This is a genomic window from Flavobacterium daemonense (assembly GCF_007341385.1).
Classification (GTDB): domain Bacteria; phylum Bacteroidota; class Bacteroidia; order Flavobacteriales; family Flavobacteriaceae; genus Flavobacterium; species Flavobacterium daemonense.
Map to the genome: position 1 here is coordinate 403,700 of NZ_VJYD01000001.1, position 115,343 is coordinate 519,042.

General features: G+C 34.7%; 116 protein-coding genes and 1 pseudogene (1 of these 117 cut by a window edge). 59 read left to right on the forward strand and 58 right to left on the reverse strand.

Going from position 1 to position 115,343, the window contains the following annotated elements; genetic code table 11:
• The 4 genes from FND99_RS01650 to recQ form a co-directional block, all read left to right on the forward strand.
• A protein-coding gene (locus FND99_RS01650; protein WP_144336257.1) for a type III PLP-dependent enzyme domain-containing protein crosses the window boundary here: on the forward strand, positions 1 to 1,173 show its 3' portion. 231 nt of this gene lie to the left of the window's left edge; 1,173 of the gene's 1,404 nt are visible here — the last part of the coding sequence; the start codon falls outside the window, past its left edge; its stop codon occupies positions 1,171 to 1,173.
• Between the two features lie 104 nt (positions 1,174 to 1,277).
• Positions 1,278 to 2,246 (forward strand): deoxyhypusine synthase family protein, encoded by a 969-nt coding sequence (locus FND99_RS01655; protein WP_144336258.1) that lies wholly within the window; start codon positions 1,278 to 1,280, stop codon positions 2,244 to 2,246.
• Positions 2,247 to 2,255: 9 nt separating this feature from the next.
• Positions 2,256 to 2,666, forward strand: coding sequence for a DNA primase (locus FND99_RS01660; RefSeq protein ID WP_144336259.1), 411 nt, complete (start codon positions 2,256 to 2,258; stop codon positions 2,664 to 2,666).
• A 125-nt stretch (positions 2,667 to 2,791) separates the two neighbouring features.
• Positions 2,792 to 4,909: a DNA helicase RecQ gene (recQ, locus tag FND99_RS01665; protein ID WP_144336260.1), complete on the forward strand. Its 2,118-nt coding sequence runs from the start codon at positions 2,792 to 2,794 to the stop codon at positions 4,907 to 4,909.
• Between the two features lie 208 nt (positions 4,910 to 5,117).
• Here recQ and FND99_RS01670 read toward each other — a convergent pair whose 3' ends face one another.
• The 4 genes from FND99_RS01670 to FND99_RS01685 all read right to left on the reverse strand — a co-directional run bounded on the left by FND99_RS01670 (position 5,118) and on the right by FND99_RS01685 (position 10,033).
• Positions 5,118 to 5,633 carry a DinB family protein gene (locus FND99_RS01670; protein ID WP_144336261.1) on the reverse strand — a complete coding sequence of 172 codons (516 nt, stop codon included), beginning with the start codon at positions 5,631 to 5,633 and terminating at the stop codon, positions 5,118 to 5,120.
• An 11-nt stretch (positions 5,634 to 5,644) separates the two neighbouring features.
• On the reverse strand, positions 5,645 to 8,230 hold the full coding sequence (locus tag FND99_RS01675) for a phosphoenolpyruvate carboxylase (RefSeq protein WP_144336262.1): 2,586 nt from the start codon (positions 8,228 to 8,230) through the stop codon (positions 5,645 to 5,647).
• 91 nt (positions 8,231 to 8,321) lie between these two features.
• Entirely contained in the window at positions 8,322 to 8,801 is a 480-nt protein-coding gene (locus tag FND99_RS01680) for an Lrp/AsnC family transcriptional regulator (RefSeq protein WP_007805990.1), read from the reverse strand.
• Between the two features lie 77 nt (positions 8,802 to 8,878).
• A complete protein-coding gene (locus FND99_RS01685) occupies positions 8,879 to 10,033 on the reverse strand; it encodes a M14 family metallopeptidase (protein ID WP_144336263.1) in 1,155 nt (384 codons plus the stop codon).
• 312 nt (positions 10,034 to 10,345) lie between these two features.
• On the opposite strand from FND99_RS01685, the gene FND99_RS01690 reads away from it, so the two are divergent.
• Complete coding sequence (locus FND99_RS01690) at positions 10,346 to 10,822, forward strand: helix-turn-helix domain-containing protein (RefSeq protein ID WP_144336264.1); 477 nt, start codon at positions 10,346 to 10,348, stop codon at positions 10,820 to 10,822.
• 84 nt (positions 10,823 to 10,906) lie between these two features.
• Here the strand turns inward: FND99_RS01690 and FND99_RS01695 are convergent, their stop codons facing one another.
• Positions 10,907 to 11,458: a 1-acyl-sn-glycerol-3-phosphate acyltransferase gene (locus tag FND99_RS01695; RefSeq protein ID WP_144336265.1), complete on the reverse strand. Its 552-nt coding sequence runs from the start codon at positions 11,456 to 11,458 to the stop codon at positions 10,907 to 10,909.
• A 65-nt stretch (positions 11,459 to 11,523) separates the two neighbouring features.
• Between FND99_RS01695 and FND99_RS01700 the strand changes: the two genes are divergently transcribed.
• The 6 genes from FND99_RS01700 to FND99_RS01725 all read left to right on the forward strand — a co-directional run bounded on the left by FND99_RS01700 (position 11,524) and on the right by FND99_RS01725 (position 16,300).
• Complete coding sequence (locus FND99_RS01700) at positions 11,524 to 12,189, forward strand: spermidine synthase (protein ID WP_144336266.1); 666 nt, start codon at positions 11,524 to 11,526, stop codon at positions 12,187 to 12,189.
• Between the two features lie 11 nt (positions 12,190 to 12,200).
• Positions 12,201 to 12,878 carry a peptidoglycan DD-metalloendopeptidase family protein gene (locus FND99_RS01705; protein ID WP_144336267.1) on the forward strand — a complete coding sequence of 226 codons (678 nt, stop codon included), beginning with the start codon at positions 12,201 to 12,203 and terminating at the stop codon, positions 12,876 to 12,878.
• Between the two features lie 6 nt (positions 12,879 to 12,884).
• Positions 12,885 to 13,358, forward strand: coding sequence for a hypothetical protein (locus FND99_RS01710; RefSeq protein WP_144336268.1), 474 nt, complete (start codon positions 12,885 to 12,887; stop codon positions 13,356 to 13,358).
• Between the two features lie 10 nt (positions 13,359 to 13,368).
• On the forward strand, positions 13,369 to 13,893 hold the full coding sequence (locus FND99_RS01715) for a hypothetical protein (protein WP_144336269.1): 525 nt from the start codon (positions 13,369 to 13,371) through the stop codon (positions 13,891 to 13,893).
• Between the two features lie 52 nt (positions 13,894 to 13,945).
• Positions 13,946 to 14,416: a nuclear transport factor 2 family protein gene (locus FND99_RS01720; RefSeq protein ID WP_144336270.1), complete on the forward strand. Its 471-nt coding sequence runs from the start codon at positions 13,946 to 13,948 to the stop codon at positions 14,414 to 14,416.
• 141 nt (positions 14,417 to 14,557) lie between these two features.
• Positions 14,558 to 16,300, forward strand: a complete 1,743-nt coding sequence (locus FND99_RS01725) for an APC family permease (protein ID WP_144336271.1) — start codon at positions 14,558 to 14,560, stop codon at positions 16,298 to 16,300.
• A gap of 255 nt (positions 16,301 to 16,555) precedes the next feature.
• On the opposite strand, the gene FND99_RS01730 is transcribed toward FND99_RS01725, so the two are convergent.
• On the reverse strand, positions 16,556 to 18,043 hold the full coding sequence (locus FND99_RS01730; RefSeq protein WP_144336272.1) for an aminotransferase class V-fold PLP-dependent enzyme: 1,488 nt from the start codon (positions 18,041 to 18,043) through the stop codon (positions 16,556 to 16,558).
• A 182-nt stretch (positions 18,044 to 18,225) separates the two neighbouring features.
• Here FND99_RS01730 and msrA point away from each other — a divergent pair, with 182 nt between their 5' ends.
• Both msrA and FND99_RS01740 read left to right on the forward strand, forming a co-directional pair.
• Complete coding sequence (msrA, locus tag FND99_RS01735) at positions 18,226 to 18,756, forward strand: peptide-methionine (S)-S-oxide reductase MsrA (RefSeq protein WP_144336273.1); 531 nt, start codon at positions 18,226 to 18,228, stop codon at positions 18,754 to 18,756.
• Positions 18,757 to 18,856: 100 nt separating this feature from the next.
• On the forward strand, positions 18,857 to 20,425 hold the full coding sequence (locus tag FND99_RS01740) for a protein adenylyltransferase SelO (protein WP_144336274.1): 1,569 nt from the start codon (positions 18,857 to 18,859) through the stop codon (positions 20,423 to 20,425).
• Positions 20,426 to 20,579: 154 nt separating this feature from the next.
• Here the strand turns inward: FND99_RS01740 and FND99_RS01745 are convergent, their stop codons facing one another.
• Both FND99_RS01745 and FND99_RS01750 read right to left on the reverse strand, forming a co-directional pair.
• Positions 20,580 to 21,545 (reverse strand): YpdA family putative bacillithiol disulfide reductase, encoded by a 966-nt coding sequence (locus FND99_RS01745; RefSeq protein ID WP_144336275.1) that lies wholly within the window; start codon positions 21,543 to 21,545, stop codon positions 20,580 to 20,582.
• Between the two features lie 7 nt (positions 21,546 to 21,552).
• Entirely contained in the window at positions 21,553 to 22,026 is a 474-nt protein-coding gene (locus tag FND99_RS01750) for a CYTH domain-containing protein (RefSeq protein WP_144336276.1), read from the reverse strand.
• Positions 22,027 to 22,301: 275 nt separating this feature from the next.
• On the opposite strand from FND99_RS01750, the gene FND99_RS01755 reads away from it, so the two are divergent.
• Both FND99_RS01755 and FND99_RS01760 read left to right on the forward strand, forming a co-directional pair.
• Entirely contained in the window at positions 22,302 to 23,123 is an 822-nt protein-coding gene (locus tag FND99_RS01755) for an OmpA family protein (protein ID WP_246074152.1), read from the forward strand.
• Positions 23,124 to 23,142: 19 nt separating this feature from the next.
• Positions 23,143 to 23,691, forward strand: a complete 549-nt coding sequence (locus FND99_RS01760) for a hypothetical protein (protein WP_144336278.1) — start codon at positions 23,143 to 23,145, stop codon at positions 23,689 to 23,691.
• A 166-nt stretch (positions 23,692 to 23,857) separates the two neighbouring features.
• Here the strand turns inward: FND99_RS01760 and FND99_RS01765 are convergent, their stop codons facing one another.
• From FND99_RS01765 to FND99_RS01790, 6 genes are all read right to left on the reverse strand, one after another.
• Positions 23,858 to 24,901, reverse strand: coding sequence for an o-succinylbenzoate synthase (locus FND99_RS01765; RefSeq protein WP_144336279.1), 1,044 nt, complete (start codon positions 24,899 to 24,901; stop codon positions 23,858 to 23,860).
• Positions 24,902 to 24,992: 91 nt separating this feature from the next.
• Complete coding sequence (locus tag FND99_RS01770) at positions 24,993 to 26,195, reverse strand: tetratricopeptide repeat protein (protein ID WP_144336280.1); 1,203 nt, start codon at positions 26,193 to 26,195, stop codon at positions 24,993 to 24,995.
• A 171-nt stretch (positions 26,196 to 26,366) separates the two neighbouring features.
• Positions 26,367 to 27,044: a metal-dependent hydrolase gene (locus FND99_RS01775; RefSeq protein ID WP_144336281.1), complete on the reverse strand. Its 678-nt coding sequence runs from the start codon at positions 27,042 to 27,044 to the stop codon at positions 26,367 to 26,369.
• Positions 27,045 to 27,071: 27 nt separating this feature from the next.
• Positions 27,072 to 28,034 carry a 1,4-dihydroxy-2-naphthoate octaprenyltransferase gene (menA, locus tag FND99_RS01780; RefSeq protein ID WP_144336282.1) on the reverse strand — a complete coding sequence of 321 codons (963 nt, stop codon included), beginning with the start codon at positions 28,032 to 28,034 and terminating at the stop codon, positions 27,072 to 27,074.
• Positions 28,035 to 28,126: 92 nt separating this feature from the next.
• Positions 28,127 to 28,960 (reverse strand): 1,4-dihydroxy-2-naphthoyl-CoA synthase, encoded by an 834-nt coding sequence (locus tag FND99_RS01785; RefSeq protein ID WP_012024845.1) that lies wholly within the window; start codon positions 28,958 to 28,960, stop codon positions 28,127 to 28,129.
• A 737-nt stretch (positions 28,961 to 29,697) separates the two neighbouring features.
• A complete protein-coding gene (locus FND99_RS01790) occupies positions 29,698 to 30,555 on the reverse strand; it encodes a CvfB family protein (RefSeq protein ID WP_144336283.1) in 858 nt (285 codons plus the stop codon).
• Between the two features lie 143 nt (positions 30,556 to 30,698).
• On the opposite strand from FND99_RS01790, the gene FND99_RS01795 reads away from it, so the two are divergent.
• On the forward strand, positions 30,699 to 32,048 hold the full coding sequence (locus FND99_RS01795; protein ID WP_144336284.1) for a M28 family metallopeptidase: 1,350 nt from the start codon (positions 30,699 to 30,701) through the stop codon (positions 32,046 to 32,048).
• 59 nt (positions 32,049 to 32,107) lie between these two features.
• On the opposite strand, the gene FND99_RS01800 is transcribed toward FND99_RS01795, so the two are convergent.
• Complete coding sequence (locus FND99_RS01800) at positions 32,108 to 32,449, reverse strand: DUF2853 family protein (protein ID WP_144336285.1); 342 nt, start codon at positions 32,447 to 32,449, stop codon at positions 32,108 to 32,110.
• Between the two features lie 92 nt (positions 32,450 to 32,541).
• Entirely contained in the window at positions 32,542 to 34,206 is a 1,665-nt protein-coding gene (gene menD / locus FND99_RS01805) for a 2-succinyl-5-enolpyruvyl-6-hydroxy-3-cyclohexene-1-carboxylic-acid synthase (protein ID WP_144336286.1), read from the reverse strand.
• A 375-nt stretch (positions 34,207 to 34,581) separates the two neighbouring features.
• Here menD and FND99_RS01810 point away from each other — a divergent pair, with 375 nt between their 5' ends.
• Positions 34,582 to 35,757 (forward strand): thioredoxin family protein, encoded by a 1,176-nt coding sequence (locus FND99_RS01810; protein ID WP_144336287.1) that lies wholly within the window; start codon positions 34,582 to 34,584, stop codon positions 35,755 to 35,757.
• Positions 35,758 to 35,772: 15 nt separating this feature from the next.
• Entirely contained in the window at positions 35,773 to 36,270 is a 498-nt protein-coding gene (locus tag FND99_RS01815) for a GNAT family N-acetyltransferase (protein WP_144336288.1), read from the forward strand.
• A 208-nt stretch (positions 36,271 to 36,478) separates the two neighbouring features.
• Here FND99_RS01815 and FND99_RS01820 read toward each other — a convergent pair whose 3' ends face one another.
• Together FND99_RS01820 and FND99_RS20325 are read right to left on the reverse strand one after the other, a co-directional pair.
• Positions 36,479 to 37,057 carry a glutathione peroxidase gene (locus tag FND99_RS01820; RefSeq protein WP_144336289.1) on the reverse strand — a complete coding sequence of 193 codons (579 nt, stop codon included), beginning with the start codon at positions 37,055 to 37,057 and terminating at the stop codon, positions 36,479 to 36,481.
• Positions 37,058 to 37,480: 423 nt separating this feature from the next.
• Positions 37,481 to 37,609, reverse strand: a complete 129-nt coding sequence (locus FND99_RS20325; protein ID WP_281282454.1) for a hypothetical protein — start codon at positions 37,607 to 37,609, stop codon at positions 37,481 to 37,483.
• A 373-nt stretch (positions 37,610 to 37,982) separates the two neighbouring features.
• On the opposite strand from FND99_RS20325, the gene FND99_RS01825 reads away from it, so the two are divergent.
• From FND99_RS01825 to FND99_RS01840, 4 genes are all read left to right on the forward strand, one after another.
• On the forward strand, positions 37,983 to 38,513 hold the full coding sequence (locus FND99_RS01825; RefSeq protein WP_133523859.1) for an RNA polymerase sigma factor: 531 nt from the start codon (positions 37,983 to 37,985) through the stop codon (positions 38,511 to 38,513).
• On the forward strand, positions 38,513 to 39,301 hold the full coding sequence (locus FND99_RS01830) for an anti-sigma factor (protein WP_144336290.1): 789 nt from the start codon (positions 38,513 to 38,515) through the stop codon (positions 39,299 to 39,301). Before FND99_RS01825 ends, FND99_RS01830 begins: the two co-directional genes overlap by 1 nt.
• Positions 39,302 to 39,517: 216 nt before the next feature.
• Positions 39,518 to 39,904: a DoxX family protein gene (locus tag FND99_RS01835; RefSeq protein ID WP_144336291.1), complete on the forward strand. Its 387-nt coding sequence runs from the start codon at positions 39,518 to 39,520 to the stop codon at positions 39,902 to 39,904.
• An 8-nt stretch (positions 39,905 to 39,912) separates the two neighbouring features.
• Positions 39,913 to 40,647, forward strand: coding sequence for a DUF3667 domain-containing protein (locus tag FND99_RS01840; protein ID WP_144336292.1), 735 nt, complete (start codon positions 39,913 to 39,915; stop codon positions 40,645 to 40,647).
• Positions 40,648 to 40,725: 78 nt separating this feature from the next.
• On the opposite strand, the gene ccsA is transcribed toward FND99_RS01840, so the two are convergent.
• The gene (ccsA, locus tag FND99_RS01845) at positions 40,726 to 43,938 is read right to left on the reverse strand and encodes a cytochrome c biogenesis protein CcsA (protein WP_144336293.1); all 3,213 of its coding nucleotides are present in this window, start codon (positions 43,936 to 43,938) and stop codon (positions 40,726 to 40,728) included.
• 314 nt (positions 43,939 to 44,252) lie between these two features.
• Here ccsA and FND99_RS01850 point away from each other — a divergent pair, with 314 nt between their 5' ends.
• The 14 genes from FND99_RS01850 (at position 44,253) to FND99_RS01915 (ending at position 61,033) form a co-directional block, all read left to right on the forward strand.
• Positions 44,253 to 45,938, forward strand: coding sequence for a glycoside hydrolase family 28 protein (locus FND99_RS01850; RefSeq protein ID WP_144336294.1), 1,686 nt, complete (start codon positions 44,253 to 44,255; stop codon positions 45,936 to 45,938).
• Positions 45,939 to 46,158: 220 nt separating this feature from the next.
• Positions 46,159 to 46,920 (forward strand): Rossmann-like and DUF2520 domain-containing protein, encoded by a 762-nt coding sequence (locus FND99_RS01855; RefSeq protein ID WP_144336295.1) that lies wholly within the window; start codon positions 46,159 to 46,161, stop codon positions 46,918 to 46,920.
• Positions 46,904 to 47,431 carry a KdsC family phosphatase gene (locus FND99_RS01860; RefSeq protein ID WP_144336296.1) on the forward strand — a complete coding sequence of 176 codons (528 nt, stop codon included), beginning with the start codon at positions 46,904 to 46,906 and terminating at the stop codon, positions 47,429 to 47,431. The genes FND99_RS01855 and FND99_RS01860 overlap by 17 nt, the downstream gene beginning before the upstream one ends.
• A gap of 92 nt (positions 47,432 to 47,523) precedes the next feature.
• The gene (locus tag FND99_RS01865) at positions 47,524 to 48,450 is read left to right on the forward strand and encodes a geranylgeranylglycerol-phosphate geranylgeranyltransferase (RefSeq protein ID WP_144336297.1); all 927 of its coding nucleotides are present in this window, start codon (positions 47,524 to 47,526) and stop codon (positions 48,448 to 48,450) included.
• Complete coding sequence (locus FND99_RS01870) at positions 48,443 to 49,027, forward strand: Maf-like protein (RefSeq protein WP_144336298.1); 585 nt, start codon at positions 48,443 to 48,445, stop codon at positions 49,025 to 49,027. The genes FND99_RS01865 and FND99_RS01870 overlap by 8 nt, the downstream gene beginning before the upstream one ends.
• A 10-nt stretch (positions 49,028 to 49,037) precedes the next feature.
• Positions 49,038 to 49,568 carry a mechanosensitive ion channel domain-containing protein gene (locus FND99_RS01875; RefSeq protein ID WP_144336299.1) on the forward strand — a complete coding sequence of 177 codons (531 nt, stop codon included), beginning with the start codon at positions 49,038 to 49,040 and terminating at the stop codon, positions 49,566 to 49,568.
• A gap of 111 nt (positions 49,569 to 49,679) precedes the next feature.
• Complete coding sequence (locus FND99_RS01880) at positions 49,680 to 50,780, forward strand: AI-2E family transporter (RefSeq protein ID WP_144336300.1); 1,101 nt, start codon at positions 49,680 to 49,682, stop codon at positions 50,778 to 50,780.
• Positions 50,781 to 50,814: 34 nt separating this feature from the next.
• On the forward strand, positions 50,815 to 52,641 hold the full coding sequence (locus FND99_RS01885; protein ID WP_144336301.1) for a BamA/TamA family outer membrane protein: 1,827 nt from the start codon (positions 50,815 to 50,817) through the stop codon (positions 52,639 to 52,641).
• Positions 52,642 to 52,835: 194 nt separating this feature from the next.
• Positions 52,836 to 53,351: a hypothetical protein gene (locus tag FND99_RS01890; protein WP_144336302.1), complete on the forward strand. Its 516-nt coding sequence runs from the start codon at positions 52,836 to 52,838 to the stop codon at positions 53,349 to 53,351.
• A gap of 206 nt (positions 53,352 to 53,557) precedes the next feature.
• Positions 53,558 to 55,183, forward strand: a complete 1,626-nt coding sequence (locus FND99_RS01895) for an LVIVD repeat-containing protein (protein WP_144336303.1) — start codon at positions 53,558 to 53,560, stop codon at positions 55,181 to 55,183.
• Positions 55,184 to 55,397: 214 nt separating this feature from the next.
• The gene (locus FND99_RS01900) at positions 55,398 to 57,929 is read left to right on the forward strand and encodes a PIG-L family deacetylase (RefSeq protein WP_144336304.1); all 2,532 of its coding nucleotides are present in this window, start codon (positions 55,398 to 55,400) and stop codon (positions 57,927 to 57,929) included.
• A gap of 123 nt (positions 57,930 to 58,052) precedes the next feature.
• Complete coding sequence (locus FND99_RS01905; RefSeq protein WP_144336305.1) at positions 58,053 to 59,789, forward strand: sodium:solute symporter; 1,737 nt, start codon at positions 58,053 to 58,055, stop codon at positions 59,787 to 59,789.
• Between the two features lie 19 nt (positions 59,790 to 59,808).
• A complete protein-coding gene (locus FND99_RS01910; protein ID WP_144336306.1) occupies positions 59,809 to 60,186 on the forward strand; it encodes a VOC family protein in 378 nt (125 codons plus the stop codon).
• Between the two features lie 217 nt (positions 60,187 to 60,403).
• Positions 60,404 to 61,033 carry an MCP four helix bundle domain-containing protein gene (locus FND99_RS01915; RefSeq protein WP_144336307.1) on the forward strand — a complete coding sequence of 210 codons (630 nt, stop codon included), beginning with the start codon at positions 60,404 to 60,406 and terminating at the stop codon, positions 61,031 to 61,033.
• Between the two features lie 210 nt (positions 61,034 to 61,243).
• Here FND99_RS01915 and FND99_RS01920 read toward each other — a convergent pair whose 3' ends face one another.
• From FND99_RS01920 to FND99_RS01940, 5 genes are all read right to left on the reverse strand, one after another.
• Positions 61,244 to 62,086, reverse strand: coding sequence for a DUF2911 domain-containing protein (locus tag FND99_RS01920; RefSeq protein ID WP_144336308.1), 843 nt, complete (start codon positions 62,084 to 62,086; stop codon positions 61,244 to 61,246).
• A 68-nt stretch (positions 62,087 to 62,154) separates the two neighbouring features.
• Positions 62,155 to 62,817 (reverse strand): HAD family hydrolase, encoded by a 663-nt coding sequence (locus FND99_RS01925; protein ID WP_144336309.1) that lies wholly within the window; start codon positions 62,815 to 62,817, stop codon positions 62,155 to 62,157.
• Between the two features lie 117 nt (positions 62,818 to 62,934).
• Positions 62,935 to 63,651, reverse strand: a complete 717-nt coding sequence (locus FND99_RS01930) for a tRNA threonylcarbamoyladenosine dehydratase (RefSeq protein ID WP_132990911.1) — start codon at positions 63,649 to 63,651, stop codon at positions 62,935 to 62,937.
• Positions 63,652 to 63,758: 107 nt separating this feature from the next.
• Complete coding sequence (locus FND99_RS01935) at positions 63,759 to 64,415, reverse strand: TatD family hydrolase (RefSeq protein WP_144336310.1); 657 nt, start codon at positions 64,413 to 64,415, stop codon at positions 63,759 to 63,761.
• A complete protein-coding gene (locus tag FND99_RS01940; RefSeq protein WP_144336311.1) occupies positions 64,415 to 65,014 on the reverse strand; it encodes a DUF1684 domain-containing protein in 600 nt (199 codons plus the stop codon). Before FND99_RS01940 ends, FND99_RS01935 begins: the two co-directional genes overlap by 1 nt.
• A gap of 99 nt (positions 65,015 to 65,113) precedes the next feature.
• Here FND99_RS01940 and FND99_RS01945 point away from each other — a divergent pair.
• The 4 genes and pseudogenes from FND99_RS01945 to FND99_RS01960 form a co-directional block, all read left to right on the forward strand.
• Positions 65,114 to 65,494 (forward strand): annotated as a pseudogene (locus FND99_RS01945) (MFS transporter); the annotation flags it as partial.
• A gap of 55 nt (positions 65,495 to 65,549) precedes the next feature.
• Entirely contained in the window at positions 65,550 to 67,235 is a 1,686-nt protein-coding gene (locus FND99_RS01950; RefSeq protein WP_144336312.1) for a recombinase family protein, read from the forward strand.
• Between the two features lie 168 nt (positions 67,236 to 67,403).
• Positions 67,404 to 67,772, forward strand: a complete 369-nt coding sequence (locus tag FND99_RS01955; protein ID WP_144336313.1) for an LPD29 domain-containing protein — start codon at positions 67,404 to 67,406, stop codon at positions 67,770 to 67,772.
• 48 nt (positions 67,773 to 67,820) lie between these two features.
• Positions 67,821 to 68,015 carry a hypothetical protein gene (locus tag FND99_RS01960; protein WP_144336314.1) on the forward strand — a complete coding sequence of 65 codons (195 nt, stop codon included), beginning with the start codon at positions 67,821 to 67,823 and terminating at the stop codon, positions 68,013 to 68,015.
• A 13-nt stretch (positions 68,016 to 68,028) separates the two neighbouring features.
• On the opposite strand, the gene FND99_RS01965 is transcribed toward FND99_RS01960, so the two are convergent.
• The 6 genes from FND99_RS01965 to FND99_RS20140 form a co-directional block, all read right to left on the reverse strand.
• Entirely contained in the window at positions 68,029 to 68,583 is a 555-nt protein-coding gene (locus FND99_RS01965; RefSeq protein WP_144336315.1) for a hypothetical protein, read from the reverse strand.
• 442 nt (positions 68,584 to 69,025) lie between these two features.
• Positions 69,026 to 69,712: a recombinase family protein gene (locus tag FND99_RS01970; RefSeq protein WP_144336316.1), complete on the reverse strand. Its 687-nt coding sequence runs from the start codon at positions 69,710 to 69,712 to the stop codon at positions 69,026 to 69,028.
• 297 nt (positions 69,713 to 70,009) lie between these two features.
• Positions 70,010 to 70,678, reverse strand: a complete 669-nt coding sequence (locus FND99_RS01975; protein WP_144336317.1) for a hypothetical protein — start codon at positions 70,676 to 70,678, stop codon at positions 70,010 to 70,012.
• A gap of 269 nt (positions 70,679 to 70,947) precedes the next feature.
• Positions 70,948 to 71,169: a hypothetical protein gene (locus tag FND99_RS01980; protein WP_144336318.1), complete on the reverse strand. Its 222-nt coding sequence runs from the start codon at positions 71,167 to 71,169 to the stop codon at positions 70,948 to 70,950.
• A gap of 142 nt (positions 71,170 to 71,311) precedes the next feature.
• The gene (locus tag FND99_RS01985) at positions 71,312 to 71,548 is read right to left on the reverse strand and encodes a hypothetical protein (protein WP_144336319.1); all 237 of its coding nucleotides are present in this window, start codon (positions 71,546 to 71,548) and stop codon (positions 71,312 to 71,314) included.
• A gap of 362 nt (positions 71,549 to 71,910) precedes the next feature.
• Positions 71,911 to 72,795: a DNA cytosine methyltransferase gene (locus FND99_RS20140; protein WP_162615524.1), complete on the reverse strand. Its 885-nt coding sequence runs from the start codon at positions 72,793 to 72,795 to the stop codon at positions 71,911 to 71,913.
• A 635-nt stretch (positions 72,796 to 73,430) separates the two neighbouring features.
• Here FND99_RS20140 and FND99_RS01995 point away from each other — a divergent pair.
• Both FND99_RS01995 and FND99_RS20145 read left to right on the forward strand, forming a co-directional pair.
• Complete coding sequence (locus FND99_RS01995) at positions 73,431 to 74,228, forward strand: helix-turn-helix domain-containing protein (RefSeq protein WP_144336320.1); 798 nt, start codon at positions 73,431 to 73,433, stop codon at positions 74,226 to 74,228.
• A 362-nt stretch (positions 74,229 to 74,590) separates the two neighbouring features.
• Positions 74,591 to 74,737 (forward strand): hypothetical protein, encoded by a 147-nt coding sequence (locus FND99_RS20145; RefSeq protein WP_162615525.1) that lies wholly within the window; start codon positions 74,591 to 74,593, stop codon positions 74,735 to 74,737.
• A gap of 58 nt (positions 74,738 to 74,795) precedes the next feature.
• Here FND99_RS20145 and FND99_RS02000 read toward each other — a convergent pair whose 3' ends face one another.
• Positions 74,796 to 75,455, reverse strand: coding sequence for a hypothetical protein (locus tag FND99_RS02000; RefSeq protein WP_144336321.1), 660 nt, complete (start codon positions 75,453 to 75,455; stop codon positions 74,796 to 74,798).
• 234 nt (positions 75,456 to 75,689) lie between these two features.
• On the reverse strand, positions 75,690 to 76,241 hold the full coding sequence (locus FND99_RS02005; protein ID WP_144336322.1) for a hypothetical protein: 552 nt from the start codon (positions 76,239 to 76,241) through the stop codon (positions 75,690 to 75,692).
• A gap of 124 nt (positions 76,242 to 76,365) precedes the next feature.
• Between FND99_RS02005 and FND99_RS02010 the strand changes: the two genes are divergently transcribed.
• The 4 genes from FND99_RS02010 to FND99_RS02025 all read left to right on the forward strand — a co-directional run bounded on the left by FND99_RS02010 (position 76,366) and on the right by FND99_RS02025 (position 78,807).
• A complete protein-coding gene (locus FND99_RS02010; RefSeq protein ID WP_144336323.1) occupies positions 76,366 to 76,854 on the forward strand; it encodes a hypothetical protein in 489 nt (162 codons plus the stop codon).
• Positions 76,847 to 77,431, forward strand: a complete 585-nt coding sequence (locus tag FND99_RS02015; RefSeq protein WP_144336324.1) for a glycoside hydrolase family 19 protein — start codon at positions 76,847 to 76,849, stop codon at positions 77,429 to 77,431. The genes FND99_RS02010 and FND99_RS02015 overlap by 8 nt, the downstream gene beginning before the upstream one ends.
• Positions 77,432 to 77,681: 250 nt before the next feature.
• The gene (locus FND99_RS02020) at positions 77,682 to 78,374 is read left to right on the forward strand and encodes a hypothetical protein (protein WP_144336325.1); all 693 of its coding nucleotides are present in this window, start codon (positions 77,682 to 77,684) and stop codon (positions 78,372 to 78,374) included.
• 88 nt (positions 78,375 to 78,462) lie between these two features.
• Positions 78,463 to 78,807 (forward strand): hypothetical protein, encoded by a 345-nt coding sequence (locus tag FND99_RS02025; RefSeq protein ID WP_211356613.1) that lies wholly within the window; start codon positions 78,463 to 78,465, stop codon positions 78,805 to 78,807.
• Here the strand turns inward: FND99_RS02025 and FND99_RS02030 are convergent.
• Both FND99_RS02030 and FND99_RS02035 read right to left on the reverse strand, forming a co-directional pair.
• A complete protein-coding gene (locus tag FND99_RS02030; protein WP_144336326.1) occupies positions 78,776 to 79,147 on the reverse strand; it encodes a hypothetical protein in 372 nt (123 codons plus the stop codon). The genes FND99_RS02025 and FND99_RS02030 overlap by 32 nt on opposite strands.
• A 7-nt stretch (positions 79,148 to 79,154) precedes the next feature.
• A complete protein-coding gene (locus FND99_RS02035; protein ID WP_144336327.1) occupies positions 79,155 to 79,781 on the reverse strand; it encodes an SOS response-associated peptidase in 627 nt (208 codons plus the stop codon).
• Between the two features lie 106 nt (positions 79,782 to 79,887).
• Here FND99_RS02035 and FND99_RS02040 point away from each other — a divergent pair, with 106 nt between their 5' ends.
• The gene (locus tag FND99_RS02040) at positions 79,888 to 80,331 is read left to right on the forward strand and encodes a hypothetical protein (protein ID WP_144336328.1); all 444 of its coding nucleotides are present in this window, start codon (positions 79,888 to 79,890) and stop codon (positions 80,329 to 80,331) included.
• A gap of 25 nt (positions 80,332 to 80,356) precedes the next feature.
• Here FND99_RS02040 and FND99_RS02045 read toward each other — a convergent pair whose 3' ends face one another.
• Entirely contained in the window at positions 80,357 to 80,722 is a 366-nt protein-coding gene (locus FND99_RS02045; RefSeq protein WP_144336329.1) for a hypothetical protein, read from the reverse strand.
• Positions 80,723 to 80,909: 187 nt separating this feature from the next.
• Between FND99_RS02045 and FND99_RS20150 the strand changes: the two genes are divergently transcribed.
• Complete coding sequence (locus FND99_RS20150) at positions 80,910 to 81,065, forward strand: hypothetical protein (RefSeq protein ID WP_162615526.1); 156 nt, start codon at positions 80,910 to 80,912, stop codon at positions 81,063 to 81,065.
• A gap of 683 nt (positions 81,066 to 81,748) precedes the next feature.
• Here the strand turns inward: FND99_RS20150 and FND99_RS02050 are convergent.
• The 9 genes from FND99_RS02050 to FND99_RS02090 all read right to left on the reverse strand — a co-directional run bounded on the left by FND99_RS02050 (position 81,749) and on the right by FND99_RS02090 (position 92,112).
• Positions 81,749 to 81,949, reverse strand: coding sequence for a hypothetical protein (locus tag FND99_RS02050; protein WP_144336330.1), 201 nt, complete (start codon positions 81,947 to 81,949; stop codon positions 81,749 to 81,751).
• A gap of 69 nt (positions 81,950 to 82,018) precedes the next feature.
• Positions 82,019 to 82,471 carry a phage holin family protein gene (locus FND99_RS02055; RefSeq protein WP_144336331.1) on the reverse strand — a complete coding sequence of 151 codons (453 nt, stop codon included), beginning with the start codon at positions 82,469 to 82,471 and terminating at the stop codon, positions 82,019 to 82,021.
• A gap of 98 nt (positions 82,472 to 82,569) precedes the next feature.
• Positions 82,570 to 87,084 (reverse strand): beta strand repeat-containing protein, encoded by a 4,515-nt coding sequence (locus tag FND99_RS02060; RefSeq protein WP_144336332.1) that lies wholly within the window; start codon positions 87,082 to 87,084, stop codon positions 82,570 to 82,572.
• Position 87,085: 1 nt separating this feature from the next.
• Entirely contained in the window at positions 87,086 to 87,568 is a 483-nt protein-coding gene (locus FND99_RS02065; protein ID WP_144336333.1) for a DUF6712 family protein, read from the reverse strand.
• The gene (locus FND99_RS02070; RefSeq protein WP_144336334.1) at positions 87,568 to 88,983 is read right to left on the reverse strand and encodes a hypothetical protein; all 1,416 of its coding nucleotides are present in this window, start codon (positions 88,981 to 88,983) and stop codon (positions 87,568 to 87,570) included. Before FND99_RS02070 ends, FND99_RS02065 begins: the two co-directional genes overlap by 1 nt.
• Complete coding sequence (locus FND99_RS02075; RefSeq protein WP_144336335.1) at positions 88,943 to 89,281, reverse strand: hypothetical protein; 339 nt, start codon at positions 89,279 to 89,281, stop codon at positions 88,943 to 88,945. The genes FND99_RS02070 and FND99_RS02075 overlap by 41 nt, the downstream gene beginning before the upstream one ends.
• Positions 89,282 to 89,350: 69 nt before the next feature.
• Positions 89,351 to 89,902, reverse strand: coding sequence for a hypothetical protein (locus FND99_RS02080; protein WP_144336336.1), 552 nt, complete (start codon positions 89,900 to 89,902; stop codon positions 89,351 to 89,353).
• A 75-nt stretch (positions 89,903 to 89,977) separates the two neighbouring features.
• The gene (locus FND99_RS02085; protein ID WP_144336337.1) at positions 89,978 to 90,994 is read right to left on the reverse strand and encodes a hypothetical protein; all 1,017 of its coding nucleotides are present in this window, start codon (positions 90,992 to 90,994) and stop codon (positions 89,978 to 89,980) included.
• 14 nt (positions 90,995 to 91,008) lie between these two features.
• A complete protein-coding gene (locus tag FND99_RS02090) occupies positions 91,009 to 92,112 on the reverse strand; it encodes an XkdF-like putative serine protease domain-containing protein (RefSeq protein WP_144336338.1) in 1,104 nt (367 codons plus the stop codon).
• A gap of 117 nt (positions 92,113 to 92,229) precedes the next feature.
• On the opposite strand from FND99_RS02090, the gene FND99_RS02095 reads away from it, so the two are divergent.
• The gene (locus tag FND99_RS02095; RefSeq protein ID WP_144336339.1) at positions 92,230 to 92,655 is read left to right on the forward strand and encodes a hypothetical protein; all 426 of its coding nucleotides are present in this window, start codon (positions 92,230 to 92,232) and stop codon (positions 92,653 to 92,655) included.
• Positions 92,656 to 92,710: 55 nt separating this feature from the next.
• Here FND99_RS02095 and FND99_RS02100 read toward each other — a convergent pair whose 3' ends face one another.
• The 12 genes from FND99_RS02100 to FND99_RS02155 all read right to left on the reverse strand — a co-directional run bounded on the left by FND99_RS02100 (position 92,711) and on the right by FND99_RS02155 (position 103,578).
• Positions 92,711 to 94,846, reverse strand: coding sequence for a coiled-coil domain-containing protein (locus FND99_RS02100; RefSeq protein WP_144336340.1), 2,136 nt, complete (start codon positions 94,844 to 94,846; stop codon positions 92,711 to 92,713).
• Positions 94,846 to 95,361 (reverse strand): hypothetical protein, encoded by a 516-nt coding sequence (locus FND99_RS02105; RefSeq protein WP_144336341.1) that lies wholly within the window; start codon positions 95,359 to 95,361, stop codon positions 94,846 to 94,848. Before FND99_RS02105 ends, FND99_RS02100 begins: the two co-directional genes overlap by 1 nt.
• Positions 95,362 to 95,390: 29 nt before the next feature.
• Positions 95,391 to 97,880 carry a hypothetical protein gene (locus FND99_RS02110; protein ID WP_144336342.1) on the reverse strand — a complete coding sequence of 830 codons (2,490 nt, stop codon included), beginning with the start codon at positions 97,878 to 97,880 and terminating at the stop codon, positions 95,391 to 95,393.
• Positions 97,881 to 99,086: a hypothetical protein gene (locus tag FND99_RS02115; protein ID WP_144336343.1), complete on the reverse strand. Its 1,206-nt coding sequence runs from the start codon at positions 99,084 to 99,086 to the stop codon at positions 97,881 to 97,883.
• Positions 99,079 to 99,456, reverse strand: a complete 378-nt coding sequence (locus FND99_RS02120) for a hypothetical protein (RefSeq protein WP_144336344.1) — start codon at positions 99,454 to 99,456, stop codon at positions 99,079 to 99,081. The genes FND99_RS02115 and FND99_RS02120 overlap by 8 nt, the downstream gene beginning before the upstream one ends.
• The gene (locus FND99_RS02125) at positions 99,428 to 99,850 is read right to left on the reverse strand and encodes a hypothetical protein (RefSeq protein ID WP_144336345.1); all 423 of its coding nucleotides are present in this window, start codon (positions 99,848 to 99,850) and stop codon (positions 99,428 to 99,430) included. The genes FND99_RS02120 and FND99_RS02125 overlap by 29 nt, the downstream gene beginning before the upstream one ends.
• The gene (locus FND99_RS02130) at positions 99,844 to 100,296 is read right to left on the reverse strand and encodes a hypothetical protein (protein WP_144336346.1); all 453 of its coding nucleotides are present in this window, start codon (positions 100,294 to 100,296) and stop codon (positions 99,844 to 99,846) included. Before FND99_RS02130 ends, FND99_RS02125 begins: the two co-directional genes overlap by 7 nt.
• A gap of 273 nt (positions 100,297 to 100,569) precedes the next feature.
• A complete protein-coding gene (locus FND99_RS02135; protein ID WP_144336347.1) occupies positions 100,570 to 100,968 on the reverse strand; it encodes a hypothetical protein in 399 nt (132 codons plus the stop codon).
• Between the two features lie 2 nt (positions 100,969 to 100,970).
• A complete protein-coding gene (locus FND99_RS02140; protein WP_144336348.1) occupies positions 100,971 to 101,207 on the reverse strand; it encodes a hypothetical protein in 237 nt (78 codons plus the stop codon).
• A 43-nt stretch (positions 101,208 to 101,250) separates the two neighbouring features.
• Positions 101,251 to 102,456, reverse strand: a complete 1,206-nt coding sequence (locus FND99_RS02145) for a phage terminase large subunit (RefSeq protein ID WP_144336349.1) — start codon at positions 102,454 to 102,456, stop codon at positions 101,251 to 101,253.
• A complete protein-coding gene (locus FND99_RS02150) occupies positions 102,440 to 102,895 on the reverse strand; it encodes a terminase small subunit-like protein (protein WP_144336350.1) in 456 nt (151 codons plus the stop codon). Before FND99_RS02150 ends, FND99_RS02145 begins: the two co-directional genes overlap by 17 nt.
• Positions 102,896 to 102,924: 29 nt before the next feature.
• Positions 102,925 to 103,578 carry a sigma-70 family RNA polymerase sigma factor gene (locus FND99_RS02155; RefSeq protein ID WP_144336351.1) on the reverse strand — a complete coding sequence of 218 codons (654 nt, stop codon included), beginning with the start codon at positions 103,576 to 103,578 and terminating at the stop codon, positions 102,925 to 102,927.
• Between the two features lie 97 nt (positions 103,579 to 103,675).
• On the opposite strand from FND99_RS02155, the gene FND99_RS02160 reads away from it, so the two are divergent.
• The 7 genes from FND99_RS02160 to FND99_RS02190 all read left to right on the forward strand — a co-directional run bounded on the left by FND99_RS02160 (position 103,676) and on the right by FND99_RS02190 (position 110,071).
• Positions 103,676 to 104,530 (forward strand): MFS transporter, encoded by an 855-nt coding sequence (locus tag FND99_RS02160; protein WP_407925339.1) that lies wholly within the window; start codon positions 103,676 to 103,678, stop codon positions 104,528 to 104,530.
• 164 nt (positions 104,531 to 104,694) lie between these two features.
• Entirely contained in the window at positions 104,695 to 105,063 is a 369-nt protein-coding gene (locus FND99_RS02165) for a BlaI/MecI/CopY family transcriptional regulator (RefSeq protein WP_144336352.1), read from the forward strand.
• A 5-nt stretch (positions 105,064 to 105,068) separates the two neighbouring features.
• On the forward strand, positions 105,069 to 106,643 hold the full coding sequence (locus FND99_RS02170) for a M56 family metallopeptidase (RefSeq protein ID WP_144336353.1): 1,575 nt from the start codon (positions 105,069 to 105,071) through the stop codon (positions 106,641 to 106,643).
• A gap of 39 nt (positions 106,644 to 106,682) precedes the next feature.
• On the forward strand, positions 106,683 to 107,051 hold the full coding sequence (locus FND99_RS02175; RefSeq protein WP_144336354.1) for a BlaI/MecI/CopY family transcriptional regulator: 369 nt from the start codon (positions 106,683 to 106,685) through the stop codon (positions 107,049 to 107,051).
• A 5-nt stretch (positions 107,052 to 107,056) separates the two neighbouring features.
• Positions 107,057 to 108,925, forward strand: a complete 1,869-nt coding sequence (locus FND99_RS02180) for a M56 family metallopeptidase (protein WP_144336355.1) — start codon at positions 107,057 to 107,059, stop codon at positions 108,923 to 108,925.
• Between the two features lie 91 nt (positions 108,926 to 109,016).
• A complete protein-coding gene (locus tag FND99_RS02185; protein WP_144336356.1) occupies positions 109,017 to 109,157 on the forward strand; it encodes an SsrA-binding protein in 141 nt (46 codons plus the stop codon).
• 68 nt (positions 109,158 to 109,225) lie between these two features.
• Positions 109,226 to 110,071: an EamA family transporter gene (locus FND99_RS02190; RefSeq protein ID WP_144336357.1), complete on the forward strand. Its 846-nt coding sequence runs from the start codon at positions 109,226 to 109,228 to the stop codon at positions 110,069 to 110,071.
• 77 nt (positions 110,072 to 110,148) lie between these two features.
• On the opposite strand, the gene FND99_RS02195 is transcribed toward FND99_RS02190, so the two are convergent.
• Positions 110,149 to 110,703: a fasciclin domain-containing protein gene (locus tag FND99_RS02195; protein ID WP_144336358.1), complete on the reverse strand. Its 555-nt coding sequence runs from the start codon at positions 110,701 to 110,703 to the stop codon at positions 110,149 to 110,151.
• 341 nt (positions 110,704 to 111,044) lie between these two features.
• Here FND99_RS02195 and FND99_RS02200 point away from each other — a divergent pair, with 341 nt between their 5' ends.
• The 3 genes from FND99_RS02200 (at position 111,045) to FND99_RS02210 (ending at position 113,143) form a co-directional block, all read left to right on the forward strand.
• Entirely contained in the window at positions 111,045 to 111,995 is a 951-nt protein-coding gene (locus tag FND99_RS02200) for a S66 peptidase family protein (RefSeq protein ID WP_144336393.1), read from the forward strand.
• 67 nt (positions 111,996 to 112,062) lie between these two features.
• Positions 112,063 to 112,587, forward strand: coding sequence for an ExbD/TolR family protein (locus tag FND99_RS02205; RefSeq protein ID WP_144336359.1), 525 nt, complete (start codon positions 112,063 to 112,065; stop codon positions 112,585 to 112,587).
• Between the two features lie 25 nt (positions 112,588 to 112,612).
• Positions 112,613 to 113,143, forward strand: a complete 531-nt coding sequence (locus FND99_RS02210; RefSeq protein ID WP_144336360.1) for an ExbD/TolR family protein — start codon at positions 112,613 to 112,615, stop codon at positions 113,141 to 113,143.
• A gap of 140 nt (positions 113,144 to 113,283) precedes the next feature.
• Here FND99_RS02210 and rpsA read toward each other — a convergent pair whose 3' ends face one another.
• Positions 113,284 to 115,059 carry a 30S ribosomal protein S1 gene (gene rpsA / locus FND99_RS02215; protein ID WP_144336361.1) on the reverse strand — a complete coding sequence of 592 codons (1,776 nt, stop codon included), beginning with the start codon at positions 115,057 to 115,059 and terminating at the stop codon, positions 113,284 to 113,286.
• Between the last annotated feature and the right edge of the window lie 284 nt (positions 115,060 to 115,343).

Here is a 115,343-nt window from a genome sequence, read left to right on the forward strand (position 1 = left end):
TACTATTGTTATTGTACAAAAAGCTCTCATTTTGAATATATTATGAATGAAGCTTTCAAGAATAACATTCATATCGAGACTTCGTCAGCATTTGACGTAAATATTGTTGAAAATTTGCTTGAAAACGGAAAAATCAACAAAAGTACTTATGTTATCTGCAATGGTTTCAAAAGAGACGAATATATTAGCAATATTGCGCGATTAATCAATAACGGACATAAAAACACAATTCCGATTATTGATAATTATGAAGAGCTTGATTTGCTTCAAGGAGAAATCAAAGGAAAATTCAAAATTGGAATCCGAATCGCTGCTGAGGAAGAACCTAAATTTGAGTTTTATACTTCAAGATTAGGAATTGGTTATAAAAATATTGTTTCGTTCTATAAAAAACAAATTCAGGAAAATGATAAACTGGAGCTAAAAATGCTTCACTTTTTCATCAATACCGGAATCAACGATACATCATATTACTGGAATGAGCTTGTAAAATGTATTAAAGTTTACATTGCGCTTAAAAAAGAATGCCCTACTCTTGATGGCTTGAACATTGGAGGTGGTTTCCCAATTAAGAACTCGCTTGCTTTTGAATATGATTATCAATACATGATTGATGAAATTATCAATCAAATTAAAATTGCTTGTGAGGAAGCCGAAGTTGATGTTCCAAATATCTTTACAGAATTTGGTTCGTTTACAGTAGGTGAAAGTGGCGGTGCAATCTATCAGATTTTGTATCAAAAACAACAAAATGATAGAGAAAAATGGAATATGATCGATTCATCATTCATTACTACTTTGCCAGATACTTGGGCGATAAATAAACGTTTTATTATGCTGGCAATCAACCGCTGGAATGATACATACGAACGGGTTCTGTTAGGCGGACTGACTTGTGATAGTGACGATTATTACAACTCAGAACAAAACATGAACGCCATTTATCTGCCTAAATACAACAAAGAAAAGCCATTGTATATAGGTTTCTTTAATACGGGTGCGTATCAGGAAACAATTGGAGGTTACGGCGGTCTACACCACTGCTTGATTCCACAGCCAAAACATATTTTAATTGATCGTGATGAAAACGGGATTCTTGCAACAGAAGTTTTCTCAGAACAACAAACTTCTGACGATGTTTTAAAGATATTAGGCTACAAGAAAAAAATATAAAAATAACGCAAATTAAAAAGTTAATTACTTTAAATTTATTAATTTGCAGTAAGATCGTAAAAGGTTAAAAGCTTTTAATTCAAACAAAAACAAAAAAAAAGGAAATGAAAGGACCAATCAGTCAGTTTATTGAAAAACATTATTTACACTTTAACTCTGCTTCTCTTGTAGACGCGGCTAAAGAATATGAGCAGCAGCTGGCTAACGGCGCAAAAATGCTTGTAAGTATGGCTGGGGCTATGAGTACAGCTGAAATTGGTAAAATTTTTGCAGAAATAATTCGACAAGATAAAGTACAAATTATTTCATGTACTGGAGCCAATCTAGAAGAAGACATCATGAATTTAGTAGCTCACTCGCACTACGAAAGAGTTCCTAACTACCGTGATTTGACACCAGAAGATGAATGGGCGCTGCTTGAAAGAGGATTAAACCGTGTTACAGACACTTGTATTCCTGAGCATGAGGCTTTCAGACGTTTGCAAAAACATATCTACAAAATTTGGAAAGATGCAGATGACAAAGGAGAACGTTACTTCCCTCACGAATTCATGTACAAAATGTTATTGTCTGGAGTTCTTGAAGAATACTACGAAATTGATTTAAAAGACAGCTGGATGTATGCAGCTGCGGAGAAAAATCTTCCAATTATCGTTCCAGGATGGGAAGATAGCACAATGGGAAATATTTTTGCATCATATGTTATTAAAGGCGATTTAAAAGCTTCAACAATGAAATCTGGTATTGAGTACATGACTTTCTTAGCTGATTGGTATTCAAAAAACAGTGAAAATGGTATCGGATTTTTCCAAATTGGTGGTGGTATTGCTGGTGACTTCCCTATTTGTGTTGTACCAATGCTTTATCAAGATATGGAAATGCACGATGTTCCGTTCTGGAGTTATTTCTGCCAAATTTCTGATTCGACAACTAGTTACGGATCATATTCAGGAGCTGTTCCAAATGAGAAAATCACTTGGGGTAAATTAGATATCAAAACCCCTAAATTTATTATCGAATCGGATGCTACAATTGTTGCGCCGCTAATTTTTGCATATTTATTAGATTTATAGGATATTTTTATGAAAAGAGTTATAGTAGACTACGCCAAACTGACAAACGAAATTTTAAATCTTTTGGTTGAAAAATTTCCTGATGGTTATGATGATTCGGATGTTATCCGTTTTAGAAACGCTAAAAACGAATTAGTAGAAGCTGTTGAAGTACGTACCGAAGACACTATTTATTTAGTAAAAATTAGTACTAAACTTGCTGACAGAATTGAAAATTATGACGAAGATGATGATATCGATCTTGATGTTGATACAATCGAACCAGTAAAAGGTCTTGATCTTGACGATGATGCTGCTGACGATGATGATGAAGATGACAATCTAGACAAACCTGACGCTGATGGAGGTGATGACGATGATGATGACAGAGACCCAGACGATATCGCCGATGACGAAGATGATGAAGACGACGAAGATTAATCATTATTATTTATAAAACGAAGGAACTCTTTTGAGTTCCTTTTTTTTTCAAATCAATAATTTTATTTATAAGAAATAACTTATATTTATTTTTTTAAGCAATTTTTAATTTTATAATCTTTTACATGACTTCAGAACTTTTGCATGCCAAATTAAAAGAGAACTTTGGGTTTGAAAAATTCAGGCCAAATCAAGAAACCATAATTACAACTGTATTATCAGGCCAAGATACACTTGCCATTATGCCCACTGGTGGCGGAAAATCAATATGTTTTCAATTGCCAGCACTTGTCTTGCCAGGAATCACAATTGTAATTTCTCCTTTAATTGCCTTGATGAAAGATCAAGTTGATAGTTTAAAAACAAATGGCATCGCTGCTTGCTATATCAACAGCAGTCAAACTTCTGAAGAACAACAATATTATATCGATAATTTAAGATCAAATACTTTTAAGCTTGTCTATATCGCTCCTGAAAGTTTGTCCTATTTAGATAATGCTTTTAATGAATTGACAATCAGTTTAATTGCAATTGATGAAGCGCATTGTATTTCTGCCTGGGGACATGATTTTCGACCTGCTTATACAAATTTAGGATATTTAAAAAATCGCTTCCCTTCTACTCCAGTTCTTGCGCTTACTGCAACAGCCGACAAAGCAACACGAACAGATATTACAAAACAGCTGAATTTAAAAAATCCAAAAACATTTGTTGCTTCTTTCGATAGAAAAAACCTAAGTCTTGAAGTTCGTCCAGCATTAGATAGAGTGAAGCAAATTATTGATTTTGTCGAAAATAAACCAAATGAATCTGGAATTATTTATTGCCTGAGCCGCAAAACAACCGAAGAATTAGCAGAAAAATTACAGAAAAAAGGAATCACAGCAAAAGCATATCATGCTGGTTTAGACAATAAACTGCGAGCTAAAACTCAAGATGAATTTATCAATGATGATTGTCAAGTGGTTTGTGCTACGATTGCTTTTGGAATGGGGATTGATAAATCGAATGTTCGCTGGGTAATTCACTACAATCTTCCAAAAAACATTGAAGGTTATTATCAAGAAATTGGCCGTGCTGGCCGAGACGGTTTGCCTGCAGAAACGGTTCTATTTGAAAGTTATGCCGATGTTATTCAGCTTCAAAAATTTGCTTCGGAAGGATTAAACTCTGATATTCAGCTTGCAAAATTAGACAGAATGAAGCAATATGCAGATGCTTTGAGCTGTCGTAGAAAAATTTTGCTTTCTTATTTTGGAGAACTGGTCAAAGAAAATTGCGGTAATTGTGATATCTGTAAAAATCCTCCAACATTTTTTGACGGAACGATTCTCGCGCAAAAAGCGCTTTCTGCAATTACAAGATTACAAGAATCCGAGCCATTAGCTGTAATTGTTGATTTTTTGCGTGGTTCAAAAAACGCATACATCTACGAAAAGAACTATCAAGAGCTTAAAACCTATGGAATTGGAGCCGACATCTCTTGGTACGACTGGAATCAATATTTAATTCAGCTGATTAATTTAGGTTATTGCGAAATTGCTTTTCATCAACACAACAAAATTTTATTGACGCCTTTTGCTAAAAAAGTATTATTTGAAGGCGAAAAAGTAAAACTAACAACTGTGATTAAAAAGGTGATTGATAAAAATGAAATTAAGCAAGAAAAAGCAAAAGCAGTCAAAAACTCTCTTTTTGAAACGCTTAGAAAATTACGTCATGCAATTGCGCAAGAAGAAGACGTTCCTGCTTACGTAATTTTCAGTGATGCAGCGTTGAGACAAATGGAGATTTTAAGACCAATGAGCGATGACGAATTTCTTGCTGTAGAAGGTGTTGGTAAAGCAAAACTTGAAAAATACGGTTCTGAATTTATAAACGCTATAATTCAATTTCATAAAAATAAATCAGTTGTTAAGAAAGGAAAAAAAGAGAGTACATATGACAAAACTTTAGAACTATTTCAAAACGGCCTTTCGATTGAAGAAATTGCTGGACAAAGAAATCTTGGTGAAACTACGATTGTTTCTCATTTAGCCAAATTATATGTAGATGGAAATGATTTTGATTTAAGCCAATTTGTTTCTGATGAAGAAATTGTTGCAATAGAAAAAGCACAAATCGAATTGGAAAATCCTACAGCATTAAGACCTTACTTTGAGCACTTTGAAGAAAAAATGTCTTATGATAAAATTAGATTTGGATTGGCATTTTTGGAAAGAAAGCATCAAACGATTCAATAAACACCCACCTTTTTGTCATTTCGACGGAGGAGAAATCTCCACGAGAAGCTCGACAAAGATTGGATTTTCGTTATGGAATTACTTGCGAAGATTTCATCTCCGTCGAAATGACAAGATTGAGCTAAAACCTTTTAAAAAAAAATCTCAAAAGTAAACCCGACAGGTTTTTAAAACCTGTCGGGTTTGTATAATTTTTAAATCTCAAATTTTACAAATACCTTTCTTCAAAAACTTTTTGATGATGTTTTTGATGTCCAATAATAGCAAAACCTAATGCTCGAACAGAAATTGGATTATTTGAAGCAGTTCCAATTCTTTTAAGCTGTTCTTCAGATAAGCTTTTGTAAAACAATAAAGTTGAATGCCTTAATGCCGAAAATTCAGTCAGTAAATCTTGAATACTTCTTTTGTTAGATTCCGTATTGACAGCATAATCATTTTCTTCAAAACTTGGCAAAGGCGTTTTGTCATTTCGTGAAAAACGTAAAGCGCGATATGCAAAAATACGTTCGCAGTCCATAATATGCTGAATAATATCTTTTATAGTCCATTTTCCTTCTGCGTAACGATAATCAAATTTATCCATCGGAATATCTTGTACAAATCTTATGAAACTGTGAAGTGAAATTTCTAATTCTTCAATCAAATTTACATTTCCAGCTTCGCGAATATAAGTCGCAAATCCACCTGAATATTCGCTGTCTAATAATTGATCTGAATTCATTTTCTTATTTTTTAAGCCGAGTTTCTACTCGCATTTGTATTTCCAAAAAGTGATCTCGTAACGATTTTTTCATAAACTTTGATCAAATCTTCATTTCCTTCTTTTTCTTTATTCAACTCATTGATTCTCAAAAGCGCATATTGCTGAATTGTCAATAATGGCAATACAATACGCTCTCTAATTTGAATTGAAGCAATACCATCAGGATAATTTTCCATCAATGTTTTATGACCAGCGATTTTAAGCAAAAGTCGTTTAGTTTCTGAAAACTCATCGTATATAATTTGCCAAAATTCACCAAATTCAGGATCATTTCTCATGTAGGCCGTCAATGGCAAAAATGATTTTGCTAAAGACATCATACTGTTTTCAAGCAAAGTTTTGAAAAACAATGAATTATGATACAAATCACTTACTTTATCCCATTGCCCAGATTCTTCAAAATGTTTCAAAGCCGAACCAACTCCAAAAAATCCTGGAACATTTTGTTTTAATTGACTCCAAGAACCAACAAACGGAATTGCTCTTAAATCAGCAAAATCTAAGGATTCTGATTTGCTTCTTTTTGAAGGACGGCTTCCAATATTTGTTTTTGAGTAATATTTCAACGTACTCATTTTCTCCAAATAAGGAATAAATTTTGGGTGATTTTTAAAACTCAAATATTTATCATAACCTAAAGTCGCCAAATGAGTCAAAATCTCAGTTTCTTCTGGACTCAATTCATTTTCTTCTTTCTTAAATACCTGATTTGTAACTCCTGCACTTAATAAGTTTTCAATATTATAGCGGCAAGAATCTAAAGTTCCAAAATTCGAACTAATCGTTTGTCCTTGAACCGTTATCTGAATTTCATTATTTTCAATTTTTGGTCCTAGAGAAGCATAGAATTTATGCGTTTTTCCACCACCACGAGCAGGAGGTCCACCGCGTCCATCAAAGAAAATAGCCTTAATGCCATATTTTCTAGAGATTTCAGTCAATGAAATTTTAGCCTGATAAATACTCCAGTTTGCCATTAAATACCCACCATCTTTAGTTCCGTCAGAGAAACCAAGCATAATAGTTTGTTTGTTTCCTCTAGCCTGCAAATGTTTAGAATATTCCGGATTTGTATATAGCTGCTCCATTATTGAATGCGCATTCTGCAAATCATCAACCGATTCGAAAAGCGGAATAATATCAACTGTAGGATTTTCCCAGTTATTCAAACGAATCATAGCAAAAGTTTCCATTACATTCAAAGCACTTTCATTATTGCTAATAATATAACGGTTCGCCCCTTCTTCACCATTATTCTGCTGAATGGTTTTGATTGCCTGAACAGATTCTAAAGTCGATCTTGTAATTTCATCTTCAAAATTACTAGGATTCAAATCTCCTTTTACTTTTGATAAAACATCGATTTTTTCATCTTCTGTTAGATCATAATAATTTTTCGGAAAAACATCTGAACCAGAATTCAAATAATAATTCACTACATCTTTAAATACAGCATTGTGAATTTTACTATTTTGACGAATATCTAAAGTCGCAAAATGAAATCCGAATAAGTTTATTTTTACCAAAAATGCTTCTAATTCATCAAGGTATAATGACTGATGTTTTTCAATAATTATTGTTCTTATTTTATTTAATTGTGCCAATAATTCTTCCAAAGTAATGAAAATTTCACCTTTAGAATAAAACACAGAACGATAAAGTTTATGTTCAAGTTCAGCAACTAAAGTATCTACACCTGAGAAAGTTAACTTACGTTTTAAATTTCTCATTTCTACGTAATAGCACTTCAAAATCGAAGTACGCAAACGATCTGCAACTTTAAGAGTAATTTCTGTCGTAACGAATGGATTTCCATCGCGGTCACCACCCGGCCAGAAACCAAGTTTGATTAATTGATTCTGAATTGGGTTTCCATCATGAAGATTTTTTTGAAGATAATGCACAATTTCGCCAGCGGTCGCATAGAACACATTTTCTAGATACCAAATTAAACTAACAGCTTCGTCGTAAGGATTTGGTTTTTCATGCTGAATAAAAGGTGTTTTTCCTAATTGCGCCAGTAATTGTTTGATCTGCAATAAATCATTCTGACGTATTGCTTCGGTCAAATCATTGATAATTCCTAAAACTGGGCCAGGATAAAATTGTGTTGGATGCGCGGTTAGAACCGTGCGAACATTGAAGTTTTCTAAAAACTCGACTAATTCATCGTCTTTTTCTTTTGTATCGGCTTTTTCTTTAATATCTCGTAAAGATCCTCGTCCTTCCATATTGTTTACTTCTGGAAAAGCAGCATCTTCAATAGCATCAAATAATACAATTTGGCGCTCGATATATTGGATAAATCGAAACATCAAATCGATTTTTTCCGTCTCTGAAGCATTGTTCAGAAATTTATTTGAAAAGAAATCAAAAATTTCTTTTGGAGTTTCTTGTTTTTTAAATCCCGTTTCGCAAGTCTCTGTAAATAAAGGCAATAAAACACCCGTATTATCTATAGAGTCAAATGGTAAAGTAATAAAGACACTATTGTAAATGTGATATTTAGAGAGAACGTCTTGATTAAAACGTTCAATTTTGGGTAACGTATACATAATTGTGTTGTAGTTGGTTGGTTAATTAGTCATAAAAAAACCCCAAGCATAAACTTGAGGTATATTTTTATATAGCATTCAAGAGAAATTCTTACATATTTTTGAAAATAGTATGCATCAAACGCTTCTTATCGTTAATACTTTCCTCTAATGAAATCATAGTTTCAGTTCTGTAAACTCCTTCGATATCATCAATCATAAAAATAACTTCTTTTGCATGCTTAGTGTCTTTTGCTCTAATTTTGCAAAAAATGTTGAATTTACCTGTCGTTACAGAAGCTACTGTTACGAATGGAATTTGATTGATTCTCTCTAATACAAATTTAGTTTGAGACGTATTATTAAGGAATACACCCACATAAGCAATAAATGAATACCCTAATTTATCGTAATCTAAGGCTAATGAAGATCCCATTATTATGCCGGCATCCTCCATTTTTTTTACTCTAACATGTACTGTTCCAGCAGATATCAATAATTTTTTTGCAATGTCAGTAAACGGAACTCTCGTATTGTCTATTAACATATCTAAAATCTGGTGATCTACTTCATCTAAACGAAATTTACTCATAATTCTTTAATTAATATTACTAATTGCTATTACAAAGTATAAAAATATATATAAAAAACAACAAATTCACATAAAAATTAACTTTTTATCAACCCGTTAACAAATTTAGTATTTTTATTTAAATAAAAATCTGCTTTTTGATTCGATTTCGGAAAATTATCATAATCATCTGAATAAATTGCACCTTTTGCATCATATTCATAATGTCCAAAATAATTTTCTAATTCTCCTGCTTCAACTATGTAAGCATTAAAATGAATCTTATTTTCAATCAATTCTTCTTTGTATTGTGCGACAAAATTCGTAATAATTTCGATACCATCATAATTTATTTTGATATTTTTATACATAAAATCATAAAAAACCACTTTATTTTGTGAAATATTCAAATAATCATTAATTCTATTATAAACTAAATCGTTTTCGGAGATCAGTTTAAACGCCGTAATTAGTGAGAAAAATATGAATTTTCTAGTGATTTCCCTGTTGTAATCGCCTGCATAGTGTCCTGCTTCAAATAAAATTGTAGGAACACCTAAAAACTGAAAAGTATCTCCAATACAATTTATATTAAACGAATCATCAAAACGCCCAATTTGGCCTGGAATATATTTTTGTAATTCATCATTAATTCCGACAATTAAATTGATAGCCGTTAATCTGTTTTCATTGATTTCGCGTTCTTCGTTATATGATGGTGCTAAAAATGAGACAGTTGCGGGTTTTCCCGTTTCCCCTGCGCCAAATATTGTTCGCTGATCATGAAGATTGAAACAAAAATGAGGTTTAAAACGTTCAAAAACTTCTCTTAAAACATTGCTTTCTGGCTGTGTTAAGTTTTGTGAGTCACGATTTAGGTCTATCTTATTAGCATTTTCGCGAGTATATAACTTCGCGCCATCAGGATTTAGTATAGGAATGCTGTAAAAAGTGAAAGTATCCAGCATTTTTTGCGCAAAATCTGATCCGCTGTTTAATACATTAATAAAATCAAACAAAGCTTTTGTGGTTGTGCTTTCGTTTCCGTGCATTTGCGACCACAGATATACGCGTGTACTTCCGGTACCAATTTGGTAACTATATATAGGTTGTCCTAAAACCGATTTCCCTATAACTTGCACCTGATTATTGGTGTTTAATTTATGTAATAATGGCTCGATATGCTCTAAAGTCAAATAACGGCCAGATATAGATTGTTCCTTGTTCTGGTTAAATAATTCTTCTAAATTCATTGTCTTTTGATTTGTTTACAAAAGTAAACATCTTTATTTTTACAATTGTAAACTATTTAAATTGTGGATAATTTAGAATTGTAAACATGATTTATATCTATTTAATGCGTTTATAAAATAAGCTGATTAACAAATGTCACTTATTTTATAATAAACAATCAAATAACTTTATTTCAATTAGTTATACATACTTAGTTAAAGTAATAATTTCTATTTAATGTTGTTCTTTTGATAATTAACAACTGTAAAATTGTTAATTTAAATCCTTTTTGTTACATTTGTAAACATGTTATTTTCTTTAAATAATTTACAATGGTAAACATCGATGATTTTGTAAAAAGACTTGAAATTATACTTGAATATTACGGTATAAATGCTTCATCATTTGCTGACAAAATTGGTGTGCAACGTTCCAGTATGTCCCATCTCCTATCTGGAAGGAACAAACCAAGTTTAGATTTTGTTATGAAAATTCTAGAAGTTTTTCCTGATGTAGATATCTATTGGCTGCTTAACGGAAAAGGAAGTTTTCCTAAAAATAGTGATGAGATTGTACCTCCAAAATCATCTTCAATTTCAGAAATCGATCAAAACCCTGCTCCCACTTTATTCAATGAAAATTTTGCTGGAGCCGATTTATTTTCTGAAATAAATTACGCTAAAGAAAATACCTCCGAAAATATAAATCATGCTTCCGAAAAAAATCTTCCATTTTCACTTGAAAAAAAAGAAATCGAGAAAATTATATTTTTTTACAAAAATGGGACATTTAAAGTATATGTCCCATAATTCAGAAATTTTGCGTATTTGAAAAATTTTAAAAATATTTTTCGTTTAAGCGATTCTCACGCAATTGAAAAAAACATTGAAATTTTAGACTTGAATTCCGTTTTCAGGAATTTTCCCTACTACTCCCTTATAATGTTGTTTCAAGATTTCCCAATCGGCTTCATAATTGCCAGTCGGAAAAAAAGGCTCTCCTAAATTAACTTCTTTCTTTCCCCAATCAAAAGCTACAGGAACAATTGGAACATTTGCTTTAAGCGCGATATAATAAAAACCAGTTTTAATTTCAGTTACTCCTTTTCGAGTTCCTTCTGGAGCAACTGCCAAACGAAAAATTTCTTTTCGCTCAAAAATTGCCGCAATCGAATCTACTTTGTTTAATCCGCCGGTTCGGTCAATTGGTTCACCGCCAACATTTCTAAAATAATAACCAAAAGGAAATTTGAACAATTCTTTTTTTCCAACCCAATTCATCTCCAGACCTGAAATTCCGCGAGTAAAAAGCCCGATGTAAAAATCATGATTGCTGGTATGAGGCATCACCATCAAAATGCAATTTTTAACATCTGCATTCTCGATTCCCTTGATTTTCCAGCCCATTAGCTTAAAAAAGATGAATTTGTATAACTGTTTTTTCATTAAAATTTTATTATTTCTGCAAAATAAAAGATTTAAAATGTATTTTTGAGTAAAAGCATTATAAAATGATTCAAAAACTGTTCAGTTATCTAATTCCAATAAAAATATTCAAAAAAAAATCGGCGCTAAGCAAAACAATTGAAGTTACTTGGGCGAATGGCGAATTGGTTTTAGACTCTGAAAACACCAATTATTCTTATGGAAGTCTGCAACGTATATTAAGGTATGGACTTCGAAATATTGGATACAATAAAATTATAGAAATGGATCATGTTTTAGTTTTGGGCGTTGCCGGCGGAAGCGTTATAAAAACTTTAGTAGATGAAATTCAGTATAAAGGCAAAATTACAGGAGTTGAAATTGACGCCGAAATGATTAAGATTGCCAATCAATATTTTAATCTAAATAAAATTGAGCAACTCGAATTGGTCATCGATGATGCATTTGAATTTGTTTTAAAAACAAAAGACCAATATGACTTGATTATTATTGATATTTTTGAAGATATAAAAATGCCAAACTTCTTATTTGAGCGCTTTTTTAGTGATCGAATTTGCTCGTTGTTGAAAGATCAAGGTTTTGTACTTTTCAATACTATGATTTTAGATGAAGCACATAATGTGCGAAATAGGAAGTACATTTCAGAAATAAATCCTAAATTGTTTGCCTCAAAAATGCTGCCTCGCATTGAGGTTCATAATGAATTAATTATTATAGAAAAAGTAGCTTAAATTTTATTTTTATGAAACCCCTTTCCGCAATCTTAAACGCCTTGCCACCTACTAAAATCATTGATTCGAGTATCGATTTTTCAAAGTACATTCCTTTAGATTTATCAGCCAATAACGAAGAATTAATGGACAGCCGACCAGAAAATGCTGCCGAATTTGAAGTTTTTATTTTCGATTATTTATCAAAAAACAATGCCGAAGTTGCTTTTGGCGGTTACATCGAAGGACGTACCTTATATAAAAGGAGTACCATTTTTAGAAACGATTCTATTCCAGAACGAAATATTCACATTGGTCTGGATTTATGGACAAAAGAAGGAACTACAGTTCATGCACCTTTAGACGGAAAAGTGCATAGTTTTAAAAATAATATTGGACTTGGCGATTATGGACCGACGATTATTTTGGAACATGAAATACAAAATGAAAAATTTTATACTTTATATGGACATTTATCGTTAGAAAGTTTAGACGACTTAAGTGTTGGGAAATTTTTTAAGAAAGGAGAACAAATTGCAACTCTTGGCAACGCCGCTGTAAATGGCGATTATGCACCGCATGTTCATTTTCAGATTATTCAAGATATTCAAGATTTTTGGGGAGATTATCCTGGAGTATGCAATTCAAATGACCTTAATTTTTATATAGAAAATTGTCCCGACCCCAATTTATTATTAAAAATAACTTAAATAGCTATGAAGAAAGCAGGATTGATTATATGTTTGTTGTTGCTTATAGGATGCAAATCAAAAACAGTCAGCAGAGATACTGACGATTTGAAAATTAAAAAAGTTGCGGTTTCTGAAATTAATTCGAATCAGCAAAAAAAGGCATACGAATTAGGCAAACGTGTTTTGGAAACCTGCAATACTTCAAAGTTTAAACCATTTAATGAAACGGAAGTAACCAAATCTGTAATGGAAAATACGACGGAAGAAAGGCTTACAAAAACCTGTACAAGATTTAGGCAATATTACGGTAGTTTTATTGATCTGAAATTGGATGGTGTTTATAAAACCAAACAAGAAGTCATTTACCGTTATCATGCTTTGTATTCTAAAAAAGTTGCAAATAAAGAGCTTAGAGTTTTTGTAGATGAAAATAATTTGGTTTCTGCCATAAAATCAATGGATTGGGACGAAACATTTGATGCTAAAATAACCGAATAACAAAAAATATATGAGTTTTAAATTATCGCTGTTTTTATTATTATTGATTACAAACTTTGCTAATGCTCAGGAAACTATAAGCGTAAAAGGTTCAAAACCTTACCCTGCCACTAAAAATTATACTTTTATTTGCGAAAAATATGCTTTTTCTGGCGAGTTAAATGTTCAGGCAGCAAAAACAGAAAAAGGCGGTATTTTAAAATTAACTATTGCTACAGCAAATGATCAGGCGCGAATTTCGGGTGGCGTATATGTAGATTTGGTAAATGGCGATGTAATTCCATGTGTTGACAAAAATGTCAAAGAAAGTGCTGATGGTAAAACGACAGCTTATTACTACTTTACTCCGGCAGAAATGCTGAAACTCAAAAAAACCGATATTCAGGCAATCCGATTTATTATTACGGGTCCGTCAAATGCGTTTGGAAACCAAACTGGATATTTTACGGCCCTAAACAGAAACTCTTATTTTTCAACAGCATACGACAATTCCAAGAAAACTTTTGACACAGCAAAAGAAATTAGCGTTTTATAAAGAAAAAACTTAAGATAATAAATATTATATTTATACTCTAATTAAGATTTACATGAACGCCAACGAAAGTTTAATTGCAAAATTTTATACCGCTTTTGCAAATGCCGACGCTAAAACAATGAGTGAATGCTATCATCCAAAAGTGCATTTTATTGATCCAGCTTTTGGATTGCTTAAGGAAGAGCAAGTTTCTAAAATGTGGGAAATGCTTATTTTAAAAAGCAAAGGCAATATAAAAATTGAATTTTCAGATATACATGCCGATGAATTTTCTGGGTCAGCTAGATGGGTGGCAACATACAATTTCAGCAAAACCAACAGAAACGTAGTCAATACTATTACAGCTGAATTTGTTTTTCAAGATGGCTTAATCATCAAACATACCGATAATTTTGATGTGTGGAAATGGTCAAAACAAGCATTTGGCGTAACTGGATATTTATTGGGCTGGACAGGATTTTTCCACAGTAAAATTCAGGAACAAGCTTTGCTTTCTCTAAAAAAATTCCAACAATCCAAATAATATTCTTAACTTGAGTATTCAAAATTCAGATTGACTCTAAATTATTCATTTTCAAACCATTGAAAATACCCGCAGATCAAGATTTTAATTCGTTTGTGGTTTGTAATTCTAAAGTAAATCGTGTTGTAATCTTGAATCATCATGAAAGAAATTGTACACAAAAAATTAAATCAGTTACAGGCAACCGCGATTTGTGGTAACGATATCAGTTCTTCTTGTCTTTATGTTTCAGCGCTGACCATTTTATATGCAGGACAATATGCATGGATTTCTTTATTAATTGTTGCTGTTGTTTTATTTCTTTTCCGAAAAATTTATGCCGAAGTTGTAGGCGCAATTCCTTTAAATGGTGGAGCTTACAATGTTTTACTTAACACGTCAACAAAACGTTTGGCTTCACTTGCGGCAACATTAACCGTTTTATCGTACATGGCAACAGCCGTAATTTCAGCATCAGAAGGCATGCATTATCTGCACGGAATTTTTGAAGGACTAAATGTTACCATTTCAACTGTTGTCATTTTAATTTTATTTACATTTCTGGCTATTTTAGGAATTGGGGAATCTGCTTTTGTGGCTGTAATCATTTTTGTCACACATATTACTACCCTAACTTTATTGGTTCTAGCTTCAATTTGGTTTTTGCTTCATCATGGTCTCGAAACTTTTCATGTTAATTGGCGAACGCCTTTGACAACAGGAAATATTGAAACAGCACTTTTTTTAGGATTTTCGGCGGCAATGCTCGGAATTTCGGGTTTTGAGAGTTCTGCCAATTTTGTCGAAGAGCAAGAACATGGCATTTTTCCAAAAACACTTCGCAACATGTGGGGAATTGTCAGCTTTTTTAATCCAGCAATCGCAATTTTATTAATTAGTGTAATTCCGCTTAGCGAAGTTGGCGAAAACAAAGAATCCCTCCTAGCTCATTTAGGCGAAACAACCGGCGGTTCTTGGTTGGCTTGGTTGATTTCTATCGATGCCGTTTTAGTTTTATGCGGTGCTGTATTAACCTCATTTGTAGGTGTCTCTGGGCTTTTGAACCGAATGACTTTAGACCGAATTTTGCCAAATTATTTTCTAAAACAAAATAAAAGAGGTTCTCATTACAGAATTGTAATCAGCTTTTTAATTCTATGCATTTCCGTGCTTTTTGCCACGCAAGGACATTTAGAATCACTTGCCGGAGTATATACTTTTTCATTTTTAGCAGTAATGGCGTTATTCGGAATTGGAAATTTATTGCTGAAATTCAAACGAAGTAAACTTCCAAGACCAGTACGAGCCAGAGGAATTGCAGTTGTGACGGCTGTAATTTTTGTAATTGCTGCTTTTATTGGCAATATGGAATTAAACATAAATGCATTTTACACGTTTCTAAAATACATGGTTCCGTCGCTAATTTTTATTGGCATAATGCTTAATCGTGTTGCGCTAATCAAACTTTTAATCGAAGCGCTTGAGTATTTTTATCAGCCTTTGCGCCGAATGGTAATTGTGAGCAATCGCTATCTCCAAAATATGAGCTCAAAAATCAACTCACAGGAATTTGTTTTTTTTACCAAAGGTGATGACATTGCAATTTTGAATAAAGTACTTCAATACGTTGAGAATAATGAAACCACAAAAAAACTAAAAATAGTTCACGTCAAAAATGACGGAACAAATAATGAAGCGCTAAAAAAAGATCTTGAAGTTTTAGATCGCGCCTACGACAGCATTGATATTGAATACATTGAAATCAAAGGTACTTTTGGTCCAGACCTTATCGATGAACTTTCTGAAAAATGGCATATTCCAAAAAACTTTATGTTCATTGCTTCGCCAGGAAATAAATTCTCTTACCGAGTTTCAGATCTTGGTGGCGTCCGTTTGATTATGTAATTTTTAGAAGCAGAAGTATCAGTTTTTTCAAGACCTAAACTCCCGCTATCCGTTTCACACGAGCGATAGCGAACTGACGAAGTAATCTTTTATGTCGAACCACGCCACAAAAGGATTTCCACTTCTATCGGGGCTAAATGAGAAATATCATTTTCATAAGAAATAACAAACTGTTTTATACAACAAACCCGACAGTCCCGAAGCCTCGGGATTAAAAACCTGACGGGTTTACTTTATGTACAATTAGAAATTTTCTTAAGATTTAAACCAGCTTTCCACTAATTCATCTTCAAATGAAGTGGCATTTTTATGAACAAACTCATTTGTATTTTTATTATAAGAATAATCTAAAGCCCAAGTTTCGTGATTTTTAGCTAATTCTTTAATGCTGTCACACACATAAGCAATTTCTTCATCTGTTGTCGTTGGGTGAATCGACATTCTGATCCATCCCGGTTTTTTGATCAAATCACCAATCGTAATTTCATTTACCAATTTATTTGAAGTTTCTTGATCAACATGAAGCAAAAAGTGTCCGTAAGTTCCAGCACAACTGCATCCTCCACGAGTCTGAATCCCGAAACGGTCATTCAGCAATTTTACGCCTAAATTAAAATGAAGATTTTCAATAAAAAAAGAAACAACGCCCAATCTGTCTTTATGTTGTCCTGCCAAAATCTTGATATTTTCAACAGGCTCAAGTTCATTAAAAACATAATCAACAATTTCGTGCTCGCGCTGCAAAATGTTTTCAATTCCCATTTCTTCCTTCAGTTCAATGGCAAGTGCTGTTTTTATAACTTGCAAAAATCCTGGAGTTCCACCATCCTCACGATCTTCAATATTATCAATATATTTATGTTCGCCCCAAGGATTTGTCCAGCTCACCGTTCCGCCACCAGGACAATCTGGAATCATATTGTTGTATAATTTTTTATTGAAAATCAAAACCCCCGAAGTTCCAGGTCCGCCCAAAAATTTATGCGGAGAAAAGAAAACGGCATCTAAATAAGATTCTGCATCGGCCGGATGCATATCAATTTTAACATAAGGCCCAGAACAAGCAAAATCCACAAAACAAACTCCATTATATTGGTGCATTAATTTTGCTGCTTCATGAAAAGGCGTTTTTAAACCCGTAACATTCGAACATGAAGTGATTGACGCGATTTTTATAGTTCTGTCTTTATATTTTTCTAAAAGTTCTTGCAAATGATCAAGACTGAAAAGACCTTTTTCACAAGATGGAATAATTTCAACATCTGCAATTGTCTCTAACCAAGACGTTTGATTCGAATGGTGTTCCATATGCGAAATAAAAACGATGGGCTTCTTTTCGTCAGGAACAGTAGTACAGCTTTTTAGATTTTCAGGAATTTTTAACCCCAAAATACGCTGAAATTTATTTACAACACCAGTCATTCCCGTTCCATCTGTAATTAAAACATCATCCTGATTTGCATTGGCATGACGCTTAATAATATGTCTGGCATGATGGTACGCTTTTGTCATGGCAGTACCTGACACAGTAGTTTCAGTATGTGTATTAGCAACAAAAGGCCCGAATTCATTGAGAAGTTTCTCTTCAATTGGGCGATATAATCTTCCGCTGGCAGTCCAATCAGTGTAAATGATGCGTTTTTTGCCAAAAGGAGACGTAAATTCTTGATTTATTCCCACTATATTTTGACGAAAATCCTTGAAATAAGTTTCTAAACTGATGGTATTATTTTTGCTATTCATTTGTATGCCTGAATTTGATTGCAAATATATTGCTTTTTTACGCAATTGCGAATTTATCAATACTAAACTTCAAATTCTAAAGAACCAATTAGTATCTTTAGTTATTTAGTTCTTTTTTTAATAAATTATCATAATATTCTATCGGATTAATAGGCATTAAAAAACAACATACAATATTTTTTATGGAAAATTTATCAGTAGCTACTTTTGGTGGCGGATGTTTTTGGTGTATTGAAGCTGTTATTCAGCGCTTAAAGGGAGTAAAATCTTTAAAATCAGGATATTCGGGTGGTTTTATCAAAAATCCGCCTTATAGAGAAGTATGTACCGGCAGAACCGGACACGCAGAGGTAATACAAGTCACATTTGATCCTGACATAATTTCATATCATGATTTGATTTTCATTTTTATGACAAGTAACGATCCTACAACATTGAATCAGCAAGGTGCAGATGTTGGGACACAATATCGCTCAATAATTTTGTACCATGATTTAGAACAAAAAGCAATTGCTGAACAAGTTTTTAATGAGGTTCAACCTTTATTTGCTACTAAGATTGTAACAGAACTTAAGTCTTTTGAAGTGTTTTATGAGGCCGAAGAAGATCATCAAAATTATTATAACAACAATCAGGATGCGCGCTATTGCCAAATCGTAATTGATCCAAAAGTGCAGAAACTGAAAAAAATGTACGCCGACAGGTTAATCTAATTTTTAGCCACAGATTAAACGGATTTTTATTTGGTTCGCTTAAAATTTCGAAGAAATTTGAAGAAATCCTTTTAATCTGTGGCAAAAAGAAAGTTCAAAAATGAAAAATCTAAAAATAAATAATCGATTTACAGCCGAATTACCTGCAGATCCAGAAACAACAAATGAAGTTCGTCAGGTAAAAAATACTTTATTTTCGTATGTAAATCCAACGGTTCCTTCGAATCCAAAACTGATTCATGTTTCTGAAGATGTTGCGTCATTAGTTGGAATTTCAAAAGAAGAAATTCAATCAGAAGAATTTCTGAATGTTTTTTCAGGGAAAGAAACACTTCCTGAAACACAGCCTTTTGCGATGTGTTACGCAGGTCATCAATTTGGAAATTGGGCGGGACAACTTGGTGATGGTCGAGCAATCAATTTGACAGAAATTGAAAATAATAATCAGTTTTACACACTTCAATTAAAAGGTGCAGGAAAAACGCCATATTCAAGAACCGCAGATGGTTTGGCCGTTTTGCGTTCTTCAATCAGGGAATATTTATGTGCCGAAGCGATGTTTCATCTGGGCGTTCCTACTACTCGATCGCTTTCTCTTATTTTGTCAGGAGATCAAGTTTTGCGTGATATTTTATACAACGGAAATCCTGCCTACGAAAAAGGCGCGATTGTTTGTCGTGTAGCACCTTCGTTTATTCGATTTGGAAGTTTTGAAATGCTGACTGCGCGAAATGAACTTAAAAATTTAAAGCAGTTTGTAGAATTTACAATCAAACACTATTTTCCAGAAATAAGCGGAGAACCGAAAGAACAATATTTGCAATTCTTCAAAAAAGTTGCTGATACAACGCGTGAAATGATTCTGCATTGGCAACGTGTTGGTTTTGTACATGGTGTAATGAATACAGATAATATGTCGATTCACGGAATTACAATAGATTACGGGCCATACGGATGGCTTGAAAACTATGATCCGAATTGGACACCAAATACAACCGACAGCCAAAACAGACGATATCGTTTTGGCAATCAGCCTCAGGTTGCACAATGGAATTTATTTCAATTAGCCAACGCGCTTTATCCGTTGATTAATGAAGCTGCGCCTCTTGAAAAAATATTAGAATCATTCATCAATGATTTTGATTCAGATTATAAAGAGATGTTTTTAAGTAAATTAGGGCTATTTACTTCAATAGAAACTGATAATGAATTAATTTTAGATTTAGAAAAGATTTTACAATTGACAGAAACTGATATGACAATCTTTTTCAGAAATTTAAGTACAGTTGAAAAATCAGATTTTGCGCCAGAAGCAATTGAAAAAATAAAGGATTCTTTTTATAAACCTGAAGAAGTTTCAGGTGAAATTTTAGAAATCTGGACAAAATGGTTTTATGAATATTTGGAAAGATTAAAATCAGAAAGTTTATCAGATGAAGAGCGTTCGCAAAAAATGAACCTGATTAATCCGAAATATGTCCTTAGAAATTATATGGCGCAACTTGCAATCGATGGGGCCGAAAAAGAAGATTATTCATTGATTGATGAACTCTATACGCTTTTGCAAAAACCATATGACGAACAGCCGGAATATGAAAAATGGTTTGCAAAACGCCCAGATTGGGCAAGATCAAAAGTAGGTTGTTCAATGCTTTCTTGTAGTTCTTAAAGTTTTTTTTAGCCACGAATTCACGAATTATTTTTCATGCATACTCCGCAGATTTGGTCAAATATACACCAATTTAATTAGTGAAATCTGCAGCAATCTATACAAATATTTTTAAATCTGTCTAAAAATAATTCGTGAATTCGTGGCTGAAAAACTATTTCGAAGTAACATAATCCACAATCATTTTAGCGTGGATTCTTGAGTTTTCAATAAACCATTTATGCGTCTGCATGCCGCCACAAACAACGCCGGCTAGAAATAATCCTTTTACATTTGTCTCCATAGTTTCAGGATTATAAACAGGTATTTTTAGTTCATCATCCGAAAGTTCGATGCCACTTTTTTCAAGAAAATTTAAATCTGGTTTGTAACCTGTCAAGGCCAAAACAAAGTCATTTTCAATAATAATTTTTCCATCTGGAGTTTCAATTTCAACTTCATTTTCTCGAATTTCGGTAATATTCGATTCAAAAAAAGCCTTGATGCTTCCTTCAGCAATTCGATTTTCAATGTCTGGTTTTACCCAATATTTTACTCTATTATTGATTTCGGTTTTACGAATTACCATTGTAACATTCGCTCCTTTTCGCCAGCATTCCAATGCTGCATCAACAGAAGAATTGTTTGCCCCGACAACTAAAATATTTCTAAAAGCATATTCATGTGCTTCTTTGTAATAATGACGAACCTTTGACAATTCCTCTCCTTTTACATTCATGGTAATCGGAATATCATAAAATCCGGTCGCAATTACAACATTTTTAGAAGAATACATTTTTTTATCTGTGATAATTTCAAAATGGTGATCTGCCTTTTTCTGAATTTCATTTACCTTTTCAAATAGATTAATTGAAAAATTGAAGTAACGATGAATATTTCGATAATATTCTAGAGCTTCTTGACGACCCGGTTTTGGCGCCAGACAGTTAAAGGGAATATCGCCAATTTCCAATCTTTCGGCAGTAGAAAAAAAAGTCATGTAAAGCGGATAATTGAAAATACTGTTTACAATTGCACCTTTTTCGATAATTAAATAACGCAAATTTCTCTTTTTAGCTTCAATAGCACAGGCAAGTCCAATTGGGCCTCCGCCAACAATAATCAAATCATAATCTGTCATAAATCAATTATTTTTGCCAGTCTTTAAATGGATTTTTGCTCAAATAAGCATTATAATATCGTTCGTCATTTGTAACTTCTTCGCCAAGCCAATCTGGTTTTTCAAAAGCTTCTGTTTCTGAATTTAATTCAATTTCAGCCATAACTAATCCTTCATTTTCTCCATAAAATTCATCTACTTCAAAAACGTGGTTTCCAGATTTAATTTCAAAACGAGTCTTCTCGATTTTCCCCTTTTCGCATAATTTTAGCAACTCTTGTGCTTCCTCAAGTGGAATTTCGTTTTCCCATTCAAAACGCGACATACCGCCTTGTTGTCCAATTCCTTTTATAGTCAAAAAACCTCTCGTGCCTTTAATTCGAACACGAACAGTTCTTTCTGGCAGTGAGCTTAAATAACCTTGAGCAATTTTATTTTGAGTAAAAGCCTGTTCTTTAAAATCGTCTGATTTTACAAGAAACTTTCTTTCAATTTCAACCATTTTGATATTTCAATTAATTTATTGCAAGTTACTCATTTTAATTCAGGGCATGAAATGATTTTAAGTCTAAACAGGAACTTTCAAATTATGATTCTTAATATTTAAGAACAACCAATTTAATTGATTATTAACACGTTACACACTATTAATTCACTAAATTTGATAGAATCTTAACTTTGAAACTTATGTCTAAAAAAGCACTTTACCTCTTAGGCATTGCATTAACAATCATTTTGGGTACATTTTTGCACATGAAATTTTGTTGCAATTGCAATATGGAAACACCAGCCGCTGATACAGAAAAAGTACCAACAGTTGCAGCTAAGGACAATAATTTTGTTCCTTTTGTTCTTAATGGTCCAGGAATTAATTTTCAGACCAATGACAACCTCAAATTCTTAAAAAACAGCGCTGCATTGATTGTGCCGGTGAGTGATTCTGTAAACATTGGAATTGAAAATTTAAAAACATTTTTAACCTCCAATCCTAAGCAAAAAGTAACTATTACAGGTTATGCTACTTCTGATGAGACCAATACAACAAAATTTGAAAACTTAGGTTTGGCAAGAGCTGAGGATGTGAAAAATTATTTTATTTCGAAAGGTCTTTCAAATACGCAATTTAATACCAAAGGCGAAATTATCAATAGTTGGAAAACCAATTTGGATACACTTTTAGGTCCTGCCGAGTATAAATTTGAAACTATCGATACAATGGCTACAGCTAGTGACGAATGGAGTATTTTGAAAGATAAAATAAATGCTAATCCGTTGATTCTTCATTTTAGCACTAACAAATCAAGTGAAAATCTTACTGCTGATGAAAAACAAAAAGTGGCGGATATTGCAAAATATATGGATCATGTAAAAGATGCCACAGTACTAATTGTTGGTCATACAGATGATGTTGGAAATCGTGAAGCAAATATTGCTTTAGGGCAAAAACGTGCCGAATTTTCTAAGAATTATTTATCTAAAAACGGTATCGAAGCTTCGCGAATTAATGCCGAATCAAAAGGTCCCGATGAACCTGCGGGTGAAAATACAACCGCCGAGGGCAAAGCCGCCAACAGAAGAACCGTTATTACAATCAAATAATTAATCAAAAAATAGTATCATGAATATACCTTGTATCTTAATACCAGCATTAGTGGGTTTAATCTGTGGAATTTTAGGTTACTTACTAGGAAAAATGAATTCAAAAACTGATAATTCACTTGCAGTATCTCTTCAGGAAGATTTAGACGCCTGCAAAGCAAACACCAAAAATTTAAATGCAAAAATCGCGCAATTGGAAGCTGATCTAGCAGCGAAAGCTAAAATTTCAGCAACGCCGCAGTCATTTGCAACTTCTGCTCCACTTATTGTATTCGACAGTGCATTAGCTGCAACTATTTTCGGAAAAAAAATAAAAGAAAACGACTTAAAAATAGTCGAAGGAATTGGTCCAAAAATCGAAGCTTTGTATCATGAATCAGGAATTACAACTTGGCACGAATTGTCTCAGACTTCAACTGAAAAATCGCAGTCAATTCTTGACGCTGGCGGTGAAAATTATGCTATTCACAATCCAAGCACTTGGGCAAAACAAGCTTTATTGGCTTACCAAGGAAAATGGCAGGAATTGAAAGATTGGCAAGATAGTTTGCTTGGGGGGAAAGAGTAAATGGAGGTTCAGAGGTTCAGAGTTGCAAAGGTGCAGAGGTTTTTTGTCTTTGTCACTTTGAACCTTTTAAATTATAAACTACTAGAAAGACAATTTATCTAATTAAAAAAGAGCCAAAAAAGGTTCAGAGCCAAAAAGAAAAAACCTTTGTCACTCTGAACCTTTGCTACTTTGAACCTTCAAAAAAACTCCATTTTTTTGAATTATTATACCATAATTGTCCTAGAGAAACTTCAAGCGGACAATCAAAATTGTTAGTATAAAGTGCCCCGGTTCCTAGGCCTTGGGGCATTTTTGAATTTTGAATGAACGTCCACTGCGATATAGCATTTAGACCAATATTGCTTTCTAATGCTGATGTAATCCACCAGCCAATTTTGTATTTGTCAGCCAAATCAATCCATTCTTTGGTCCCTCTAAAACCACCAATAAAACTTGGCTTCAAAATAATATATTGCGGTTTAATTTCTTGAAGAAGTTTTTCTTTTTCTTCAAATGAAAATACACCAATCAATTCTTCATCTAAAGCAATTGGAAACGGAGTTGTTTTGCATAAATCTGCCATCGCTTGGACATTACCTTTTTTTATTGGTTGCTCAATACTATGCAATTGAAATTGATCTAGTTGCTGTAGTTTATCTAAAGCTTCATTTAAAGAAAAAGCGCCATTTGCATCTACTCTAATTTCAATTTGTTCAGCTGAAAAATGACTTCTTATAAATTGCAGTAAATCCAATTCTTTTTGAAAATCTATTGCTCCAATTTTTAGTTTTATGCAGGTAAAGCCGTCGGCTAATTTCTCGTCAATTTGCTGTTTCATGAAAGAGGCTTCGCCCATCCAAACCAAGCCATTTATTTGAATTGACTTTGAATTATTAGTAAAATCAGACGGAAATAATAAATATGGTGTTTCACTTTTTAAGGATAAAAAAGCCATTTCAACTCCAAACTGAATCGAAGGAAATTCAAGCAAATTTTCCCAAAGCTCTTTTTCTCCTAAATGAATATTTTGACATACCCATTGCAGTTTTTCTTCATAATCATCGCGATCATCGGCGCTTAAACCGCGCAAAATTCCGCACTCGCCAATTCCTTTTTTTCCATTTTCTTCCAAAATTATAAACCAAGTTTCCTTTTCGGTCATAATTCCCCTAGACGTTCCAGACGGACGCTTGAATTCAAGCATGTATTTTTGGTAAGAGGCGTTCATTTTTTTAAGTTGCTAAGGAACTAAGATTCTAAGATACTAAGGCAAATGATACGAAAACTTAGTATCTTAGAGCCTTAGCATCTTAGAACCTTTAATTATATAATTTTAAAACTTTTTCGAAATCTTTTGATGGAAGACCTGCTTTTTGAAAAATTACAAAATCTGATTTTGTTTTGTCTTTCCAGCTAATGCTGTCCGTTACATTTTGATCTTGGTATTTTTTGTAAATCGTTTTGGCATCACCGTAATTATTGCTCACTAAATACAGATGTGCTAAATTTAATTTTACTAATAATTCTGTGTTGTCAAGCTTTTCGCCTTCTTGCAAAAATTTCAATGCTTTTTCATATTGCTTTGTCAAAATATAACAATAACCAATTGAACTGTAATCTAATGCAGTTGCTTTTCCTTCATTAATTATAGTATTTAATTTCGGAATTGCTTCGTTGTATTTTTCTTGTTTGATTAAAACTGAAGCTTGATTTCTAAGATCGCTAAACACGTTTTTAGAAATATCGGCATCTTTATAACAGGCGTTTCCAAAATCTTTATAGACTTTGTTTTTTTCGATTGGCAACAATTTCTGAAACTCCGTATAACGGTATTGTTTCATGATTTTATCTAAAATGCAAACACAAAAATCATCCGAATTAGCCATTTTTTGTGCCATTGTAGATGTTTTGCACAAACTGATAATATCATTTTTGTTGTCTTGATTCCACCCACGGCTTAGCTTTGTATCCACCCACGGCACCACTTCTAAAACTACTTTTTGTTTTAAAAGCCAGTTTTCGCTGTGAAAACCGAACCAAATCGTACTTACATTTTGTCCTAAACAAGACGACTTATCAAGCGATAATCTTTTGGCATCTTTACTTAAAGCTTCATCTTGCGCATAACAAGCTTTATCGGTTTTCCCGTCGTCGATATATTTTTTGGCATTTTCTGATGAAGTAAATAATGCGTAAGTGCAAGTATCATCACCCGAAATTTTAGACATTAAAAATACAGCTCCAGCAGAACCCTGACTAACACCAGTTGGATCTGGAATAGATTTTAGTACCGAAACCAAACTATTTGCCATTTGCTGATTTTCATCTAAAAGTGTAATTCGGTACACAATTTCGGTTGTTCCAACAGGAAGATCTTCTGTTTTAATGGTGATTCGGTCACGGGCAGAAACAATAATTTCTTTTGTTGTTGCACGTTCCTTGTCCCAATATCCGTCTTTTTGAGCAAAAGAATTAAACGAAATTGTAAGTAAAAGAAATAGGGCTAATCTTTTTAATTTCATATTGATAAATGATTTTTCATATTCAATTTTGTATTTCAAACGAAGGGAGAAATAACACTCGAAATTCTACAAAAAATGGCGATAACGCATGCGGAATTACTTGTGTGATTTCTCCCTTTAGTCGAAATGACATATATTATGCCAAAACTATAAATTCGCTTTTAAAAGAAATTATAATTCAATTGATTCTCCAATTTCTAAAAGCATTAAATCTTTTCCTTTATCGAAAAACTTTTTGATTGCTTCTTCATGATTGATTTCGATGTAACCAAAAGTATCAAAATGGTAGCCAAGAATTTTGTCGCATTCAACAAAATCTGAAGCGATGATCGCATCTTCAACATCCATTGTAAAATTGTTTCCAATTGGAAGAATTGCCAAATCTAATTCCGTTCTTAAAGGAATCAACTTCATGTCATATGTAAGTGCAGTATCGCCAGCGATATAGATATTTTTATGTTCGCTTTCGATTACAAAACCTCCAGGATTTCCTCCGTTAGTGCCGTCAGGAAAAGTGCTTGAATGAATTGCGTTTACATATCTTACTTTTCCAAAATCGAATTTCCAGCTTCCGCCGTGATTCATTGGGTGGGAATTGAATCCTAATTTTGCATAGTAACTCGCAATTTCTGCATTTGAAACAATAACAGCATTTGTCAGTTTTGCAATTGCTTGAACGTCTAAAACGTGATCAGCATGTGCATGTGTAAGTAAAATATAATCGGCTTTTAATTCTCTTAAGTCAATTGCCGCAGCAGCCGGATTTCCTGTAATAAATGGGTCAACAATAATATGTTTTCCTCCAACTTCGATTCCTAAAGATGCATGTCCGTAAAATGTGATTTTCATGATTTTATTTTTTAAGTTGAACTTATTTTATCTTCCTCCAAGGAAAAGATTAACAATAATGTCTGAAATCAATGAAATCATACAAATCGTTAACAATAATGAAAGCAAAAATGTGCTTAATGCCACTTTTTTCAATTCAGGATCTAAAAGCTTCGGATCTTGATTTTTAGCGACTGTAATTAAATGTTTCGTTAACGGAATATAAGCCAATAAGAACAAATATTGATCAAAATTATAATCGCTTAAAATAGCAAAAAGAACCACCAAAATCATAGCGGTAATTATGATTGTAAAATGATAAATTTTAGCTTTTGCTCCGCCAATTTGAACTACAATAGTGTTTTTTCCAGATTTTCTGTCTGATTCTTCATCACGCATATTATTAAGGTTCAAAACAGCAACACTCAATAAACCAATTGCAATTGCTGGCAGAATCAAAAGAGGATCAACTTCTTTAGAATATAAAAAGTTGACTCCCAAAGTACTTACCAATCCGAAGAAAATAAAAACAAAAACGTCTCCAAATCCTTTATAACCATAAGCCGAATTCCCTACTGTGTAACGAATTGCCGAAATAATTGCCGCAATTCCTAACAGTAAAAAGAAAATAGAATATCCGAAATTGTCTTTTCCAAAAGCAAAATAAATTAATATCACAGCTGACAATAATGTAAGCAATGAAGTAATAATAATCGCTTTTTTCATGGCCTGAGGTGTGATTTTACCACTTTGAATAGCGCGCTGCGGCCCTACTCTGTCCGCATTATCTGTACCTTTCACTCCGTCGCCATAATCATTGGCAAAATTGGATAAAACCTGCAAACCAAGAGTTGTCAATAGTGCAAAACCAAAAATTTTCCAGCTAAATACTTCTGTTGGCGTATTGATTGTTTCTGTTGGGTTTGATAAAGCATAAATACTTCCTACAATAATTCCAGAAACTGATAAAGGCAGTGTGCGCAGTCTAGCGGCTTCAATCCAATGTTTCATTTATTTTTTAGTTTATTTTGTTTCAGGTTTCAAGTTTCACGTTTCAGGTTCGTAACTTGAAACCTGAAACTTTAAACTATTTTATAACTTTTTTATGGCAACCATTTGTTTTCGCCAAAGTTTGGTTTTCTTTTTTCCAAGAATGCATTTCTTCCTTCTTTTGCTTCTTCGGTCATATACGCTAGGCGTGTTGCTTCACCGGCAAAAACTTGTTGTCCAACCATTCCGTCGTCTGTCAAGTTCATGGCAAATTTCAGCATTTTTATAGAAGTTGGTGATTTTTGAAGAATTTCCTGTGCCCACTCATAAGCAGTTGCTTCAAGTTCGTCATGCGGAATTACAGCATTTACCATTCCCATTTCAAAAGCTTCTTGCGCAGAATAATTTCGCCCTAAAAAGAAAATTTCACGAGCTTTTTTCTGACCAACCATTTTTGCTAAATAAGCAGAACCGTAACCACCGTCAAAGCTTGTTACATCAGCATCCGTTTGTTTAAAAATTGCATGTTCTTTACTTGCAAGCGTCATATCGCACACTACGTGCAAACTATGTCCACCGCCAACAGCCCATCCTGGAACTACTGCAATAACAACTTTTGGCATAAAACGAATCAAACGCTGTACTTCAAGAATATTTAAACGATGTTGTCCGTCATCTCCCACATAACCTTGATGTCCGCGTGCATTTTGATCGCCTCCACTGCAAAAAGAATAAACGCCATCTTTAGTTGAAGGCCCTTCAGCAGAAAGCAAAACTACCCCAATCGAAGTGTCTTCCTGTGCATCATAAAAAGCCTGGTATAATTCTGAAGTTGTTTTGGGACGAAAAGCATTTCTAACATTTGGTCTGTTAAAAGCGATTCTTGCAACTCCATTACATTTTTTATATGTTATATCTTCAAATTCTCTGGCGGTAATCCAATCCATTTTGTATAGGTTTATTAAAAAATTATAGTGTAAAAATAAAGCATTTTTACATTTTTACCTACTCAATTTGATTTAAGTCTTATGTCAAAAGAAGCTTTGAATGTTAACAATTAGAGACGTTAGGCAAAAAATAACACTTTTTAACATTAGTTTTGAAAAATAATAATTAATTTTACACCCTAGAAATCAACGAGATACAATTTATTTTGTTGATATAAGATTGATTTTCTTTCACTGATTTATTAACCTAAAAAATGATTTTTTTGAGAAAATTTAAAAAATTTGTCGCTCATTTTTTTACGGTTTTAATTAGTAAAAAAACCATGAACAATGAGCAAATGATTTATGCGTTTGTCAAAACTTCAAAAAGGAGATAGTAACACCTACGGTTAAACAATAGAATTGTTCAAAGTAATTAGTATAAGATTGATTACGAAAAGAGGAAAAATACTAACTGAAACTTTCTAAAAGTTATTTTATCAAACCAAATGGATTAGCCGTGAATTCGAGCTTTTGTTAATGAAAATGAATGTATTGATTGTTTAAAAGACATACCCAGATGAAAAAGTAATTTCTAAAATTTATAAAGCTATTATTTTTTTAATGGATTCGAATTATTTTATTTCTGTTTTTTTTTAATTACAATTTTTTTTAAAACTAGAATAAAAAGAGAGAGGCTGCTTGTAATGAGCAGCCTTTCTTGTTGTAATGAATTTTTTATTGGAATTTTTAAAGTTCTAAGACTCTTTTACCAAATAAATTCCGTCTTCTTTTATTTCAATAAGTTTTTCTTTGTATAAAGCTCCAACAGCCTTTTTAAAAGTCTTTTTACTCATTTTTAAAACGGTTTTGATGTCCTCTGGATGCGAATTATCGTTTAAACGCAAGAAACCGCGATTGGCTCTCAATTCGTCCAAAATTTTCTCTGCATTTGGCTCAATACTCTGGTAACCTTGAACTTGTAAAGCAACATCTATTTTATTATCAGGACGAATATTTTTGATGTAACCGCGCATTCTGTCTCCAGTTCTAATTGAATCATCATAAACTTCATCTTTATATAAAAGACCTTTGTGTTGCTCGTTTATGATAACATTTATCCCTATTTCTGTAATGTGCGAAACGATCAAATCTACTTCTTCGTCTTTTTCAACCGTCAAATGATCGTTGCTCAAAAACTGATTTGTTTTGCTAGACGCAACCAAGCGTTTTGTTTTTTCATCTAAATACAGATAAACCAAATATCGTTTTCCTTTTTCCATTGGGCGCGCTTGTTCTTTAAACGGAACAAGAATATCTTTTTCCATTCCCCAATCCATAAAAGCACCAACCTGATTGACGTAGTTTACTCTCAAAAGCGCAAATTCATTCAACAAAATATAAGGTTCAAGCGTAGTCGCAACCGGGCGCTGTTCGTGATCCAAATAAACAAAAACCACAAGCTCCTCGCCTATTTCAAATTCATTTGGAACATATTTATTTGGAAGCAAAACATCGTGAATTCCATCAGGATCTTTTTCAGGATTTCCTAAAAACAAGCCCACTTTAGTATCACGTAATATAGTAAGTGTATTGTATTTTCCTATTTCAAGCATATTCTTAAATTTCTATGATGCAAATGTACGAAGTTTGAGAATGGTAATCCGAAAAATATGCGGGATAAAAAAAAGAACCAGACAATTTATTGTAGTTTGAAGGTTTTGGTTAAATTTGGAAACCTATAATTAATCCCGAATCAATGAAAAAGACCATTATTTACGCCGCTTTTGCTTTTCTAATTTTCACTAAAACCTCTGTTGCTCAAGTTTCTGAAGATCCAGAAATAAAGAAAATGATTAGTGAAATCAAAGCTGAAAATCTTGAAGCAACCATAAACAAACTGGTTTCATTTGGAACCCGACATACGTTAAGTGATCCTAAAAATAAAACGAAAGGAATTGGCGCAGCACAACAATGGGTAAAATCTGAGTTTGACAAATTTGCTTTGGAATCGAACGGAAGGTTAACTTCTGAAATTGATTATTTTACTGTAAAAGCCGACGGAAAAAGAATAAATGTTGATAGCCAGATTGGAAATGTAATGGCAACTCTAAAAGGTACTGACCCAACTGATAATCGTGTCCTTATTATTAGCGGACACTTAGATTCACGTGTTACAGATGTCATGAACATCAAATCAAATGCTCCTGGAGCAAATGATGACGGATCTGGCGTTGCCGCAGTTATTGAATTGGCAAAAGTGATGAGCAAAAGATCATTTCCGGCTACAATTATTTTTGTTGCTGTAACTGGTGAAGAACAAGGTTTGATTGGTGCTCGCCACCTTGCCGAAAAAGCAAAAGAACAAAACTGGAATATTGTTGCAATGCTGAATAATGATATGATTGGCAACAGCTTATCCAGTGGAACAAACTTAAGAGACAATACTCAAATTCGTGTTTTTAGTGAAACTATTCCGTATTTAGAGACCGAGGAAGAAGCTAAAATGCGAAAAGCTACAAGCCGAGACAATGATAGTCCGTCAAGACTTTTGGCACGTTATATTAAAACGGTTACAGAACAATATGTAGATCAGCTGAGTGTGAAATTAGTTTATAGAAATGACCGTTTTTTGCGTGGCGGTGATCATACGCCTTTTAGCCAAAATGGTTTTACAGCCGTTCGTTTTTGCGAAATGAATGAAAACTTCGATCATCAGCATCAGGACTTGAGAACCGAAAATAATATCAAATATGGCGATTTGCCAGAGTTTATGGATTTTGATTATTTGAGAAAAAATACCTGTGCCAATTTAGCAACCTTGGCAAATTTGGCTTCATCACCAAAAGTGCCAGAAAATGTTGGAATTGAAGTTAAAAAACTTTCTAACTCATCAACATTGATTTGGTCAGCTCCAGAAGGAAAAGCACAATATGGCTACCAAATTTTAATGCGTGAAACTTCATCTTCGCACTGGGAAAAAACTTTTTTCGTAAAAGATACGCAGGTTGAAATTCCGTATTCTAAAGACAATTACTTTTTTGCGGTGCAGACTGTAGATGCCTTAGGACATGCAAGTTTGCCGGTTTTTCCAATTCCAATTAAGTAGCATTTGATTAAAAAAGAAAGCGCCCATTAAAGGCACTTTCTTTTTTAATCTATTATTTATTATTTGTAATGACTTTCTTTTTTAAAGTGCAATACTAATAAATAATACACTACTGCTCTGAATTTATGCTTATTAGATTTGCCATATTTTTCCATCACAGCATTAATTCCTTCATCTAAAGCTGGCGAATCAGACAATCCTAATTTTTTAATCAGAAAATTGTTTTTTACCGTTGCTAATTCTGATGGTTGCGATGAAGCAACTGTAGATGAATCTGCATTATAAATTGATGGACCGCAGTCTATCGTAACTTTTGTAAGCAAATCCATGTTTGGTGTCAAACCGCATTTCGCTTTTAGATCTTCGGCATACTTCTTAATTAATTCTTCTCTTACGCTCATAATTTTAATATTGGTTACAATTAATGCGACCAAATTTAAAATTAAAATCGGTTAGTTTGTAAATTTTAACAAAATTTAACTTACAAAAAAAATTAATTCAATTCCTTAAAATATTGTTTTAAAATTACATCATTTTGAGCTGTAGGCGTGAAAATTTCAAGAATAACTGGTGAATTATCATCAAAATACAAATCAGAAATACCTTTTTGAAGCGATTCATTATCAGAAGCTTGCAAATATCTGAACTTGTACATTTTAGCTAAATGTTCAGCCGTTAAATGATGCGAAGTTTCAAAATAAGTATTAAAAACAGGCTTTTCTTCATGACCAGGCAAAATTCTGAAAATCCCTCCTCCTCCATTATTTATCAAAATAATTTTGAAGTTTTTCGGGATGTAAGAATTCCACAATGCATTGCTGTCATATAAAAAACTGATGTCACCGGTTACAAAAATATTTTGTTTTTCATTTGCCACAGCTGCTCCAATCGCTGTCGATGTACTTCCGTCAATTCCACTAGTACCGCGATTACAGAAAACTTCAATCGAATCATCAATATCAATTAACTGTGCATATCGAATTGCCGAACTGTTGCTGATTTGCAGTTGACTGTTTTTTGGTAGAGATTTAATTATTTTTTCAAAAACTTTAAAATCTGAAAATGGAATTTTCTTTAAATATTCTTCTTTTCTTTTATTTCTTAGACTATAAATTTTATCGATTTTCTTAAAGTAATTACTAGCTACAAATTCTGTTTTTGGAAGCAGATCTTTAAAAAAATCATTTGGTTCCATTACAAAATGTTTACTTAAAGCATTAAATGTATCATATGCCCGTAAAGTATCTATATGCCAGTGATGTGCAGGTTTATACTTGCGTAAAAAAGCTTTAATACGTTTTGATACAATCATACCTCCAAAAGTGATTAAAACTTCTGCTTCCAACTCTTTAAAATCTGAATCGTCAAATGGTGTAATTAAAGTATCTATGCTATTAATAAAACTCGAATGATGCAAATTTGAAGTCGTTTCAGTAAGCACCACAATCGACGGATCATTGGCAAAATTTTCTAGAATTTCCTGCTCTATAGAGTTTACTTCATTTATTCCTCCAATAAGAATTAGTTTTCTTTTAGCCGAATTCCAAATGGAAGCAGTTTCTTCGCTATTGTCAATAATTTTGGTTGGAACTTTTTCTTCCAAAATTGTGATTTTTGGTTGCACAGAAAGTGTTTCAACTGTTTCATACAAAGGCTCCTCAAAAGGCGCATTAATATGAACTGGACCTCTTTGCAAAATTGCAGTTTCAATCGCTTTATTTATTTTTAAATCATTTTCGTCAGAAGTTTCTTCTGTCAAATTTGCATTGAAAACAGAGTGATTTTCATAAACATTTTGCTGACGAATGGTTTGTCCGTCTCCAATATCGATCTTGTTTTGCGGACGATCAGCAGAAATTACGATTAATGGAATCTGACTGTAAAAAGCCTCTGCAACAGCAGGATAATAATTCAATAATGCAGATCCTGAAGTACATACAATTGCTGTAGGTTGTTTGGTTTGTTGCGCAATCCCCAAGGCAAAAAAGGCTGCACATCGCTCATCAGCAATGCTGTAGCATTTAAAATTTGGATTTTGAGCAAATCCTATAGTTAAAGGTGCATTTCGCGAACCTGGAGAAATTATAATGTTTGTGATTCCTTTTGCTGAACAAATTTCGATAATGCTTTGAGCAAGCGGTATTTTGGGGTAAATCATTCCTATGGCGTATTATTTTTTAAGAAAATCTAAAAAAACGGATTTTCTTTTTACTATTACAAAGTTACAAACTTCATGTTTGATTTAACTTATAAATAGGAAGATATTGAAGTACTTTTTAGAAAAAGGGAATATATTTGTAAAAGTAAATTTGCAATAAAGACAACTCTTTATGTATAATTAATTTTAACACAAGAAACATAGATCTAAGACTCCGAAAAGGGCGTTTCACTTATTTAAAACAAACATAGTTGGCTATGTGAAAGAAATGTGTTTCTTTTTTACCATCTTTTTTTCAAAAATAGAATCTATGTTTCTATGTGTTTAATAAAAATTTCATGATTTAGACTCAACGGCTAAAAAAATATACTGCTTATGCGTTTCTTATACATATTCATCCTTATTATTTCGATGCAGATTGTAAATTCTCAAAATCAGTTTGTTCCAGATGATACGCCATATAAAACCGCATTAGAAAAAGCAAAAACAGAAGGAAAACCAATTTTTATAATGCTCTATGCTGAATGGTGTCCGCATTGCAATCAAATGAAAAAAGAAGTTTTCAGCAATCCTGATGTCATGGCTTTTTTAAAAGAAAACTATGTATGTATTTGGAAAAACATTGAAAAAGAAGAAGGAATTGCTTTAAAAAACAAATACAATACGAAATCATTGCCGACATTTTTGTTTTTGGATGCCAATGAAACGCTTTTGTACGCTTTGAAAGGCGAAATGAAAACGCCGGAGTTTATGACCGAAGCAAAATATGCTTTGAATTCCAGAATGCAGCTTCCTTATTTAGAGAAAGAATTCATGTCGGATCCAAGCAATTCAGATAAGTTTTTCACGTATTTAAACACTTTGAAAAAAGGAAAAGACAGAAGTGAATTATCGCCTGCAACGCATATTTATTTGAACACACAATCTGATTCACAATTAATTAGCGAAACAAACTGGAGAATTATTGCAAATGGTGTAACGGATATAAAATCTAGAGAATTTCAATTTGTTTTAAAACACCAAAAAGAATTTGCTGCTGTGGCTTCTCAAAGTCGTGTTGATCGCAAAATTGAAAGTATTGTAACCGAATTGCTTCGACCTTATGTTGATAATTTAGACACCGTAAATTATTACAAACAACGAGAAGTTGCAAAATCGATTCGGCTACAAAAAACAGATTCATTGGTTTTTAAATTTGATCTTACTTTAGCCGAACGAACTGAAAAATGGCAGTTTTACAAAAAAACAACTTTAGAAAATACTCAAAAATTAGTTTGGAATGACGCCAGCTTTTTAAAAGATATCGGACAGACCTATTTAAAACATATCAACGATACTGAAAGTCTCAAAAAATCAATATTCTGGGTAAAACATTCTTTGGAAATAAATGATTCTTACGATGGAAATCTTCTGCTGGCAAGGCTTTACAATAAAATAAAAGATAAGAAATCGGCTTTGCAATATGCAAATGATGCGAAAGCGATTTGTACTGAAATGACTTGGAACCCCAAAGAAGTAGATACTTTATTAGCTGAACTAAATACAAAATAACACAATACAATTACAATGGAAGTAAAACTCAGACCTGCGACTGAAAATGATTTGCAAAAAATTCTGGATATAGTAAATCATTCTATTTTGCACACCACGGCAAATTATAGTTATGATATTCAAACGCTTGAAATTCAAACCAAATGGTTTGAAGATAAAAAAGCTAAAAATCTGCCAATTGTTGTTGCCGATTTAGATGGCGAAGTTGTAGGTTTTGGAAGTTACGGTCAATTTCGAGAAAAAATTGGTTACCAATACACTATCGAACATTCAGTATATGTTGTGGATAACGTGATTGGAAAAGGTATTGGTTCTAAATTATTAACCGAATTAATTCACCTAGCAAAAGAACAAGGTTATCATATGATGATTGGCGCAATCGACGCAGAAAATACCGCAAGTATTGCTTTTCACGAAAGATTTGGTTTTGTAGCAACAGGAACGATTCGCGAAGCAGGCTATAAATTTGATCGTTGGCTTGATTTGGTTTTTATGCAGTTGATATTGGTTTAACCGTAATTAATTGATACACCGTTTTTGTCATTTCGACGAAAGGAGAAATCACACTAGTATTTCTTCACAGTGAGTCGACAATCTTTGTAGAGTTTCTAGTGTGATTTCTCCTTTCGTCGAAATGACATACTTTATGTAAATAAAAAAAAAAAAATCCACAAACTTGAATTTCTTCAAATTTGTGGATTTATTGGTTTCGGCCTTATGATTAGCTTTTAATCCAATTGATAACTTCTGGCTCTGTAACTAATGTTTTAGGTTTGATTACTTTTACCAATTCTCCTTTTTCATTAATTAGATATTTTTGAAAATTCCATTCTACTTCAGAATCCTGCAAGCCATTTTTTGATTTTTGAGTCAAAAACTTATAAACTTCGCACATATCATCGCCTTTTACAGAAACTTTATCCATCATTGGGAAAGTTACGCCATAATTAAGCTGACAAAAGGTAGCGATTTCTTCGTTTGTTCCAGGTTCTTGCGATGCAAAATTATTTGCAGGGAAACCTACAATTACAAAACCTTTGTCTTTATACTCTTTGTAAACCGCTTCAAGATCTTTGTACTGCGGCGTTAAACCACATTTTGAAGCCGTATTCACAATCATGATTTTTTTTCCTTTTAGCGAAGCAAAATCAAAAGTTTTTCCTGATAAATCTTCAACTTTAAATTGATAAATGTTTTGTTTTGCCATGATTTCTTTTTTTGGTTTAAGACTCGTTTGAGCCTGAACTTGTGAGGCTATCATAAAGAATGCGCTGCAAACTAAAATTGCTATATTTTTCATTGTATAATTTTTTTATAAAATTAGTTAAAATCTGTTTTACAAAAGGAGTTTGATTATTTTATTTTCTATTAAAGATTCGTTAAAAAAATGAAGCCTAACGTTAATCAGACGTTAGGCTTCCCCCCATACAAACAAATCAAACCATGAATTAATTATTATGCCTTATTGCGTTTTCATAAATTAAAGTGAGACTATGTAAAAGAGTTTTTCTTTATTTCCGGTCTCGTGGTATTATATGTATAAATTATAGTTGATGTCTCTCGGTTGTGGTGAAAATTAATTTAAAACCCTAATTCGCATTTTCGTCTGATTTTCAATGGCGTGTATAGTGGATTCTTTTGTTCTTTATATTGAAAATACGGTTTATAAATAGATTTTCTATTTGGAAGTCCGAGGACACCAACTATGAAATTATTTTAATCATTAAATTCTGTTGAACTGATTTTGAAAAGACAAATTCAAAGTCTCTTTTTTCAAATCCTTTTTATTAAAATTTGTAAGCGCCAAAACACTCGTAAGTCCGACAATTAATATTTTCAAAGTATTTTTCATAATCACGACTTTATTTTTTTATTTATTGAGAATTTATTTACACTTTAATCTTTAAGAACATTATTTTTTTTCGACTGATTTTAGAATTTTCAGAACTTAATTTTTTAATTTTTCCCCGTTATATGGGAGATTCTGCTATTATTCTGGAATCAGATTTTCTGTTATAATAGCATTTACGTAATTGGATTGCTTTTGGTTTTAAAAAATCGAAAAAAAATTAAAAAAAAGTTGATTTTTTTTCTGAACCCCTATGTTTCTTAGGTTTTTGCCTGTTAAAAAATTTATAATTTTCACAAAAAAATAATTTATCTTTATCTCAGGTAATAAAATAATGTACAATTAATTATTTGTTTAAGCTTTAAAATCCAAATCTATGAGTCAAGAAGAATTATTAGTTTTAATTTACAAGAAAGACGAAAGAGCTTTTACCCATCTGTACGACATGTACTCGAAAAGTTTGTTTTCGGTCATTAACGTACTAATCAAAAATCGTGAAGAAGCCGAAGATGTTTTGCAAGAAGTCTTTGTGAAAATCTGGAAAAACATCGATTCGTATAACGAAAGCAAAGGCCGATTTTACACTTGGATCCTTAATATTGCTAGAAATACTTCTATTGATACTTTGAGATCCAAAAATTTTAATAACAGTCAAAAAAACCTTTCCTCCGATAATTTCGTAAATCTGTTAGATGACAGTAATAAGCTTGTCAATAAAATTGATACAATAGGTATTCAAGAATTTGTAAAAAAATTGAAACCAAAATGTATTGAAATTCTTGACTTGCTATTTTTTAAAGGATATACCCAACAAGAAGCTTCAGAAGAATTGGCAATGCCATTGGGGACTATCAAGACACAAAACAGAAACTGTATTAACGATTTAAGAAATTATCTAAAAATATAATGGAAGCACAAGAATATATCGAATCAGGGTTATTAGAACTTTACGTTTATGGTTTATTAACCGAAAAAGAAAATATAGAAATTACCGAATTAGCCAAACAGAATCCGGAAGTTAACGCAGAAATAATTTCGATAGAAAAAGCAATTGTTGCTTTATCATCAAGCTTCTCTCCTTTCCACTCTGTTGCTAATTTTGAAAAAATCAAAGCGAGATTAGAACTTAAACATGGCAAAGTAGTCGACATGAAGCCAGCGTCAAGCTGGTCGCAATATGTTGGCTGGGCAGCGGCAGTACTATTATTGTTAGGTTTAGGTTATCAGACTTTAGAATTGACAAAAACAAAAGAAGCGATCGCTACAGTTGGAACTGAGAAAAACAAAATTGAAAGAGATTACGCTTTTTTAGATCAGCAAAACAAAGAAACCGAGAAAAGTTTGACCATTGTTAGAGATATCAAAAACACTGGTGTAACTCTTGGCGGTCAAGCTGTTTCGCCAACATCTTTTGCAAAAGTATATTGGAACAAAGACACAAAAACAACTTATATTGATGCGGCTGGTCTTCCAAAACCTCCAAAAGGAATGGTTTACCAAGTTTGGGCATTAAAATTAAGTCCGGTATTGACGCCAACAAGTATTGGTTTGCTTAGTGATTTTGAAGGAAATTCTAACAAAATTTTCGCTGTTGACCGTACTAATGAAGCAGAAGCGTTTGGGATTACACTTGAGCCTGCCGGCGGAAGTTTAACGCCAACAATGACACAACTTTATACTTTAGGAAAAGTTTAAAATTAAACGTTGCATAAAAACAAGAAGCGCATATTATTTATTAGTATGCGCTTTTTTATTATTTTTAATTCGCTGAATGCAATTGTTTTAACACATAGAAACATAGGTTAAAAACGTATTTAAGGCATTTCATTTTGCATCAAGAATCATAGACTATGTTTCTATGTGTTAAATTAATTAGTTATTTTTAATTGATTTATAACCAAATACCACAATATGAACGGAAATTTACTTTTAAGAATTGCAGTTTCGATTATTCTCCTTACACATTCTATTTTCGGAATGTTTAATAATGGCATAAACGACTTTGGGAATTTATTTTTAAACCAAATTGGTTTTGCTCCTTTTGGTGTTTTTCTGGCTTGGAGCATCAAATTATCACATGTTGTTGCGGCAATTCTTTTGCTTCTTAATAAATATGTAAAGCTCGCAGGTTTTGTAACGATTTTTGTTTTGTTGATGGGAATTGTTTTGGTCCATTTTAAAGAAGGCTGGTTTGTTGTGGGCGGAGGAAGAAATGGAGTTGAATACAACTTTTTACTAATCGTTGTTTTATTGGCGATTATGTTTCCGAATGGTTTTAAAAAAGTACAATCTAATTAAATAGTATTATGGAAATTCTTTGTAAAAATTGCCATCATATTTTTACCGGCCACTATTGCAGCAACTGCGGACAACCTGCAGCAACTCATAAAATAAACATTCATTTTTTATGGCATGATATTCAGCACGGGTTGTTGCATTTCGATAAAGGAATTACGTATTCGTTAAAACAGCTTTTTACAAGACCAGGACATACGGTTCGTGAATTTATTGAAGGAAAACGTGTCAGGCATTTTAAACCGCTTTCTTTAGTTGTGGTTTTGGCAACGCTTTATGGCGTGCTATATCATTATTTTCATATCAATACTTTTCCGGACAAAGGAGATAACACCTTAGATTACAATGAATTCAATGAATGGGTGGCGACACATTTTTCGTGGGTTACGATTGCTACAATTCCAATTTACACCATCGGAACTTATATTGTATTTCGAAAACAGGGATATAATTTTGTTGAATTTTTTGTATTGAATACTTTTAAGGCTTCACAAAGGCTTTTTGTCCAAATCCTGACATTCCCAATATTGTTTTATTTGAATGGTACGCCAGCAATTCAGAAATTTTCATCTGTAACCTATTTCATCGGACTTGTATTGATATTTTGGACAAATATTCAGTTTTTCAATAAAATTTCAATAGTAAAAGCTTTCTTTTTAAGCATATTGAGTCACATTATATTTTTGATTTGCTTTTTTATCATCGCGGCAATCGTGCTTGCAATCATGGGAAAAATGCCTGTCTAAAAAGTTATTTTGATAAAAAAAAGAGGTTCAGCTGAACTGAACCTCTTTTCTATGTGAATTAATAATAACCGAAATACATTATTTGTTCTTCACTTTTTTTGTTTTATAGTACTTTCTATATTTTGGATATGTTATAGCACCAATTAATGCAATTGTTCCCATTGAATAATAAATCCAGTTTAGAGAATGCGCCTCTCCGCTTGCGTAAGAATGCAGACCCACTAAATGGAAGTTTACTCCATAATACGTAAACAAAATCGAAATAAAACCAAACATCGTCATTAAATTGAAAATCCATTTTCCGCGTAAAGCTGGTACAAAACGAGCGTGAATTATAAACGCATAAACCATGATTGAGATTAAAGCCCAAGTTTCTTTTGGATCCCAACCCCAGTAACGTCCCCAACTTTCGTTTGCCCATTGTCCACCCAAGAAGTTTCCAATAGTCAACATGATCAAACCAATAGTAATAGACATTTCGTTTATATAGGTTATCTCTTTAATGTTCAGTTCCATTTTAGCTTTGTTTTTCTCTGTTGTAAAGAAAATCAATACTAAAGCCACAAAACCTAAGATCATTCCTAATGCCGTTGGACCATAACTAGCAACAATAACCGCAACGTGAATCATTAACCAATATGAATTAAGAACAGGCTGTAAGTTTGCAATCTCTGGATCAATCCAGTTTGCATTTGCCGCCATGAAAATCATCGCCGTCACAAATGCTGCTGATGCAACCGTAAGTTTTGATTTTCTGTCAAAAGCCAATCCGAAAAACATTGTTGACCAAGCTACATATACAATAGCTTCATAAGCATTACTCCAAGGTGCATGCCCTGAAATGTACCAACGTGCAATTAATATTATCGTATGAAGTACAAATATTAAACCTATCAATATATGAAAACCATTTACAGTGATTCGTAACCATTTTTTATCGAAAAATATACTGAAAAGTGTAAAAATCAACATAAAGATTCCTGAAAGAGAATACCAATAAAACATTTTAGGTAAAATATTATAGGTATTATAAGCAATCTCTAAATCAATTTTTTGCTCGCTTGGGCGAACTTTTGCTCCAAATTTCTTTTGGAAACCATTAATGCTTTCTACTAATTGATCAGCAGTATCCCAATTTTTAGAAATAGAACCGTTGTTTAAAGCACTAAAATATAACGGAAGAATTTGTTTTACATAAGTAGAATCCATTCCTTTAAAACCACTATTTTCACGCTCTAAGAAAGAAACCCATTTATTATTTGGATCATTTGGAATTGGGAAAATTTTCAAAATACTACCACTTAAAGCAGATTCCATCAAGTTTACTTTTTTATCTGTTTCGATAAAATCTTTCTCAAACTGATTTGGATTTCCAGCTTTATAAGCATCATCTAAATATGGCGATAATTTATAATTTCCGTTTTCATCGAAAAATTTCACAAAAGGAGCATATTGATCTTTAGAATCAATTCCGATTATTTTACGAATACTGTCATTTCCCATCTTAATATAAATAATCGGGATCTGTATCCAAACCTGAGCGTATTGCGTCATCGACAAAAATACCTGATCAGAATTCATTCCGTTGTACGTATCGCTATGGCTTACTTTTCTAAGTAATTCAGATGAAAACGTATTAATCGGTTTCATTCTTCCTCCGGCATCCTGAATAATCAAACGGCCAAATTTAGCAGCATGTGCTTCTGGAGCTTTGTAAATCGTAAGTAATGAATCCAATTGTTTTTGGCTCGGCGGCGCCACAATATGATTAGCGTGATCGTTTGGATCTGCAGTATGATTATGCTCGTGCGAATGTACATGAGGATTTTGTTGTGCAAAACCACTCAAACCAATCATCAAAACAAGAATCGTGATTAATTTTTCTTTCTTCTTTTTAACGTTTTCAAGTTTACGTTTCAAATCACCAAAACGAGAATGTTTTGTAAACATAATGGCCATTAAACCAATGTAAAGCAGAAAATATCCTAAATAAGTAATATTCGTTCCCCAAGAATCATGATTTACAGATAATACCGTTCCTTTTTCATCTGGATCAAATGAAGATTGGAAAAAACGATAGCCTTTATGATCCAAAACGTGGTTCATATATATGTCCGCATCAAAAGTTTCTGTAGAATCCTGAACGGTAACTTTACTTTTAAATGCTGAATAACTTTTCTCAGTTCCTGGATATTTGTCGGCAATAAAATCATTTAATCTTATTTTGAAAGGCAAAATATAAGCCTTGCTTCCAAAGAACAAACTATATTCAATTTTACCAATTTTAACCGTTTGAGGCTCGCCAATACTTCCTTTAGACCCCATTAAACGAACTTCTTTTTCTTGACCATCTGCTTTAATTTTTACCACTAAAGCATCAGTATGCGATTTTGCTTTAAAATCATTACTTGACTCATAATCAACAGTTCCTTTAACCGCAGGATCTGGAAAAACGATTCGGATATCACCAATACTGTAAAGCGAACGCATCATTAAAGGCTGTACATCATCTTTGGTTACATCACCTTGTAATTTATCAGCCATTCGCATAAATTTCCCTTCAAATGGCGTTTGAATAGTATATTTTTCTCCAGTTGTATTGATATTGATCGCACCGTCAGTATGTTTATTTAAAGCAAATAAAACGTTGTGAATGTTTTGAACTTCACCTTCTTTCAAGTAATGTTCTTCACGCCCGCCTGCTCCGGCTTCAACTAATTTTAAATAAAGCGTTCCTTTTGGATCTGGTTTTATGGTTTCTTTCGCTCCCATAATGTAGTTCACATAACTCACTTCGAAAGGCGTTTCGTCAAATTTTCCAGAAAGCGTAAAATCGTTGTTTGTAACCGGCGACAGCAAAAGGTTTTTATCAAAAACCCTTCTTTTCATTGCGCCTTTATATTCTCCGTCAGCAAAAACGGTAATAAATGTTTTGTCTGAGTAAATTTGGTTTTCTGATGCACCTTCGCGAATTGGCATCATTCCTTCATAACTGATATAACGTGTGATGAAAGCTCCTAAAATAATAAAAACAAAGGCAATATGAAGTAAAAAAGTTGCCCATTTTTCTTTTTTAAGCAATTGGTAACGCTTAATATTTCCGAAGAAATTAAGCATGAAAACAGCCATTATAGCTTCAAACCACCAAGTATTATAGATTAAAATTCGGGCTGTGTCTGTATTGTATTTACTTTCGATAAAAGTTCCAACACCCATTGCAATTGCGAATGTTAAAAAAAGAACGGCCATTAAGCGTGTAGAAAACAAAAAAGAGAATATTTTTTTATCCATTTTTGAGGAATTACATTGTATAAAAGTGCCACAAAAGTACTCAAAAATGTTGAGTTCCAATATTTGTCATTTGTTAATAAAAACTAAAAAAAGATTCCTTTACAAAGGCATTTTTGCAAATAAAATAAGTTAATTATTACAAATTTCTAAGAAGCAATAATTTCTTTGATTATTGATATTTTTTTTTAGTTTTGTGTAATCGATTACATTTTGAATTTATGTTTTTTTTAAAGATCTAATTTCCGTTTTTCGTAAAAATAAGATCTCCAAAATAAAAATTCAGCTATTAACTATCTCATTTAAAACTACTAAAAATGAAAACCAAAATTTTAAACATTGTACTTTGCCTAGCGCTTTTGGCGTGTGGATTGCCGTACAAAACTGTTGCACAAAATTCGAAATTGAATGCTTTTTACAGCGATATAGAATTTAAAATGCAAAAAGTGCAAGAGCCTGTAATTCCAAAAAACAAAGTGAATATTAAAGATTTTGGTGCTGTAAGCGGTGGCTATATTTTAAACACGAAGGCTTTCGCCGACGCTATAGATGCGGTTTCAAAAAAAGGTGGCGGAAAAGTAATAATTCCTCCGGGAATCTGGCTTACAGGTCCGATTATTTTAAAAAGCAACATTGAGCTTCATGCTGAAACCGGCGCATTGATAAAATTTTCGACAGATAAAACTTTGTATCCTATTATTGAAACCAGTTTTGAAGGCTTGAATACTTGGCGTTGCATCTCTCCTATTTATGGCAAAAATCTTGAAAATATTGCCTTTACAGGAAATGGCGTTTGGGATGGTTCAGGCGAAGTTTGGAGACAAGTAAAAAAGAGCAAATTAACAGATAGCCAATGGAAGAAATTTGTTGCTTCGGGCGGTGTTCTAAATGATAAAAAAGACAGTTGGTATCCATCTGAAACTTTTATGAAAGCATCTGTTGGCGCGGATCAAAATGTTCGTTTGGACTTAAAAACAAAAGAACAATTTGAAGAAATCCACGATTTTCTTCGTCCAGTTATGGTCAGCATTCAAAACAGCAAAAGGGTACTTTTTGACGGTCCGGTTTTTCAAAATTCACCAGCTTGGAATATTCATCCTTTAATGGTTGAAGATTTGATTCTTCGAAATGTTACGGTTCGTAATCCTTGGTATTCTCAAAACGGCGACGGACTTGATGTTGAATCTTGTAAAAATGTATTGATCGAAAATTCAAGTTTTGATGTGGGTGATGATGCGATTTGCATTAAATCTGGAAAGGATAAAGATGGTCGCGACCGAGGTATTCCGTGCGAAAATATCATCGTAAAAAACAACATTGTTTATCATGGACACGGCGGTGTAACGGTTGGAAGCGAGATGTCTGGAGGCGTAAAAAACCTTCATGTTTCTAATTGTACTTTTATGGGAACTGATGTTGGTTTACGTTTTAAAAGTACACGAGGACGTGGCGGAATCGTTGAAAACATCTTTATTTCTGATATTTATATGACCGATATTCCTTCCCAAGCAATTTCTTTCGATTTATATTACGGAGGAAAATCAATCGCTGAAACATTGGCCGAAGGCGGAACAAAAGTTGCTAATAAAATGATGCCTGTTACTGCAGAAACACCGCAATTCAAAAATATTTCAATTAAAAATATTACGATTGCTGGTGCTTATCAAGCGGTATTTTTACAAGGCTTGCCAGAAATGAATCTTGAAAACATCGAAATTTCAAACTTAACAGCAAAAGCTGAAAATGGATTTTCTATTATTGACGCAAACGGAATTAAAATCAGCAATGCCAAATTAGACATTGAAAAACCAGAAGTTTTCGAAATTTACAACGGAAAAAATATGTCTTTCAAAAATATTGAGTTCAATTCAAAATCAGAAAAAGCGATTTCTATTAATGGTGATGTAAGCCAAAATATAGAATTTGCTTCAAATCCAAATTTTGATTTATCTAAAAAGATCTCAGTTGGCGAAACTGTTCCAAAAGGAGCTGTGAAATTCTAAAAAGAATAAAATGAGCGTAAATCAGCTTCTAATAGTACGCAGATTAGACTGATTCGCCATCGTGAAAACGCGGATTAAACGGATTTTTAAATTATGAAAATCCGTTTAATCCGCGTTTTTGCAAAACAAATCAGCAAAATCAACGTTTGATTGGTTTAATTGAGAAGCAAACGAATTAAATCCAAACTGCATTTAAAAAAAATAATGTTAATTTTGTGCTATGATTCAAGTATCGATAATTGGTTCCGGAAATGTGGCACAGCATTTAATCAAGGCCTTCATGCAAAGTGAAGCCGTAGAAATTGTACAGGTATTTTCAAGAAAAAAAGAAACTTTATCATCTTTAATCGAATATGAAAAAATTGTAAGCGATTTTAATGAACTAATCGAGGCCGATTTATATATTATTTCAGTTTCTGACAATGCAATTCTAGAGGTTTCGCAGCAATTGCCTTTTCAAAACCGAATTGTAGTTCATACTTCTGGCGCAGCTTCACTTGATTATTTGGATAACAAAAACAGAAAAGGCGTTTTTTATCCGCTTCAAACATTCTCAAAAAACAAAGACGTAGATTTTTCAGCTATTCCGATGTGTTTGGAAGCAGAAAACACTTTTGATTTCCGAATCTTAGAAACCGTGGCCAAAAGCATTTCAAACAGCGTTTTTGCAATAAATTCAGAACAACGAAAAGCACTTCATGCCGCAGCCGTTTTTGTAAACAATTTTACAAATCACTTATATCAAATTGGTCAGGAAATTTGCGAAGAGCACCGCGTTCCTTTTGAAGTTTTGAAACCTTTGATACAAGAAACTGCTGAAAAAATCAATACTTTAGATCCAATTGACGCCCAAACTGGTCCTGCAAAACGTCATGATTCAACAACAATACAAGCACATTTGGACTTTTTAACGAATGAAAATCAAAAAAATATTTATAAAATTCTAACACAATCTATTCAAAATAATGGCAAAAAGTTATAAAGAAATAATGAATGACATCACAACATTTGTTTTTGATGTTGATGGCGTACTTACAGACAGTTCCGTTTTTGTAACCAATGAAGGAGAAATGCTTCGCACAATGAACATTCGTGATGGTTTCGCAATGAAAGCGGCGATTGAAAGCGGTTACCATGTCTGCATTATTTCTGGCGGAAGCAATGAAGGCGTTCGTATTCGTCTGCAAAATTTAGGTATTTCAGACATTTATTTAGGAACTCCAGATAAAGTGAAAACTTTTAAAGAATACACGGACAACAACAATATAAGCCCTGAACAAGTTTTGTATATGGGAGATGATATTCCTGATTTTCATGTAATGAAATTAGTTGGTCTTCCTTCTTGTCCACAAGATGCAAGTCCGGAAATCAAAAATATTTGTCGTTACATTTCGCACGTAAAAGGCGGACGCGGCGCTGCACGCGATGTAATCGAGCAAGTAATGAAAGTGCAAGGGAAATGGATGGAATATTTTAATGGAAAACACGACTAATTAATTGTTAATTATGAATTGTAAATTGTAAATTCCTAATTATAAAACCTTTGAACCTTTGCCCCTCTGAACCTCAGAACCTCTAAAAAAAAATGAAATACTTAAAACTCGTTCGATACCAAAATTTATTGATGCTTGCTTTTATGCAGGTTTTATTTCGTTATGCATTTTTAAAACAGCAAAATATTCCGCTTGCTTTGGCAGATTGGCAATATGCTTTGTTGGTTTTGAGTACCGTTTTATTGGCGGCGGCCGGTTATGTAATAAACAATATTTTTGATGTTGCAACGGATTCAATCAACAAGCCAAACGATGTCATTATTGGCAAAGGAATTTCTGAAACCAGAGCTTACAACATTTATATCGGATTAAATATTACCGGAGTCGCAATTGGTTTTTATTTATCAAATGTGATTTTGAGACCGAGTTTTGCGACTATTTTCATTTTAATCGCTTCATTACTCTACTTCTATTCTACCAGCTTAAAACAAATTATGATTTTGGGCAATTTTATAGTGGCTCTTTTATTGGCTTTAAGCGTTATTATCATCGGGGTTTTTGATTTGTTTCCGGCGATTGATGCTGAAAATAAAGCCCAAATGGCTAGTCTTTTTTCAATATTGATTGATTATGCGTTATTTGCTTTTATGATCAATTTTGTTCGAGAAATAGTTAAAGATATTGAAGATGTAAATGGCGATTACAATCAAGGAATGAATACGTTGCCAATTGCAATTGGGATTAACAGGGCAGCAAAAATTGCTTTAGGATTTGCCATTATTCCGTTCATATTATCGTTGCTTTACATCAATGCTTATTTCATGGAAAACAAACTTTTTATCTCCACGATATATAGCTTTATTTTTGTTCTTGCGCCTTTATTGTATTTTATTGTAAAAATATTCAGTGCAAAATCACAAAAAGAATTTCACCATTTAAGCACGGTTTTAAAACTGATATTGCTTTTCGGAATTTTATCCATTCTTGTAATTACCCTTAATATTAAGTACAATGCTTAAAGAAAAACTAAAAAAATACACTTTGATTCTAGCATCGGGATCTCCAAGAAGACAGCAGTTTTTTAAAGATTTGGATCTTGATTTCGAAATTCGACTAAAAGAGATTGAAGAAGTTTATCCCCCAGAATTAGAAGGCGCTGAAATAACAGATTATCTGGCTGCATTAAAAGCTAGCGCATTTGATGGCGAACTCAAAGAAAATGAAATTTTAATTACAAGTGACACCATTGTTTGGCATCAAAATAAAGCTTTAGGAAAACCTAAAAATGCCGAAGAAGCTTTTGAAATGATCAAATCAATGTCAAATACAACACACGAAGTTTTTACATCAGTTTGTTTTAGAACAGAAAATACTTCGACCGTAATAAATGATGTAACAAAAGTAACTTTCAATGCTTTATCAGACGAAGCGATTTTATATTATATCGACAACTATAAACCATATGACAAAGCTGGTGCTTATGGTATTCAGGAATGGTTTGGTTTTATGGCAGTAGCAAAAGTCGAAGGTTCGTACACCAATGTGATGGGACTTCCAACGGCTAAAGTTTACGATTATTTAAGTACTTTAGTATAAAAATTACTTTATGTTTTCTTTCAAGGAATATAGCCAGGAAATAATCACCACCCTAATTCTGCTTGTCACATTGATAGCACTGCGAGTTATCGTAGCAAAATTAATCAGGCGATATGCCAGCAGCAGTCAGTTATTAGAACACAGAACAAATCTGGTAATCAAATATATTCACTTGTTAATGAATATTTTGGTAACCATCAGTTTGATTGTAATTTGGGGTGTTGATACTAAAGACATATTTTTCTATGTATCCTCAATTGCAACAGTAATTGGTGTGGCGATGTTTGCGCAATGGTCCATTTTAAGCAACATTACTTCGGGAATGATTTTGTTTTTCTCATTTCCGTTCCGAATTGGAGATACTATAAAAATTCACGACAAAGATTTTCCCATCGAAGCTGAAATTGAAGACATCAGCGCTTTTCATGTGAATTTAAAAACAAAAGAAGGCGAAAGAATCATTTTTCCGAACAATTTATTACTGCAAAAAGGAATTTCGATTATGCCTGTCCAATACGAAGACAAAGAGTTTTTTGATTAAAGTCTGAATGGAAATTTTATAAACTATACACAAAAAGGTAAAACGCTATTACGGTTATAAAATGTAATATTTGTTATACCAAAATTTAGTTTATCTAATACTCCATCAAAAATGACTCAACCCATAAAATTGCCGTTTTACGCAAAACTTTCTTGCATATTAATCAGTTTGATTTCGTTTGCTTATATATTCTGTATAGCAAAAGATGTAATAACTCCCGTATTAATGGCCTTTTTATTTGCCGTTTTGCTTCTTCCCATTTTCACATTTTTAAACACGAAGTTGCGTTTTCCAAGACACTTGGCTGCAATAGTCTGTGTTTTGACTTTTGCCGCAGTTATCATCGGTATACTTGTTTTTATTTCCTACGAAGTAACCGATATGGCAAATGACTTTGATACAATCAAAAAAAATGCAAATGTCTTTTTATCTGATATACATCGATTTGTAAAAGAGCGATTTCATATCAGCATTGGCGAACAAAAAAAATATCTCGACACCGTAACCAAAGATTCGGTTAAAAATGGAAATGCAACAATCGGATCTGCAATTCTTTCCATAACAGATCTTTTATTAGATTGTACGATTATACCAATTTATACGTTTCTGTTTTTAATTTATAAAGACCATTTTATTCTTTTTTTGGCCAAATTAATCAACAAAGAAAACCACATTGCGCTACGAGATATTTTATCACAAATAAAAGTTTCGATAAACAATTACATCGTAAGTCTTATTTTAGAAATGATTGTTGTGTCTGTTTTAACGAGTTTGGGACTTTGGATTATTGACGTCAAATATTTTATTTTATTGGGATTAATTACAGGAATTTTAAATCTTATTCCGTATATTGGAATATTGATTGCCGGAATTATTACCGTTTTAGCTTCTTTGACAGGTTCTGGCGAAATTTCAATAATTCTCGGAATTTTAATTGTGAATGTCATTGTGCAACTTATCGATAATAATTTATTGGTACCTTTGATTATTAATTCAAAAGTCGAAATCAATGCCTTTGTTTCTATTATCGGAATTATAATTGGAGGCGCGGCGGCTGGGATTTCGGGAATGTTTTTGGCAATTCCGCTTTTGGCAATCTTGAAAATTATATTTGACAGAATTGAATCATTAGAAGCTTGGGGTTATGTCATGGGAAATCATATGCCTAGAAAATTTACTTGGAGAATTCGAAGATCTAAAATTGCTAATTAAAAACCATTTTCAAATACGTCAAAAACTAAATCTAATGTCCGTGAACAAAAAAATAATCGTTTTTATTTTACTTTGCTTTTGCCTGCAAAGCACGTACGGACAATCGGATAAAACAAAAAATCCGCCCAAAAAAGACAGTACAGACGTTTATAATAAAATTCGAAATTATTCCAAAAAAAACAATTTTACCAAAACACTTCATAAGCTGTTTTTCAGAACAAACAAACCAAAAAAGAAAGAGGAACTTCTTATACCAACAGATACTGCAAATTACAACGGAAAAATTATCCGAAAAATCAATATTGTTACTTTAGATCCTTTTGGCCATTCAATTGTAGATACCACGCAGGAACCTAAAAACTGGGGTGAACGAACCGGTAATAGACTTCATTTGAAAACGAAGAAAATTGCGATTTATAATTTGCTTCTTTTCAAAAAAAATAGCGTCTATGACAGTTATAAAGTTCAGGAAACAGAACGTTTGATTCGTGCCCAAAAATACGTTACGGCAGTACGAATAACACATAAAGTAGCGGGAGTTGCTTCTGACTCTGTTGATGTTACCATTAGAGTTTTAGATTCCTGGAGCACGATTCCTAGATTTGCAATTTCAAGCAATCAAGTTTCTTTGGGATTTAAAGAGAAAGATTTTTTTGGAACCGGCCAACAGTTGGAATATCGTTTTACAAATCGTTTTAGTGATGGCGCAAACGGAAATGATGTTACTTATACTGTTCCGAACATCAAAAATACTTACATCGCAACCGTTTTGAATTACAAAATGGATCTTGATAATAATTATACCAAAAGCATCAATATTGAACGTCTCTTCTACTCGCCTTTAACCAAATGGGCTGGAGGTGTTTATGTAGGTCAGAATTTCAGAAAAGATAGTTTGCAGGCACCTGATATGACGTATGCATTTCAGACTTTTAAATATAATTTTCAAGATTTTTGGGCAGGAAAAGCCACCAAAGTCTATGAAGATGAAAATAAAGGAATTACCAATCTGATTGTTTCTGGTCGTTTTTTGAATGTCAATTATGGTGAAAGCCCGGAAGAATTATACGATCCAACCAATTTTTATTCGGATCAAAAACTTATTTTATCCGGAATTGGATTGAACACTCGAAAGTTTGTCAAAGACAATTATATTTTTAGAAATGGCCAGACCGAGGATGTACCAATTGGGCGAATTTATGGCATAACTTTAGGCTATCAATATAAAAATCAGATGTGGAGACCGTATGCTGGCGGGCGATTTTCATTCGGAAATTATTATCGTATCGGATTTTTCGGTGCCAATTTTGAGGCAGGGACGTTTTTTCACGATTCCAAGACCTATGAAACAGCCTTTACCATAGAAACCAACTATTTTACCAAACTTTATAGTATTGGCGCTTGGAAACTAAGACAATTTGTGAACCCAAGAATGGTAATTGGTATTAATCGTGAAGATATTATTGGTGATAAATTAAATATAAATCAAGACAATGGCCTTGCCGGATTTAATAGCGCTATTTATGGAACCAATAAAATGATTTTGTCGTTGCAGACACAAACTTATTCGCCAAAAGCACTTTTAGGTTTTCGTCTTAATCCGTTTTTTAATTATTCGGTCGCAGTTCTTGGAAGCCCAGACAATTCCATGGGAAGAAATAAAGCGTATTCAAAATTCACACTTGGCGTCATCGTGAGCAACGACTATTTGGTATTCAGTTCTTTTCAATTGTCATTGTCATATTACCCGAGTATTCCGTATGAGGGAGATAACGTTTTCAAAACCAATACTTTTGAAACAACAGACTTCGGATTAATGAATTTTGAACTGGCAAAACCTAAAATTGTCGATTATAAGTAAGAATATTTTTTTTCATTTTTTATTATATTTTTTAAGAAACACAAAACTTTTTCATTATCAAACGATTACCATCAATTTAGCGCCCTAACACTCGTTAAACGGTTAATTTTATCCGACGAAATGCACTTGTTTTTTATTTTTGGCACAGTATATGAATAGTACTAAGCAAGAGTAACATTAAAACTTTAGAAAAAATGAAAACAATAAAAATAGCAATCGCCGGATTATTTCTTTTGGTTGCAAATGCCACACAAGCCCAAGTATCAATTAATGTTAATATAGGAACACCACCAGCTTGGGGACCTGCAGGATATTCTGAAATGGAGTATTATTACTTGCCAGACATTGAAGCCTATTATGATGTAAGAGCTTCTCAGTTTATTTATTTTGGAGGCGGAAGATGGATTAGAGCCACTTATTTGCCAAGACAATATAGAAACTATGATTTATACGGAGGTTATAAAGTAGTTTTGAATGATTACCACGGAAGAACACCTTACGTATATTTTGACCGTCATAGAGCAACATATTACAAAGGTTATCATGGAGCACCACAAAGACCGTATCAGCCTAGACCAGTAGTTTATGGATATAATGATCGTCGCGATTACAAAGATTACAAACACTACGATAAACATTACGACAAACACGACCGTCACGATCATGATGACCACGACCACGATGATCACCACGGACACGGAAGAAGATAAAAATTGCTAAATAATTAGCAATCACCACAAAAGAGTATCAATATTTTTGATACTCTTTTTTTATGCACGCATAGTATATTTGGAATTTGTTAATTTATTGCATAATATTTAAAAATTACAGCGAAATCAATTATATTTATAACAATTGTCTTATTGTACTATAATTCTACCGTATATTTGCACAATAATTTAAAAACCAAAGGATTATGAAGAAGAGCGTTTATTTATTTTCATTTTTAGCAATGTCACTTTTTACTTTTTGTGACAATAATGACGATAACTCAGATAACCAAGCAGTTGAAAACGGAATTACCATCAACAATGATGCGGTTTCTTTGAGCAAAAGACTTGATTACACTAATTCTGGAGTTTTATCAATTACTAATGTATCCACTTCAAAATCACTAAACAGCACAGCGGCAGCAAATGAATTGCCATTGGTTCAAATTGCTGAAGTAAATCCACCAATAGATAACAAAGGAAGAACTTTGCAGGCAAATCACGTAGCTGTAAACGGAAACTATGCATATGTAGCGTATACAATGATGGGAGAAGATTACTCTGGAGCAATTGATGTTATTGATGTTTCTGATCCTTACAAGCCAAAATTATTGACATCAGCGTTAATTGCAGATACAGATATTACAGCTCTTACTTATTCTAACGGAAATTTAATTATTGCCGGAGCAAAAGATATTGATAAAGATGCAACTTTGACAAATCCTGCAATTGTGATCAATATGCAGTTGAGCTCAGGAATGCTTACTGATAGATACACTGTAACTAAACTTGAAAGCAAAGTTACAACTGATGTTGCTACGGGAACTTCATCATATTACGCAGTTACTGGAGATACTGGAAGTTTGTTTAAAATAAGCAATTCTACTAAAGAAATAACTTCAAAAGTTGCGGTTCAGGATTTACGTACTGTAGCAATCAGCGGTGACAAAATTGTTACCTTGAGCGGAACAAAAGGTGTAAACATTTATAATGAATCATCTTTTACACTTCAAAAATCTTTTACAACAAGCAATGATGTAAGTGCTGCAAAAAGAACTGTAGATTTTGACGGAACTAAATTATTAGTTTCTGAAGGATATAATGGTTTAGGTGTTTACGATATCAACAGCGGTTCAAAATTGCAGACTATTGGACTTGATAATGCTGGCGGAGACAATGTAACAAATGCTGTTTCTGTAAACGATGGTTATTCTTTTGTTGCAAACGGTGCAGCTGGTTTAAATGTTTACAAATCTGGAACTAATTTAAGTCTAGTAGGAACTGTTGGAATCACAGGTTCATCTAACTATGTAAAATCTAGCGGAAACTATATTTATGTTGCAAGCGGAAAAGGCGGTTTAAAAATCATTAAGATGGAAAAACCAAATCCAGCATTTGCAAATTGTTCTTCATACGGAACTTACAATCAAGGCAAAGATTTGATTCTGAATTCAAACGAAGTAAAATCATACAACGGTTCAACAGCGCTTAATTCTATTATCGTAAATTCTGGAGGTGTTTTAACGCACTGCGGATCAATTACGGTTGCAAATACATTGATTTTAAACAGTGGCGGAACTTTTAATATGACAGGAAGCTTGGCTCAAGGTAAATACCAACAGTCAAATCCTACTGAACTTATTATCAACAGTAATGCTTTATTGCAGGTAGAAGGTTCTGTAGTAATCTGGGGTGACTTAAGATTGAACAGTGGCGCTAAAATCAACTTTGTTGGAAACAATTCGTCAATTACAATTTACGGAAAAGTAACAAAAAACAGTGGTGTTACAATCACTGGAACATATAACGACACAGAAAACAAATTGAAATAATTTTCTGTAATCCTAAGAAATACCACATGATTTAATTCGTTAAATCAATTCTTTAAAAAATAATGCCGTCAGAAATCCTCTGATGGCATTTTTTTTGTGGGGTAGTTTTTCTTAAAAAAGGAAATCAATAACCAAACATTAACAATTCATTTAAATAGTCTTCAAAAATATAATTACTATTTTTGAAGCACTTTCAAAAACACCAATCCACGCTATGCGAAAAATTCAGTTACTGATAATTTTATTTTTATTAACAGGTATTTCAAATTCATTTGCACAACAACCACAAAAACCAAGTTCTGTAGAGATTTATAATCAAATCAAAAAATTAAACTTCTTAGGTTCCGTTTTATATATTGCTGCCCATCCTGACGATGAAAATACACGTTTGATATCTTACATGGCAAACGAAATGAATGCTAGAACCGGATATTTGTCTTTGACTCGCGGTGATGGAGGACAGAATTTGATTGGCCCGCAACTTCGTGAATTACTTGGTGTAATACGAACTCAAGAATTAATTGAAGCCAGAAAAATTGACGGCGGAGAACAGTTTTTCTCGCGCGCAAATGATTTTGGTTTTTCAAAAAATCCAAGTGAAACCTTAGAAATTTGGGATAAGGATAAAGTTCTAGCAGATGTTGTTTGGACAATCAGAAAATTTCAGCCAGACGTAATCATCAACCGATTTGATCACCGTTCGCCAGGCACAACTCACGGGCATCACACATCATCAGCAATGTTGAGCGTTGAAAGTTTCAAGCTGACGAATGACCCAAAAAGCTACCCTGAACAATTAAAATATGTTACACCTTGGCAAGTAAAAAGACAATTTTTTAATCCGTCGTGGTGGTTTTATGGAAGTCAAGAAAAATTTGATGCTGCCAATAAATCAAAATTCACAAAATTAGAAACCGGAGTTTATTACACTGGAATTGGAAAATCAAACCAAGAAATTGCTGCCTTAAGTCGAAGCCGTCATCAATCACAAGGTTTTGGAAGTACTGGTGTTCGTGGTGAAGAAACAGAATATCTAGAACTTATTAACGGTGAAACTCCAACAGAAAGAGATAATTTATTTGATGGAATTGATACTTCTTGGAACCGCATTAAAAATGGAAAACCTATTGGCGAATTAATTTCTAAAATCATTTCAAAATACGATTTCAGCAATCCTTCGGCAAGTATTCCCGATTTGGTAAAGGCTTACACGATGATTGAAGCTTTAGACGATACTCATTGGAAACCTTTAAAAGCAACTGCGATTAAAAATATTATTGCTTCATGCTCAGGTTTGTATCTTGAAGCTGTTGCATCTGAACAAGAAGCAACTCCGGGAAGCACCGTTAAACTTAGTCTTGAAGCAATTAACAGATGTGCTGTTGAAATGCAGTTAACGAGCGTTACCACTTTACCGGATAATAAAACTACCATTCAAAACAGTGTTTTAAAAAATAATAATGATCAAAAAATAAATCTTCAATTGCAACTTCCAGCTACAATTGAATATACACAGCCGTATTGGCTAAAAGAAAAAGCAACTGTTGGAATGTACACGGTTTCAAATCAGGAAAACATTGGAATTCCCGATATCATCAGAGAAGTAAAAGTTGTTTTTAATGTTAAAATTGATGGTGTTGAAATTCCGTTTGAGCGCACTGTTGTTTACAAATACAATGATGGCGTTAAAGGCGAAATGTATAATTTTCTAGATATTGTGCCTGAAGTAACCACTTCGATACTAGAAAAAGTTTTGATTTTTAGAGATACGAAAACCAAAATGATTCCGGTAAAAGTGCGTGCTGGAAAGGATGGAATAAAAGGAAATCTTGAATTAGAATTGCCAAAAAGCTGGGTAATATCTCCAAAACAGATTCCGTTTTCATTGGATAAAAAAGGCAATGAGCAAACCTTTTATTTTGAAGTAACACCTCCTGTAAATCCAGAAGAAGCTGTTGCAAAAGCCGTTGCGATTGTTGACAATAAGCGTTTTGATAAAGATGAAACGATTATTGAATACAGCCATATTACCAAACAAATGGTTTTAAAGCCAGCAGAATCAAAATGTATCCGAATTGATTTGAAAACTTCTGGCGACGCCATTGCTTATATTATGGGCGCTGGCGACGAAGTTCCAGAAAGTTTAGCACAAATGGGCTATAAAGTAACAATTTTAAAACCCGAAGAAATTACGCCAGAACGATTGGATTCTTTCAGCACTGTAATTACTGGAATTCGCGCGTACAATACTGTAAATGCTTTGGCAAACAAACAAAAAATACTTTTTGATTTTGTAAAAGGCGGCAAAAACATGATTGTTCAGTACAATACTTACGGGAAAATGGTAACCGATCAAATTGCGCCATATCCTTTAAAAGTATCAAATGATCGTGTGACTGAAGAAAATGCTAAAATCACATTTTTAGCACCAAATCACCCGGTTTTAAATGTACCAAATAAAATCACAGAAAAAGATTTTCAAGGTTGGACACAAGAGCAAGGTTTGTATTATCCAGATCAATATGATCCTGCCTTCACTCCTATTATTTCATCGCATGATAAAGGCGAATCACCAAAAGATGGCGCTCTATTAGTAGCACCATATGGAAAAGGATACTATATTTACACTGGTTTAAGCTTTTTTAGAGAATTGCCTGAAGGCGTAGCCGGTGCTTACCGATTATTGTCGAATATTATTTCGCTAAAACAGCCAATAGAAGCTCCTAAACAAGAATTTAAGCAATAAAACATTTGCAAAATGGAAGCCAAAAAAACAAAAAAATGGAAAAAAAGCTACACCTATGTTTTGGTGGCTAATGCTATTTATATTCTTATTTTCTTCTTAATCATGCAATTATACTCATAACCTATGCAGCTATTTGATTGGATCGTACTTATTGTTACACTTTTATTCATTGTTGGATATGGTTCTTGGAAAACCAAAGGGAGTAAAAATGTCGAAGATTTCATTTTAGGAAATAACGAAACGCCTTGGTACACTGTAGGGCTTTCTGTAATGGCGACTCAGGCTAGTGCTATTACTTTTCTTTCCACACCTGGACAGGCTTATCATGACGGAATGGGTTTTGTGCAATTTTATTTTGGATTGCCAATTGCCATGATTGTCATTTGTTTGACATTTATTCCACTTTATCATAAAAATAAAGTTTTTACAGCTTATGAGTTTCTTGAAAAACGCTTTGATGTAAAAACACGTTCGCTTGCTGCCATTTTATTCTTGGTTCAAAGAGGTCTTGGAACCGGATTAACAATTTATGCTCCGGCGATTATTTTGTCGGCATTACTGGGCTGGAACTTGACGATTATGAACATCATAATTGGTGTTATGGTAATTATTTACACTTTTTCAGGAGGAACAAAAGCAGTGAACGTAACTCAGAAACAACAAATGTTTGTGATTATTTCAGGTATGTTTATTACCTTTTTCTTGATTCTGCATTATTTGCCAAACGATATGACTTTTACAAGCGCCATGCATATTGCAGGTGCAAATGATAAAATGAATATTGTAGATTTCTCTTTTAATCCCGAAGAAAAATACACATTTTGGAGTGGAATCACGGGCGGATTTTTCTTGGCGCTCTCCTACTTTGGCACAGATCAATCACAAGTTGGGCGTTATCTGTCTGGAAAATCAGTTGCTGAGAGTCAGATGGGATTAATCATGAACGGACTTTTGAAAGTACCAATGCAGTTTTTTATTCTGTTAACTGGAGTAATGGTTTTTGTTTTCTTCCAATTCAATCCGGTGCCGTTAAATTTCAATCCAAATAATAAAATTGTTATTGAAAAATCAGCTTATAAAGAAGAATATCATGCACTTGAGAAAAAACTTGATAAACTTTCTGAAGATAAAAAAGTGATCAATTTACTTTATATCGATCAGCTGAATCAAGATTATGACAATCCTATTTTAAGAAAAGAATTAGTTGCGTTATCAAATAAAGAAAAAGATTTGCGCGACAAAGCAAAAGAAATCATTTCTAAAGCCGACAGCAACAGCGAAACAAATGATAAAGATTATGTTTTCTTTCACTTCATTCTGCATTATTTGCCAAAAGGACTTATAGGTTTGTTGCTTGCTGTAATTATTTCCGCAGCAATGTCGTCAACGGCTTCGGGATTAAATGCTTTGGCCTCGACAACGGCTATTGATATTTACAAACGAAATTTAAAAGGCGAAAAATCAGAGAAACATTTTTTGATGGCAACGAAGTTTTTTACGCTTTTTTGGGGAATTGTAGCAATTCTTTTTGCGTGTGTAGGAACTTTATTTGAAAACTTGATTCAGCTTGTAAATATTATTGGTTCTATATTTTACGGAACAGTTTTAGGAATATTTTTAGTTGGATTTTATCTAAAACGCGTTCAGGCAAAGCCAATGTTTTACAGCGCGATTATAAGCCAGCTTACTATTTTTATCATTTATTATTTCACGATTTACATTTATCCTAGTGATCAGGAAAAACTTGGATATTTATGGCTGAATTTCATTGGTGCAAATCTTACGATTGTGTTGTCTTTGTTGTTGCAGTTTTTATTTTTTAGAGGAAAACCAGATACTGATAATGTGATTTTGGAGTAATTATATTATGATGAAAAAAATGAAACTAAATTTAGATACAATTATCTTATATGTTCAAGACGTAAATGGACTAAAATCTTTTTACAGTTCAGTTTTTGGTTTTGAAATAGTAGAAGAATATAAAAATGAGTGGGTTCTTTTGAATGCTGGAAACAGTAAAATTGGACTTCATAAAATTGGTGGCCAATATTTAACTAAAATAAAATTGGATCATAAATTTGATAATAACACCAAAATAGTTTTTGAAATCAATAATGATATACACGAAGTAAGACAATTATTTTTAGATCAAAACGTCTTGATGAGAGAAGTGAAAACTTTTGATATTTACGACTACTGGCTTTGTGATGGCGAGGATCCCGAAGGAAATGTTTTTCAATTGAAACAAAAGAAATAATATTTGAAAATTAATTTTGATGAATTTCTCGCACTAAAAACCGAGATGCCTAACCCTGATGGAAGCGCAGGAATCGGCCTCTAAAAATTATACTTATTTCTTTTACTTTAGCATAAACACTTATGTATTTCTAAAATTAAAATTTAGGCAAATTTATCGGTTGTGAATTCTAGTTCAAAATCTCTATCTTTGAGATAGCACTTTTAAAAACACCATCATGAAAGACCAAAAAAAATATAGCAATAAAACGAAAGCTGCATTTATTTTGTTGATTGTGATGCTGATAATTATTTTAAGCAACTTTAATACGCTTCAGAATTCTAAAAAAATAAACGAAAATATTAATGCAATTTTCAACGATCGCCTTGTCGTAGCACATTACATTTTTCAATATTCAAAAGAACTTCATTTTATAAAATCCGAAGCCGAGAAACTCGATTTAAGCGATAATATTAAAAAGGACGAAATTATTCATACACTTGATATTATTCACAACATTGACGACTTGTATGCTAAAACGGTTTTGACCAATAAAGAAAAAGAGCACTTTGATGCTTTCTTGGCTTCCTGCAAAGAAATCAACACTCAAGTTGAAAACAAAAATTGGAATAAAATTGCTTTTTCAAGTGGTGAAGCGCTAAAAACATTGGAATCTTTATCTGAAATTCAGATCAAGGAAGGAAAAGCAAAACTCGCGGCCGCGAATGCAATTTACAACGATAACAACAGTCTTGGTCAACTCGAAATTGCGTTGCTGATTGTTTTAGGGGCAATCACTTTTTATCTTTTGATTGTGAAGAAAACCAAAAAGAACATCAAAATTCCTGAACCACCGAGTTTGAATTGATTTTTTGAATTTCAAAATTTCGGACAATCTTGTCATTTCGACGGAGGAGAAATCTCCGCAAGTAACTCTACAACGAAAACCCAATCTTTATCGAGCTTCTCGTGGAGATTTCTCCTCCATCGAAATGACAATAATTCGTAGTATTTAAAAAAAAATCCAAATTCCTTTGCTTAGGAATTTGGATTTTTAATATTTGGAATTTAAAACAATTTATCTGCTCCACTCAGCGATACTGTCTTTATTCATTTTTACGTAATCTTGATTGTTAGCTGTTTCAGCGGCTGCCAATGAAGCTTTTGCTGTTTCAATTGCACCTTTTTTATCACCTTGTTTTGCCTGAATAATTGATTTCAGTCTTAAGATGAAATAAGGTTTCTCTGTTACCATATCCAATGATTTGTCAACATATGTTCTTGCTGTTTCGATATTTCCATTAGATGAAAATAAATATTGAGCAGCTGCATAATAATCATTCGATGTTGGTCCAGCCAATGTTTTTTCGATACTTGCCGTGGCTAATTTTGCAGTTGGAACCTCAAATTTAAGTGCTACACGAGAGTTTTCCCAAGCCATTTCTAAATAAGCAAAATTTTGGTCCAAACCATTGATTCCAATTGTAAACGTTTCAACAGGCGTTGGCAATGCCTCTTCTTTTACAGTAGTTCTCAACGCTACATACGAATCGCTCCAGTTTTCTGGCAATCCCCAATTGTCTGTTGACAAGTAGAAAATGATCTCCCAGCTTTCAATTTTAGGAATTGTATAAATTGCATATTTTCCTTTTTTCAAAGTTTTTCCGTCAATAACAACATCATCACTAAAGTTGATAATTGTATTTTCATTAGCTCCAGTTCTCCATAATTTGCCAAACGGAACTAAATTTCCAAAAACGGCACGACCTCTTGCGCCCGGTCTTGAATATGTAACTTCGACATCAGTTAAACCAACTGTCTGTTTGATATAAGCTTTTGGACTTGCCTGTGGTGTTTTTATCTGTGCTTCTGAAGCAAAAGGCGCTAATAAAATAGCAAATGCAATAAGTATTTTTTTCATTTTAGGTTTTATTTGTTTGTTCAAATTTACAAATTCAATTAGGGAACAAATGTTAAATTTAACTTAATTCAGACGGTAATCTGTGATATTTTTTCAGCATTTAATTCATTGAAATGACTGATTACCAAATCAGCATCTGATAAATCCTGCAAATTAGAGTGTGCACTTCTATAACCTACACAATAAATTCCGGCCGCTTTTGCCGCTTTGACGCCATTTGTGCTGTCTTCAATAATGATACATTCCTCTTTTGGCGCAATTGATAAAGAAGCAGCATGAATAAAAATCGCCGGATTTGGTTTCGATTGCGGAAAGTCCTCACCACTAACAATATGCGAAAAATATTGATGCAGATTGAATCGTGTAAAAACACGTTCGATTGTAACTTTTGATGCCGAAGATGCCAAAATAATCTGGATTCCGTTTCCGTATAAATCTTTAATCAAATCTTCAACTCCTTCTAGCAAATACAAATCTTCCTTTGTATCGAAAGCGTCATTAAAAATATTTCTTTTTCGCTGAATCAAATCTTCAACTTCATGTTCAATTACAGGAAAAAATGCTTTCAGTGACTGGAATGTATTTCGAGTCGAAAATCCCGTAAACGAAGTGTACATTTCCTCAGAAACATCAATATTTAATTCTGAAAATTGCTTGTAATACGCATAACGATGAACGGGTTCTGTGTCGACGATAACACCGTCCATATCAAAAATTACTGTTTTAATCATTTTTTTTTAAGGTTCTAAGGTTCTGAGGGACTGAGGTTCTAAGGTTGTTTTAGATTCTAAAGTTCTGAGTGTTTTTTACCTTAGAACCTTAGTAACTTAGCATCTTAGTACCTTTCTTTACTCTTTCGAAATCAAATAACGAATCACTGTTTCAGCTGCATGAAGTCCGAATAAACCAGGCATGTAGCTATTTGTTCCGTAGAAAGATTTTTTGAAATTTTTTCCGTCGGTTAATTTTAAACTTTTTTCATTTTGAATTTCCGAAGAAAAAACAACTTTAAGCTTATTGATTTTTGCAGCTTTCAATCTCTTGCGAATCGTTTTTGAGAAATAACAGTTTATCGTTTTTGAAATATCTGCCACTTTTACTTTAGATGCCAGCATCTTTCCGCCTGCACCCATGCTGCTTATAATTTTAACTCTTTTGCGTTTTGCAGCAATAATCAAATTCAATTTTGGTGTAATACTGTCAATGCAATCCAAAACATAGTCAAACTCTGGAGATACAATTTCAAAAGCACGTTCTGGCGATAAAAATTCTTTTACGCGTGTCAATTTCAATTCCGGATTAATATCCATCAAACGGTCACCAACAATCGTAATTTTTGGTTCACCAACAGTTGAATGCAAAGCTGGTAACTGTCTGTTAATGTTTGTGATATCAACAACATCGCCGTCAACAATTGTCATATTCCCCACGCCTGCACGTGCTAAAAATTCAGCAGCAAACGATCCTACTCCACCTAATCCTACTACTAAAACATTTGCTTTCTGCAAATTTTCTAATCCTTCTTTTGTAAATAAAAGCTCGGCTCTTTCTGTCCACTCTGCCATATTATATTTTTTTGTTTTTGTTTTTGTCTTTCTTTTGTTTCAAGTTTCAGGTTTCAGATTCTATGCTGTTCGTCTATCAAACTGAAAAACTATTCACTAATTACTAATCACTCTTCACCTCTCTCAAATACTCTTTTATAATTACTCGAAATAATACTTTGTAATTCTTTTAAATTTAACGCTTTATACCCAGAAGCTAATTCATAAACCTGCTGAATATTTTCTTCCATCGTATCAGTTTCTAGAAAAAAACGATCATTAGGAATGTTCTGAAAAACAGTTTTTAAATCGGGATTTCTCAATAAATATTTTCCAAAAGAAATATAGAATCCTGCCACAATCAACTGTTCTGCCAATTGATTATTTTTTGAGTAGCCATGAATAATCATAGGTGCAGAAATTTTTAATTTCTTCTTGATTTCAATAACTTCCTGAAAAGCCGCAACGCAATGAATTACCACTGGCTTTTTATATTTTTCGGCCAAAGCCAATTGCTTTTCGAAAACTTCAACCTGCAAGTTTAATGGAATTTCAATTCGTTTGTCTAAACCGCATTCGCCAATTGCCAAGCAATTTTGAGTTTGAAGCTTTTCTTCAATGATTTTCAATTCTCCCTCAATTTGATTTTCCTTAATATGCCAAGGATGAATTCCGATAGAATAAAATGGGATTGATGCATCAAACTCCAATGGATATTGATTCACCAATTCTAAAATATCTGGTTGGTTCGTAAATTGATGTGTATGAAAATTAAAGAATTCCATTAATGAAACGTTTTAACTCCTGCTTTGATTTCAACATTCAAATCATTTTCTAAAGGAACAAGCGGACAAGAATACTTGTGATTATAAGCACAATACGGATTATAAGCTTGATTAAAATCAACGGCAATTGTATTTCCTTTCGGAATTTTCAAATCGATATATCGCCCACCGATATAGCTTTCTTTTCCACATGTTAAGTCTGAAAAAGGCAAAAATAAATGATCCTTATATTGTTCTTGTTTCGAAAGATCAATACTTCTGTAAACATTCAATTTAAGTGCTTTTCCTTCTAAAGTAAAAGACAGCGTTCCGTATTTTATATATTTTGGAGTTCTGGTTCCGGTCGTTTTCATTTCGAAAACTTTCTCGTTTTTCGCTTTTTCAAATTTTGCAATTACAAAATATTTCCCATTAATCGGATAAAAATCTAAAGATTTAAAGGTCTTCAAATCCTCTTCCATCAACGGACTAGTCTTAGCGTCAGCATATTCAGAATTAATCTTCGTCTGGAAATTTGCAACTTCACCGTAACTAAACTTTTTTTGGCTATAGCCAAAACTAAAAATCATCCAGACAATAAGAATAATAGCTTTTTTCATAGTTAGAAATTTTATGCAAAAATAGTTTAAAAGTAACAAAGCAACAACCGCAATACGTGACAAAGTTTCCTAACTTTGTTGCAAATAAGACGATTTATAATGCTCAAAACTGCCTTTAACCATTACATCAATAATTTTCGCGGATTTACAAGAGAAATTTGGATACTTGCCATCATCACATTTATCAATCGTGCCGGTACAATGGTGCTTCCTTTTTTATCAAAATACTTAAAAGAAGATCTTCATTTCACTTATAATCAAGTAGGTTGGATTATGGTTTCGTTTGGTTTTGGCTCTATGTTAGGTTCTTGGCTTGGCGGTAAACTTTCAGATAAAATCGGATTCTACAAAATCATGATTTTTAGTTTATTCACCAGTGGAGTTTCGCTTTTCTTTGTTCAATATATTACTTCTTTCTGGGGACTTTGTATCGCAATGTTTTGCTTAATGACTATTGCCGATATGTTCCTGTCTGTAATGAAACAATCATATTACTTTTTTTATTTATATTTGCTTAACCTTAAGCATATAACAAATGGAAAATGTAGGAATATATGTACGTGTTAGTACACTTGAACAGTCATACGATAGGCAGGTAGCAGATATAACCCGCTACATCAACCGTCAATACGGTGAGGGAAATGTTAACATCGAGATATTCAACGAAAAAATATCAGGCTACAAGCAAGGCAAGAAAAGACCGCAACTCGATGCGCTTATAAGCAAGTTCAGAAACGACTTAACTTATTATTCCTGCATCTACGTAACCGAGCTGTCGAGGCTCGGACGTAATCCCACCGAAACCCGTGTACTGGTTAACGAACTCCTAGAAAACAAAATCGATATTTGCGTCACCAGTTCCAACGGTGGCACGCACTTTCTTACCGCTGACAAAAAAATAAATAAAATCCAATTGGCCGCTTTTCAGTTGATGATGGAATTTGCCGATATAGAGGCAGACCAATTTAAGACCCGCAGTGCGTCAGGTCGTCGCAACAATATACTTAGAGGCGGGGCCGCTGGCGGTACATACAAACCTTACGGATATGCAAGCGTTGACAAGATGATGGTTGTTGATGAAACCGAGGCTGTTATTGTGCGTGAGGTTTTCGAAGACTACAAAGACGGACTTAGTATGTATCAAATCGCTACCAAGCTCAACGAAAACAACATACCTACCAAGTCCGAAAGTATGGGAAAATTGCAGGGCATCGAATGGGACGCAACCCAAATCAAAAGGATTTTAGAAAATGAATTGTATATTGGTATAAGGTCGTTTAAGAAATATGTAACTGGCGAAGCAACGGAACAGTTCGCAAGCCCTGAGCTTGCAATCGTTGATGTGGATTTGTTCGAGCAGTGCAAAGCAATACGCCTCGGCAAGAAAGGAAACGGGCGAAACCTGCACACAAAGAACGTAATCCTTTTGCAGTACCTTATGAAATGCGGATGTTGCGGGCGCAACTTCTCCCATAGGGTCAGCGAAGAAACCGCTTTGTACTTATGTACTACCCGACTTATTGCACCGTTCAAATCTTGCGGTAACACTGGTATAAATATCAACATCTTGGATTCTGCCATATACGACATATTTTGCAAAACACCTGCAATGCTTAAGTATCTTGGCGATACCGAGAAAATCAAAGAAGACGTAGCACGCAAGATTGAACTTATTGAAATGAGTTTGCCAGTACTTGAAAAGGATTTCGTCAAATACGAGAATCGTTTAAGCAGGCTTATCAACGATTACTATGACGAAAAAGTACCGCAAGATATTTACGAGAACAAGCTTAAGGAATTTAAGAGCGAGAAAGCCAACATAAGCAATCAGATTGAAAACCAAAAGAAGCAACTCAAATCAAACAAGAAGACACTTGTTGATTTGGATAAGCCAGCCACGAACACGCAAATACTTATTGATGCAAAGAATGATAGAAACAAACTTAAGTCAATCTTCAAAAGCATAATAAGAAGCGTTGAAGTAATCGGCTTAAGCCCCAACCTTGTTAAGTGTACCGTCAAGTTCCACGTGGGCGATATTGAAGTACCTAACAGCCTCGTTATTGTCCTGCGCAAACGGGAATATAGAGCCAACGATTACTACAGTTACCAAACATTTCTAATAGTTGATGCGAAAGAACCCGACAAAGAAACCTATTTAAACGTTACAGATTGGAAACACGTAACCGAAAATAAATTAAAATTAGAATACCATAGATAAACACCTGTTAAACCCTGCATTTGCAGGGTTTTTTATTGCACTGAATAAATAAGTTAATACAATCAGTTAATATAATTAATTAATTTATTAAATAAGATTTGGATATATCAATTAAGTTATTGTATATTTGTACAAGTTAAATAAGTAATCAACTAAAACACACACACAATGGCTTACATCACTACAGAATCAGTTAAAGAAATGAGAAACCAATTGAAAGAATTGTTTCCTTTAAAACAAGGCTGGAAATTTTCAGTAACACGTGAACACTATTCGAGCGTAAGATGTTGCATACTGCAAGCACCAGTAGAACTAAGACAAGACGCAAGCAAGGAATACGAAAGCGTCAACCACTTTTGGCTAGATTCCCACTATAAGGATTTCCCAGCAATCCAAGAAGTGCTTAAGAAAGTTGCCAGCGTCCTAAACCAAAACAACTACAACAATAGCGACTTAATGACGGACTACCACGACGTAGGGCATTACATCACTCTTAAGGTTGGCGATTGGGATAAACCTTTTACAATCAAAGCATAATCAATTAACCCGCCCCGCAAGGGGCATAACTAAAACACTCACACACAAATGACAAACATTCCTGTAACACCCGAAATTAAAAAGAGAATCGAGACCGCACTAGCCGAGACAATAGCAGTCCTAGAAAATGAGTTAAAGCTCGATGAAAAAGACCAAGACCCCGAAGCGATACAAGAATATAGAGACCATATAAAAAAGCTCGAAACCGCCTTGGAAACTGGAATATACAACAAAGCCCCTTAGTAGGGGCTTTTTTTTATTTTGTTATCCTATGTATGAATTTTATTATTTCATCCCATTTCAACGCTAAGGTTATAAGCGGTATTAAGAATAGGATTAGTTTGACTATTGCACTATCTAAGAATTTTTTAATTGCTTTTGGTAGTATATCAAAAAGAAATTTAGATACAATTTTTAGAACCTTAATTAAGAATATTCCCAGCCTTGTAAAATCCGTAGGAACTTTTATTTTATATTTTACACTTGTCAAATGATACCTAGATTTACCACGTTCATTTATTTTTAAAATATAGTATTTGTCTGTTCTTTTTATTACATCAACATAGCCAATTTCAATTGAATACTCTTTGCTGAAAAAGTTAAAAACATTATCGGGAATACTATTCTTTCGTAGGACTAGGTTATCAATCTTACCCTTTCCGCTTCTGTGTTGCATTAAAAAATTTAAAACGAAATCTGTATAAATTTCTCTAACTTTTTGTTCTCTCTCATACGCTCCATTTCTATACAAGAAGTCAGGCTTATACGATTCCCTTATTAATTCATTTATTAAACCTTTTTTTTCTGACATACTTTTCCGCAAGTTTTGAAATGTAAAATTAATATAATATTTCAAATTAAAGACTTGACAAAAAATGTCATTATATTATATTTGATTTAGACTTATTATTCTCCAACGAGAAATTTGTTTTTTCATCATTTTAGATTACGTTATTATTATTCAAAAAACCCCGTTGCCGTTGTGATGGGGTTTTTTATTTGCCAGTGTCAAATATCGTACTATCTTTGTCCTGTGTGAAACCCCGCTTTAAGTGGTGGGTGTTTTTAGTTGGTGACCCTCAGTGCTTATGTGCTGGGGGTTATCTTTTTCTTGCGATACGGAAACAAAACGTTTTTTGGTAGCTTGGCGGGAATGATGTATGTCTGTGTTCCAAAACCCCAAAAACACCTAAATTTGACCAAAACAAAATAAGCCCCGCTAAGGGCTTAAAATATTAATTTGATGGTTGATGTTAATTGTTATAGATTGGCTTGTTAGATGTAGCGAATATATCTCTAACAGGTGTATAGATTGGCTTAACCTTACCGCCTAACGCATCGTAAGCTTTCTTAACTCGTTGAACTGTACTAAGGTTAGTACCTGTTATCTTAGCAATGTCTCTTAAGCTTATCGGGTTGGTGTTGCCCTTGCGCTTGTTCCTGTTGAATTGTTTGACAATATCAGGATGCGCCCCGCAACGTTCCTCACTGGTCATTGCTGTACCCTTTAACCTGCCTTTGTATATTCCTTTTTCCTGAGCCTTACGCACGCCCTCAGCCTGACGCTCACGCAGTGTTTCCAATTCTGTTTGGCTTATATTGGCAAGGATTGTAACAACCATACGAAAGGCTGGGTTTTCTTTGCCATCTATAAGCGAGTACATACCGATGTTATGCACATAGATAGTAACACCCATTTCGTGCATATATTCGAGGGTCTGCAATACATCAATGAGATTGCGCCCTAGCCTGCTGACCTCTTGCACCGTCACCTGTTTGATAAGTCCCGCCATTATATCCCTTACCAACTGTTTAGCTTGGGGCCGCTCTAGGAACTTTGTTTTACCGCTTATAACATCTATGTAAAGGCGGTCGGTATTGTTTAACTGCCTATCTACATTTTGGCTCTTATCGCTTATTCTTATATACTTGGCTATCATATCTTAACTGTTTATCTTATACAAAGGTATAAATAAATTCTATATCACGTATGGGTAAACCCCAAATTGATTACATTTTTATCTTATTCTATTATCTTAATTCAATGCATTTGCTGGGCTTCCCATAGTGTGCTTTGGGTACTCCCTAACCTGAATACAATATTTACAAGAAAATTAACAAAGCCCAGTGTTTATAAGGGTTTATTAATTAATGCATTATTCGTTGATGTATGTATCTTATTGTTATTTAGACACTTAAATAGTTTTATTTTGGGTGAAGAAAAAAAAGGTTCAAAATTACTCGTAAAAATACCTTCTCGCTATTTCTATATGTCCCGCTATATCGTCTTTAAGACGCTTTTTGTGACAATCAAAGTAGGTTTTGCCACTATAACAATGACACAACATACTCGAATCTTTACCGTAATGATAATAAGTATAATATTCACTCTGCCATTGACGATAAAATTGCAGTATTTGACCAATTGGCTTTTTAATGTTAACCGTAGTATCATCCACTCTAACACTAAAAGATTCTAATTCATCGATTGCCTCACTAATCAGAATGAAATCATCGATTAAATCATTATCTGTTGCATTAATCCTAACATTTCCAAAGCTTGTACCATTAAACACTTTTTCATTATCTGAAACAAAAATTATTTCACTTTTATTGTGTTGATTTGGTGTAATGCAAATTAATTCACCCTTTTCATTTTCCCAAACTGCGTGGTGCTCAGCCTCAAAAATAAAATCTTGCAAATGTATATGCCAACCATAGTGAATTTTACCACCATCAATTTGTAACTTTTGCCCAACATTTCGATAACAACTAAATGGTTGTGAGTATGATTCAATTTGTACGGGTATCGCTTGAACCTCAGATTTTGCGTTTAATTTTAAAAGCAATTTCTGCATTCTTGGGTCTTGTACCATAGCGTATGATTTAATATTAAGCTGTTCCAAAGTTACTCATTTTTAAACCCTTTAGGTATTTACCTCTGTTCCGAATTGTAACAAATTAAGTCATAATTCCTTTTGTAATGCATCAAAAACGGGCTTTGCTTATCCAGTTGGATAATTTCAACCTGCTGGTAGTGCTGGTGTTCATCTTTTATTTTTTGTGGCAATTGGCTTAGCTCCAAGGCGAACACCTCGGCAATTTCCAGCATAAATATTGTGTCCATTTTCCTGCTGGGTTCGTGGTCTCGATATTGAAGTATTAAATCGTTCACTTATTCCGTTTCTTGGTCGTTTTCAGCTTGTGGTGATTCTGTTACATCGACAACGTTTACCTTTGGATAAGCTTGGATTGGCTCGTTTTGCTTTGTTAGCTGTTCCGCTTGGTATTCTGCAAATGCTAATACGGCTTGCAGTTGTGCGTTGGTGCTTACTAGGTTGAAGATAAGCGATTCTTTGCTTAGGCTTTCAAGTTCTTTGATTTGTTCTTTTGTCATATCTAATTGTTTTTTTAATTAAATATGCTGATGAAGTGGAAAAAGTAAATGAAATTTTATGCGTTGATGTTGTTTTTTGTTGTTGCGTGTTGTGGGAACTGGTTCAAAACCGCTTAAAATGGCATTAAAAACGGCTATTTTGTTAATTTACTGTTGTTCTCGCTAATTTCAGAATTTTTTGATACATCTTTTCATCTTCAACTTGTATCTTCTTAATTACTGCTTTTGACATTTTGACCCTATCCAAGTCAAATTTATCTGCTTTCTCGTTTTCGCTTTTTGCGTCTTCGATTTGTCCGTTTGCGCTTTCTAAATCCATTTCGAGCAATTTCTTTATATAATTGCTTTCGTCTGCCGTTAGGCTAATTGTTGTTTTCATACTTTGATTTTAAATTATTAATAGGTTAGTCGGCTAGTGTGTGCCTAAAAAATGTGTTTTAGTTGATAGTCTGTGCGGTGTTAACCTTTCTGTTGCGCCCTGCTCTTTTCGAACAGTTCGAACAACTCGGTTAATTCCTTGTTGATTTCACTTTCTACCATCTCGTTTGCTTGTTTACTTCATATTATTTTATTTAAAATGTTAAAATTTCGATTCTATATAAATTTATTTGGTTTTTCTCATTGCCAACTCAATTAAGTTATATATCTTTGTCTTGACCAAGAAGCATACATAAGTCAATCTTGGATTTATCATAACACAAAGGTACGTATTTCGTCTGAGATATGCAACTTTTGCTTTTACTATTTTGCTAACCCCTGCAAAATATGTGCTATAACATCAATAGTCCACCCATTCCCAAGCATATTATAACGTTGAGTATCAGAAACACCTAACGTGTAACCGTCAGGCACGTTCTGCAATCTCTCATACTCCAACGGTGTCAATTTTCTTGGTGTTCCGTTTTGGAACACCTTTTTTTGATGGTTTCCACCTTTCAAACAGGTTAGCGTACCTACCTTGCCGTTGAGATTGTACACTCTCTTAAGTATGTCGTGCCCGTGGATATGTAATGATGCTTGCACCTTTTCGTTGTCTCCTAGATAGTCGAACGTTTGAGCATACCAATACTTAGATGCTGGGTTTTCCTCTATTATATCGTTGAGTATGATACCTTGGTCTGCTGGCGGGGCCGCAACCTCTATGTTAGTCCAATAGTAGCGGTCACGGTCTTGTGCGCTTACTAGGTTGCTGTTGATGCGTATCGGGTCACATTCCAGTGCGTGGCTTATCAAATCCCTGTTTGCGTTGGTCATACTTGCCACGTTCTCAAATAAGAAGTGCTCAGGCTTGGTTTCGCTCAGGATGCGCAAAAACTCATAGAACAGCTTGGACTTGTCGCCCTGCAGTCCTTGGTTGTGCTTTATGTTGTTGATGGTGGTTTGGCTCAGATTTTGGCAAGGTGAGCCACCAAGTAGTAAGTTAATGCGGGGTAAGTCCTTTGCGCTGATGTTATGGACATCGCCCAGCTGTACTGTGTTTGGGTAGTTGGATTGTGTTATCTGGATTGCGAACTTGTCGATTTCGCTTGCTAGGTAGTTGAAGTCTGTTAGACCTGCTTTGTGCAGTGCCAGCTGTCCGCAACTCATACCGTCGAACAGGCTTAACACATTGTATTGATTTATCATATTTACTTTTATGATAAATAATACTTTGCTTTGCGTTGAAGTAAACACTTAACTGTTTAGCTTCATTTCTTTGCGCATAAGCTATCCTTTTGCGTTGAGTGGTATATTGATATACTTTTGCGTTGATATGGTCTTAAATCTATTCTAATTGCGTTGAGTGGTTTACTTATCGTTGAAGTGCATCTTTTCCTTATCTGATGGTTTGCGTTGTGGTCACTAGACCACATAAAGCAAATCTTATCATCTTAATAGTTATCATTGCGTCTAGTTACCACGCAATAACTATTTATAGTTAAGTGCGGTATTTTTGCAATACTGCAAATATACCTCATTGTTGATTTTACTGGGTTTGTTGCAATGAGGTATTTTTACCGCATAGTGTTGCATCCATCAAATTTAGTTAGTACCTTTGCAATGAGGTATATTTACCGCATTGTATTTTTACCTACCAGTACCAACCAGTATTTTTTGATATTGGTTGACTTTTTCGGGTAGTTTCGATATACTAATTAATATACAATCAGTGGAGCAAACCACTTCAACAAAGCCCTAGTGCTGGGGTCAAGGTGTTCGAAAACCTCCCAGCTCTGAGTCTAGGTTAAGACTACTATAACACTCAGATAAAACCAAAGACAATGCAAAAAAGCAACAAGAAAGCAATTCGCATCAACAATAAAGCCGACGGAACATATTTAATAGTTTCAAAATACATACTGCACAACAAAGACCTCAAAGACTTTGATAAAATCCTGCTCCTTAGCATCCTTTCTGATGCTGACGACTTCAATTTCAACATCACAACATACGCTAAGCGTTTCGCCTGTGAACGTGACAAGATAAGCCGAGCGGTCAAACGATTGGTACAAGCTGGCTATATGAAACAAAAGCAGATAGATGACCGCTTCAATGTTTGGGAATACGTCATAAGCGAATACGGCAACCTATCCAGCGAACCGAAAGAAGACAAGCCAAAGGTTGAGCCAGTAGCGGAACAACCGAAAGAGCCACAAATTGAGCCGAAAGACAAACCAGCTTCAACGATTGATTTTGAAGCGGTCAAACAGCTAATACTTAAAGTGGTAAATGCTCACTTCCCTACGATGCCCGACCCGTTATTTGTGGAATACATCAAGACCACAAAAGAGGCGATTGATTCGGGCAAGGTCGATACCATCAAAGCCTTTACCGAAACCACCATCAAAAAATCAATATCCAAGTTCTACACCGAGCCGAAAGAACTAACAGCGCAGGACGTTGATAGAATGGTCGATTTGAAAAGTAACGGGCTTTCAATGAAAGATACGGCAAGCCTTAAGCTAAGGGCTAAGGATTGGTTAAAGAACAATCCTTTTGCAACCGAGCAACAACTAAGCACCGAGATACTGAAAGGCAAGAACACTTTTAGAAAACCAGTCCAAGGTTACAACGACTAGCATAACGAAAAGAATAAGATAATGAATGACGAAATTAACAGCCAAGTATTACGATGATGAAATTTTCACGATAAAGGAACTTAAGGAATACTTCAACGGCAAGCTCATAATAACAAAACGGTTCAACCGCAAAGGACTGCTAACGTATGTCAAGAACCCATACGCAACTGGTATCAGGATTAAATACCAAAAGAACACAATAAGGATGCTGTACGCTGACGGTCTGCTCTACACGTACACACATAGCGCAAACGGTGCGCTATTTGAAAGCAAAATAATAAAGGGTCAGTTGATATCTAAGAATGAATTTAAGATGTCGTTTGACCAGCTAATAACGGAAATACAAAAAAGCCACGCATAAGATGGAACAAGAAACACCTGAGGATAAATTACTAAATCAAATCCTCAACGAGATTGATAAGCACGAACAAAAGAAAAAGCAATTTGTTGAAGCAATGAAAGGATTCTTTGAGGACTGCGATAATGTGGACCAAGAAGACCAACAATAAAAAACCCCGACTAAGCATAAAGTTAAGTCGGGGTTTATTGTTTTATATCTTTAAGGTTTTACTTTTTTCCTAAAATTTCTTCTTCTGCTGTTTCAATAGTTTCTAATGATTTTTTTAGGGTCGTCACCATATCGCCAAAGTCTTCAACGTTTATTTTTTCATTTTCAAAATAACCGTCAATTTTAAGCCACTCCCAAATATATCTTTGTTCCCAATCTGTGAATTTTGAATTCAACTTATCGAAAAACAATTGTCTAAATTTAAACTCGCTGAATTGAGTTTCATTCAATAAATAACTTTTGTCATTAGGGTCGGTTGCGTCTGTGCTTTCATCGTACTGCTCAAGTTCGTTGATTGCCGTTTCAATTAATCTTCTACTTATGAATGGTGTTAACACGTCGTTATAAGGCTCGTAAGTCCCATTAACATCTGATAACTCTAATTTGCTATTGTAATCATCTAAAAGGATTTGCTCAAACTGCTTTTTGGTCAATGCACCACCGAAACCTTTTTTAAGAGGCGCACCAGTAATACTATCAGCTTGCTGATACAAAGCAAAGATTGTTCGGTCTGAACCGTGTTTTTTACTGTCGTTATTGTAATCATTAGCGTAATTGATTTTAGCAAGTGTTTTTTGGCTTACTGTTAAAACTTTTGCTAAGTCACCGTTTACTGTTGGTACTACTACACTGATTGAAAAAGATTCTGGAAAATTCATAATGTTATTTGTTTAAGGTTAAATTTTATAATTGGTATGTCTTTCAATTTGACTTTGCAAACATATAACAAATAATCGAACAATCAAAACAATTAGTTAATTTTAACAATTAAGATATAACTTAATTAAGTTATATAAATCAATCAATACCTAACTCAATTAAGTTATATAAATTAGTCAACACATAACTCAATTGAGTTATATAAAAAAACCCGTCGAGTGACGGGCTTTATACTAGTTTGCTTTCTTAAATGGAAATTCGAAGTTGAGTGTACCGTTTGCTGGTATGGTGTCAGCCTGCACACGCCTAGTGCGCTTAACCGTTCCTTTACCTTTTCCCGTCTTGGGTGTCGCAACCTGCTTTGGCGTATTCTCAACGAATACAACCGTAAAGGCAAATGCGCCCGTTTCTTTTCCTTTCTTGTCAGTTATCGGCACTGGTTCGCCAAGTTCGTATTTGTTAACGCTCTGCTCGTCTCCTTTGAGTTCGTTCCAAAGCGTTGAGTAATTCAGACGCACAAAGCTTTTGTTTGAACCAAGCTTTGTAAGTGGTGCGCCTCCTTGGTCGTCGGTGGTTGCTTTGAATATGAAAACAACATCGTTATATTTCTCATACGCTATCTTATCACCTACCTTAACCTTTAACTGTTCCAGCACGTGGTTAGATAGCTTAAGCGCATTCTTTGTTGATAATGTGTACAAACCTTTATCATCATCCTTTCTCGCCGTCTTAGCAGGTTTTGGACTTGTGGCTTCTATAATCTCGCCATTGAATTTAAAAAACATAGCATTGATTTAATTGATTAATAAGCGCAAATGTATGTTATATTATTTAATTATACAAATACTTAACTAATTCTTTAGTTTTTTGGATTATGCGATATATTTATTAGTATAATAACTAATCAATATGAATGAAACATTTTTCGAAAGGAACGAACGCTTAGGGCGTGAGCAGTTCCGAAGCTTCACCAATGGGCTTAACGATTGGAACATTAACAGATTCTCTGTACAGAAAAAAGCCAGCTACGACGTGGCTTATAAGACAGGTTCAACTCAGGACTACGTTATCGGTGAGATAAAGCACCGACCGAGTTATCGATACAATCAGTTCAACGATTGGATTCTCGAACAAAAGAAATACGAGGCATTGCAAGACCTTAAAAGACAAATGCAAGCTTTGTACCCAAATGAAAAGATATATGTGCATTACATTATGTTTTACTACGACAAACCCAACGTGCCCCGCATTTGGGATATTACGCACTTGTTCGATGTCGAGTTTTCACCGCACGGACTGCCTGCCAACTCTGCCGACCCCAAAGCAGATACCGAAAACAAGCCCGCAATTAAATTGCACAATAACGACGCTATTAACCTCTTAAACCTTAATGAATGAATTAATACAAACCTTTAACACAAAATACAATACCAAGCTCAACGAGTACGGAATCGATACGCAGTTGAAGCGTGTACATTTCTTTAGCCAGCTTTACCACGAATCGAAGCTAATCCCACGTGCTGAAAACCTCAACTACTCAGCCAAGGCGTTAACATCAATCTTTAAGAAATACTTCAAATCCTTGGATGATGCCAACAAGGTTGCACGCAAGCCTGAGCAAATCGCCAACATCGTATATGCTGACCGAATGGGCAACGGTGACGTTGCCAGCGGTGACGGCTGGCGTTATCGTGGTCGTGGATTTATCCAGTTAACGGGTAAAGACAACTATAAGCAATTTGCAGACCATTTAAACAACGATAATATACTTAGTGAACCTGATTTACTTTTGAGTGAAGCAAATGCGTTAATCAGTGCGTTATGGTATTGGAAAAGCAATAAAATCAATTCAGTGATTAACGATGATACCGATTTGAGCATTCAACGTGTGACCAAGAAAATCAACGGGGGTCTTATCGGAATTGATGAACGTACCGCCCTATTCAAAGAGATTGGTAAGCTTAAATTAACTTAACCAATTAAACACCTGAACATCAACACCTTAAACTACTTAATTAAAACCAAATAAATTTATTTGGTTTTTAACTGATTAAATTAACTGATTTTTCAAAAAACTTAATTAAAAATTTTTATATATGAATTGTTTTTTATATCTTTGCATTATCAAAAATCATTTAATGATTAATTAAAAAAGTTAATCGTTATAAATAAATTTATTTAGGATTTTAAAAGAAATATTCAACGAATCAAAAACCAAAAACAAAATGAGTACATTAAAAAGAATACTAAGCAAAGAGGAAACAATCGCACAAAATTTAGTCTACAAAGTTGGCGATGCCATATATTCAGCAATCGATGAAAAAGGCAATTTTATTATTAATTACTACGGCAACCCTTGCACTTATATAGCAAGAATTAATAAAAATTGGTACAAAATCAATATGCTAAAAAATTACTGGGGTTTGAATGCTGACGAAAAAGCAACCGTAAAAACAAACATTGCCAACAAATGGGCAAACGTGCCAGCAAATGAAAATTACATAGGTATAATTGAAAGCGAAAACGACCAAGCAGTTAACCAAATTCAATCTATTGAATTATGCAATGAAGACGAAAAAGAAATTATTGAAAAGATAAGAGCAAATAAAATTGAGTTTAATGAAGATTTCGACAACTTAATTGAGTTTGACAAACTTATTCGTAAGGATGAACAAAAACCCGAAGTTTTCACAATAGACGGAACAGATAGCAAAGTTCTTACTTATGATACGGTTTTCGGCAAAGCCTACCAATACAAAGAAAATGAGCGTATTATTGTTGAAGCTCTCGTGTTTGATAACACATTGTATGTTGACCAATATTTAAATGGTTACGGCGATGAAGGACATTGGAACAAGGATAATATAAACTTTGATTTGGGCGTGGAATTAATAAGACAATATAGCGCAACAAAATAACAAGCAAAAAAGGGTATTAAATTAAAGAAGGCTAACCGTAAAAAGTTAGCCTTTTTTTATTTAATTTTGATATAGCAATGTCTCAATTATGTACGACCATACTTTAATATTGACCACAACCAAGACGGCAACAAACGACTTGTCTTTAGATTTCGTCACTCATTTGATTAATACTGGTGACGCAATGGTTGAATATTTCGGTGTTGAGATTGACAACCAAGCGGATTTTATCGATGATGATATGCGAGAAGTGAGCCGAGAAATTACATACATTGAAATTTTCTTTGACACACCTGACCCTATCGATTACGATGCGATGACCGAAATTGAAATTGATGATTTCATTTTGAAACTGCTTGCCAATTCAACTATCTATGATATGACAACGGACGGCAAAGATGTTATTCTAAATCTTGAACATCATCCAAATTAGAAACTGGGTTAAAATCAATTTGGATTACTTTAACCTCATCATAGTATTTTTCCTCATACGGCATTATTAACGGTGAAATTTCATCTAATTTCACTTTTGCTAAGTCATTAAGTTTATTGTTGTCAACGTTCAAACCTTGCTCATATGAACCCGTACTTATTTCAGTCTCTATGTATCGTGCTAATACACTTCTGCATCTTTGAAAATGTTCAATTATAGCATCGTCAGGCTCTGTAAACTCGTACAGGTAAGTATAGTTGATTAATTCTTTTCTGCAGTTCATCACTTCTAAATAATAAGCAATAAAATCATCGTTCGTTTTTCCGTTGTAATAATCCATAACTTTATTATTTGGTTTGAAATGCAACAATTTTTGATTCGTAAGGATATGCAAATTTAGCAATATCGGTTGACGGGTCTAAATATTTTTGTTCGTCTTCCCTATTTAAAACAATAGGCATTCGTTCCCTGTTATTGTGAACAAACTTCATAGTTTCATTTGCTTGCGTAGTTACCATTGTAAACGATTTTATGACCTCACCATTTGCAGGATTAACCCAGCTGTCATACAATCCAGCAAAGCAAAAAATTTCGTCATTCTGCGAAAAGATTTGATACTTTTCTTTTTGTTTTCCTTTTGGGTCTAGCCATCGCCACTCATAGTAGGATGTTGCAATTATCAAACAGCGATTACTCAAAATATTTTTATATGATGCTGTAGTACCAATTGTTTCAATACGTGCGTTAAGCGTCTTGTCTCTGAACTCCATATTTTTAGCCCAAAAAGGAACAAGACCCCAGTAAGAGTTTGTTGTTATTTCTGCTGGGTTGTCGTTCGTAATTATTGGCAAGTTTGGATGTTCAAAACCATTTACAAATACGCCCTCGTAAAAATCACCATTATTATTTACGGCGATGTTGAAACGTATCTTTACGTCTCTACGGCTCGATTTCTGGTCAACGTAATAACACATATGTTTTCTAGCTTTATAACAAAATTAACACTTTTCTGTTGATAATTTTATTTTTGATTATCATATAAATACAAGTACTTTTATAAATTAATTTTAAATTTTTATAATGGACATTTTAGAAACTAGAGAGTTTTGGTATTTTTTTATTCCACTCGTTGTTGGAACTTTCGTTGCTTTTAAAATCCACTATATGAGTGAGAGTACAAAAGAAGAAAAAGAGCATCTTCTTTATTTGTTTAAACAAAATCAAATACTTTCAAAAAGTACACAAGAAATGCTACATAAGTATATCATTGATTATAATGCTTCAAATAGAATCGCATTCCCTGACAGTGATGTAACATTAGGCAACTATTACGAACTAATGACCGAAGAATATAATCGTAAATTATCCGATGAAAGATATAATTACATTAAAAGTGAAAAAATGTCTAAAACAAGATTGTTGTCGCACTTAGATTCACTCTCAAAGCAGAATGAAGCACTTTTAAAAATTGAGCTTGATATGAAGATGTTAATTAAAAAATCTGACAATTGGTTTGTAATGTAATATAAAAATAAGGCTAACCTACAGGTTAGCCTTTTTCATTTAAAAAATCTGAGTTGCGTGTCCTAAGCCAACCTTCACCCTCAACATAAGTTCTAAGCTTTGACAAAGGTTTGTGCGGTGGTTGCTTGTTATGTATTTCCCTTATATAGTACTTTGTTTTTGCATTTTCTACTAATTCGATGCCACCGTCAAAAAAGCGCCATTCAAGACCGATATGGTCGAGCACCTTAATAAATTCGCCCGTGTCTTCAACACCTAATCTTTCATACATCAACAATCCATTTTGTAGCAGGTTAAGCATTGCGTTGTAACCTCTTTTATCCTTTACCAATCCCGATGCATTCAGTATATGTTCATCTACTGAAATTGCTTTTTGTACTTCATTTTCCATAATACCAAAATTTAGAAAAACAAAATTAGTACAGTTTGAAACAATTGTAAAAAATAAAATGTTCTAATTAATAACAAAATATAAGACATCAATAAATTCTAGGTTTTAAATAATAGTCAATTACGGATTTCCGTAATATTAGTAAACAATTACATATTAAATTGCACAAAACTTCAAATAAATTAAAATGACAAAATCACTAGAAGAAAAATATTTCGATGCAAAAAGAGAATTTAGGGATAACTTTAATGAATTTGAAAGAGAAATAAAGTTTGAAATTATAGCAATTAAAATTCTAATAGTTTTATTAATTGTTACATCTTTGACTTATTTCTTATATTAACAATCTACATCTTTAGCTTTGCTATATTTACACCTTTTCTACTGCTATTACTGGTCTTACATTTATTACCTTTAGTACGTCTATAACTATTTGCACTATTATTTCGTTTATTATCTTTATTATTAAATATACTTTTTGTATATCTATTATACTTTTGTATTATACTTTTGTTGTATATTTGCAAACAGAAGTTTAAAGTAAGATTTTTTACTATTACTATTTGTAGTATTGATTTACGGGTTTCCGTAACTTAACAATGTTTAGTTAAAAAAAACCTAACCCGTAGGTTAGGAATTTGCTTCTAATGATGTGTCAAAAGGTACAGAACAAACAACAAATCAGTCAAAGCTTGGAGGCAGGACATAATTTGTTGATGTGACCAAAACATCGTTTTTTTCTTTTTACCCATAATCGTGTATTAAGAAAGTTATTACTCGCTTCTCGGAGCTGCCCCAAGTGGCATAGTTTAAATCTTTTTTCATAACACAAAGGTTTAAATTAAAAATAAGAACATACAAAGCCCACTTACATAATGTAAGAATGGGCTATTTTTGATTTAATAAATTATCGGGGATAAAATTAGTCAAATTTTTCCATACAAAAAAGCTACCTTAATTAAAAAGAATATTAGTTATCAACATATAAGTATCAATAAAAAAGAGGTCGCATTGACCTCTTTTCTTTTATTCAAATCTTTTTAAATAGTCTCGAATACCATATAAATATTCATAGTCCTCAGTTGCCAGGAACTCAATTTTAAGCCTTTCAAGATTTAGGCACAAGCCAAAGCTGTACGGGTGATTCTTAAGGCTTTTATTAAATTCTCTATAGTTGAATGTTGCTTTAATCTTTTGTGCTGACCAGCGGTAAATATCTGCTTCCATTTGGTGCAATGTTTGAAAAACTCGCATATCGTAGAAATATTTTGAGTTATCCCGATGTACGCATCGAGTTTATTTTTCTTTCTTTTCGTCAATCAATTCGTTCAAGTCCGATTTAATCCCTTTTAACCTGTCAATCATTTCTTTTAATAACACCCAAACCGATTTATTGCCTAGCTTCATACTGCTTTCATCAATCGATTTGATTTCAATATAAGTCCATAACGCTGTTACGATTTTTGGAATTAGAAACTTAATCCCGAAAAGTGTTTCGCTCAGCAAATACTTGTTTACTAGGAATGACATTATGATTGTCATTAAGTAGAAAAAAAGCTTTACAACGATGTTGAATAACTTATGAGATTTAAAGGATTTTAAGCCCTCTAATTTGATGCTAACGTATATGCCGAAACTTGTATCTAACAAGACAAAAAGCATCATCAACCAAAGCAAGCCCGCAATAGGTGTTAAAAACGTTGTGATTATCGCAACGCATAGTAATAGTATTTTCAATTTTTTAATCATTAATTTTTGTGATTCGGTGCTTTCAACCTTAAGTATATTATAGTATCAAAAAGGGCAATCGTAAACCAATTGCCCTTTTAAATTTTGTTTATTTAGTCTTATGGATAAACTCTGATTTCTACTGTTGCTTTGGTAAGCAGACCATCAACCGATGTACCGTTTTGCCTTGTATTTATAGTTGTAACATTAGCACTAGTGTAATAAGCGTGCAATTGTTCTGCTGAACTTGAACCTAAAGGACTACCGTCTGTAAGGAACGTAACAGTTTTATTCGCTGTAAATGCACCCGTTAATGTAGCATCATAAGTTCCTGCAACGCTTCTAGTCCAAACGATTGAACCAATTGAGTTTTCAAGTACGGTTGCAACTGGTGCGCTAGTTCCTGTTTGGGTCAACAAAGCAACGTAAGATTTATATGGTCTTGCGTCCGTTTTGACTGAACCGTCAGCCATTAAAAACTCGGTTGATGCCCCACCCTGTTTAACAAAACCGTTACCTGTTACAATACCAGTCTTTGCAACTTTAAACAAAGTACCGCCTGTTGTATTGTAACCTTGGATTAAATCAGCATCGTTTGAACCACCGTTATTTGTAAGCCCCAATAAAGCACCACTTGAAAATGACCCCTGATTTTGAATGTTAACTAAATCACCGTTTCGGCTTGTTGTAAAGTTGACAAAAGAGGCCGCAATACCGTTGTTGCTAGATGTTGCAACAAATCCCGCTGTACCAGTTCCGCTAACGTTTGTATTTAGTGTTGCTGATGTCGAGTTAGGGTTATTGAAGTTCTTAGCACTTGTGATGTTTTGAACCGCACCCGATACCGTCATTACGTTTGCATTGGCATTGGCAACGAAAGCAGTTGTTGCAATTTGCGTTGTTGATGTACCCGCCGCCGCTGTCGGTGCTGTCGGTGTACCTGTAAGCGTTGCACTACCTGAGTAAGTGCTTGCAACGATGTTACCAAATCTGTCAACACTAAATGTTGTAGTACCGTTGTTTTGACCTAAAAAGTTACTTGCTATACTACCCGTTGCAACATTGGCAACAAAATTGTTTCCACCTGACGCACTAGACGACTGAGCAAAAAATCCTTTACCTGTTGAGTTGTTGATTACTTGGTAACCTGTACCAGTCGATTGATTTATTGCATTATAACCGATACCAGCCCCTGTAACTTCTGATTCTAAACCGATACCAAAAGCGTTTGAAGTCACTGCGTACAAACCTCTACCTGATGATGTGTTTTGAATGTTTAAACCGTTTCCTGCACCTGCATTATTGATATACTCGCCACTACCGCCCGCTTGGTTGTCGATATAAGTACCAACACCAGTTGAAGTATTGGTTACTTTTAGAGAGTGACCGTTAACTGTTGTACCGTTGTTTGTTAAAGCAATACCCGTATTTAAAGTAGTTCCCGTATTGGTCGATGTCATCAAACCGTTTTGGTCGAACTTGGTAGTTAAAACGCTGTTCTTTCTGAATGTAAGTAAATCACCTGTTGAAGATGAAACACTATTCAAAGACATTAACGCACCTGTAGTTTGATTGTCTGATTGATAACCAACACCTGTTGATACATTATTTACATAAAGTCCTATTCCAGCACCGTTATTAGCCGTAACAAGCCCCGTACCTGTTGACCCGTTGGTCAATAAGATACCACGCCCACCGCTGGTATTGCTAACCGTTAATACTTGTGATGCACCTGTTGCACTATTTACTAATAAAGCACCAGTTGTTTGTGTTGTAGTGGTGTTTGAAGCATTAAATAAACCGTTTTGGTCAAAATATGTTGTTGTAGCACCATTTTTGGTAAATCTCAATAAGTCGCCAGTTGATGCGGTTTGAGAATTCAAAATAGTAAGCGCACCAGTGCTAACGTTGTCAAAAGTTGCACCTCGACCAGTTGAAATATTACTTATATAAAAACCTGAGCCTGCGCCTGAGTTTTCAACCGCTGCCGCTATACTACCGTTATTTGACTGGAATACTGCACCACGTCCACCGCCTGTGCTATTTGTAATCAAAACTTGCGAACCACTAGAACCAGCATTTGTTAATGAAATACCAGCTGTTTGTGCCGAACTTGTATTTGTTGAGGACATCAAACCGTTTTGGTCGAACTTGGTAGTTAAAACACTGTTTTTACGGAACTGCAATAAATCACCAGTTGAACCACTCATCGAGTTGAAATACATCATTGTTCCACCGCTAATGTTATCACCACCAAAGGCATTACCAGTTGATTGATTTGAAATATAAGTACCCCAACCTGTTGAAGTATTAGCAAGCAAAATCCCTGAACCTGTACCGTTGTTTGTTACTCTTTGACCAACACCCGTACTATTATTAATCACGTTGATAATTTGAGGTGCTGAACCGCTGTTAGTGAAGTCTATACCATTCGTTGCAGTTGTTCCGTTGTTTGTGGCTCTAATCATTCCCTCACTATCAACTCTTAGCGTTCCCGTTGAGTTTTTTCTGAATGCAATTAAATCACCATTCGACCCAGTATTACTGTTTAAAACAATACCCGCACCAGTTCCAGCATTATCCAGTGCAATTGCATTACCATTGCTTGCGTTGGCTATGTACTGAGCAACACCAGTTGAAACATTAGTTATTGCAAAACCTGTACCTGTTGAGTTGTTCGTAATTCTTTGACCTACACCAGTTGAAGCATTGTTAATATTAATAACTTGCGTACCTGAACTACCACCATTATAAACATCGATACCAACCGTTGAACCTGTACCCGTATTAGATGCTCTATACATACCGTTCGAATCGATACGAGCAACAACCGAATTGCTTTTTGCGATTTTAAGCAAGTCACCAGTTGAAACGGTATTACTGTTTAAATAAACTCCTGTACCAGTATCGTCATTCTCAACACGCAAACCAAATCCCGCTGCTGTACGTACTCTAATACCCTCGGCTACACTTGTACCAAGATTGTTGAAATATGCTCCAATCCCTGTACTACCCGATGCAGTTGTAAATCTTGCACCTATAGCGTTATCTGTATTGGTTACATTTAATACTTGTGTTCCACCTGTTGCACTATTTGTTAAAACAATACCTGCATTACTTGTAGAACCTGTGTTGATTGCAGTTTTTAAACCTGTAAAAGTTTCATCACCTGTTGTATGTAGAAAACCGCTGTTTAAAGCCTTTTCAATTAAACCAGTTGAGGCGTTACGGGTTAAAATATCATAACCAGTTGTTGACGTGGTTGGTGTTGTGTTTATCTGAATACTACCATTACCATTAATTTTAAATTTTTCAGTTCTAACAACTGAACCAAGGGGTGTTGTATCAAAAGATATTGTAGTTCCTTGTCCACTACTTGTAAAGTCTTCACCAGCAATAAATCTAATCGCCGCAGTATATGTTCCATCTGTTGTGCCGTCATAACCTCCACCATATAATCCTGTTAAAACATAAGTATTTAATGTTGCTGTTGGCAACGCCTTAGTTCCTCCGTATCTTCTTGATACAATGTTAGCACCTACACCAAATGAATTATTGTAATTAGCTAGATACAAATTGTCTTGCCCTTCACTCCTAACTTCTAATATTGTTGATGGGTTTGTCGTACCGTTAACACTTAATCTTTTTGTCGTGTTATTCCAATACAAAGCAGAATCACCCGCAAGCGTATTTGTACCGTTGAAAAATGATAATTGACCATTTGCACCAGTTCCTGTAATATTGTTTGTGATAAGTGGCTGTTTGCTATCCAACTGCGTTTGAATTGAACTTGTCGCATCATTTCGGGCCGCTTGAGCGTCCGTTTGATACCTCTTGTTTGTTGTATCAGGAACAAGTGCCGTTGTATAATCGCCACTATTAGCCACGACCGCACCAACACGCCCGAAAACGCTTGTTACTGCATCCGTTGGCGTTAAAAGTTCCTGCCAGTTGGCAAGCGTTGAATATGGGCTTTGCTTAAGAATGAAAGTTTTGTTTACGTCCGTTCTTACCGCAATATCTCCCTGCTCTGCACCTGATAAAGCAAGCATTGCAGACTGTGAAGCAACAACGAAAGTCTCAGAAATAGCCAAAGCTGGCAACTGGTTAGAAAAAACCTTACCTGATGCATCTAAACCAGCGTAACCGTTGGCTGTGTTCTTTTGAGCTGTGTCTTGTTTAAGGCTCAAAGCATTAAAAACTGCATCTTCTGACGGTGCAAAGTCTGTCGTACCGCTAGAAATAGTTTGCGTTATCTTACCATCAACATAGGCAAAATCAGTCTTTTCAGCCAAGGCATTTTGCAAATCGCTTTGATTGGTGATGTCGCCCGTAATATCGCCCCAATTAACAGCAGTTACAAAGGCTGGCTTGTTCTTGATATAAGCGTCGCTTGACGGGTCATTAACTAAAAAATCCGCTTGTACGTTCTTTTCTGCATCTGCTGGGATGCCGTCAAGTTTGGTTTTGTCTGCTGTCGTGTAGTCGTTTGTTGAAAGCCCTTTACCGCTTACCTTGTCAACCTTATTTGCGTATAATTCGTTGAAGTTGTCTTCTGTTTTATTGAATGCATCCCTTAAAGCGTCACCGTTTCCGCTGTTAGGAATGTCAGTATTTATGTGTTTTTGTGCCATATTAATACCAACCTATAAGATTGGTTGTATTTTTTGTATCGTTATTGTTTCCGTACTCAGGAACAGGGTTTTTCTTTATGAATTCATAGAAATTTGATTCGTATTGAATCGCTATCGATTCGTAAGTCTTGCCAAGTATCGTAAGCTCATTGGCTGGCGTGTTCTGTGAACCCTCAACGCCTATCTTGTAAGTGCCTGCGTTGGTTGTTTTGCTTGTATTGATGCTCAAATACACGCTACAACTGAAAAATGAAAGCATATCGATTACGTAATCGGTGTAAATGGTCTCATAAGTTCCGCTTAACGTTCCTGCGCTGTAATCTGCCTCGATTTTGTCGTATAAATCAGTTCCTAGAATCCTTTTTAAGTAGGTTGTCTGAGCAATTACAATGCTTGGCGTTAATTGGTTGATGTCGATATTTCCACCAAACCCGACCGTTTCACTTATTGTATTGGGTTTGATAAGAATTTTGGTTTTTGCCATTATGAAATTGGTGTTTCATTTGCGTTATTTTCTGCTGGTTGCGGGTCTCCTAAAAGCCTCACCGCTTGCAGTCTGTTGAATCCAAAAATTAGATTTAGCATTGCGATTGCACTTGCGTATGATGTCGTACCAGCCACATAAGATGCTTGTATCGCCAAGATTGAATCAACACCACCTACTGAACCCCTAAGTTGTGCCTGTGCTTGTTTGGTTGCTTCATCAAATTGGTCAACTTCTTCGCTATTTTCGTCTGTTGGCAATAGGCTTAAGTTTGTCGAATTGGCTTTGCTTGTGTTGTTGGTGTTTTCAAGTCTTGTCTCTTCGTCGAAGTCTTTAAAATCCAGTTCGATAGTTGAATCGATTACGCTAAACACTTGGTTAAGTCCTCTTATGATAACCTTACGCATTGGGTTGATGTTTTCACGATACAAACCACGTGTAGCGGTTGCGATTTCGTCAGCGTTTGAGCTAAAACCGTTTCCAGCTGTCGAACCAGCAAACAAGATTGGCGGTGCTGAGTGTGCAACGATTAACTTTCTTTCTGCTTCTTCAGAATAAAAAACGTTTTGCTGGTTAAGCTCAGGCGGGCTAAGCTGGTCAACTGTTACGGCTGTTTCGATACCATCGTTAAAGGCAACAATTACCTTGCTTTGGTTTTCCGTTCCCGTTATATCATCCCTAACCTTTTGCGCTTGCGCTTTTGCTTCGTCGTCTTCGTGAATACGCCCGTTATTGTAGTTGATTACAGTAAGTACGCCCAATGCATTGATAAAGTGGTGCTTCGCTGCGTTCGCAAGTCTTCCCTCGACATTAGCCCAAGGAATCCCAGCCAAGTAATCAGGAATAGGGAAATAAGGCTCAGGTGTCGGTCTTCTTACTAAAAGTATTTCCAAGTCCGCACCCTTATAAACTCCGTCGTATAATGGATAAAATGCAGGCTTGTATCTGTATTGGTTGCACCAATCCCAGCTATACCAAAACCCGTCTATTTCGTAGTTGTCGTTTAGGTTAACACCTAATTTGTAAACTGGTATGTATTCGATTCTTAAAGGCTTCTTTGCAACGCTCCAAATGATTTGAATTGCATAACCTCCGTACGTTTTGTAGTCTTGGCAAATCAATAAAACATCTTCTTCGCTTATGTATTTATTGATGTTCTGACCGTTGATGTCTTCTAAGCCCTCACCATAGATATAGTTTACGAATGAGTTAATAATACTGGCATTTGTTGGGCTGTCGTCGTATGCGTCTTTGTAAACTCTATAGTTTGCGTTGTTAGTTCCATTGGTCAGCCACTTGCGCCCGTAACTTGGTTTGATGTCAATAGGCTGATAGGCTGACATCATCACGTTTGCGCTAAATGAATGGATGTTATTAGTATTCGAAACGGCTGTTCGACTGTTTTTGGTAGTCATAATTTTGTATATCTGTATGCTCATCAACAATCAAAAGCTTGCCTAAATAGACCGTTTTGTCTTGTTGTGTTATGTTGGTAATAGTTATTTCGTACTTATTACCCGTTGCAAAATCGGCTGGTACATCTTCAACGATTACAGTTAAATATGCGTCCGATAAATTGAAAGTAAACACCAAATCAATTACTAGGTTTGTCAATTCATTCTTAAGCTTTACGCTTAACGTATCGCTTGGATTTGGGTATTCTCTAGGTATGCAACTAAATTGTTCACTTGTATTTAATCTTAGTACTTTCATTTAATTGTGTTGTATAAAAAAAGCAGGCATTTAATTTGCCTGCCTTAGTTTGTGTTATTAACTCGTTACTTATACGTATGGCTTAATTGCCGCTGCGTAATCAACCAAAGCGGTTGATGTCAGTAAGTAGTTTCTTGAAAAGTCTGGCTCTTCTGTATGGAACGTAACCGTAAAACCGTTCAAGTCCGCAATTGCACCCCCTGTTTGGTCAGTGATTGTTATTGCCTGTGCGCCAAGCTGAGAACCAGCCGCCACGATAGTACCGTCATTTTTTTCTATAAATAAAACAACCTCACCCTTAAGTAATTCTTTTATTAAATTTGCTGTTTCTAAGTCTGCCCCTGTTGCTACGTTGAACACGCAAGGAATATCGCCAACAACACTAACGCTACGGTTGTCACCGCCCGCTGTTGCTGTCTCTAAATAGTTAACAGTTGTATTTTTAAGTTCCAATCTTGCGATAGTTGAACCGCTGTAAACACTTGCAAGTGAAGTTACACCTGTACCGCTCACTGATAAACGTTTCAAACTTTCGTAAGGTGCAACCCCAACCGCCTTAACTCCACCCATTCCTGAGTTACAAGCTAGTTTACGGCTTTTTGATATTGATGTACAACCCATTTTTATATTGTCTGTTTAGTCTTGTATAAAGTCTTGGGCTAGTGCTGAACACTAGCCAAAATCTTTATGTTATGTTTATCCGTAAATCGTGATGTATCTTTGGTTAGTTACCCACGTTGAAACTGATTGTTTGTTTTTGATGTATCTTTTTTGCGCTCCGTTAGCCATTTTGTCGATTTCTAAGAATGACATATCACCAGCCAAGTCAACAAGTACTTTTAAGTACTCAGGCAATGTTAAAATCATAAAGCCAACCAATGGGTGGAACTCGATTTCAACACCGTTGTAGTAGATTTTTTCTGTTGCTCCAGCACCCTCAACCAAGAAGTTGATTTGTTGAGCTGCACCAACTGTGTTGTTTGCAATTTTGATTAATTGACGGTGTGCCAATGGCGCAAAGATTTTCGCTGTTCCTGTAGTTGCGTTGATAACTTTATCAGGCGCACCAGCGTATAATTTTGAGTACTCAGCTGCAATGTTAGCCGCTGTGATAGTTGTACCAGTTATTTTAACTGTGTCAGCAACACCAGCACCAGCAACAACTTTAGAGTTTGAATCATTCCAAAGCGCACGCACTGTTAATGAATCAAAATATGTTGTTGGCATAGCCGCAACCAATGCCTTAACACTAGCTGTTAAGCCTGTAGCACCTGCAATGCTTGCTTTTGTAGCTGTAGTTGCTCCGTTCCACAATTTGCTTTCGATGTCCTCACCGATTGCTGGGGCAACTTGGATAAGTACCTTTCTGTCGAATTCGTCAGATACTTGGTTAAAAGCACCTTTAGCCATTGAAGCCTCGAATCTTGTACCAAATAATACCGCATCGTCAATAACGTCGCTGTACTCGATTGATACTAATGAAACTGGTGATTTTTGTACGAATAAGCCGATTGAACCGTCTGCTGTTACTGCATCTGTTGAACCTGCTTTCATTGTTACGGTTGCTTTACTCTCGTAAACGTCTGCACCGCTTTTGAAACCCTCTTGAATGTCGATAGTACGGTCTCTAAATGTTTTTGAATCTGCGTATAATTCAGATTGAATGTTTTCTAAATCAGGGTTTTTCTTACCTCCTGCATAATTTATAGCCATTTGTTAGTTAATATTTATTTGCTCTTGTTATGTTGCATCTTTTCGTAGTTGGTCATATCCTCATACGCTTTGATTGTTTGAACTGGTACGTTCTTAATTGGTTGTGTTGCTGGCGTTTCCGCTTTCATTTGCGTTAACTCTGTTTCAGCTTTCACTTTCTCAGCTTGTAGTTTTGCTAAGTCTTCTTGCGCTTTTGCCAAGTCTTTCTTTAATTGCTCATTTTCTGCTTCTAAATCGACTTTTGGCTCTGCTTCATCTGCTGGCTGTTCGTCAGCTTTTGGCTCTTCTGCTGGCGCATCGTCTGCCATTTCTTCAACTGCTGGTGCGTCTTCTTTTGGTTCGTCGGTTTCCTTGTCTTCGATTGATACAATCGTACCTAAATCGTCCGTTTTATAAATCTTTGAATCAATTTCTAGCTCAGCATTTGAAAGCGGTTCGCCTGCTTCATCCGTTAAGATTTCGCCCTCGTTTAAATCAATTGCAAAGACCTTTTTATCACCTGCTTGGAACTCTTTTTTGTCCTCAGTTGCCATAAAAAAATCAACGATTGATTTGATAATGCTTTTTTTGTTCATAGTCTGCTTGTTATAATTGTTATTGTCGTTGACCTCTTTGAATCCAAGACTTGCTTCGATGCTCAACCCGTCAAGATTTCCGTTTTTAACCTCATTCCAAACTTGCTCATTGTCGATTTTATACCCCATCATCCAAGTACCTGCTGGCACTTCGAAACCCATTGCGTTTGCTTTGTCGTTTCGTGGGTCTTGAACAATCCAACTCTCGAAAGGATAAACCCCTGCTGTGTTTTCTGCTTGGTGGTTGATATTTGTTGTTGAATTGTGACCGTTTTTGAAGTAGTTCTTTTGCAACTGGTCGATGGTGTCGGACGTATAGAAAACTTGTGCGTTTTCACCGTTTACGTCCTTTCTAAAAATCAATTTGTTAGGAATCATTGCAGGTGCGTAAACGATTTGTTTTTCGTCTTGCGTAAAGAGTAAGATTTGAGGCTTTACAGCGTTGAAGTGAAGTAACGTCGATTCGATTGCAGGGTCTTTCACAAGTGAAATTTTAAAAACTCCCTCTTCGTCTTTGTTAAATACTAATTCATACTTTTTCATAACTATATTATAGTTTCGAAAAGAGAAAAAGTAAACTAGATTAATTAACTTTTTTAATTAACTTGCTTAGTTAACAATTAGTTAGTACATTTGTGTAAAATAATCAACAACTGAGATATGAAAAAATTAATACTTTGCGCATTCATTGCACTATCAACGCTAACAAGCTGTTCAAATGATGATAGCGAACCCGCTAAGGTTGACAATTCATTTAGCTATAAAATAACTGCGTTAAAAGGCGTTAATGATGCTGGTGAATATGTAGACATATCAACATCTAAAAATGTTGATGCCAATTCAAAAATCGTTTACGATAAATCAGCTAAAACAATTACTATAAGTGTTGGAGCAAGCAACGATATAATTAAGGATATTAGCGTTAATGACAGTACTTACGATGGTCTTTTTAAAGTTCCTACAAGTGATAAAGAAACTTATACCAAGGCAAACTTAGAATTGAAAAATGATGTTGCTTTGCTCAGTATTACAAATCTTAATCTAGTTGGCTCAGTGAGCAAATACGCCTTTTTTATATCCAAATAATACTAAATCCATAAGCATAAAAAAACCCGCTCAAAAGGCGGGTTTCTTGTTTTTATTAAAAGCTGTTTGCGTCAACTTTCTTTTTATCTAAAGCTTGTTGCGTCGTTACTTCTGAACTTACAACGTAAGCCTTTAATGGTGCTTGCTCACTTTGATTTTTAGCAATGCTTGTGGCGATTTGATTCTCACTACTTGCTTGAAACCCGACCTGTGGTGTAGCTGTCGCCTGTGTTCTTGTACCACCACCTGTTGGACTGGCTGGCATACTTGGGGCACTTCCAGCTGAACCACCGCCACCAACTGCACTAAGTGCTTTCGAGGTGTTGGCTATAATGCTGGCCGCTCCTAATGCCCCCGTTGCGATATGCACCGCTGACCAAGGCAAACCGAACGTTAACGGGCTGGCTGCGTTGTCTTTCGAAACCGCTTCAACGGTATTGATTGCAACCTTACCCAATGCAATTGCACCCTCTGTGGCTATCACACCCTTTTGAACTCCTTTGTTTTTCTCAAACAATCCTTTGGCCGCATTCAATCCAGCATTCGCCAAGTTGTTTAACGAATCCTGTTCAGCTTGTTTTTGAGCCAGTTTTTTGTCTGCTATCTCTTTTTGCTTTTCAGCGTCGGCAATGGCTAAATCAGCTTGTTGTGCGAAATAATCTTCATTCGCTTTGAGTGCATCGGCTTTGGCTTTTGCGTCTAGCTCGGCTTGCAACGTATTATACTGCTCGGCATTGTAAGCCATTAGGTTTGTGACATCAACACCTTTTTGTCTTAGTGCTTCAATCTCTTCTAAATCCCTTTGCTTCTTAAGGTCTAGTTTTTCTTGGTCAGTCTTGGCGTTGTTGTCTTGGATTGCGTGCAATGCGTCCTTTTCAGCCTTTGCAAGCTCTTCAAGATTTTTCTTTCTAAGGTCTAGGGCTTCTTGTGCGTGCTTTTTGTCCTCTTCGATTTTCTTTTTGTTGGCATCCTGTTGCGCCTTTAACGCATCATCGGCCGCTTTCTTTCTTAAATCGGTTTCCTTTTGAGTTTCAGATACAATAAAATCATTGTTCAACTCGATACGCTTATCTTTTAATTCGTTGGTTTTCTTGTTGTAGTCCTGCAATTCCTCATAAGCGTTTTTCATTGCTTCTTTTTGGGCTTTGATTGCCTCTTCGCTGGCATCATTTGCTTTCAAGTCTAGCAAGATTGAACGCTCACGCAAAAAGTTAAGGCTTGCAATCTTTGCGTTCTTCTGACTTATTGCGCTTGCCTCGTTGATATGAGCGTTAGCAAGCTTGTTAACTTCTTTCGCACTTGCTCCGCTGGCTTTTGCTAGTTCTAACTCAAAATCGTTTTGGCGTTCCAGCACCTTAAGGCTTTCTTTTCTTGCCTCGGTCAATTTCTTTTGCGCTTTCTCGTTGTCCTGAGCCGTTTTAATTTGTTTCTGTTCCGCTTCTTCACTTGCATTCATTGCAGATACAAGCAACCATATACCACCAGTAAGGGCCGCAACACCAGCAACAAGCAAACCGATTGGGTTTGCCATCATTGCCGCATTCCAAAGCCATTGTGCTGCGGTTAAGGCTGTAGTTGCAACCGCACTTAATCCTTTTTGTATGATGTTCTTTTTCTCGCTTGCTGTGTCAACTTCTCGTACTGCTGTCGCTGCTATGATGGTTGATTTAAGTATTGCGAACTGGTCACCTAAATCGCTAAGACCTTTAAGACCCTCAGCGAATGCCATAAGCGACTGCATTTTTTGTAATACCGCTGTTGCCTCTTCTGAATCATCACTAAACGCACCGATTGCACCAGCCGCAAAGTTGATACCAGTTGCCGCAACTTTTGCCGAGGCATCCAACGCTTTGAATTTTTGGTCAGGGTTGAAGTTTGCCGTTAAATCTGCCGCAAATTCCATTTGGTCACGCAATTCTGCAACGGCTTGGGCCGCTTTAATTGCTTGTTCTGAGGTTTCACCGTGCAATTGGATTGCTTTTGTAAGCTCGTTGTTAGCTTCACGTATTTGAGCTTTAAGACTTTTATACTTTTCAGCACTTTTTTCCGTTTCCTTGTTGCTGTCGGCTGTTGCTTCTGTTGTTCCGTCAATCGAATTGGTTAGCGAATCGACCTCTTTTTGTATTTGGTTGGCGTTCGTGTCAAACTGCAACCTAATATTTTGTTCTAAGTTCTCGTTTTGCTCTGCCATTAGTACCCGATTGTTTCAAAATGCCAACGTAAAGCCTGTGCTATGTTCGCCCACTCACGCAAAACAACTTGAAACTGGTTACCTGAGATAATTTTAAACACTGGTTCACCAACTGTTGAAGTGTTAGGCAGTGTTATTGCTGATACTGGCACAAGTTCGAACCAGCTTTTAACAACATAGTTGTTGTTGGGGTGTGCGTTTTGAAGCGTCACCGTTAAGATTGTAGAGTTAGAACTCGATACACACGTTACGGCTGTAACGTTTCCAACTTTGCGCAGTCTGCTAGACAACTGTACACCAACTTCGATGCCGACCTCTGACCCGCCCGTATCTGCATTGTTGGCTGTAATATAGCCCCTGTTAACTGGCAAGTTGCTTGTTGATATTGGTTGCAGTGTTTCTATGTAATCAATCAAAGCAAGTTCAACCGCTCTATGTTCCGACGGTTCAATATTGCTATTGTCTGCTAAGTTTGTGTTTACTAAATCTTTTAATTGTGCTATGGTTAAAGCCATTTTTGTAAGTCATATTTTTTCTTTTTGCGTTATAGTGTTTGGTATTGTGTTGCGTCGTAGCCGTCAGGGTTGTAAACGTTTGGCGTTGGTACGATTTCCTTGTCGTTGTCGCTGTTGGTGATATAATTCAACAAGGTCAATTTTGTTTTACCTGTCGTTATATCTATGTTTGCATCTAAGATGCTGAAACGGGTTTCACCTATGATAATATCATTCTGTAGTCGAAAGCCTGTAGGCGGTTCGTTGCTCCTTGACGGGTTGACATATATTTCTGAACTCGGCAAAGACAAGTCAAACTTGTGAGACAAAACATTTACGTTAAGTAATCGCTCGGTTTGCGTCTCATAGAATCGCTTATATAATGAACTGGTCTTTTGAGTATTGGCTAAGTCACCGCTGACATCATCAACCAAGACGCTGAAACCTAAGCTTTGCTTTGCATTGACGAACCAAGGCAACATAAGCATATACCTATTTAACGGGGCGGTTACTGTGTCGCTCATTAAGAAACCTAATTCAACATTGTTGGTTAGGTAACTCAAATCGTTGTTTACAAATAAAACCAGCTCGTTGTTAATTGTTTTGTATCGGTTTTCTTGGTCTGCTGATTCGTTCGTAAATCCGTAATACGTTTGCAGGTTGGTATTAATTACACCTCTTGGCGGGATAATCGTATAATTGGTTACTACTGCATATTCGTTTATCTTACCGCTTTGGTTGTCCTGCGTAATTTGTCCGTATTCCAAACCCGCAGGATTACCAGCCAAGTAATCAACATTTGATTTATACTTAGATGTTGCGTGCTTAAAGTTGTACTTGTTGAATTTGTCCTCAACTGATTTTGTGTGACTCTGAGCGTTGACAAATGGTGTATAATCAACTTCATTTTTAGCGTAAATCTTATGGGTTTCGTTGATGTCTTCTATGCTTAAAATCTGCAATTCGTTGGTGTTAACAATCGGGTTGAAAACTGATAAATTGAATGTCTTCAAAAAGCTTTGGAAAAAATCAATAACTTTCATCTTTGGCAACGACTGTATTAAATCAATTCCACCGCTTGCTTTTACCTTTTCTGTTGAATCCGTAAAACATAACTGTGTAATGATATTGTAACCCTGCAAAAAACCTACTTCATCGTTGGCGTAACCGTATTGGGTAAAGACGTTTGTTTCTGTCCAGCTTGCCAAGTCTGCCTTAAATAAAATATATGTCTCAAACGTTGGGTAAAGTTCGTAACCCTCGGTGTAGCCGTCGAAAGCCGTATCGGGAATATCAATAAATACGCAGTTATCACCGCTTGTCATATTAATTTCAGCCTTAAGGATTTCTTCACACTCTGACGGTGCTTTGTTCCCGCTTGGTCTTCTTAACGAAATGCTGATTTTACCGCCAACATTCTGCATTACAACATTGGTCAACTGCACGCTTAATCGTATGCTTTTGGTTGTTCTCGATAATGCGAAAATATCGGGCATCGTTCCGCTGGGCTTGTCACCGATATTGATTTTTACAATCTGAAACCCGTTTCTAGTGTAGTTGCTTGCTGTATATTTAACTGGCAATGCTCCAATTAGAAAACCTGCGATAGGGTCAGCAACTGGTGTTGGTGGATAAACAACACCTACACTCAACGCATCAAAATACATTGTTTGAGCGTATGGCGTGTTGAAGTTATTTATATAACCCAATACGTTTGAATCGCTTAATTTTTCATCTGCTGACGAACCATTAACCCAGCAATACATTTCGTTGAATAGCTTATCACTTCGAAGTGGCAAGTTGACCTTTAAATCGTACTTTCTGAATATCATTTCAACAAGTGAACGATAGCTTATTGCTGGTCGTAACTCACTTGTTGTAATTGGTGAAAGCGTAGCACCCGTCATATTGCTGGTGTAAGCTATGTTGTCAATAACATCACTGTTGCGGTCGTAAGACCAAACACGGTTGTTTGATGCAAGCGGTGTTATGTAATTTATAATGATGTCGTTTGCGCTGGTTGTTCCTGCGTTGGCGGTATCTAAATCTTTTAAAAGCAATTGCTTTGATTCTATCGAAGCCTTGGCAACTGCTGGCGTGTACTGCAATTGAGTTGAACCTGTTAAGATGCTCCCTAACTCAGATATTAGACCGTCTCCCATTCTATCCTTAAGGCTTTTTAAATTGGTCTCAAAACTGCCTTGTATTGAAACAATAGAATTGTTTGTATAGTTAGCGTCTTCAACCGTAAAGTTTCCCGTCAGGTTTAAGTTTCCATCTGTGTAAATCTTGCAAGGAAACGAGCCAGTAATATTTGATTTGAGTACATCGGTATCACCGAAAAATAAAAGTGCCTGCCTGTTCTTTGGCGTTGCTGGAATTGTGAACGACAAAGAATAAGGCGCAAAAACTCTGCTCAAATCTGTAACATCTTTAAGCGTATATTTCAAGTTGATTGTTTCATCACTGTACAAGTCTAACTTTATGTAGTCAGTTGACCCGCTGTACGGTGCTATGTAAATTTCTGTAACTACCTGCATTTATTTTATGTCTAGCATCTTGTTATTGGTCTCATCAAATTTGATGGTGTACTCAATATTTATTTTATCGTTTAGTCTTGTCTTGTTTATGATGTCTTGCGGATTGCTTATAATAACTGGTATCTGCTGGTACGTTGAAAAGTACCCGATGCTTTCAGCCCCGACCGTATCATTATCAACTGTAATGTGCGTATTGTCAACGCTTATGTATGTGTTATCGACCGTAATACCTGTTATTGCGCTTGTCGTTTTATCACCTTTGAACCTTACCAAATAAACCTTTGGACTATAAACCAGCTCTTCGATTAATTGGGTTGCCGTTTCATCGATGTGACCCGTGTTGATTGTATAGGATTGAAGCACGTTTACACTGTCTCTAAGGCTCGAATGCACTTGCGAGTTGTCGACGTAGCTAGGGTCTCTAAACATTCGGTTTGATGTGGTTGTATCAATCTTGGTTGAGATTATTGTTTTGCCAAATGGCGTGAACGAATCCCATAAGCCCAGCTTGTTTAAGAACACAATCAAATAACTGTCACGTGCGCAAAACTTTTGTTTTGCTGGTGGTGTTACCTTGGCTTGCGTTATCATCGTTGCCGTTGTACACGACCAAGTTTCTTGACCAAGATTAAACGAGTTGGTAAAATAGTTGTCAATCGATTCGTTGTAAAATCTGTAAACGTCACGACCGAACGGGTCAGCCTTGTATGGTGTTAATGCGTTGTTGCTCCCTGCGTTCTGCTCGTAGTTCCAGCGATAGCCAAGCGTTGCAAAATATGTAGGGCTTACAACTGTCGTCTCAACGATTGCGTTTGTTACTGGCTCTTGCTCTAACACGTCGCTAACCACTTGGTAAAACACGCCTTGCCCTGTTTGTGCTGGTAAGCTGTACGTGTTCCAAGCAAATTGTGGCTGGTTTGTATTTCTTGCATTCTCAGGACTGACAAGCCAAGCCTTTATAAGGTCGGCAATATTTACGTTGATGTAGTCGTCATAATGGCTTACAAGTTCTTTCGCAATTATATGGTTAGGTTCGCCAAGGTCTTTGTTTTGGTCGGTGTTCCAAATCCATAAATAATGCGTTACTTTCTTTAATACGTTCCCGCTGTTTACTGCTGTTTGTCGTATGTGAATTGGACTGTTGCAGAATTGTATCTTATCGGGTGTGTCTATTGGTGTTCTGTCTTCACTTGTTAAATCATACATTAGTTGTAATTGGTTGTAATATCTTTTCTGTTATGGTTTGAATGATTGCTTTTGTTGCGTCGGGCGTGTGTCTGTCAACGCTTTCCAGCAATTCGTTGGGATGTTGGTACGCTCCGTAATAAACTTGTCCAAGCAATAGCGTTGTATCGCCCTGTACTCTGTAGTTTATCGAATCTCTTAGCGTTCCCCCTGCTTTGTTTAGCGTTCCTGCTGGCTGTACTCTGTCGGTCGTGTAGTAAATATCCTGTGCAACCCTAGAGTTTCTTTTTGCTTCTTCATAGATGATTTCACCAAGCTTTAAAAGTTCCTCTTTGATAATCTTGTCGGTCTGTATCTGCTCCTTAGTTCTTCTTGTTCTCTGAATCGCCATCGTTTTTTGCTCGGTTTCTTTTGACTGTTTCAATCAACCTCTTAAGATTTGAAGTTGTTTGCTTATTGCTTGCGGGTGTTGGCGACTTAACCAGCTTGCGTCCGCTTTTTAATTTTGTTGTTTTAACGGTCTTGCCGTCGAAGTCCGTACCCACGACTTGATAATCAACACCTGCGGGCATCATCTTGCGTGCGTTCTCTTCCAGCTGTGAGTTAATACCGCTTGGGTTGTCCTCACCGTAAAACCCGTAATACATCTGTCTAAAAATGTACTTGCCTTTGTCAACCGTGTAGCTAATGGAACGTTTAAGCGTTCCTTGGTCAACGTGTGCGGTCGATTTGGATTTGTCCACAATCTGCTGGGCTATCTTTCTTATCTCTTCTGTGGTTAGCATATAGTACCAGCATTAGGGATTGATAACTCTAATTCAAATTGTACACCGTCTAGGCTGTTGCGTGACCAGTCTTTTAATTGTCTTAGCGTTGATTGTGAAAGTATTTCGATGTTCAAATCGTTGTGGTCTCTAAGCAGTTTGTTAAGTAGCTTATGTGCGATTGAATGCGTTTCGTTTACGTTGTCGATGTAGTTCGTATCAACCAATAATTTGTTATCGGTTACCTGTGCTTTGGTGTCACGTTGTTGAACTATAGTAATGCGATAGTTTGCAGAAATTTGGCTTTCTGTAATATCCGTGTCGAGCAAATCCAAGTTTACCAGCGGATAGATATTTGAAATGTTTGTATCAATTTGAAGCGTCGGCAACGTTGAAATTGTGTTAACCAATACGTTCTTTTGAAACTCTTTTATAAGCCAATCATTTATGATATATATTTCATTCATTTAATTTTTAAGTGTTAGTACTTCTTTATTTTATGTTTTCAACCGTTCGCTTTCTCATTAGGTATTCAGCCCAAAATAAAAAGTCGGTCGTCTTCCATTGCTCAACCTCTTTGACTTTGCTTAAGTCACCTTTGCAAATCATATAGAACATTTCTGTATATGCTCCGTAATGCTCATTAAACGCTTTACGCTCATACAATCCTTGCGTTTCCTCTTCTGCTGGTTGATAAATTACAGGTGGGTTATAGATGTATGGGTATTGCTCTTTGATGCTTAATAAGCTGGTGAGAAAGACTTAAGTATGTGTTCAGCCTCAGCGTAGCTAATCTTGTGAACATCAACTTTCTCAAACCTGTGATTGGGCTTAACGAACATTCTAAGTAATGCCTCGATGTCGTTTTCTCCTTGGAATATTTCAGCGTCTATGTAATCGTTGATGATGCTTAAGTCAACTACAAACTTGTATCTAAACTTAATTCGTTTCGGGTCGGTCTCTAATGCCTTGTGAAACTTAACCATATCGCTGGTGTTGAAATATTTCTTTACCATTTGCTCAATAAAATCTATGTCGGTTTCTCTGCCTTTTACTTCTTTTCCAAAAGCCAAAAGCTTTATATATGGAATGTCGTTTTTTGTTTTATAAATTCTTTCTGTTACTTGTGATAGCTTCATAATTATTTTCCTGCTTTGCTTAATTGCTGAAACTGAAAGACTGCTTTTAAAAATCCTAAATCAACGCTTTCGTTATCAGGAAACAATTCTTTAAAAACTTGTTCGCTTTCAATTTCAGTTTCTTTTAATTCTCGAAACTCATTTTTCAGAAATGGAAAAAAGTTTTTGAGAATATTTATTTTTTGTGTGTTGCTCGGCTCACTGCTTTTGCAGGCACTGCAACCTTTTGATTGTGTCATATTTTTATTTTAAATATCCTATCAAAAACCAAAATGTAAATGCTTATAGTACTTGCGATTTCATACCGTACAACTGTCTGAAAACTGCATAACCTGCCGCCTCTGTCACGTGGTCGTAACCGCCTGTTTTATCAGGGTAGCCGTTTTTGTAAACTTGGTTTTCTAACGCCTCGGCATACACGGGGCAAGCTTCATCGTTGACGTGGTACGTACCATTTTCAAAAGCTAGGTTTACACTGTTCACACGTTCGCTAACGTTTGGATTTTTACGGAACGATTCGACAACAAACCCGTTGCCCCTTAAGATTGTAAAGTCACTCGCACCGCTGGTGCTTCTCGCTGCTCCGCTCGAATCGGGGTTGATGATTATTTTATGATTTTCGTATCTGTGTTTTAAAATATCGCAAATGTCCTGCGTGTTGTAAGCTTTGGTTATCTCATCAACTGCGTGAAGTTCTCCTTTGCGCTTAACGTGTATCACCGCATTCATATTTGTGATGTTAAAATCTAGTCCAACGTATAGCATTTCACCAGCTTTCACCGTTTCGTGGCTTCTGTTTACCTTACGATTGTATGATTTATATACACTAGAGCTGTTTAAGTTCACAAACTCACCGTTGATGTATGCATTTACTTGTGATTCAGTGTATGTTTCCCTTAAAATCTGCACGTAATTCTCAGGCAAAAAAGGATTATTTGACGTTTTAGCCCTAATTACGTTCTTGTTTGGGGTCTCTTCTTTGACAAAAAACTCATATAACCAGCCGAAACCCTCAGGTGTGCTCACCGTATCAACGCAATTCTGCTCACCGTTTGGCAATTTTAACCTGTTACGCCCTAGAATCCTGACGAAAACGTCAGCCATTTTGCCCTTTGGCAGGGTGTCAGCCTCATCTATAAGGCTGTAGGCAACCTCATAACCCACAATTTTGTTAGGGTCGGACATATTACGCAGTAGTATTTTACCGTAATCTGTCGTAATTGTATTGTCGTGCTTGTTGATTTTGTATTTAATACCCCATTCTGTAAGCAATGCGCTGAACTTTGGCAGGGCAATATCTTTGATAAGTGCGTATGTTGGCAGATAATAAGCAACATCTAGCCCGTTGTACTGCAACTTTTTAAAGATGGTCTTCATTACTCCAGCGTGGGTTTTTCCAGCACCATAACCGCCAATAAGTGCGGTGTGGTTTGCAGTGCTCAGCAAAAATTTTTGTTGATGCGGTAATCCCTTAATCTGTAATTTCATCAAATCCCAATATCTGTATGCTCGTTATCTGCTTACTTGTATCAGGTTCAACAATTACTTTCTCGCCATACTTGGCTGGGTTCATCTTAGACAAAGCCCATTTGATTGTATTAATTTTTAGTCTTCTGTCTTCTGCTGAATCCTTAACGGTTGTTTTGATAAGCTCACCGCCTCGATATTCTTTAATCGTTTTCGGGCTATCGCTGTAAGCGATTCGTATAGCCTCGTCAAATAGGAATGTTTCACGCATTCGTTGCGTGTCTTCCCAAAGCATCCTAAGGCTAGGGTCTTGGTTAATCCAATACTGAAACGTCGAGTAACTTGTTACTCCGTTCTGTTCCAGTGCGACCGTTACCAAAACACCGTTTGCCACATCATCACAAATGCGTTGGAATGTGTGCAGTCTTTGGTCGTCCGTAAATCTTTGTAATTCATTCATAATTATATTATAGTTTGTAATGTCCTAGTTTATAGGTTATTTTGAATTTTATTTTTGAAAAATTCGTTTTTCTTAAGCTTGCTTATTGCTCGTTGAAGCTTATTGTGGGTATTCTGTTTTGTTTGGTCGATGGATTTTGCAATGTGGTTAAGCGATAGTTCTTGTTCACTGCAATAGCGTTTGAGCAGTAAGTCGATTTCATCGGGCGTGCAAATCTTATTGACCATAAACCAGAACAATTGCTTATCAATTCCATTCTCAGCTTCTTGTATTTCTAATTCTACACGCTCCAAGTCGGTTGTGGTTATCTCTTGCAGTGTTCCGTCTTTGACCTGTTTGATATAATGCTTTGGTATCGGGATTGTATTTTTAACAAGGTTCAGCCCCGTATTTATTTCGTTAGTGATGCAGGTTGTGGCGTAGGTGGAAAACTTTATTTTTTTGGTGGGGTCGAATCCATCGATTGCGCTGAGCAGTCCGATAAAACCGTATTGTTCTAAGTCGTCCGTGTCGGGTGTCTTGTATCTGTTGCAGATTGAGAACACCAAGCCAAGATTTGCGTTAAATATTTTATCCCTTATTGCGGGGGATTTGTTAGTTTTGTAGTCTTCAAAGAGTTGAAGCAGTTCAATATATTGTAAGTCTTTATTTATATTTTGTAATTCCCTATGAAATTGTTTCATTATTTTATTTTTTTTTATAAAATAATTATAGGGTCTAACAGCCCTAGAGTAAAGGGCTTAAGTTGTATTTTAGTAATATGGCTAGTGTATAACTGATATATTTAGACCCGCAATGTTTGTATCGCTTGGCGCATACGCAAAGCCAGAAAACAGAACCCGAGCATTGACACTTGTTCGTCTTGCCGTAAATTTAGGATTTGCTGCAGGCCCGGCTCTTGGTGGTTTGATTATTATGGGAATGGGATATTCTGGACTTTTCTGGGTTGACGGTGCTTCTTGTATTCTTTCGATATCCATTTTTGCACTTTTAGTTAAAGAGAAGAAAAATGCAGAACATAACGACAAAACTGAAACTGCTGCCGATATAAAATCTGTATTTCATGATAAGATATTCTGGGTTTTCCTGTTTGTGAGTTTTATTACAGCAATGATTTTCTTTCAGCTTTTTACCACGCTTCCTTTATATCATAATGAGAAATTTGGCCTAAGCGAATTCCAGACTGGTTTATTAATGACTTTAAACGGACTTCTGATTTTTTCTTTAGAAATGCCAACAGTTGGCTTTATGGAGCGAAAAGGTTTTCCTAAAATCAAAATCATAATAGCAGGTTCATTTTTAATGGCATTCAGTTTTATACTCCTATTAATAAATGTTTGGGCAGGAATTCTTGTAATAGCCATGATTTGCATTTCTATTGGTGAAATCCTGACTTTCCCATTTTCAAATGCATTTGCTTTGAGTCGTGCTCCGCGTGGTCAGGAAGGCCGATATATGGCACTTTACACCATGAGTTTTAGTTTGGCACATATTGTAAGCTCTAAAGTCGGTTTCGGGATCATAGCCGTTTTTCATTATCAAATGAATTGGCTTTTTATGGCCAGCAGCGGATTTGTAGCAACCCTTTGCTGCTTTTGGATAAAAAAAGCTTTAACACGCGAACGCATTTCTTAAATTTTCATTTTTACATAAATAATTAGTTTTCAATTTATTACATTTAAATTGAATTAATTTCGCGCGCCTAATTCTCAATTCAAACTTAAAAAATAGTTAAATAACTAGTTTTGTAGTTGTGTAACTAGAAAAATAGTTGTAGGTTTGAATTAAAATTAGAAGAAATGCAAAAGTTAACCAATAAAGAAGAAGAAATCATGCATATTTTATGGAAGCTAAAAAAAGCTTTTGTAAAAGAAATTCAGGCAGAAATTACTGAAGATCAACCGCATTACAATACACTTTCGACTATTGTACGCAATCTTGAAGAGAAAGGTTTTGTAGCGCACAATGCTTTTGGGAATACGCATCAATACTACCCAGCAATTACTTTAGAAGCGTACAGCAAAAAGTATATGAAAACGGCTATTGACAATTACTTCAATAGTTCTTATAAAAATATGGTGTCATTTTTTGCTAAAGAAGAAAAAATTTCGGCTGCAGAATTACGCGAGATCTTGGCTATGATAGAAAATCCAAAAGAAGAAAAATAATCATTATGGAAACACTCTTCATTTATATCGCAAAATCATCAGGATTAATAGCTCTATTTTATTTTTCTTATTATTTCTTGCTTCGCAAGGAAACTTTTTTCAACAGCAATAGATGGTTTTTATTGACAGGACTTCTCACTTCTGCCTTATTGCCACTTTACGTTTATACTAAAACCGTTTGGATTGAGTCAACTGCGGTTTTAAATGGAAGTTATTCTGAAACGGTATCTATTCCTGTAAAAGAAAGTGTCGAAATCGACTGGAATATGATTTTGATTGCGCTTTATGCAGTTGGTGTTTTGGCGCTAATCTTAAAATTTGCTTTCGATTATTACAATCTGAATTCCATCTTAAAAGGAAAAAAAATCAAACAACAAGCCGATTTCAAATTTGTGGATGTCAATGAAAATATCGCTCCGTTTTCTTATTTTGAATATATCGTTTACAACTCATCAATGTTTACGCCTGAAGAATTAGAAACTATTATTGAACACGAAAAAGTACACAGCGATCAAAACCACACTGTCGATGTTTTGATTTCCAGAGCTTTCTGTATTCTATTCTGGTTCAACCCATTAATATGGTTTTACAAAAAAGCAATTGTTCAAAATCTAGAATTTATTGCGGATAAAGAAGCCGCAAAAAAATTAAACGACAAAAAAGCGTATCAATACACGCTTTTAAAAATAACAACACATGACAAATGTGTTGCCATTACCAATCATTTTTATCAATCATTAATCAAAAAACGAATTATTATGTTAAACAAAAATCAATCAAGTAAAAGAAATTCTTGGAAGTATTATTTTGTAGCTCTTGCTCTTTTAATCTTCGTACTATTGTTTCAAGTTCAAATTATTGCAAAAGAGAAACAGCCAGTTTTAAAAGAAGTCTCAGGTAAAATCAAATCTGTTGACGTTTTTAAAATCAATAAAAATTCTACTGATGCCGAATTAAAAACAATTAAAGAGAATTTAAAAAAGAATCATAACATTGATGCAAATTTATCTGATGTAAAGCGCAATACAGCTGGAGAATTAACAGCTATCAAAATCGAACTTACAACAGCCGAAGAATTATCTAAAACGTACATGGCCTCTGGAAGCAATGCAATAAAAGACTGCGGTATTGTTGTTATTACTGGAGAAAATGGTTCTAAAAAAATCAATTTCAATACAGAGAACACTGAAGCTAAAAATGTTGTAGCTGCAACTGACAAAAAATCTAAAGGCAAAGAAAAAAGAGAAGAAACAATAAACACCATCACTAATGTCAACACTGATACTAATACTAATGCAGAAGTTAGTAGCACTACTAATGCTAGTACTACTGTTACTGTAACATCTGACGCAACAGGCAAAAACAAATCAAATGTTGTGGTTATGACAAACTCACAGCCAAAAGTTCGCATTGCAGATCAATTAATTATTATTGACGGAGAAATTGCACCCGGAGCAACGATTAAAGATATTGAAAACCTAAATATCAAATCGATGAGCGTCTTGAATGGTCAAAATGCAATTAATGAATATGGAGAACAAGGGAAAGATGGCGTGATTATTATTGAAACAAAAAAATAAGAGATCCATCCAATTACGTAAACTGCCAAAACCAAAAAAATGCAAAAATTAACCAATAAAGAAGAAGAGATAATGCACATTTTATGGAAGCTGAAAAAAGCTTTCGTAAAAGAAATTCAGGCCGAAATTACGGAAGAACAACCGCATTATAACACGCTTTCGACTATTGTCAGAAATCTTGAAGAGAAAGGTTATGTGAGCCACAATGCATTTGGAAATACACATCAATATTACCCTATTGTAAGTATCGAAGAATATAGAAAAGGCTTTATGAGCACTGCTATTGATAATTATTTCAACAGCTCTTATAAAAGTATGGTTTCGTTTTTTGCCAAAGAAGAAAAAATTTCTGCAAAGGAATTACGCGAAATCTTAGCAATGATTGAAAAACCGAAAGAAGAAAAATAATCGTTATGGAAGCACTTTTCACTTTTATCATCAAATCGAGCGGTTTAATAGCGCTGTTCTATTTTGCTTATTATTTTTTACTGCGAAAAGAGACTTTTTTCACCAGCAACAGGTATTTTTTGCTTGCGGGATTAATAACCTCGGTTGTTTTGCCGTTTGTAATTTATACCAAAATAATCTGGATTGATCCGGCTCCAATTGTGTATTCTCCAATTGTTCATGCAACTGCTGCTAGCCACAATTATATTTCATCTTACAGCCCTCAAGTAATGAAAGAAGAACCTTTTGAAATAAACTGGAATCTTGTTTCGCTGGCGGTTTACGCAATTGGATTTGCGGCTTTTATGCTAAAATTTGCTGTTGATTTTTACAGTTTAAATTCGGTTTTAAAAGGAAAAAATATCAAACAGCAAAAAGACTTCAAATTTGTTGATGTTACCGAAAATATTGCTCCTTTTTCTTATTTCGATTATATCGTGTACAATTCATCACTGTACACAGAAGCAGAATTGCAAAGTATTTTAGAACACGAAAAAGTACACAGTGATCAGCATCATACAATTGATGTAATAATTTCGAGAATTTTCTGTATTCTTTTTTGGTTTAATCCAATAATCTGGCTTTACAAAAAAGCAATTCTGCAAAATTTGGAATTCATTGCGGACAATGAGGCTTCAAAAAAATTATCAGACAAAAAAGCGTACCAGTACACGCTTTTAAAAATAACAACACATGAAACTTGTGTTGCAATCACCAATCATTTTTATCAATCATTAATCAAAAAACGAATTGTCATGTTAAACAAAAATCAATCAAAAAAATGGAATTACTGGAAGTATTATGCTGTAATTCCGGCCCTAGCAGCTTTTGTGCTTTTATTCCAAATAAAAACGATTGCACAAGAAAAAAAGACAGCGGCAAAAGAAGTTTCAGCATCTAAAAGCCTGGATGCAGAAATTTTTAAAATTACAAAATCGACTACAGATCAGGAATTAAAAGACTTAACCGCAAAACTAAAATCGGAGCACAATATTGACGTTGCAATTTCAGATTTAAAAAGAAACAGCAACAACGAAATTACAAGCATCAAAATTCAGATTGTTAGAGAAAACGGCAAAAAACAAATCATTGAAGTCAACAGTACAAAAGCAATAAAAGACTGCAATATTGTATTAGATACTGATAGTAATGGTACTAAAAATGTGACTTTGACTACAGATGAAACACCTGAAGCACCAACAATGGTAAAAACACAAAGCATTGTTATAAAAGACTTCAAAAATGCCGATGATGCTCCTAATACTCCAGACGCTCCGGCTCCGCCAAGCGCTCCAGGTATGGCAGCTCCTATTCCGCCAGTTGCACCAGTTTTCCCAGCTGGAGCACTGCCTCCTGCTCCAGCAATTGATATGTCAAAAATGCCAAAACCTCCTAAAGCGCCAAAAAATCCAAAAGACAAAGTAGCAATGGCGCAATTTGAAAAAGACATGGAGGAATTTGAGAAAAAAATGGAAAAATTTCAGCCAAATATTGATGCAATGTCAGCGTATGGTGAGGCTGTAGACGAAATCATGTCTAAGCGCGAAGCCATTTTTGAAAAACAAATGGAACAATATGAAATTGCCATGCAAAAATTTAACGCCAACATGGACAAATTCAATTTCGATATGAAAATGAAATTTGGAAGCGATTCTGACGAATATCAAAACAACATGAAGCAATATGAGCAAGATATGCGACAATATCAACTTGACATGAAGCAGCATGAAAAAGAAATGAAGGAACATGCAAAACAAATGAAACAGCAAGCAAAAGACATTAAAATGCAAGAAAGAGACAGAAGAGCTGCCGAAAAAGAAAGCCAAAAATCTTAATTCAAGTCACTTACTTTAAAATTAAAGCCACAAAAAAGACTTTGCCATTAGCAAAGTCTTTTTTTTATATCTTTGAAAAAACAAATCTGCCATGTATAAAATTTTAGCCAAACTGAATAAAATTCTCTTGCCAAGTTTTACCAAACAAGGTTTAGATATCTCGAAAGCCAAAAAATGGCAAATGGCAATTATTGGTTATCGCGCTTTTGTAACCAAAAAAGCGTTAGGATAATATCCCACAAACTTAATTTATTTATACAGCAGAAAATATTTCGATTATTTCTCTGCAATTTTACTTTTATGAAAAATAGAGAAATCAGCCTTCCTCCTGTTCCAGCAGTTTTATTGGCAATAATAAGCGTTCAGTGTGGCGCCGCAATTGCGAAAACCCTTTTTCCAGCGATTGGCGCAGCAGGAACAGCATCTATACGAATTGGCGTTTCGGCTTTGCTTTTATTACTGGCATACAGGCCAAATTTAAAAGCGATCACGCCTGCACAGTGGAAAATCGTAATTCCGTATGGATTGTCTTTAGGAGCAATGAACCTAATTTTTTATTTTGCGATTGAACGAATTCCAATTGGTCTCGCAGTAACTTTAGAATTTGTTGGCCCGTTATTGCTGGCAATTGCAGGTTCAACACGATTAATTGACTATTGTTGGGTATTACTTGCTGCAATCGGAATTTTATTGATTGCGCCTTGGACAAACGAGCGTATAGATTCACTAGGTGTGCTATTTGCACTTTTAGCAGGTGCACTTTGGGCAGCTTATATTGTTTTTGGAGGGAAGATTTCAAAAATAATGAATGATGGTCAAGCCGTTTCCACAGGAATGCTCTTTGCAGCAATCTTAGTTTTGCCTTTCGGGCTTTTCGAAAACGGATTGGTCAATCTGACTCCAAAGCTTTTCGGAATGGGAATTGCGCTTGCACTTTTATCCAGTGCCATTCCGTTTACTTTAGAAATGAAAGCTTTAGGTCAGCTTCCTCCACGAACTTTCAGTATTTTGATGAGTCTTGAACCGGCTGCCGCATCTATTTGTGCTTTTATATTTTTACAGGAAAAATTAAGATTCACTGAGATTTTGGCCGTTGTATGTGTTATAATTGCTTCTGCAGGAAGTACGCTGACTGCTAAAAGATAAATTCAAAAAAATCAAAATTCCAAATCCCAATTTAAAATTTGGATTTGAAATTTTAAATATTGTGATTTTACCACATATTATTTTTTAGGCAACAATACCGTATCAATAACATGAATTACACCATTTGATTGGTTCACATCTGCAATTGTAACTTTAGCTTTATTACCGCTTTCGTCACTAATATAAAGATCTTTTCCATCCATCCAAGCTGTTAAAGTTCCGCCACTTACTGTTTTAAGCATTGCTTTTCCTTTACCTTCTTTTATTGCTTTTGCTATGTCTTTCGCGTTCCATTTTCCAGCAACAACGTGATAAGTCAAAATCGTTTGAAGCATTTTTTTGTTTTCTGGTTTTAATAAAGATTCAACAGTTCCTTTTGGAAGTTTGTCAAAAGCTTCATTTGTTGGAGCAAAAACAGTGAACGGTCCTTTGCCTTCTAAGGTTTCTACCAAACCTGCAGCTTTTACAGCAGCTACAAGAGTTGTATGATCTTTTGAATTAACGGCATTTTCAATAATATTCTTGTTTGGATACATTGCTGCTCCACCAACCATTACTGTTTTTTGTGCAAAAGAGGTAAATCCGAATGTCAAAGCTAAAATTGCTGTGGCTAAAAATTGTCTAGTTTTCATAATTAATATTTTAAGTTATAAGCTCATTTACGACGGAATATCTGTTTTGGTTTTGCGAAAAATTAAAATAATTAAAAAGAATATTGTAAAAATCTCAAAATACCCTGTAAAACAGTTCATTGAAAGCAAAAAATAGTATTGATTTTTTTTTAAGAGCGAAATGGATTTTGCGCCTTTTTATTTCTAAATTTAACTTCAAAATCTACATTAAAAAACAAGAAATAAAAAACTGAATACACTCCTATTTCAACCCCAAAATGAAAATTAATAACCACATAAAAGCATTTTTTTCAATTTTAGTTCTACTAACTTTTATTCAATGTAAACCAACAGCTTATAAAATGAATTATCAGGAAAATTACCTTTCAACAGCAGATAAAGAAATAAAACAATATACAATTCCGCCTTATCTCCAAAAAGGCGACACCATAATGATTGTTGCTCCAGCAGGTTTTTTAGCCGATTCAACAGAAATTGATGCAGGAATTGAACTCGCTAAAAGTTGGGGACTAAACATTAAATTAGGCCAGAATCTTTTCAAAAGACATAATCATTTTGCAGGTACAGACCTTGAAAGACAAAGCGATCTGCAAGAAGCTTTAGACTATAAAAACATTAAAGCAATATGGTGCGCCAGAGGCGGTTATGGAACGGTGAGAATTGTTGACCAACTAGATTTTAAAGCTTTTAAGAAAAACCCAAAATGGATTATCGGTTATTCAGATATTACCACGCTTCATGAACAAGTTCATAGATTAGGATTTGCTTCAATCCATGCTACAATGCCTGGCGGAATGAGAAGAGCAACTCCTGAATGCAAAGAAACACTTTACAAATCATTGTTTGGTGAGGAAATAATTTACGAAATAGCTACAAATCCGCTTAATAAATTAGGCGCAAGCAAAGGAGTTCTTATTGGTGGAAATTTATCCATTATTATGTCGATGTTAGGAAGCAATTCTGATATTGATCCAAAAGGAAAAATTTTATTTATCGAAGATGTTGGAGAAGATTTGTACCGTGTTGACAGAATGATGTATACGCTGAAAAGAAATGGTTTTTTGAAAGATTTAAAAGGAATTATTGTTGGTGATTTTGATTATAAAAAAGAAGAAAATATTCTATTTGGCGGAACACATCGTGAGATTATTTTAAATGCAGTAAAAGAGTATGATTATCCAGTCATTTTCGATTTTCCTGCTGGACACATTAGAAACAATCATGCGATGACTTTTGGCAAAAAAGTTAAGTTAGAATCTAATGCAAGCTCCGTTATTATTTCATACAAATAAATCTTTTTTTTTAGATTTATTTTCTGAATAAAATTTTGATTAACTTTAAGATTAAAATCGGATTCATATGCAAAATCTACCTCAAAAAGTCAGAAGCAAAAAGCTAAATTCAAGAGTTGATTTAACCGCTATGGTCAGCGTTTCTTTTCTGCTGATTATATTTTTTATGGTTGTTGGGGAATTGTCGAAGCCGAAATCTCTAGATTTAAATACAGGCCGTGACTGTGATGACTGTGGTGTTTATCCTTACGAAGGCGAAAATCGCTCAGTTACTATTTTGTTGGGTGAAAACAACAAAATAATATATTATGTTGGTCTTATTGCTAGTCCAATTAAAAAGCCTAAGAGTACTACATATGGCAAAAATGGAATTCAAAAGGAACTAATTGCTAGAATTGAATCGTTACAAAAACATTCTAATGGATCGAGTAAACGAAAACCAAATCTTATAGTCATCATTAAACCTACTAAAAAATCTAATTATGGTAATTTGGTGGATATTTTAGATGAAATGAAAATGACTGGAATAACATCTTATTTTATAGTACCAGAATTTACTCCCGAAGAATCAAAATTATTAGCATCAAATTGATTGTGATTAACCAAAACTCAAAACCATGCAAAATCTACCTCAAAAAGTCAGAAGCAAAAAGCTAAATTCAAGAGTTGATTTAACCGCTATGGTCAGCGTTTCTTTTCTGCTGATTATATTTTTTATGGTTGTTGGTGAATTGTCTAAGTCAAAGAACATGAAATTCGGCAAACCAGATTGTATTGATGAATATCCTCGAACTGGATGTTATATGCATGACGAAAGGCGCGTCATGACATTACTTTTGGATAACAACAACAAAATAATTACTTACACCGGATTATTATTTATTCCTATTGATGCTCCTAAAGAAGTCCAATATGGCAAAAGCGGTATTAGAAAAGTATTATTAGAAAGAAATAAAAAAGTTTTAGACTATTCCGCCGCTTTGGGAAAACCTGGACGAGGAGTTACTGTAATTATCAAACCAAGCAAAAATTCAAATTATGGCAACTTAGTTGACATTTTAGACGAAATGAAAATAACAGGAATAACTTCTTATTCAGTAGTTGATTATTACACTCCAGAAGAATCAAAATTATTAGCTTCAAAATAAACAGATATCATTTTCATAAAGTTCTCGACTCTGCTCGAACTGACAAACTTGAAACATGAAACAAAGAAAACCTGAAACAAAAAGCATAAAAAAAAAGTCCCACATTACTGTGGGACTTTCTATTTAGAGGAAACTAAGAATTATTTTTTCTCGGTTTTTTCCATTTTAGCTTTTAAAGCAGCTAATACATCATTGTTATCACCTAAAGTCGCAGCTGGTGCGTTAGTAGATGCAGATGCAGTAGTTTCAGCAGCAGCTTTCACGTTTTTCTCTTCTTCTTCACGGAAGATAGCAGTGTGAGAAGCAACTACTCTTTTGAATTCTTTGTTGAATTCAATTACTTTGAAATCAGCTGTATCACCTTTTTTCAATTTCTTTCCGTCTTCTTTTTCAAGGTGACGAGTTGGAATGAAAGCAACGATATCATCTCCGAATTCTACAGTAGCTCCTTTGTCAACGATTTCAGAAATTTCACCATTGTGGATAGTTCCTACAGCGAAAGAATCTTCGTATTGATCCCAAGGATTAGCAGTAGTTTGTTTGTGACCTAAAGATAATTTACGTCCTTCAACATCTAACTCTAATACAACAACATCAAGTTTTTCACCAACGTTTACAAACTCAGATGGGTGTTTGATTTTCTTAGTCCAAGAAAGGTCAGAAATGTAGATTAATCCATCAATTCCTTCTTCTAATTCTACGAAAATACCAAAGTTTGTAAAGTTTCTAACGATACCTGTATGTTTAGAACCTACTGGGTATTTAGAAGTAATGTCAGTCCATGGATCTTGAGTTAATTGTTTGATACCTAATGACATCTTACGATCATCTCTGTCAAGAGTTAAGATAACAGCCTCAACAACATCTCCAACTTTCACGAAGTCCTGAGCAGAACGTAAGTGAGTTGACCATGACATTTCAGAAACGTGGATTAAACCTTCAACACCTTCAGCAACTTCGATAAATGCACCGTAATCAGCGATTACAACTACTTTACCTTTAACTTTATCACCAATTGTTAAGTTAGCATCTAAAGCATCCCATGGGTGAGCGTTTAATTGTTTCAATCCTAATTGAATTCTTGTTTTCTCATCATCGAAATCAAGGATTACAACATTTAATTTTTGGTCTAATTCAAGAACTTCACTTGGGTGGTTGATTCTGCTCCAAGAAAGGTCAGTAATGTGAATTAATCCGTCAACACCACCTAAGTCAATGAACACACCATAAGAAGTAATGTTTTTAACAACACCTTCTAATACTTGTCCTTTTTGTAATTGACCAATGATCTCTTTTTTCTGTACTTCAATATCAGCCTCGATAAGTGCTTTATGAGATACAACAACGTTTTTGAATTCGTGGTTAATTTTTACCACTTTGAATTCCATCATTTTGTTTACATATACATCGTAGTCTCTAATTGGCTTAACGTCAATTTGAGATCCAGGTAAGAACGCTTCGATACCGAATACGTCAACAATCATACCTCCTTTAGTTCTACATTTAACAAAACCGTTAACGATTTCTCCAGTTTCATTAGCTGCAATAACTCTATCCCAAGATTTGATAGTACGTGCTTTTCTGTGAGATAATACTAATTGACCTGTTTTATCCTCACGGATGTCAATTAATACTTCTACTTTGTCACCTACTTTTAAATTAGGGTTGTAACGAAATTCGTTTAAAGAAATAACACCTTCAGATTTAGCATTGATATCAACGATAACGTCTCTATCTGTAATTCTAACAACAACTCCTTCAACTACTTCTTCTTGATCTGTAGCGATGAAAGTTTTTGATACTAGTTCCTCAAACTCTTGTAAGTTTTTTTCATCTACTGCATCGATTCCTTCTTGGAAGTTATGCCAGTTAAAATTTGCTAAAAACTCTTCTTGTGATTTTGTTTGTTCAGACATGCTGATAAAAAAATTTGTATTCTGTTTTTCTCGAGTTTCTCCAAGCGATAGAAAATACAGAAGTTGTTTTACATAAATGGTTGATACCTAAAGGAAACTCTTCTCTGCCAAAAGGTCTGCAAAATTACTACAAATATTTGGACTTACAAAATATTTCAACATTGATTATCAGTCATTTTGTTAAGAAGCAGAAGATTTATGTTTTTTAAGACGTGAAGTCCTGCTATTCGTTGCAATCTTTTATGGTGAACCCCACCATAAAAGGATTTTCACTTCTATCGGGG

Coding starts and splice junctions, on each gene's coding strand:
- FND99_RS01655 (WP_144336258.1), top strand. CDS start 1,278: ATGAAAGGACCAATCAGTCAGTTTATTGAAAAACATTATTTACACTTT.
- FND99_RS01660 (WP_144336259.1), top strand. CDS start 2,256: ATGAAAAGAGTTATAGTAGACTACGCCAAACTGACAAACGAAATTTTA.
- recQ (WP_144336260.1), top strand. CDS start 2,792: ATGACTTCAGAACTTTTGCATGCCAAATTAAAAGAGAACTTTGGGTTT.
- FND99_RS01670 (WP_144336261.1), bottom strand. CDS start 5,633: ATGAATTCAGATCAATTATTAGACAGCGAATATTCAGGTGGATTTGCG.
- FND99_RS01675 (WP_144336262.1), bottom strand. CDS start 8,230: ATGTATACGTTACCCAAAATTGAACGTTTTAATCAAGACGTTCTCTCT.
- FND99_RS01680 (WP_007805990.1), bottom strand. CDS start 8,801: ATGAGTAAATTTCGTTTAGATGAAGTAGATCACCAGATTTTAGATATG.
- FND99_RS01685 (WP_144336263.1), bottom strand. CDS start 10,033: ATGAATTTAGAAGAATTATTTAACCAGAACAAGGAACAATCTATATCT.
- FND99_RS01690 (WP_144336264.1), top strand. CDS start 10,346: ATGGTAAACATCGATGATTTTGTAAAAAGACTTGAAATTATACTTGAA.
- FND99_RS01695 (WP_144336265.1), bottom strand. CDS start 11,458: ATGAAAAAACAGTTATACAAATTCATCTTTTTTAAGCTAATGGGCTGG.
- FND99_RS01700 (WP_144336266.1), top strand. CDS start 11,524: ATGATTCAAAAACTGTTCAGTTATCTAATTCCAATAAAAATATTCAAA.
- FND99_RS01705 (WP_144336267.1), top strand. CDS start 12,201: ATGAAACCCCTTTCCGCAATCTTAAACGCCTTGCCACCTACTAAAATC.
- FND99_RS01710 (WP_144336268.1), top strand. CDS start 12,885: ATGAAGAAAGCAGGATTGATTATATGTTTGTTGTTGCTTATAGGATGC.
- FND99_RS01715 (WP_144336269.1), top strand. CDS start 13,369: ATGAGTTTTAAATTATCGCTGTTTTTATTATTATTGATTACAAACTTT.
- FND99_RS01720 (WP_144336270.1), top strand. CDS start 13,946: ATGAACGCCAACGAAAGTTTAATTGCAAAATTTTATACCGCTTTTGCA.
- FND99_RS01725 (WP_144336271.1), top strand. CDS start 14,558: ATGAAAGAAATTGTACACAAAAAATTAAATCAGTTACAGGCAACCGCG.
- FND99_RS01730 (WP_144336272.1), bottom strand. CDS start 18,043: ATGAATAGCAAAAATAATACCATCAGTTTAGAAACTTATTTCAAGGAT.
- msrA (WP_144336273.1), top strand. CDS start 18,226: ATGGAAAATTTATCAGTAGCTACTTTTGGTGGCGGATGTTTTTGGTGT.
- FND99_RS01740 (WP_144336274.1), top strand. CDS start 18,857: ATGAAAAATCTAAAAATAAATAATCGATTTACAGCCGAATTACCTGCA.
- FND99_RS01745 (WP_144336275.1), bottom strand. CDS start 21,545: ATGACAGATTATGATTTGATTATTGTTGGCGGAGGCCCAATTGGACTT.
- FND99_RS01750 (WP_144336276.1), bottom strand. CDS start 22,026: ATGGTTGAAATTGAAAGAAAGTTTCTTGTAAAATCAGACGATTTTAAA.
- FND99_RS01755 (WP_246074152.1), top strand. CDS start 22,302: ATGGAAACACCAGCCGCTGATACAGAAAAAGTACCAACAGTTGCAGCT.
- FND99_RS01760 (WP_144336278.1), top strand. CDS start 23,143: ATGAATATACCTTGTATCTTAATACCAGCATTAGTGGGTTTAATCTGT.
- FND99_RS01765 (WP_144336279.1), bottom strand. CDS start 24,901: ATGAACGCCTCTTACCAAAAATACATGCTTGAATTCAAGCGTCCGTCT.
- FND99_RS01770 (WP_144336280.1), bottom strand. CDS start 26,195: ATGAAATTAAAAAGATTAGCCCTATTTCTTTTACTTACAATTTCGTTT.
- FND99_RS01775 (WP_144336281.1), bottom strand. CDS start 27,044: ATGAAAATCACATTTTACGGACATGCATCTTTAGGAATCGAAGTTGGA.
- menA (WP_144336282.1), bottom strand. CDS start 28,034: ATGAAACATTGGATTGAAGCCGCTAGACTGCGCACACTGCCTTTATCA.
- FND99_RS01785 (WP_012024845.1), bottom strand. CDS start 28,960: ATGGATTGGATTACCGCCAGAGAATTTGAAGATATAACATATAAAAAA.
- FND99_RS01790 (WP_144336283.1), bottom strand. CDS start 30,555: ATGCTTGAAATAGGAAAATACAATACACTTACTATATTACGTGATACT.
- FND99_RS01795 (WP_144336284.1), top strand. CDS start 30,699: ATGAAAAAGACCATTATTTACGCCGCTTTTGCTTTTCTAATTTTCACT.
- FND99_RS01800 (WP_144336285.1), bottom strand. CDS start 32,449: ATGAGCGTAAGAGAAGAATTAATTAAGAAGTATGCCGAAGATCTAAAA.
- menD (WP_144336286.1), bottom strand. CDS start 34,206: ATGATTTACCCCAAAATACCGCTTGCTCAAAGCATTATCGAAATTTGT.
- FND99_RS01810 (WP_144336287.1), top strand. CDS start 34,582: ATGCGTTTCTTATACATATTCATCCTTATTATTTCGATGCAGATTGTA.
- FND99_RS01815 (WP_144336288.1), top strand. CDS start 35,773: ATGGAAGTAAAACTCAGACCTGCGACTGAAAATGATTTGCAAAAAATT.
- FND99_RS01820 (WP_144336289.1), bottom strand. CDS start 37,057: ATGAAAAATATAGCAATTTTAGTTTGCAGCGCATTCTTTATGATAGCC.
- FND99_RS20325 (WP_281282454.1), bottom strand. CDS start 37,609: ATGAAAAATACTTTGAAAATATTAATTGTCGGACTTACGAGTGTTTTG.
- FND99_RS01825 (WP_133523859.1), top strand. CDS start 37,983: ATGAGTCAAGAAGAATTATTAGTTTTAATTTACAAGAAAGACGAAAGA.
- FND99_RS01830 (WP_144336290.1), top strand. CDS start 38,513: ATGGAAGCACAAGAATATATCGAATCAGGGTTATTAGAACTTTACGTT.
- FND99_RS01835 (WP_144336291.1), top strand. CDS start 39,518: ATGAACGGAAATTTACTTTTAAGAATTGCAGTTTCGATTATTCTCCTT.
- FND99_RS01840 (WP_144336292.1), top strand. CDS start 39,913: ATGGAAATTCTTTGTAAAAATTGCCATCATATTTTTACCGGCCACTAT.
- ccsA (WP_144336293.1), bottom strand. CDS start 43,938: ATGGATAAAAAAATATTCTCTTTTTTGTTTTCTACACGCTTAATGGCC.
- FND99_RS01850 (WP_144336294.1), top strand. CDS start 44,253: ATGAAAACCAAAATTTTAAACATTGTACTTTGCCTAGCGCTTTTGGCG.
- FND99_RS01855 (WP_144336295.1), top strand. CDS start 46,159: ATGATTCAAGTATCGATAATTGGTTCCGGAAATGTGGCACAGCATTTA.
- FND99_RS01860 (WP_144336296.1), top strand. CDS start 46,904: ATGGCAAAAAGTTATAAAGAAATAATGAATGACATCACAACATTTGTT.
- FND99_RS01865 (WP_144336297.1), top strand. CDS start 47,524: ATGAAATACTTAAAACTCGTTCGATACCAAAATTTATTGATGCTTGCT.
- FND99_RS01870 (WP_144336298.1), top strand. CDS start 48,443: ATGCTTAAAGAAAAACTAAAAAAATACACTTTGATTCTAGCATCGGGA.
- FND99_RS01875 (WP_144336299.1), top strand. CDS start 49,038: ATGTTTTCTTTCAAGGAATATAGCCAGGAAATAATCACCACCCTAATT.
- FND99_RS01880 (WP_144336300.1), top strand. CDS start 49,680: ATGACTCAACCCATAAAATTGCCGTTTTACGCAAAACTTTCTTGCATA.
- FND99_RS01885 (WP_144336301.1), top strand. CDS start 50,815: ATGTCCGTGAACAAAAAAATAATCGTTTTTATTTTACTTTGCTTTTGC.
- FND99_RS01890 (WP_144336302.1), top strand. CDS start 52,836: ATGAAAACAATAAAAATAGCAATCGCCGGATTATTTCTTTTGGTTGCA.
- FND99_RS01895 (WP_144336303.1), top strand. CDS start 53,558: ATGAAGAAGAGCGTTTATTTATTTTCATTTTTAGCAATGTCACTTTTT.
- FND99_RS01900 (WP_144336304.1), top strand. CDS start 55,398: ATGCGAAAAATTCAGTTACTGATAATTTTATTTTTATTAACAGGTATT.
- FND99_RS01905 (WP_144336305.1), top strand. CDS start 58,053: ATGCAGCTATTTGATTGGATCGTACTTATTGTTACACTTTTATTCATT.
- FND99_RS01910 (WP_144336306.1), top strand. CDS start 59,809: ATGAAACTAAATTTAGATACAATTATCTTATATGTTCAAGACGTAAAT.
- FND99_RS01915 (WP_144336307.1), top strand. CDS start 60,404: ATGAAAGACCAAAAAAAATATAGCAATAAAACGAAAGCTGCATTTATT.
- FND99_RS01920 (WP_144336308.1), bottom strand. CDS start 62,086: ATGAAAAAAATACTTATTGCATTTGCTATTTTATTAGCGCCTTTTGCT.
- FND99_RS01925 (WP_144336309.1), bottom strand. CDS start 62,817: ATGATTAAAACAGTAATTTTTGATATGGACGGTGTTATCGTCGACACA.
- FND99_RS01930 (WP_132990911.1), bottom strand. CDS start 63,651: ATGGCAGAGTGGACAGAAAGAGCCGAGCTTTTATTTACAAAAGAAGGA.
- FND99_RS01935 (WP_144336310.1), bottom strand. CDS start 64,415: ATGGAATTCTTTAATTTTCATACACATCAATTTACGAACCAACCAGAT.
- FND99_RS01940 (WP_144336311.1), bottom strand. CDS start 65,014: ATGAAAAAAGCTATTATTCTTATTGTCTGGATGATTTTTAGTTTTGGC.
- FND99_RS01950 (WP_144336312.1), top strand. CDS start 65,550: ATGGAAAATGTAGGAATATATGTACGTGTTAGTACACTTGAACAGTCA.
- FND99_RS01955 (WP_144336313.1), top strand. CDS start 67,404: ATGGCTTACATCACTACAGAATCAGTTAAAGAAATGAGAAACCAATTG.
- FND99_RS01960 (WP_144336314.1), top strand. CDS start 67,821: ATGACAAACATTCCTGTAACACCCGAAATTAAAAAGAGAATCGAGACC.
- FND99_RS01965 (WP_144336315.1), bottom strand. CDS start 68,583: ATGTCAGAAAAAAAAGGTTTAATAAATGAATTAATAAGGGAATCGTAT.
- FND99_RS01970 (WP_144336316.1), bottom strand. CDS start 69,712: ATGATAGCCAAGTATATAAGAATAAGCGATAAGAGCCAAAATGTAGAT.
- FND99_RS01980 (WP_144336318.1), bottom strand. CDS start 71,169: ATGACAAAAGAACAAATCAAAGAACTTGAAAGCCTAAGCAAAGAATCG.
- FND99_RS01985 (WP_144336319.1), bottom strand. CDS start 71,548: ATGAAAACAACAATTAGCCTAACGGCAGACGAAAGCAATTATATAAAG.
- FND99_RS20140 (WP_162615524.1), bottom strand. CDS start 72,795: ATGATAAATCAATACAATGTGTTAAGCCTGTTCGACGGTATGAGTTGC.
- FND99_RS01995 (WP_144336320.1), top strand. CDS start 73,431: ATGCAAAAAAGCAACAAGAAAGCAATTCGCATCAACAATAAAGCCGAC.
- FND99_RS20145 (WP_162615525.1), top strand. CDS start 74,591: ATGGAACAAGAAACACCTGAGGATAAATTACTAAATCAAATCCTCAAC.
- FND99_RS02000 (WP_144336321.1), bottom strand. CDS start 75,455: ATGAATTTTCCAGAATCTTTTTCAATCAGTGTAGTAGTACCAACAGTA.
- FND99_RS02005 (WP_144336322.1), bottom strand. CDS start 76,241: ATGTTTTTTAAATTCAATGGCGAGATTATAGAAGCCACAAGTCCAAAA.
- FND99_RS02010 (WP_144336323.1), top strand. CDS start 76,366: ATGAATGAAACATTTTTCGAAAGGAACGAACGCTTAGGGCGTGAGCAG.
- FND99_RS02015 (WP_144336324.1), top strand. CDS start 76,847: ATGAATGAATTAATACAAACCTTTAACACAAAATACAATACCAAGCTC.
- FND99_RS02020 (WP_144336325.1), top strand. CDS start 77,682: ATGAGTACATTAAAAAGAATACTAAGCAAAGAGGAAACAATCGCACAA.
- FND99_RS02025 (WP_211356613.1), top strand. CDS start 78,463: ATGTACGACCATACTTTAATATTGACCACAACCAAGACGGCAACAAAC.
- FND99_RS02030 (WP_144336326.1), bottom strand. CDS start 79,147: ATGGATTATTACAACGGAAAAACGAACGATGATTTTATTGCTTATTAT.
- FND99_RS02035 (WP_144336327.1), bottom strand. CDS start 79,781: ATGTGTTATTACGTTGACCAGAAATCGAGCCGTAGAGACGTAAAGATA.
- FND99_RS02040 (WP_144336328.1), top strand. CDS start 79,888: ATGGACATTTTAGAAACTAGAGAGTTTTGGTATTTTTTTATTCCACTC.
- FND99_RS02045 (WP_144336329.1), bottom strand. CDS start 80,722: ATGGAAAATGAAGTACAAAAAGCAATTTCAGTAGATGAACATATACTG.
- FND99_RS20150 (WP_162615526.1), top strand. CDS start 80,910: ATGACAAAATCACTAGAAGAAAAATATTTCGATGCAAAAAGAGAATTT.
- FND99_RS02050 (WP_144336330.1), bottom strand. CDS start 81,949: ATGGAAGCAGATATTTACCGCTGGTCAGCACAAAAGATTAAAGCAACA.
- FND99_RS02055 (WP_144336331.1), bottom strand. CDS start 82,471: ATGATTAAAAAATTGAAAATACTATTACTATGCGTTGCGATAATCACA.
- FND99_RS02060 (WP_144336332.1), bottom strand. CDS start 87,084: ATGGCACAAAAACACATAAATACTGACATTCCTAACAGCGGAAACGGT.
- FND99_RS02065 (WP_144336333.1), bottom strand. CDS start 87,568: ATGGCAAAAACCAAAATTCTTATCAAACCCAATACAATAAGTGAAACG.
- FND99_RS02070 (WP_144336334.1), bottom strand. CDS start 88,983: ATGACTACCAAAAACAGTCGAACAGCCGTTTCGAATACTAATAACATC.
- FND99_RS02075 (WP_144336335.1), bottom strand. CDS start 89,281: ATGAAAGTACTAAGATTAAATACAAGTGAACAATTTAGTTGCATACCT.
- FND99_RS02080 (WP_144336336.1), bottom strand. CDS start 89,902: ATGGGTTGTACATCAATATCAAAAAGCCGTAAACTAGCTTGTAACTCA.
- FND99_RS02085 (WP_144336337.1), bottom strand. CDS start 90,994: ATGGCTATAAATTATGCAGGAGGTAAGAAAAACCCTGATTTAGAAAAC.
- FND99_RS02090 (WP_144336338.1), bottom strand. CDS start 92,112: ATGAAAAAGTATGAATTAGTATTTAACAAAGACGAAGAGGGAGTTTTT.
- FND99_RS02095 (WP_144336339.1), top strand. CDS start 92,230: ATGAAAAAATTAATACTTTGCGCATTCATTGCACTATCAACGCTAACA.
- FND99_RS02100 (WP_144336340.1), bottom strand. CDS start 94,846: ATGGCAGAGCAAAACGAGAACTTAGAACAAAATATTAGGTTGCAGTTT.
- FND99_RS02105 (WP_144336341.1), bottom strand. CDS start 95,361: ATGGCTTTAACCATAGCACAATTAAAAGATTTAGTAAACACAAACTTA.
- FND99_RS02110 (WP_144336342.1), bottom strand. CDS start 97,880: ATGCAGGTAGTTACAGAAATTTACATAGCACCGTACAGCGGGTCAACT.
- FND99_RS02115 (WP_144336343.1), bottom strand. CDS start 99,086: ATGTATGATTTAACAAGTGAAGACAGAACACCAATAGACACACCCGAT.
- FND99_RS02120 (WP_144336344.1), bottom strand. CDS start 99,456: ATGGCGATTCAGAGAACAAGAAGAACTAAGGAGCAGATACAGACCGAC.
- FND99_RS02125 (WP_144336345.1), bottom strand. CDS start 99,850: ATGCTAACCACAGAAGAGATAAGAAAGATAGCCCAGCAGATTGTGGAC.
- FND99_RS02130 (WP_144336346.1), bottom strand. CDS start 100,296: ATGAATGAAATATATATCATAAATGATTGGCTTATAAAAGAGTTTCAA.
- FND99_RS02135 (WP_144336347.1), bottom strand. CDS start 100,968: ATGAAGCTATCACAAGTAACAGAAAGAATTTATAAAACAAAAAACGAC.
- FND99_RS02140 (WP_144336348.1), bottom strand. CDS start 101,207: ATGACACAATCAAAAGGTTGCAGTGCCTGCAAAAGCAGTGAGCCGAGC.
- FND99_RS02145 (WP_144336349.1), bottom strand. CDS start 102,456: ATGAAATTACAGATTAAGGGATTACCGCATCAACAAAAATTTTTGCTG.
- FND99_RS02150 (WP_144336350.1), bottom strand. CDS start 102,895: ATGAATGAATTACAAAGATTTACGGACGACCAAAGACTGCACACATTC.
- FND99_RS02155 (WP_144336351.1), bottom strand. CDS start 103,578: ATGAAACAATTTCATAGGGAATTACAAAATATAAATAAAGACTTACAA.
- FND99_RS02165 (WP_144336352.1), top strand. CDS start 104,695: ATGCAAAAGTTAACCAATAAAGAAGAAGAAATCATGCATATTTTATGG.
- FND99_RS02170 (WP_144336353.1), top strand. CDS start 105,069: ATGGAAACACTCTTCATTTATATCGCAAAATCATCAGGATTAATAGCT.
- FND99_RS02175 (WP_144336354.1), top strand. CDS start 106,683: ATGCAAAAATTAACCAATAAAGAAGAAGAGATAATGCACATTTTATGG.
- FND99_RS02180 (WP_144336355.1), top strand. CDS start 107,057: ATGGAAGCACTTTTCACTTTTATCATCAAATCGAGCGGTTTAATAGCG.
- FND99_RS02185 (WP_144336356.1), top strand. CDS start 109,017: ATGTATAAAATTTTAGCCAAACTGAATAAAATTCTCTTGCCAAGTTTT.
- FND99_RS02190 (WP_144336357.1), top strand. CDS start 109,226: ATGAAAAATAGAGAAATCAGCCTTCCTCCTGTTCCAGCAGTTTTATTG.
- FND99_RS02195 (WP_144336358.1), bottom strand. CDS start 110,703: ATGAAAACTAGACAATTTTTAGCCACAGCAATTTTAGCTTTGACATTC.
- FND99_RS02200 (WP_144336393.1), top strand. CDS start 111,045: ATGAATTATCAGGAAAATTACCTTTCAACAGCAGATAAAGAAATAAAA.
- FND99_RS02205 (WP_144336359.1), top strand. CDS start 112,063: ATGCAAAATCTACCTCAAAAAGTCAGAAGCAAAAAGCTAAATTCAAGA.
- FND99_RS02210 (WP_144336360.1), top strand. CDS start 112,613: ATGCAAAATCTACCTCAAAAAGTCAGAAGCAAAAAGCTAAATTCAAGA.
- rpsA (WP_144336361.1), bottom strand. CDS start 115,059: ATGTCTGAACAAACAAAATCACAAGAAGAGTTTTTAGCAAATTTTAAC.